At 33.7% G+C, this 115,343-nt stretch carries 94 protein-coding genes and 1 tRNA gene (1 of these 95 cut by a window edge); 59 read left to right on the forward strand and 36 right to left on the reverse strand.

From position 1 onward, the window contains the following. Position 1 carries a 1-nt sliver of an outer membrane beta-barrel protein gene (locus IR010_RS06445; protein WP_194602602.1) on the reverse strand. 965 nt of this gene lie to the left of the window's left edge, so just 1 of its 966 coding nucleotides falls inside the window; the start codon is cut by the window's left edge — 1 of its three bases falls inside, at position 1; the stop codon falls past the left edge of the window. 177 nt (positions 2–178) lie between these two features. After that, positions 179–4,717 (reverse strand): DNA polymerase III subunit alpha, encoded by a 4,539-nt coding sequence (dnaE, locus tag IR010_RS06450; RefSeq protein ID WP_194602605.1) that lies wholly within the window; start codon positions 4,715–4,717, stop codon positions 179–181. 659 nt (positions 4,718–5,376) lie between these two features. Here dnaE and leuC point away from each other — a divergent pair. The 4 genes from leuC (at position 5,377) to leuB (ending at position 10,463) form a co-directional block, all read left to right on the forward strand. Further along, a complete protein-coding gene (gene leuC / locus IR010_RS06455; RefSeq protein ID WP_194602607.1) occupies positions 5,377–6,771 on the forward strand; it encodes a 3-isopropylmalate dehydratase large subunit in 1,395 nt (464 codons plus the stop codon). A gap of 169 nt (positions 6,772–6,940) precedes the next feature. Further along, a complete protein-coding gene (leuD, locus tag IR010_RS06460; RefSeq protein ID WP_029271626.1) occupies positions 6,941–7,537 on the forward strand; it encodes a 3-isopropylmalate dehydratase small subunit in 597 nt (198 codons plus the stop codon). Positions 7,538–7,652: 115 nt separating this feature from the next. Then, positions 7,653–9,173, forward strand: coding sequence for an alpha-isopropylmalate synthase regulatory domain-containing protein (locus IR010_RS06465; RefSeq protein ID WP_029271625.1), 1,521 nt, complete (start codon positions 7,653–7,655; stop codon positions 9,171–9,173). Positions 9,174–9,401: 228 nt separating this feature from the next. After that, positions 9,402–10,463 carry a 3-isopropylmalate dehydrogenase gene (gene leuB / locus IR010_RS06470; protein ID WP_194602609.1) on the forward strand — a complete coding sequence of 354 codons (1,062 nt, stop codon included), beginning with the start codon at positions 9,402–9,404 and terminating at the stop codon, positions 10,461–10,463. A 137-nt stretch (positions 10,464–10,600) separates the two neighbouring features. On the opposite strand, the gene IR010_RS06475 is transcribed toward leuB, so the two are convergent. Together IR010_RS06475 and IR010_RS06480 are read right to left on the reverse strand one after the other, a co-directional pair. Then, positions 10,601–10,960, reverse strand: coding sequence for an RNA recognition motif domain-containing protein (locus tag IR010_RS06475; RefSeq protein ID WP_026982652.1), 360 nt, complete (start codon positions 10,958–10,960; stop codon positions 10,601–10,603). Between the two features lie 138 nt (positions 10,961–11,098). Beyond that, on the reverse strand, positions 11,099–11,581 hold the full coding sequence (locus tag IR010_RS06480) for a DUF6252 family protein (RefSeq protein WP_194602612.1): 483 nt from the start codon (positions 11,579–11,581) through the stop codon (positions 11,099–11,101). A 195-nt stretch (positions 11,582–11,776) separates the two neighbouring features. On the opposite strand from IR010_RS06480, the gene IR010_RS06485 reads away from it, so the two are divergent. The 3 genes from IR010_RS06485 to IR010_RS06495 all read left to right on the forward strand — a co-directional run bounded on the left by IR010_RS06485 (position 11,777) and on the right by IR010_RS06495 (position 13,672). Next, positions 11,777–12,352, forward strand: coding sequence for a 30S ribosomal protein S16 (locus IR010_RS06485; RefSeq protein WP_029271622.1), 576 nt, complete (start codon positions 11,777–11,779; stop codon positions 12,350–12,352). A 15-nt stretch (positions 12,353–12,367) separates the two neighbouring features. After that, positions 12,368–12,892 (forward strand): ribosome maturation factor RimM, encoded by a 525-nt coding sequence (gene rimM, locus IR010_RS06490; RefSeq protein ID WP_029271621.1) that lies wholly within the window; start codon positions 12,368–12,370, stop codon positions 12,890–12,892. A gap of 72 nt (positions 12,893–12,964) precedes the next feature. Further along, complete coding sequence (locus IR010_RS06495; protein WP_029271620.1) at positions 12,965–13,672, forward strand: tRNA1(Val) (adenine(37)-N6)-methyltransferase; 708 nt, start codon at positions 12,965–12,967, stop codon at positions 13,670–13,672. A gap of 13 nt (positions 13,673–13,685) precedes the next feature. Here the strand turns inward: IR010_RS06495 and IR010_RS06500 are convergent, their stop codons facing one another. From IR010_RS06500 to IR010_RS06535, 8 genes are all read right to left on the reverse strand, one after another. Further along, a complete protein-coding gene (locus IR010_RS06500) occupies positions 13,686–14,978 on the reverse strand; it encodes an HlyD family secretion protein (protein ID WP_029271619.1) in 1,293 nt (430 codons plus the stop codon). Between the two features lie 3 nt (positions 14,979–14,981). Further along, entirely contained in the window at positions 14,982–17,171 is a 2,190-nt protein-coding gene (locus IR010_RS06505) for a peptidase domain-containing ABC transporter (RefSeq protein ID WP_029271617.1), read from the reverse strand. 169 nt (positions 17,172–17,340) lie between these two features. Next, entirely contained in the window at positions 17,341–17,505 is a 165-nt protein-coding gene (locus IR010_RS06510; RefSeq protein ID WP_157495024.1) for a hypothetical protein, read from the reverse strand. Between the two features lie 106 nt (positions 17,506–17,611). Continuing rightward, positions 17,612–17,773, reverse strand: a complete 162-nt coding sequence (locus tag IR010_RS06515; RefSeq protein ID WP_157495022.1) for a hypothetical protein — start codon at positions 17,771–17,773, stop codon at positions 17,612–17,614. 81 nt (positions 17,774–17,854) lie between these two features. Continuing rightward, the gene (locus IR010_RS06520) at positions 17,855–19,414 is read right to left on the reverse strand and encodes a vitamin K epoxide reductase family protein (RefSeq protein WP_194602615.1); all 1,560 of its coding nucleotides are present in this window, start codon (positions 19,412–19,414) and stop codon (positions 17,855–17,857) included. A 433-nt stretch (positions 19,415–19,847) separates the two neighbouring features. Then, positions 19,848–20,039, reverse strand: a complete 192-nt coding sequence (locus IR010_RS06525; protein WP_029271615.1) for a hypothetical protein — start codon at positions 20,037–20,039, stop codon at positions 19,848–19,850. Positions 20,040–20,109: 70 nt separating this feature from the next. Next, complete coding sequence (locus tag IR010_RS06530) at positions 20,110–20,331, reverse strand: hypothetical protein (protein ID WP_194567895.1); 222 nt, start codon at positions 20,329–20,331, stop codon at positions 20,110–20,112. A 42-nt stretch (positions 20,332–20,373) separates the two neighbouring features. Then, positions 20,374–21,861, reverse strand: coding sequence for a vitamin K epoxide reductase family protein (locus IR010_RS06535; protein ID WP_228515112.1), 1,488 nt, complete (start codon positions 21,859–21,861; stop codon positions 20,374–20,376). A 320-nt stretch (positions 21,862–22,181) separates the two neighbouring features. Here IR010_RS06535 and IR010_RS06540 point away from each other — a divergent pair, with 320 nt between their 5' ends. Next, positions 22,182–22,331 carry an rSAM-modified peptide gene (locus tag IR010_RS06540; protein WP_228515113.1) on the forward strand — a complete coding sequence of 50 codons (150 nt, stop codon included), beginning with the start codon at positions 22,182–22,184 and terminating at the stop codon, positions 22,329–22,331. 30 nt (positions 22,332–22,361) lie between these two features. On the opposite strand, the gene IR010_RS06545 is transcribed toward IR010_RS06540, so the two are convergent. Further along, positions 22,362–23,963, reverse strand: coding sequence for an AraC family transcriptional regulator (locus IR010_RS06545; RefSeq protein WP_228515114.1), 1,602 nt, complete (start codon positions 23,961–23,963; stop codon positions 22,362–22,364). 178 nt (positions 23,964–24,141) lie between these two features. Next, the gene (locus IR010_RS06550) at positions 24,142–25,896 is read right to left on the reverse strand and encodes an AraC family transcriptional regulator (protein ID WP_194602625.1); all 1,755 of its coding nucleotides are present in this window, start codon (positions 25,894–25,896) and stop codon (positions 24,142–24,144) included. 164 nt (positions 25,897–26,060) lie between these two features. Here IR010_RS06550 and IR010_RS06555 point away from each other — a divergent pair, with 164 nt between their 5' ends. From IR010_RS06555 to IR010_RS06570, 4 genes are all read left to right on the forward strand, one after another. Continuing rightward, positions 26,061–27,239 (forward strand): acyl-CoA dehydrogenase family protein, encoded by a 1,179-nt coding sequence (locus tag IR010_RS06555; protein WP_029271609.1) that lies wholly within the window; start codon positions 26,061–26,063, stop codon positions 27,237–27,239. 87 nt (positions 27,240–27,326) lie between these two features. Further along, positions 27,327–28,109 carry a DUF3050 domain-containing protein gene (locus tag IR010_RS06560; protein ID WP_194567887.1) on the forward strand — a complete coding sequence of 261 codons (783 nt, stop codon included), beginning with the start codon at positions 27,327–27,329 and terminating at the stop codon, positions 28,107–28,109. Between the two features lie 67 nt (positions 28,110–28,176). Then, a complete protein-coding gene (locus tag IR010_RS06565; protein ID WP_029271607.1) occupies positions 28,177–28,941 on the forward strand; it encodes an SGNH/GDSL hydrolase family protein in 765 nt (254 codons plus the stop codon). A 211-nt stretch (positions 28,942–29,152) separates the two neighbouring features. Further along, positions 29,153–29,659, forward strand: a complete 507-nt coding sequence (locus tag IR010_RS06570; RefSeq protein WP_194602628.1) for a GNAT family N-acetyltransferase — start codon at positions 29,153–29,155, stop codon at positions 29,657–29,659. 53 nt (positions 29,660–29,712) lie between these two features. Here the strand turns inward: IR010_RS06570 and IR010_RS06575 are convergent. Continuing rightward, positions 29,713–29,799, reverse strand: a tRNA-Ser gene (locus tag IR010_RS06575). A gap of 48 nt (positions 29,800–29,847) precedes the next feature. Further along, positions 29,848–30,732 carry a LysR substrate-binding domain-containing protein gene (locus tag IR010_RS06580; protein WP_194567874.1) on the reverse strand — a complete coding sequence of 295 codons (885 nt, stop codon included), beginning with the start codon at positions 30,730–30,732 and terminating at the stop codon, positions 29,848–29,850. Between the two features lie 91 nt (positions 30,733–30,823). Here IR010_RS06580 and IR010_RS06585 point away from each other — a divergent pair, with 91 nt between their 5' ends. Next, on the forward strand, positions 30,824–32,056 hold the full coding sequence (locus IR010_RS06585; RefSeq protein ID WP_194602630.1) for an MFS transporter: 1,233 nt from the start codon (positions 30,824–30,826) through the stop codon (positions 32,054–32,056). Positions 32,057–32,178: 122 nt separating this feature from the next. Here IR010_RS06585 and IR010_RS06590 read toward each other — a convergent pair whose 3' ends face one another. The 5 genes from IR010_RS06590 to IR010_RS06610 all read right to left on the reverse strand — a co-directional run bounded on the left by IR010_RS06590 (position 32,179) and on the right by IR010_RS06610 (position 36,769). Next, positions 32,179–33,210 carry an asparaginase gene (locus tag IR010_RS06590; protein ID WP_029271601.1) on the reverse strand — a complete coding sequence of 344 codons (1,032 nt, stop codon included), beginning with the start codon at positions 33,208–33,210 and terminating at the stop codon, positions 32,179–32,181. Further along, positions 33,200–34,336, reverse strand: coding sequence for a 1-acyl-sn-glycerol-3-phosphate acyltransferase (locus IR010_RS06595; protein ID WP_194567870.1), 1,137 nt, complete (start codon positions 34,334–34,336; stop codon positions 33,200–33,202). The genes IR010_RS06590 and IR010_RS06595 overlap by 11 nt, the downstream gene beginning before the upstream one ends. A 62-nt stretch (positions 34,337–34,398) precedes the next feature. Beyond that, positions 34,399–35,178 (reverse strand): TatD family hydrolase, encoded by a 780-nt coding sequence (locus IR010_RS06600; protein WP_194602633.1) that lies wholly within the window; start codon positions 35,176–35,178, stop codon positions 34,399–34,401. Between the two features lie 278 nt (positions 35,179–35,456). Next, positions 35,457–36,182: a tetratricopeptide repeat protein gene (locus IR010_RS06605; protein ID WP_194602636.1), complete on the reverse strand. Its 726-nt coding sequence runs from the start codon at positions 36,180–36,182 to the stop codon at positions 35,457–35,459. 2 nt (positions 36,183–36,184) lie between these two features. After that, positions 36,185–36,769 carry an RNA polymerase sigma factor gene (locus IR010_RS06610; RefSeq protein WP_194602639.1) on the reverse strand — a complete coding sequence of 195 codons (585 nt, stop codon included), beginning with the start codon at positions 36,767–36,769 and terminating at the stop codon, positions 36,185–36,187. A gap of 127 nt (positions 36,770–36,896) precedes the next feature. On the opposite strand from IR010_RS06610, the gene IR010_RS06615 reads away from it, so the two are divergent. The 5 genes from IR010_RS06615 (at position 36,897) to IR010_RS06635 (ending at position 43,567) form a co-directional block, all read left to right on the forward strand. Further along, positions 36,897–37,196 carry a hypothetical protein gene (locus IR010_RS06615; protein ID WP_029271594.1) on the forward strand — a complete coding sequence of 100 codons (300 nt, stop codon included), beginning with the start codon at positions 36,897–36,899 and terminating at the stop codon, positions 37,194–37,196. 219 nt (positions 37,197–37,415) lie between these two features. Beyond that, complete coding sequence (locus tag IR010_RS06620; RefSeq protein WP_029271593.1) at positions 37,416–38,402, forward strand: hypothetical protein; 987 nt, start codon at positions 37,416–37,418, stop codon at positions 38,400–38,402. 111 nt (positions 38,403–38,513) lie between these two features. Continuing rightward, positions 38,514–40,466, forward strand: a complete 1,953-nt coding sequence (locus tag IR010_RS06625) for a PKD domain-containing protein (protein WP_194602641.1) — start codon at positions 38,514–38,516, stop codon at positions 40,464–40,466. Between the two features lie 57 nt (positions 40,467–40,523). Then, entirely contained in the window at positions 40,524–43,175 is a 2,652-nt protein-coding gene (locus IR010_RS06630; protein WP_194602644.1) for a CHAT domain-containing protein, read from the forward strand. Further along, positions 43,127–43,567 (forward strand): retropepsin-like aspartic protease, encoded by a 441-nt coding sequence (locus IR010_RS06635; protein WP_029271590.1) that lies wholly within the window; start codon positions 43,127–43,129, stop codon positions 43,565–43,567. Before IR010_RS06630 ends, IR010_RS06635 begins: the two co-directional genes overlap by 49 nt. A gap of 85 nt (positions 43,568–43,652) precedes the next feature. On the opposite strand, the gene IR010_RS06640 is transcribed toward IR010_RS06635, so the two are convergent. The 5 genes from IR010_RS06640 to IR010_RS06660 all read right to left on the reverse strand — a co-directional run bounded on the left by IR010_RS06640 (position 43,653) and on the right by IR010_RS06660 (position 50,563). Then, positions 43,653–46,823, reverse strand: a complete 3,171-nt coding sequence (locus IR010_RS06640) for an efflux RND transporter permease subunit (RefSeq protein ID WP_194567856.1) — start codon at positions 46,821–46,823, stop codon at positions 43,653–43,655. Positions 46,824–46,913: 90 nt separating this feature from the next. Further along, entirely contained in the window at positions 46,914–47,981 is a 1,068-nt protein-coding gene (locus IR010_RS06645; protein WP_029271588.1) for an efflux RND transporter periplasmic adaptor subunit, read from the reverse strand. A gap of 9 nt (positions 47,982–47,990) precedes the next feature. After that, on the reverse strand, positions 47,991–49,325 hold the full coding sequence (locus IR010_RS06650; protein WP_194567855.1) for a TolC family protein: 1,335 nt from the start codon (positions 49,323–49,325) through the stop codon (positions 47,991–47,993). 10 nt (positions 49,326–49,335) lie between these two features. Further along, a complete protein-coding gene (locus tag IR010_RS06655; RefSeq protein ID WP_194567853.1) occupies positions 49,336–49,935 on the reverse strand; it encodes a TetR/AcrR family transcriptional regulator in 600 nt (199 codons plus the stop codon). A gap of 106 nt (positions 49,936–50,041) precedes the next feature. After that, positions 50,042–50,563 carry a YceI family protein gene (locus IR010_RS06660; RefSeq protein WP_194567851.1) on the reverse strand — a complete coding sequence of 174 codons (522 nt, stop codon included), beginning with the start codon at positions 50,561–50,563 and terminating at the stop codon, positions 50,042–50,044. A 282-nt stretch (positions 50,564–50,845) separates the two neighbouring features. On the opposite strand from IR010_RS06660, the gene IR010_RS06665 reads away from it, so the two are divergent. From IR010_RS06665 to IR010_RS06675, 3 genes are all read left to right on the forward strand, one after another. Then, complete coding sequence (locus tag IR010_RS06665) at positions 50,846–51,394, forward strand: outer membrane beta-barrel protein (RefSeq protein ID WP_194602647.1); 549 nt, start codon at positions 50,846–50,848, stop codon at positions 51,392–51,394. An 83-nt stretch (positions 51,395–51,477) separates the two neighbouring features. Further along, the gene (locus IR010_RS06670; protein ID WP_194602649.1) at positions 51,478–52,452 is read left to right on the forward strand and encodes a polyprenyl synthetase family protein; all 975 of its coding nucleotides are present in this window, start codon (positions 51,478–51,480) and stop codon (positions 52,450–52,452) included. Between the two features lie 75 nt (positions 52,453–52,527). Then, positions 52,528–52,881 carry a hypothetical protein gene (locus IR010_RS06675; RefSeq protein WP_029271583.1) on the forward strand — a complete coding sequence of 118 codons (354 nt, stop codon included), beginning with the start codon at positions 52,528–52,530 and terminating at the stop codon, positions 52,879–52,881. Between the two features lie 28 nt (positions 52,882–52,909). Here the strand turns inward: IR010_RS06675 and IR010_RS06680 are convergent, their stop codons facing one another. Beyond that, positions 52,910–53,476 carry a hypothetical protein gene (locus tag IR010_RS06680; protein WP_194567849.1) on the reverse strand — a complete coding sequence of 189 codons (567 nt, stop codon included), beginning with the start codon at positions 53,474–53,476 and terminating at the stop codon, positions 52,910–52,912. Positions 53,477–53,537: 61 nt separating this feature from the next. Next, complete coding sequence (locus IR010_RS06685; protein WP_029271581.1) at positions 53,538–54,089, reverse strand: hypothetical protein; 552 nt, start codon at positions 54,087–54,089, stop codon at positions 53,538–53,540. Between the two features lie 116 nt (positions 54,090–54,205). Between IR010_RS06685 and IR010_RS06690 the strand changes: the two genes are divergently transcribed. The 7 genes from IR010_RS06690 to IR010_RS06720 all read left to right on the forward strand — a co-directional run bounded on the left by IR010_RS06690 (position 54,206) and on the right by IR010_RS06720 (position 64,434). Continuing rightward, positions 54,206–56,980 (forward strand): 2-oxoglutarate dehydrogenase E1 component, encoded by a 2,775-nt coding sequence (locus IR010_RS06690; protein WP_029271580.1) that lies wholly within the window; start codon positions 54,206–54,208, stop codon positions 56,978–56,980. A gap of 78 nt (positions 56,981–57,058) precedes the next feature. Beyond that, positions 57,059–58,309 (forward strand): 2-oxoglutarate dehydrogenase complex dihydrolipoyllysine-residue succinyltransferase, encoded by a 1,251-nt coding sequence (gene odhB, locus IR010_RS06695; protein WP_029271579.1) that lies wholly within the window; start codon positions 57,059–57,061, stop codon positions 58,307–58,309. Between the two features lie 202 nt (positions 58,310–58,511). Further along, on the forward strand, positions 58,512–60,977 hold the full coding sequence (locus tag IR010_RS06700) for a TonB-dependent receptor (RefSeq protein WP_194602652.1): 2,466 nt from the start codon (positions 58,512–58,514) through the stop codon (positions 60,975–60,977). A gap of 61 nt (positions 60,978–61,038) precedes the next feature. After that, positions 61,039–61,371 carry a hypothetical protein gene (locus tag IR010_RS06705; protein ID WP_029271576.1) on the forward strand — a complete coding sequence of 111 codons (333 nt, stop codon included), beginning with the start codon at positions 61,039–61,041 and terminating at the stop codon, positions 61,369–61,371. 18 nt (positions 61,372–61,389) lie between these two features. Beyond that, entirely contained in the window at positions 61,390–61,689 is a 300-nt protein-coding gene (locus tag IR010_RS06710) for a hypothetical protein (RefSeq protein ID WP_194602655.1), read from the forward strand. Between the two features lies 1 nt (position 61,690). Continuing rightward, positions 61,691–63,250: a PepSY-associated TM helix domain-containing protein gene (locus tag IR010_RS06715; protein ID WP_194602658.1), complete on the forward strand. Its 1,560-nt coding sequence runs from the start codon at positions 61,691–61,693 to the stop codon at positions 63,248–63,250. A 56-nt stretch (positions 63,251–63,306) separates the two neighbouring features. Beyond that, on the forward strand, positions 63,307–64,434 hold the full coding sequence (locus IR010_RS06720) for a PepSY-associated TM helix domain-containing protein (protein WP_194602660.1): 1,128 nt from the start codon (positions 63,307–63,309) through the stop codon (positions 64,432–64,434). Positions 64,435–64,461: 27 nt separating this feature from the next. Here the strand turns inward: IR010_RS06720 and IR010_RS06725 are convergent, their stop codons facing one another. Then, the gene (locus tag IR010_RS06725) at positions 64,462–64,809 is read right to left on the reverse strand and encodes a toxin-antitoxin system YwqK family antitoxin (protein ID WP_029271572.1); all 348 of its coding nucleotides are present in this window, start codon (positions 64,807–64,809) and stop codon (positions 64,462–64,464) included. Positions 64,810–65,018: 209 nt separating this feature from the next. Beyond that, a complete protein-coding gene (locus IR010_RS06730) occupies positions 65,019–66,017 on the reverse strand; it encodes a TlpA family protein disulfide reductase (protein ID WP_194602662.1) in 999 nt (332 codons plus the stop codon). 157 nt (positions 66,018–66,174) lie between these two features. Here IR010_RS06730 and aspS point away from each other — a divergent pair, with 157 nt between their 5' ends. The 18 genes from aspS to IR010_RS06820 all read left to right on the forward strand — a co-directional run bounded on the left by aspS (position 66,175) and on the right by IR010_RS06820 (position 86,480). After that, positions 66,175–67,926 carry an aspartate--tRNA ligase gene (gene aspS / locus IR010_RS06735; RefSeq protein WP_194602665.1) on the forward strand — a complete coding sequence of 584 codons (1,752 nt, stop codon included), beginning with the start codon at positions 66,175–66,177 and terminating at the stop codon, positions 67,924–67,926. A gap of 322 nt (positions 67,927–68,248) precedes the next feature. Continuing rightward, positions 68,249–68,443, forward strand: a complete 195-nt coding sequence (locus tag IR010_RS06740) for a cold-shock protein (RefSeq protein WP_007137066.1) — start codon at positions 68,249–68,251, stop codon at positions 68,441–68,443. Positions 68,444–68,686: 243 nt separating this feature from the next. Then, positions 68,687–69,052 carry an NADH-quinone oxidoreductase subunit A gene (locus IR010_RS06745; protein ID WP_029271569.1) on the forward strand — a complete coding sequence of 122 codons (366 nt, stop codon included), beginning with the start codon at positions 68,687–68,689 and terminating at the stop codon, positions 69,050–69,052. Positions 69,053–69,182: 130 nt separating this feature from the next. Beyond that, entirely contained in the window at positions 69,183–69,731 is a 549-nt protein-coding gene (locus IR010_RS06750) for an NADH-quinone oxidoreductase subunit B (RefSeq protein ID WP_029271568.1), read from the forward strand. 1 nt (position 69,732) lies between these two features. After that, positions 69,733–70,254: an NADH-quinone oxidoreductase subunit C gene (locus IR010_RS06755; protein WP_029271567.1), complete on the forward strand. Its 522-nt coding sequence runs from the start codon at positions 69,733–69,735 to the stop codon at positions 70,252–70,254. A gap of 25 nt (positions 70,255–70,279) precedes the next feature. Continuing rightward, complete coding sequence (locus IR010_RS06760; protein WP_029271566.1) at positions 70,280–71,518, forward strand: NADH-quinone oxidoreductase subunit D; 1,239 nt, start codon at positions 70,280–70,282, stop codon at positions 71,516–71,518. Positions 71,519–71,751: 233 nt separating this feature from the next. Further along, positions 71,752–72,282 (forward strand): complex I 24 kDa subunit family protein, encoded by a 531-nt coding sequence (locus IR010_RS06765; protein WP_029271565.1) that lies wholly within the window; start codon positions 71,752–71,754, stop codon positions 72,280–72,282. 1 nt (position 72,283) lies between these two features. Beyond that, positions 72,284–73,651, forward strand: coding sequence for an NADH-quinone oxidoreductase subunit NuoF (gene nuoF / locus IR010_RS06770; protein WP_194567834.1), 1,368 nt, complete (start codon positions 72,284–72,286; stop codon positions 73,649–73,651). Between the two features lie 84 nt (positions 73,652–73,735). Beyond that, complete coding sequence (locus IR010_RS06775; RefSeq protein ID WP_029271563.1) at positions 73,736–74,767, forward strand: 2Fe-2S iron-sulfur cluster-binding protein; 1,032 nt, start codon at positions 73,736–73,738, stop codon at positions 74,765–74,767. 2 nt (positions 74,768–74,769) lie between these two features. Then, positions 74,770–75,825 (forward strand): NADH-quinone oxidoreductase subunit NuoH, encoded by a 1,056-nt coding sequence (gene nuoH / locus IR010_RS06780; RefSeq protein ID WP_029271562.1) that lies wholly within the window; start codon positions 74,770–74,772, stop codon positions 75,823–75,825. 79 nt (positions 75,826–75,904) lie between these two features. After that, the gene (locus IR010_RS06785) at positions 75,905–76,450 is read left to right on the forward strand and encodes a NuoI/complex I 23 kDa subunit family protein (protein ID WP_029271561.1); all 546 of its coding nucleotides are present in this window, start codon (positions 75,905–75,907) and stop codon (positions 76,448–76,450) included. After that, positions 76,451–76,990, forward strand: coding sequence for an NADH-quinone oxidoreductase subunit J (locus IR010_RS06790; protein WP_029271560.1), 540 nt, complete (start codon positions 76,451–76,453; stop codon positions 76,988–76,990). Next, positions 76,990–77,310, forward strand: a complete 321-nt coding sequence (nuoK, locus tag IR010_RS06795) for an NADH-quinone oxidoreductase subunit NuoK (RefSeq protein WP_029271559.1) — start codon at positions 76,990–76,992, stop codon at positions 77,308–77,310. Before IR010_RS06790 ends, nuoK begins: the two co-directional genes overlap by 1 nt. A gap of 6 nt (positions 77,311–77,316) precedes the next feature. Beyond that, a complete protein-coding gene (gene nuoL / locus IR010_RS06800; protein ID WP_194602666.1) occupies positions 77,317–79,200 on the forward strand; it encodes an NADH-quinone oxidoreductase subunit L in 1,884 nt (627 codons plus the stop codon). Between the two features lie 10 nt (positions 79,201–79,210). Beyond that, positions 79,211–80,650, forward strand: coding sequence for a NuoM family protein (locus tag IR010_RS06805; RefSeq protein WP_194567830.1), 1,440 nt, complete (start codon positions 79,211–79,213; stop codon positions 80,648–80,650). A gap of 64 nt (positions 80,651–80,714) precedes the next feature. Beyond that, positions 80,715–82,115, forward strand: coding sequence for an NADH-quinone oxidoreductase subunit N (locus tag IR010_RS06810; protein WP_194567828.1), 1,401 nt, complete (start codon positions 80,715–80,717; stop codon positions 82,113–82,115). 163 nt (positions 82,116–82,278) lie between these two features. Further along, on the forward strand, positions 82,279–83,052 hold the full coding sequence (locus IR010_RS06815) for a Bax inhibitor-1/YccA family protein (RefSeq protein WP_194602669.1): 774 nt from the start codon (positions 82,279–82,281) through the stop codon (positions 83,050–83,052). A 587-nt stretch (positions 83,053–83,639) separates the two neighbouring features. Then, positions 83,640–86,480 carry a T9SS type A sorting domain-containing protein gene (locus tag IR010_RS06820; protein ID WP_194602672.1) on the forward strand — a complete coding sequence of 947 codons (2,841 nt, stop codon included), beginning with the start codon at positions 83,640–83,642 and terminating at the stop codon, positions 86,478–86,480. Between the two features lie 72 nt (positions 86,481–86,552). Here the strand turns inward: IR010_RS06820 and IR010_RS06825 are convergent, their stop codons facing one another. Further along, on the reverse strand, positions 86,553–88,106 hold the full coding sequence (locus tag IR010_RS06825) for an aldehyde dehydrogenase family protein (RefSeq protein ID WP_194567822.1): 1,554 nt from the start codon (positions 88,104–88,106) through the stop codon (positions 86,553–86,555). A 182-nt stretch (positions 88,107–88,288) separates the two neighbouring features. Between IR010_RS06825 and IR010_RS06830 the strand changes: the two genes are divergently transcribed. Then, positions 88,289–89,248: an MBL fold metallo-hydrolase gene (locus IR010_RS06830; RefSeq protein ID WP_194567820.1), complete on the forward strand. Its 960-nt coding sequence runs from the start codon at positions 88,289–88,291 to the stop codon at positions 89,246–89,248. Between the two features lie 410 nt (positions 89,249–89,658). Here IR010_RS06830 and IR010_RS06835 read toward each other — a convergent pair whose 3' ends face one another. From IR010_RS06835 to IR010_RS06845, 3 genes are all read right to left on the reverse strand, one after another. Then, positions 89,659–89,970: a hypothetical protein gene (locus IR010_RS06835; protein WP_029271545.1), complete on the reverse strand. Its 312-nt coding sequence runs from the start codon at positions 89,968–89,970 to the stop codon at positions 89,659–89,661. An 83-nt stretch (positions 89,971–90,053) separates the two neighbouring features. Next, complete coding sequence (locus IR010_RS06840; protein WP_194602675.1) at positions 90,054–90,593, reverse strand: 3-hydroxyanthranilate 3,4-dioxygenase; 540 nt, start codon at positions 90,591–90,593, stop codon at positions 90,054–90,056. A 185-nt stretch (positions 90,594–90,778) separates the two neighbouring features. Further along, positions 90,779–91,885, reverse strand: a complete 1,107-nt coding sequence (locus IR010_RS06845) for an endonuclease/exonuclease/phosphatase family protein (RefSeq protein WP_194602678.1) — start codon at positions 91,883–91,885, stop codon at positions 90,779–90,781. A gap of 126 nt (positions 91,886–92,011) precedes the next feature. Between IR010_RS06845 and IR010_RS06850 the strand changes: the two genes are divergently transcribed. From IR010_RS06850 to IR010_RS06905, 12 genes are all read left to right on the forward strand, one after another. After that, positions 92,012–93,088, forward strand: coding sequence for a serine hydrolase domain-containing protein (locus IR010_RS06850; protein WP_194602681.1), 1,077 nt, complete (start codon positions 92,012–92,014; stop codon positions 93,086–93,088). Positions 93,089–93,267: 179 nt separating this feature from the next. Further along, positions 93,268–94,167: an LD-carboxypeptidase gene (locus tag IR010_RS06855; protein WP_194602684.1), complete on the forward strand. Its 900-nt coding sequence runs from the start codon at positions 93,268–93,270 to the stop codon at positions 94,165–94,167. Between the two features lie 155 nt (positions 94,168–94,322). Further along, complete coding sequence (locus IR010_RS06860) at positions 94,323–94,694, forward strand: YraN family protein (protein WP_029271539.1); 372 nt, start codon at positions 94,323–94,325, stop codon at positions 94,692–94,694. 119 nt (positions 94,695–94,813) lie between these two features. Next, positions 94,814–95,470 (forward strand): hypothetical protein, encoded by a 657-nt coding sequence (locus tag IR010_RS06865; RefSeq protein WP_008466087.1) that lies wholly within the window; start codon positions 94,814–94,816, stop codon positions 95,468–95,470. Positions 95,471–95,868: 398 nt separating this feature from the next. Continuing rightward, complete coding sequence (locus IR010_RS06870; RefSeq protein WP_194602687.1) at positions 95,869–96,432, forward strand: RNA polymerase sigma factor; 564 nt, start codon at positions 95,869–95,871, stop codon at positions 96,430–96,432. Between the two features lie 335 nt (positions 96,433–96,767). Next, positions 96,768–97,946, forward strand: coding sequence for a FecR family protein (locus IR010_RS06875; protein WP_194602690.1), 1,179 nt, complete (start codon positions 96,768–96,770; stop codon positions 97,944–97,946). Between the two features lie 190 nt (positions 97,947–98,136). Next, positions 98,137–101,352 (forward strand): SusC/RagA family TonB-linked outer membrane protein, encoded by a 3,216-nt coding sequence (locus tag IR010_RS06880; RefSeq protein WP_228515115.1) that lies wholly within the window; start codon positions 98,137–98,139, stop codon positions 101,350–101,352. Positions 101,353–101,360: 8 nt separating this feature from the next. After that, positions 101,361–102,854, forward strand: a complete 1,494-nt coding sequence (locus IR010_RS06885; protein WP_194567803.1) for a RagB/SusD family nutrient uptake outer membrane protein — start codon at positions 101,361–101,363, stop codon at positions 102,852–102,854. Positions 102,855–102,866: 12 nt separating this feature from the next. Continuing rightward, a complete protein-coding gene (locus tag IR010_RS06890; protein ID WP_194602695.1) occupies positions 102,867–103,952 on the forward strand; it encodes a SusE domain-containing protein in 1,086 nt (361 codons plus the stop codon). Between the two features lie 137 nt (positions 103,953–104,089). Continuing rightward, positions 104,090–105,484: an alpha-amylase family glycosyl hydrolase gene (locus IR010_RS06895; protein ID WP_194602699.1), complete on the forward strand. Its 1,395-nt coding sequence runs from the start codon at positions 104,090–104,092 to the stop codon at positions 105,482–105,484. A 44-nt stretch (positions 105,485–105,528) separates the two neighbouring features. Then, the gene (locus tag IR010_RS06900) at positions 105,529–107,697 is read left to right on the forward strand and encodes a glycoside hydrolase family 97 protein (protein WP_228515116.1); all 2,169 of its coding nucleotides are present in this window, start codon (positions 105,529–105,531) and stop codon (positions 107,695–107,697) included. A 270-nt stretch (positions 107,698–107,967) separates the two neighbouring features. Continuing rightward, complete coding sequence (locus IR010_RS06905) at positions 107,968–111,081, forward strand: Ig-like domain-containing protein (protein ID WP_194602702.1); 3,114 nt, start codon at positions 107,968–107,970, stop codon at positions 111,079–111,081. A gap of 127 nt (positions 111,082–111,208) precedes the next feature. On the opposite strand, the gene mfd is transcribed toward IR010_RS06905, so the two are convergent. Together mfd and IR010_RS06915 are read right to left on the reverse strand one after the other, a co-directional pair. After that, positions 111,209–114,574 carry a transcription-repair coupling factor gene (gene mfd, locus IR010_RS06910; RefSeq protein WP_194602705.1) on the reverse strand — a complete coding sequence of 1,122 codons (3,366 nt, stop codon included), beginning with the start codon at positions 114,572–114,574 and terminating at the stop codon, positions 111,209–111,211. Next, the gene (locus IR010_RS06915) at positions 114,567–115,166 is read right to left on the reverse strand and encodes a hypothetical protein (RefSeq protein ID WP_029271530.1); all 600 of its coding nucleotides are present in this window, start codon (positions 115,164–115,166) and stop codon (positions 114,567–114,569) included. Before IR010_RS06915 ends, mfd begins: the two co-directional genes overlap by 8 nt. Positions 115,167–115,343 lie beyond the last annotated feature (177 nt).

The raw sequence follows: 115,343 nt of genomic DNA on the forward strand, positions 1-115,343 counted from the left end.
TAATTCTGATTTAATTAATTTATGCAAACTTAAAATATTTTAACATAACGTTAAGCATTGCAAGGTTAGACTTGGAACGAAATCGTTGTAATTTCGGACAATATTACTAAAAAACTATTATGCATGCATATTTTTAACATAAAAAATTCACATAATATTAAATTTTAACTGTTAAAATTTAGTTCAACTTAAAATTAACCTGCATTTTTTCTAATTCCTGCAATAGTTCTGTCGAAATTTTGACTTTTAGCCTACGGCTTGGCATCGTTAATTTAGTTACAACTTTTATTTCCTCGACCTCAGTTACTTCCTGAATTTTAGTATCTTCTAATGGCACATCAGAATCTTCATTTTCATCAGCAAAAACTGCATCTTCGGTTTCTTCAAATTCAGTATTGGTTTCGACCTCAACTAAACGTTTTATTTTTTCTAATTCCATTATTTCAAAAGTCACAGAATTATCGCCTTTATTCGCATTAAACAAATGACTTAACTGATGAATAAACTCAGTCTGTAAATCTTTTATATTTAACAGCAAAACAAGTTTTTTAGAAAACGCCTCTAGAATATCCTGCAATTGTCTTATCTCAACAAACTGCATTCTTGGTTCTGATTTTTTGCCTGTGTCATGATTTACCCATCCGTCTTTTATCAATATTTTTAGATACGCAAAATTATTCTGAATTAAGAAATGACGGAATTTTAAGTATTCTTCACCAAAAATTTTAAACTCAAAACTTTCGTCATAACCTTCTAGATTAAATACTGCCCAGCCTTTTCCATTTTTAGCGACACGATGCTGTACGTTATTAATGATACCCGCAAAATTTAGATTTTTACCTACATATTCATTCATGCTTTTTAAAGCTTCTAAACGAGCATTACAGAAGTATTTCATCTCAAATCTAAAATCATCAAGAGGATGTCCAGAAATATAAATTCCCACAACTTCTTTTTCTTTGGCTAATTTCTCCATTGTGCTCCAGTCTTCGCAAGGAGGAACCACAGGCTCCGCTATTTGCACTTCACTGGCTTCACCAAACAAACTTACCTGCGATGAATTTTCATTTTCCTGAAACTTCGACCCATAGCGCATTGCTTTTTCATAAAAAGTGATTCCGTCGCCATCATCATGAAAATATTGCGCTCTTGTAGTTCCTTCAAACGAATCAAAACCTCCTGCCAATGCAAGATTCTCAATTGCTTTCTTATTGGCTGCGCGAAGATCAATTCGTTTTGCTAAATCAAAAATCGATTTATACCTTCCGTCTTTTCTGTTTGCTACAATTGTTTCAACTGCTCCAGAACCAACTCCTTTAATCGCTCCCATTCCAAAACGAACAGCATATTCATCATTTACCGTAAATTTATAGTAAGACTCATTTACACAAGGTCCTAACACCTGTAATCCCATGCGTTTACATTCTTCCATGAAAAATGACACTTGTTTGATATCATTCATATTATTTGAAAGAACCGCAGCCATATATTCAGCAGGGTAATGTGCTTTTAGATAAGCTGTTTGATATGCAATCCAGGCATAACATGTTGAGTGCGATTTGTTGAAGGCGTAACTCGCAAAAGCTTCCCAGTCTTTCCAGATTTTCTCTAGAATTTTGGCATCATGCCCTTTTTTCGCTGCTTGTTCAACGAATTTAGGTTTCATTTTATCTAGAACATCTTTTTGTTTTTTACCCATTGCTTTACGCAAAACGTCGGCCTCACCTTTTGTAAAGTCTGCCAGCGATTGCGACAAAAGCATTACCTGTTCTTGGTAAACGGTAATTCCGTAGGTTTCTCCAAGATATTCTTCGCAGGCATCTAAATCGTATTTAATTTCCTCTTCTCCATTTTTTCTTCGAACGAAAGATGGAATATATTCTAAAGGTCCTGGACGATACAAGGCATTCATGGCAATTAAATCTCCAAAAACAGTTGGCTTTAGATCTTTCATGTATTTCTGCATTCCCGGCGACTCGTATTGGAAGATTCCAACCGTTTCTCCTCTTTGAAAAAGCGCGTACGTTTCTTCATCATCAATCGGGAAAGTATCTGGATCCAAATCAATGTTGGTTCTGTATTTTACCAGTTTAACCGTATCTTTTATCAGCGTAAGGGTCTTCAGACCCAAGAAGTCCATTTTAAGCAATCCCGCACTTTCGGCAACCGAGTTATCAAACTGCGTTACATATAAATCAGAGTCCTTTGCAGTGGTAACGGGAACGAAATTCGTAATATCCGATGGTGTAATGATTACACCACAGGCGTGAATTCCGGTATTTCGCATCGATCCTTCAAGGATTTTTGCTTGTTGAATCGTTTCTCCAGCCAAATCATCTTCATTGGCAATGGCGATTAACTCTTTTACATTATCAAATTCATCAGAACGAAGGGCTTTTTTAACATCATCTTCGTTTTCAGAAATAAAACGAGCTAAATTCCATTTCGATGGCATCATTGCCGGAATCAGTTTTGCAATTCTATCAGCTTCAAATAAAGGCAAATCCAATACACGAGCCGTATCACGAATCGCTGATTTGGTTGCCATTTTACCATAAGTAATAATCTGTGCAACCTGATTTTTTCCGTATTTATTGATTACATAATCCATAACACGGCCACGGCCCTCGTCATCAAAATCAATATCAATATCGGGCATCGATACACGATCCGGATTTAAGAAACGCTCAAAAAGCAAATCGTATTTAATCGGGTCAATATTTGTAATTCCGAGGCAATATGCAACGGCAGAACCCGCTGCAGATCCACGGCCAGGACCAACAGAAACATCCATGTTTCTGGCTTCGGCAATGAAATCCTGAACAATCAAAAAGTATCCTGGATATCCCGAATTCGAGATTGTTAACAGCTCAAAATCCAAACGTTCTTGAATCGCTTCTGTAATTTCGCCATATCTCTTTTTTGCTCCAACCATTGTCAAATGGCGCAGGTATTTATTTTCACCTCTTACACCTCCATCAACTTCATCTTCGGGTACAAAAAACTCTTCTGGAATATCAAATTTAGGAAGCAATACATCACGATAAAGAGAGTAAGTCTCTACCTTATCAACAATTTCCTGGATATTAATAATAGCTTCCGGCAAATCAGAAAAGAGTTTTTTCATCTCTTCTGAAGACTTATAATAATATTCCTGATTTGGAAGTCCGTAACGATAACCGCGTCCGCGTCCAATAGGCGTTGCCTGCTTTTCACCGTCTTTTACACAAAGTAAAATATCGTGGGCATTGGCATCTTCTTTATTTAAATAATAGGTATTATTTGTTGCAATTAATTTGACATTGTGTTTTTGCGAAAATTCGATCAAGGTTTTGTTGACACGATTTTCATCTTCCTGATTGTGACGCATCACTTCAAGATAAAAATCATCGCCAAATTGTTCTTTCCACCAAATTACTGCTTCTTCGGCTTGGTTTTCTCCGATATTTAGGATTTTACTCTGAATTTCCCCATATAAATTCCCAGACAAAACCATGATATCTTCTTTGTATTTTTCGATAATAGTTCGGTCAATTCTCGGAACATAATAAAATCCGTCTGTAAAAGCGATCGACGACATTTTAGCCAAGTTATGATAACCATTTTTATTTTTGGCCAGCAAAACCACTTGATTTCCGTTGTCTTTTTTGCTTTTATCCAAGTGATTATCGCAGACATTAAATTCGCACCCAACAATTGGCTTTATCTCCGTTTCTGTTGGTTCTTCACCAGCTTCAACTAAAGCTTTATTTTTGGCAGAAGCCGCCTTGTTATGATTCATTACCGCACTCACAAAGTGAAATGCACCCATCATATTTCCGGTATCGGTCATGGCAACAGCCGGCATTCCATTTTTGGCTGTAGCGGCTACAATATTTCCAATTCCGATAGTCGATTGCAACACCGAAAACTGCGTATGATTGTGCAAATGCGCGTATTTTGCAGCTTTAAAATCAGCTCTTTCAGAATCTGAAACACCAGTTTGTTTGTCTACAGATTCTAAAGCCTTTAATTGCTCTCTGATTTTATCAGAAGCCGCTTTTAAATTGATATGTTTTAAACCAATTAAAGGAAATTCCTGTGGATTTCTTTCTTGGAATTCTTTAAAATAATCCTTCGGGACATCTAGTTCCTCTTTGGTAAAAACTTCTCTTCTAATTAATTCTAAAAAACAACGTGTAGTTGCTTCAACGTCGGCAGTTGCGTTGTGTGCTTCTGCGAAAGGTTTATTGAAAAGATATTCGTGTAATTCTGTTAAAGTGGGCAATTTATAGCGTCCTCCACGACCTCCAGGAAGCTGTAATAATGAAGCTGTAACTTCCGTACAAGTATCTAAAACTGGCATTGCACTCATAGGAGAATCCACTCCCAGTCTATGAAATTCGGCACCCATAATATTGACGTCAAAACCTAAATTCTGACCCACAATAAATTTGGTTTTGCTTAAAGCGATATTGAATTTCTCCAAAACTTCAGCTAATGTAATTCCATCGGCTTCCGCCAATTCAGTCGAAATTCCGTGAATACGTTCTGCATCATATGGAATATTAAATCCGTCTGGTTTTACCAAATAATCCTGATGTTCGATCAATTGCCCCATTTCGTCATGAAGCTGCCATGCGATCTGAATACAGCGAGGCCAGTTATCAGAATCTGTAATTGGCGCATCCCAACGTTTTGGTAATCCGGTTGTTTCGGTATCGAATATTAAATACATAGCTTTAAAATACAAAAATTAAGCTCCAAATTTCAAAACTTTTCCAGTGTAAATCCTTGATTATATGAACTATGAAAAAGCTAAAAATAAAAAATGGAGGAAGTTCAAATTTAAGCTTTTTTTGGAGAAAGAAAATGGATAATTTCTTAAAAAGACATTCTTATCAAGTAATCAGTTTTTCTCTTAAAATTCATAAAATTTGATAAAATTCATTTCTTTGGATGTCGTAGTATTTAGACAATTTATTGAATCTAAATAACAGATAAAAAACGGCTATAAATGCATTAAAAAATTAAAAAACTACAGTTTGGAAAAAGAAATCAATTTGACATTTATTACAAATTTTACACGTTTACTTATATCATTTAAAAGAAAATAACAAGTTTTTAGTTGATTTTAAAAGAAATTCGTAAATTATTAAAACAAAAAATAAGTAATAAAAGTTTAAGTGGAAAAACAAAAACAAAATCAATTTTCTATTCATTTTTCGACCGAAACTGAAAGTATAAATGCTAATCTCAATTTGTATTCTGTTTTGGGTATCGTATATAATGAAATATTGAAATTGACGCCCTTGTATCTTTTTTTACTTTTGTTTTGCTATTATAATGAACAGGAAAATGCTGTGATTATAGAAATTACAATTAAAAAAAATAAAAATGAGTAAGACATTATTTGACAAAGTATGGGATTCACATGTAGTGCGTAAAATTGAAGATGGACCAGATGTGTTTTTTATTGACCGCCATTTCATTCACGAAGTTACAAGTCCTGTTGCTTTTTTAGGATTAAAAGCCAGAAACGTAAAGGTTTTATACCCAGAGCGTACTTTTGCAACTGCAGATCACAATACACCAACCATAAACCAACATTTACCAGTTCAGGATCCTTTGTCAGCAAATCAGCTTCAAGCACTTGAAGACAATGCAAACGAATACGGAATTTCGCACTGGGGATTAGGTCACATTAAAAATGGAATTGTACACGTAGTGGGTCCTGAAAACGGAATTACTTTGCCTGGTGCTACTATTGTTTGCGGTGATTCGCATACATCTACTCACGGCGCTTTTGGAGCCATTGCTTTTGGTATCGGAACTTCTGAGGTTGAAATGGTACTTTCTACTCAATGTATTATGCAGCCTAAACCAAAGAAAATGCGTATTAACGTAAACGGCCAGTTAAGCAAAGGTGTTGGTCCAAAAGACGTTGCTCTTTATATTATTGCTCAATTAACTACTTCTGGAGGAACAGGTTTTTTTGTTGAATATGCCGGTGATGTTTTTGAAAATATGACTATGGAAGGCCGTATGACAGTTTGTAACCTAAGTATCGAAATGGGTGCTCGTGGAGGAATGATTGCTCCTGACCAAACTACTTTCGATTTCCTTGAAGGAAGATTATACGCTCCAAAAGGTGAAGCTTGGACAAAAGCTGTTGAATATTGGAAAACTCTTAAAACGGATGCTGATGCTGTGTTTGATGCTGAATTAAACATCAAAGCCTCAGATATCGAACCAATGATTACTTATGGTACAAACCCAGGAATGGGAATTGGTATCTCAAAACATATTCCAAATGCCAATCAAGTTGAAGGCGGTGAGGAAACCTATAAAAAATCTTTAGCTTATATGGGCTTTCACGAAGACGATGTGATGATTGGAAAACCAATTGATTATGTTTTCTTAGGAAGCTGTACAAATGGACGTATTGAAGATTTTAGAGCTTTCGCCGAAATTGTAAAAGGAAGAAAAAAAGCAGATAATGTTACCGCTTGGTTAGTTCCGGGTTCTCACGTTGTTGAAGCTCAAATTAAAGAAGAAGGTATTTTAGATATTTTGACAGAAGCTGGTTTTGTATTACGTCAGCCGGGCTGTTCAGCATGTCTAGCAATGAACGATGATAAAGTTCCTGCCGGTAAATACGCTGTAAGTACTTCAAACAGAAACTTCGAAGGCCGTCAAGGTCCTGGATCAAGAACGCTTCTTGCAAGTCCAATTATGGCTGCCGCTGCTGCTGTTACAGGAAAACTAACAGATCCGAGAGAGCTTTTTTAAAGATTTCTGAATGAAGATTAACGATTTCTGATTTCTGATTTCGGCATACTTCATTAAAAAATCTTCTAAAATTTCAATTTACATTTTACAAAAAAATTTAACGATTACAATTTTACGTTCTAGCAATAAATCTAAAATCAGAAATCGTTAATCTAAAATCAAAAATCAAATGGCATACGATAAATTTAATATACTTACCAGCAGTGCAGTGCCACTGCCAATTGAGAACGTTGATACAGATCAAATCATTCCAGCTCGTTTCCTGAAAGCTACAAAACGTGAAGGTTTTGGAGACAACCTTTTTAGAGACTGGAGATATAATGGAGATGATACTCCAAAAGCAGATTTCGTTTTAAACGATTCAACTTACAGCGGAAAAATTTTGGTTGGAGGAAAAAACTTCGGATCTGGATCTTCAAGAGAACACGCTGCATGGGCAGTTTATGATTACGGTTTTAGAGCTGTAGTTTCAAGTTTCTTTGCAGACATCTTTAAAGGAAATTGTTTAAATATTGGTGTCTTGCCAGTTCAGGTAAGCCCAGAATTTGCTGATACTATTTTTAAAGCCATCGAAGCTGATCCTAATACGCAATTAGAAATCAACCTGCCAAACCAAACCATTACTTTATTGGCAACTGGCCAGCAAGAATCGTTTGCAATTAATGGCTACAAAAAGAACAACATGATCAATGGTTTTGACGACATTGATTATCTACAAAATATTAAAGAAGATATTGTGGCTTTCGCCGATAAACTTCCGTACTAAAAAATCAGGTTCAGTCCTTTGAGACCCGACAGGTTTTTGAAACCTGTCGGGTCTTTATAAGTTAAGCAAGCAACACAACTAAAATTTACTTCCAAAAGGAAATTAGAATATCAATATGGAAAAAAGAAAAATTGAAATAATGGATACGACGCTTCGTGATGGTGAACAAACCTCGGGAGTATCTTTTTCTGCTGCAGAAAAACTAACCATTGCACAATTGTTGTTGGAAGAATTAAATATTGATAGAATCGAAATTGCTTCGGCACGCGTGAGCGAAGGCGAATTTCAAGCCGTTAAAGGCATTACTTCATGGGCCGAAGAACGAGGATACATAAACAGAATTGAAGTTCTTTCGTTTGTAGATGGAGGAGTTTCCATTGAATGGATGAAAAAAGCCGGTGCTAAAGTGCAGAATTTATTGACCAAAGGTTCAATGAATCACTTAACGCATCAATTAAAAAAAACTCCGGAACAACACTTTTCTGAAATCGCTGAGATTATCGCCTTAGCGAAAGAAAATAATATTGAAACCAATGTTTATTTAGAAGATTGGAGCAACGGAATGCGAAATTCACAAGATTATGTTTTTCAATTTCTAGACTTTTTAGCAACACAGCCTGTTAAAAGAATTTTACTTCCGGATACATTAGGCGTTTTAATTCCGTCTCAAGCTTTTGAATTTATTTCTAAAATCAGAACAAAATATCCTGAGATTCATTTTGATTTTCACGCTCATAACGACTACGATTTAAGTGTTGCCAACGTCATGGAAGCCGTAAAAGCTGGCATAAACGGACTTCACGTAACCGTAAACGGAATGGGAGAACGCGCCGGAAATGCGCCGCTCGAAAGTACAGTTGCGGTAATAAACGATTATTTGCCAGAAGTTAGCATCAACATCAAAGAAACTTCATTATATACTGTAAGCAAACTTGTTGAAACTTTTACCGGTTATAGAATTCCAGCCAACAAACCCATTGTGGGCGATAATGTTTTTACGCAAACTGCCGGAATTCATGCCGATGGCGACAACAAAAACAATTTATATTTTAATGATTTGCTTCCGGAACGTTTTGGAAGAAAAAGAAAATACGCTTTAGGAAAAACTTCTGGAAAAGCCAATATCGAAAAAAACCTTCAGGAATTAGGCTTAAAATTAAACCCAGAAGATTTGAAATTGGTTACCCAAAGAATAATCGAATTAGGCGATAAAAAAGAAACGGTTACTAAAGAAGATCTTCCGTACATCATTTCAGATGTTTTGGACAGTCATACCTATCAAGATAAAATCACAATCGAGTCTTATATCCTAATTCATTCCAAAGGAACGCGCCCATCAACAACATTAAGTTTAAATCTTGATGGAGAAATTATAGAAGAACATGCGCAAGGAGATGGTCAGTTTGATGCTTTTATGAATGCCTTATCAAAAATTTATAAAAGCAAAAAGTTAACCCTTCCAAAATTGATTGATTATGCCGTTCGTATTCCGCCAGGAAGCAGTTCTGATGCTTTGTGCGAAACAATTATAACCTGGGTAAACAACGGAAAAGAATTTAAAACCCGCGGATTAGATTCAGATCAAACCGTTGCTGCGATTATCGCAACGCAAAAAATGCTTAACGTGATTGCCTAAGATGCTAAGTTGCTAAGATCCTAAGGTTCTAAGATTTTTTCTTTGAACGCAGGATCTTAACAGCTCAGAAGCTTAAAAAAACATCCAGTTACTAAGCCTACTAAGAAAAAAACTTAGAGCCTTAGCAACTCAGAACCTTAGAACCTTAAAAAAAATTATAAATTAGAATTACGACTACTAAGAAAAACTTAGAACCTTAGTAACTCAGAATCTTAGAACCTTAAAAAAATGAAATTAAACATAGCCCTTTTAGCCGGAGACGGAATCGGACCAGAAGTAATAAATGAAGCTGTAAAAGTATCTGATGCTATTGCAAAAAAATTCAATCACGAAATAACTTGGACACCAGCACTTACAGGTGCTTGCGCAATTGATGCTGTTGGAGTTCCTTATCCAGATGAAACACACGAAATTTGCATGAAAGCAGATGCTGTTTTATTTGGAGCAATTGGCCATCCAAAATACGATAACGATCCGAGCGCGCCAGTTCGTCCTGAGCAAGGTTTATTATTAATGCGTAAAAAATTAGGACTTTTCGCGAATGTTCGTCCAACTTTTACTTTCCCTTCTTTAATCGATAACTCTCCTTTAAAAAGAGAAAGAATTGAAGGAACTGATTTGGTTTTCTTAAGAGAATTAACCGGCGGAATTTACTTTGGAGAAAAAGGAAGAAGAGACGGCGGAGAAACTGCTTTTGATAATTGTGTTTACACAAGAGCCGAAGTGCAGCGTTTGGCTAAAAAAGGTTTCGAATTAGCCATGACAAGAAGCAAAAAACTTTGCTGTGTTGATAAAGCAAATGTTCTAGAAACTTCACGTTTATGGAGAGAAACAGTTCAGGCAATGGAAAAAGATTATCCTGAAGTTACTGTTTCTTACGAATTTGTAGATGCTGTTGCAATGCGCCTGGTTCAATGGCCAAACTCTTACGACGTTTTGATTACAGAGAATTTATTCGGAGATATTTTAACTGACGAAGCTTCTGTAATTTCAGGTTCTATGGGATTAATGCCGTCTGCTTCTGTTGGAGAACATACTTCTTTATACGAACCAATCCACGGATCTTATCCTCAGGCAACTGGATTAAATATCGCTAATCCGTTAGCGACTATTTTATCAGCAGCTATGATGTTCGAAGATGCTTTTGGATTAAAAGACGAAGCCGAAGCAATTAGAGCAGTTGTAAACCAATCATTAGAACAAGGAGTTGTTACAGAAGATCTGGCTCCAAAAGGATCAAAAGCATACAAAACAAGCGAAGTTGGAGACTGGCTTGTTGCTAACTTATAGTTATTTTTGTTTCAAGTTTCAGGTTTCAAGTTGGAAAACCTGAAACCTGAAACTTGAAACAAAATAAACCTGAAACTTGAAACAAAAAAAAAGGGATCAACTTTCGTTGATCCCTTTTATATATTTAGAAAAAAATATTAATATCCTCCTCTGTTACCACCACGGTCATTTCCACCACGGCTGTTTCCTCCACCATAACCTCCGCGTGAATCTCCACCACGGCTGTTATTGTTAAAGCTTCTTCTTTCACCTTCAGGTTTCGGTTCAGATTTATTAACTACAATTGCACGACCTTGAACAGTAGCTCCGTTCAATTCATCAATTGCTTTTTGAGCTTCAGCATCGTTTGGCATCTCAACAAAACCAAAACCTTTGCTTCTTCCAGTAAATTTATCTGTAATAATTTTAACTGAATCTACTGCTCCGTAAGCCTCGAAAGACTCTCTTAAATCTGCTTCCTCAATACTGAATGGAAGGCTTCCAACAAAAATGTTCATATGTACTTATTTATAATAATGTAGCAAATGTAATCTTATTTTTCTCTAATCTACTATATATTAGCTTATTTATGTTTTTATTTTGATTTAAGAAAAATGAATCTGCTAAAACCGGACAATAATAAACAATAAAAAGAATTAATATTCTAATGTAGGCGTTACTGGAACTTTATAAAAAACACCTTCTGTAAAAGTAATCTTTGGATTTTCAGTATCTGTCGCATCTTCATTGACAGCATTAAATTTAAATGTACCTGAAACAGTATTGGTTTCGATATTATAATCTGTAACTATAATCTGCCCATTCCCTTTATTTGTTCCTGTAGTAAAAGAAGCTGTTTGTCCAGGCAACGTGTTAGAATAGGACCCCTTGGTAACATCATCAACACCAAGAACATAAGTCTGCTGTGCCGGAGAAACCATTTGCAAGGTTATCTTTTCAAATCCTAAAGAACCTTCAATAAGTAAATTGCCATTTGTAGTTAAATATGCCTTATAAGTTTGTGCTCTCCAAAAGACATTATCTTTTAAAGTTTGAAAGGCTGGATTATTAAATTTCACATCTTCAGTACAAGATGTAATGATAAAAAGCAGTGATAAAAAATAAAAGTATTTTTTCATATAGCATGAATTTGATGCAAAAGTACCTTATTTGAGATAAATAATTAAAATTTCGACTTAAAAACAATAAAAAAATGATGAAAATTCACCTCAAATAGATTTAATATTATTTGGAACGCATAATTCATAAAAAAATTATATCTTTGCGCCCTTAATTAACAGAGGTCGAGTACCTCAAAATTTAATCATAAGATTATGTCAGTAAAAATTAGATTACAAAGACACGGTAAAAAAGGAAAACCTTTTTACTGGGTTGTAGCTGCAGATGCACGCTCAAAAAGAGATGGTAAATACTTAGAGAAAATCGGTACTTACAATCCAAACACAAACCCAGCAACTATCGACTTAAACCTTGATAGTGCAGTTAAATGGTTACACAATGGTGCACAACCAACTGATACTGCTAGAGCAATTCTTTCTTACAAAGGTGCTTTATTGAAACACCACCTTGAAGGAGGTATTCGTAAAGGTGCTTTAACTCAAGAACAAGCTGATGCTAAATTAACTGCATGGTTAGAAGCTAAAGCTGGAAAAGTTGATGCTAAAAAAGACGGTTTAACAAAAGCGCAAGCTGATGCTAGAGCTAAAGCTTTTAAAGCAGAACAAGAAGTTAATGCTAAACGTTTAGCTGCTGCAGCTCAGGCTGAAGCTGATGCTATCGCTGCTGCAACTCCTGCAGTTGAAGAAGAAGAAGTTGCTGAAGTTGAAGCAGAAGCTACAACTGAAGAAGCTCCTGCTGCTGAAGAAAATAACGAAACAACTGAAGCATAATTTTACTTAGCGAGAATGCGTAAAGAAGAATGTTTTTATTTAGGTAAAATCGCTAAAAAATTTAGTTTCAAAGGTGAAGTTCTTGCCTATTTAGACACGGACGAACCTGAGTTATACGAAAATCTGGAATCAGTGTTTATTGAATGCAATAAACACTTGGTTCCTTTTTTTATTGAAAAAAGTTCATTGCACAAAAACGATTTTCTTAGAATTCGTTTTGAAGATATGAATACCGAAGAAGATGCAGATGCTATTATGGGTAATGCCATTTATCTGCCTTTAAATATGTTGCCAAAACTTACTGGCAACAAATTTTATTTCCACGAAGTTATCGGTTTTGAAATTGAAGACCAGCGTTTAGGCGTATTTGGAAAAATTGCTGCCGTAAACGATACTACAGCACAGCCTCTTTTTGAGGTTTTAAACGGCGAAGTAGAAATGCTGATTCCTATGATCGATCATTTCTTGGTTAAAATTGACCGCGAAAACAAAAAAGTGATCATGAACTTGCCTGAAGGTCTTGTTGAGATGTACCTTTAATTAGACTTTTAGACTTCTTAGAATTTTAGATTTTAGTTTAGCAATCACTTAATAATCTCCAAACACAAATAAATGTTTCAGTTTAAGCAATTCTCTGTTAATCAAGATCGTTGTGCAATGAAAGTTGGTACAGATGGCGTTTTACTAGGTTCTTGGACTCCTGTAGACCATCACCCTTTTAGTGTTTTAGATATTGGCGCTGGAACTGGAATTATTGCTTTGATGCTTGCGCAGAGAACTCATGCTGAACAAATTGATGCGTTAGAAATTGATGAAGACGCTTACGAACAAGCCGTTGATAATTTCGAAAATTCTCCTTGGGGAGATCGTTTATTTTGTTTTCATGCCGGATTAGACGAATTTATTGAAGAACCGGAAGACGAATATGATTTGATTGTTTCGAATCCGCCTTTTTATGCCGAAGATTATAAAACAGAAAATGAACAGCGTGATTTAGCCCGTTTTCAAGATGCAATGCCTTTTGAAGAATTAGTTGAAGCTGCCGATTTATTACTTTCTGAAAACGGAATATTCGCCGTAATTCTTCCATTCACAGAAGAAGAAAAATTCATTGCTTTAGCTAAAGAATCGGAATTATATCCATTAAAAATTACACGCGTAAAAGGAACTCCAAAATCTGAAATCAAAAGAAGTTTATTGGCTTTTAGCCGAAATGAAAATCCTCAAATAGAAATTGATGAATTGACTGTTGAAATTGACAGGCATGTTTATACACCTGAATATATCGAGCTTACGAAGGATTTTTATTTGAAAATGTAAAAACATCTTTCTATCAAACTTGTTCAAAAACGCTTTTAAACTGATATAAGATTCTTTCGATGAGTCGCAAATCTTCGGTCACAATTTCGGCTCTTCCTTTCATTTCCTGCTGAAAAATAATCTTTTTGCTGTAGGAGGTTTCTAGCCCGTTTGGCAGCGCAACATCAATCAATAAATTTCCATCCTTATCTGGAACCAAAGACATATTCTGGATTTTCCCTCTTAAAACACCAAATTCTCTGTCAGGGAAATTTGCCAGACGAATATTTACCTGCTGTCCAACTTTTATTTTACCTGAATTCAGTGCCGGAGCTTTTACCTTGCCGATAAATCCGTTTTTCGCATCTGGAATAATCGAAAATACATTATCGCCCACATTTATAGTTTGATTTTCGTTCCAGACCTGCAGAAAAGTTACCACACCGCTAATGGATGATTTTAGCGTATAGGCTAATTCCCAGTCCTTTATTACTTTTTTTAGCTGATAAAAAGACTGTGCCATGTTTCTTCCTAAGTTTACTTCCTCTTTAGTACCGCTTATCTGCGAATTACGGCTTAATTTTGTATTATCGATCAAAGAGGACTTTAATTCAGAAATCGACGACAAGAGGCTTTTATAATTCTTCTGCGCCTGAAGATACCCCAGTTTTTTGGCTTCCATTTCCTGAGCCGAAATAATTCCTTTGTTGAATAAAGTTTCAAAACGGGCCATTTCATTTTTTTGAAGCTGGAGTTCGCTTTCATTCAGTACTTTTTGCTGCTGCAGAATTTCTAATCTTTCCTTTATCTGTACTTTTTCAGAAATCTGAGCTTGGTTTTCTACTTCAAAAGGATGTAAATCTTCATTGAGCTGTTCTGCCTCATAATCTTTCTGAAATACCGCAAAAGCACTTTCAATTTCTCCCAACTGTAAATTTCGCAATTCAGAAAAAGGAAATGCTTTTTTAGAATTGATGTTGTAGGCGTCTACAATACTTTTCAATAAAAAAACATCTTTATAATTGGCTGTATTTTCTATAATAGCAAGCGGCGTATTTTTAGAAACAATGCTTTTGTCTTTTACCAAAATAGCTTCAATGCGGCCCGATGATTTTGATACAATTTTCTCTGGCGGAATATTAGTTGTAATCACAATTTCAGTATTTACAACATCTGGATATTTGATAAACCAAGAAACAAAAAACAGCATAAAAATGATTACAAAAATCAAAACAGTTCCCCATCGAATCATCCAGTGCGGTACTTTGGTGAGAATGTCCTGAACTTCTTCACTTCTTAATTCGAATGCATTATTATCTTCGTCCATAATTTAATTTCCTAATTGAAGCTGATTTCTAACCAGCTCAAAATAATTTCCCTTTTTCGCTACTAATTCTTTGTGATTTCCAATCTCGATGATTTTGCCTTTATCCAAAACCACAATTTGATCCGCATTCATTACCGTACTTAAGCGGTGCGCAATAACAATTACAGTTTTGTTTTTAAAAAAGACATCCAGTTTCTCCATAATTTCTTTTTCATTATTGGCATCTAAAGCCGATGTCGCTTCATCAAAAAATAAGATTTCTGGATCTTTGTAAACAGCCCTTGCAATCAATAGGCGCTGTTTTTGCCCGGTACTCATTCCTAACCCTTCAGCACCAATCTTTGTATTATAGCCCAAAGGCAGTTCGCTGACATACTCTTTTATATTGGCAACATCTGCCGCGTAAATCAATTTTTGCTTATCTACTTTATCAACGCCTATAGCAATATTATTAGCGATGGTGTCACTAAAAATAAATCCTTCCTGCATCACAGCTCCAATATTCGAACGCCATGCTTTCTGCGAAATATTTTTCAGCTGGGTATTTCCAATATTTATTTCGCCTTTTTCAGGCTCATAAAACTTAAGCATCAGTTTCATCAAAGTTGTTTTTCCGCTGCCGCTGACACCTACTATAGCGGTGACTTTATTTGCCGGAATTGTCAAATTCAAATCTTCTAAAACTGGGGTATCAGAGCCTAAATATCGGTAAGAAAGATTTTTTATCTCTATATCGGAATCAAAAGGAACCTCATTAGTCTGATAAATTTCCTGATCTGTTTCATCTTCTTTATCATGAATTTCAGATAATCTCGCCAGTGATATTTTTGCATCCTGCAATTCTCGCACAAATTCAATAAGCTGTGTTATGGGTCCGTTCAAACTACCCACAATCGAACTTATTGCAAGCATCATTCCAAGCGTAATTGATCCGTCGATAACCAGTTTTGCTGAAAGAAATATGATAAAGATATTCTTGAGTTCATTAATCACCGAAGAACCGATAGTCTGTGTCTGTTCTAAAACCAAACCTTTTATCGAAACTCTAAAAAGTCTTGCCTGCACATATTCCCAGCCCCAGCGTTTTTGTTTTTCGGCATTATGAAGCTTTATTTCCTGCATGCCGTTAATGAGTTCCATAACCTTGCTCTGCTCACTTGAAACCTCTGCAAAACGCTTATAATCCAGAACTTCTCTTCTTTTTAAGAATAATGTTATCCATCCAAAATAAAGCAGGCTTCCAATAAAAAATACTAAAAATATTTTAAGATTGAAATAAGCCAGGACACCTCCCATTACAAACATATTAATAACAGAAAACAGAACATTCAGCGATGATGTTGTCAATATTCTTTCAATTCTTCGATGATCATTAATACGCTGCATAATATCTCCGGTCATCCTTACATCAAAAAACGAAATAGGCAGATTCATTAATTTGATAAAAAAGTCAGAGATAAGTGAAATATTGATTCTGGTTGAAAGATGAAGCAATATCCAGCTTCTGATAAGTTCTAAACCTGTTTTTCCTGCAAAAAGAAACAATTGGGCAAAGAGAATCAGATAAATAAAATGAATATTCTGGTTCTGAATTCCGACATCGACAATACTCTGTGTCAGAAATGGAAAAATAAGCTGCAATAAAGTGCTTGCCAGAAGACCAATGCTCAATTGTACCAAAAAAGATTTATAACGCAGCACGTATTGCGCCAGCATGCCAAAACCCAGTCCTTTGTCTTCTTTATCAAATTCTGACTGAAAGAATTTTGGAGTTGGCTCCATCAACAATGCAATTCCTTCCTGAGTAGCATCATCAGCATTATTGCCAATCCAAAATTTAAGAAATTCTTGTTTATTATATTCAAGCAGACCAAAAGCAGGATCTGAAATGTAATACGTTTCTTTTTTTACTTTATAAAGAACTACATAATGGTCTTTATTCCAGTGTAAAATACAAGGCAGAGGCGCTTCTTCTAATGATTCAAGACTTAATTTTACTCCCAAAGTCCTAAAACCAATTTTCTCAGCAGCTTCACTTAAAAAAAGCAAATTACTTCCCTCGCGAGTTGTCTCGCTAAAATCTCTAAGCTCCTGAATGTTAATTGTCTTGCCGTAATGTTTTGCTATTATTTTCAAACATGTCGGTCCGCAATCTTTATTATCAGCCTGTTTGTAATTTGTGAATTTTTTCAACTACTTATTTGGTTAATTTTCTAACAATATTAATGCAAATTATCTTAATATTTCTCAAAAAAAACAGAGAGAAAACAATTTCCTCTCTGTTTGCAACAATTTTTTTTAAATTCAATAACTGACCAAGCAAAGTGCCGAGTCGATATTAACATAGAACAATGCAGCTATATTAGATACAAAGATCAGACTCTCTTCTGCATGGTCCGTTTTCTACAAACTGACAAAAACCGTTTGGACAAGATTCTCCAGGTCCTGGAACCCAGCCTCCGCTGATTGCTTTTTGTTGTTTTTTAGTTAATACCTTAACTCCTTTTAAATTTTTTAAATTTTTCATGATTTGTTTCTTGTTTGTTATTTATACTATTTTAACTAGGCAGATTTGCTTCATTTCACAGATGATGCCTAGGTGAGATTTTAATTGATCCGATTAATTCATCAGATTAATTAACTTTACAATATCCTTCGTCTCCATCTAAAATCACACAATGAAATCCGGCTTTACATGGCACAGTTGCTGAACAAGCAATTCCCCCTTTTATAGTTTGTTGCTGTTTTCTGCTTAATTCTTCAGTTCCTTTTAATTTTAAAATTTTTTTTAGCATAATTCGGGTTTTTTTGATTTGTTAATACTTCAAATCATTTAAAGACAGTTGAAGCTTCTGTCTACTCTTGCAAGAATATTTTTAATTGTGGTGTATTGCTTCTAAAAATTTATTTTCCTCTTCAAAATCATTCAGAAAATATTTTAAATCACTTAATTCATAACCATTTGGGAATTGTTTGCCATTTATAATTTTAATTGGAGTGTAATTAAATTCATTTTTTAAGCACCAATCATACTGTTCTTGGAGATTTTGGCTGATTGATGGCATTAGAGGAATAATATTCCATTTTTCTGTCCATTGCTTTAAATCTAATTTTTTAATATGCCAATCTGAAATTGCTTCTTCAACTTTAAGTGGTTCCGTTTTGTTTAGTGCCATTAATATATCGGCAATTACTTTATATGGATTATTGTTGTTTTCAGGATTGATATTAAATAAAACTCGGAGAAAAACTCTATCGGGGAATTTCGAAACTAAATCAAATGAATCTTTAAATACTTTATGGCAATGTCCGCAACTTGGACTAATGATTATAGAAAGGTGCAAGGATGATTCTTTATTTCCAAAATCTAAGCGTTTTAGATCTTCAAAACCTTCTGGCGAAGGAATTTCTTTTGACAGAAAGCTCAAAAGAGAATAATTCCTTTTAAACTTTATCATTTGTTTCAATTCCGCCTGAGCATTAATTGTATTATGAATAATTGGTTTTATCAATCTCCAAATAAAATACATTGACGCTAATAAAGCGAAAAATATTAAAAAAATCGAAGACGTAAAATTTAAAGTAAAGCTACTTAAAAAGACCCAAGTCAATCCTTGAGTAAATAACAGAAAAGAAATTGCCAGACACAAAACGCACCATTTTTTTATTTGAAACTTTTGCATCCAAATAGAATAAAACAAAATAGGGAATGAAATTAAACTAAGAAAACCAATAAAAGCACTCGAGTTTGAAGGTTGAAGCAATAAAGAAGCCACACTTGTGCTAAAAAAAATTATAGGCCATTGATAAAAATTACCCCATTTTAGAAATTTGTTTTTTTCTGATTTAATGACTGAATCGCAGGAAGTGCTTGTGCCTATATTGCAAAACTTTGAAGCTATTTCATTTTTTATTCCAAATTTCTCCTGAATTACAAAAACACTGATTATTAATCCGGTTATTGAAGTTCCAAGAAAAACAAAATCAAAAAAATTATAACGATTAGAAAAAACAGAGAGTAAAGCTAGAACCAATAAAGGAAGTCCGTATTTTAATTCTTTCAAATTATACTTTATCTCTTTTACACTATTTTCATTAGGTTCTATTGCGACAATTATTCCATTCCAGTCTGAAGCGAAAGCATCATATGAAATATTTTGAGCATTATCGTTCTGGTTGGTAATTTTTATGGCTTTGTTGGTTTTATTAACCAGAACAAAGTTATTTTTAAAAAAAGCCAAAAAAGATTCTGGCATATCAAGCAATTGATCTTTAGGAACATTTACTGCAATATTTTCTACAGACAATAAGTCTAGCGAATCGGTTATAGCAAATAAGCTAGGATAATTAGGATGTGAGAGAAACAATTCTTCAAATTCATTCTTAATTTGACTGTAATTATTTATTTCAAGCAGTTTTGCGACCAATTTTACCATCGTTGCAGTAATTAGTTTTGAGAAAAAACAACAATTTCACTAATTTTTTACGTCTTTCCGTAAATAAAAGTGTATTATCGTGTTAAATTATAAAATATTTTACTACTTTACATACAAAAAATACAATTTAACATTTTAAACCAAAACTGTAAGAACAAGAATTTTTATAACAAAAAAAGAGAGGAAACTAATTTCCTCTCTTTTAAATATATTATTAACATTATGTTTAACAACATATTTCTCTAGGACCTGCCACTGGTTAACTCTAACCAAATAAAATTAACGCAGCGGCCAATTTCCTGAGAATCCCGACACCAATCATCAATGTTGGGATATTTGCTCAATGTTCCACGATCGAGCGCCTACAAATTCAAAAAAAAACATGACTAAATTTCTGATAAGGCTTTATTTTTATATCGTATAATATTTTTTTTTAACAGCAAAGGCGACTTGTATCACAAATACCTGGAAGCGTATCCAAAGGACAAATTCCTCCTGCTGGTATTAAAACGCACCCTGCTTCAATTGCATAAATCCAACATTCAGGAATACCTCCTTTTATCGTTTTTTGCTCCGTTTTGCTAATTTGCTGGGCGTGCTCCAGATTTAAAATTTTCTTTAACATAACTATTTTGAATTATTTATTAATCTTTTAAACTTGGTGCACAGCTCTGATCCTTACAAAACTTTTATTCTTACTTAATTAGACTGGAAAAATTAATTTCTAACGGAAAATAATCTGAACAGTCTTCATATGATATTATTGACACATAATTCCACGCATCGCATCTTGATGTCGTTTCTTTAACATAACTTCCTACTATTGTTTTTTGTTCGCTTGCTGTTATTTCTTGCGAACCTTCTAAGTTTAAAATGTTTTTTAACATAACTGTAGATTTAGCGTTTGGGGGTTTCAATCTTTTAAGACATCTGATACTGCCTTTTTTACTGCTTTAGCACTAGGCTATTTTTTCGAAAACTTCAATTTCTTCAACAAAATCATTTAAGAAATATTTTAGTTCGCTTAGTTCGTATTCATTCGGAAACAATTTTTCATTTACTATTTTAACCGGTGTATAATTAAAATTATTTTTAGAACACCATTCATATTGTTTATTTATCTCCTGGCTTATCATCATACTGACAGGTTCTAGATGCCATTTTTTAAGCCATTTTTTAAGATTCATTTTTTTGATATGCCAATCTGAAATGGCTTCAACTGTTTTTCCTGGCGTTGATCTGTTTATTGTTAGAAGTCTCTCGACAACTATTTTATACGGATTGTCTGTGTTTTCAGGATTAATATTGAACAGCACGTTTAAATATATCTTGTCAGGAAATCTCAAAACCAAATCAAAAGCTTCTTGAAATGTTTTATGACAATGTTCGCAACTCGGACTAATAATTACAGATAACTTAACTGCTGCATTTCTGCTTCCAAAATTCAAACCTCTCAAATCTTCCAATCCTTGTGGATGAGGAACTTTTTTAGCTAGAAAGTTCAACAATGAATAGTTTCTTTTAAATTTTTTCAATTCTTTAAGTAAGTTTTCACTGTTAAGAACGTTTTTGATCATTGGTTTTACCACTAGCCATATTGGAATCAGAAGAACCAATGAAAATACAAATGGAAAAACACTCTCAAAGCTAAAACTCAATGTAAAAAGGTCTGACGCAAACCAAATAACACTTTGTGTAAAAATCAAAAATGAAACTACCAAACACATTACGCACCACTTTTGAATCTCAAATTTTTGAATCCAAATTGAGGATACTATAATAGGTATAGCCAATAAACTTAAAAATCCTATAAATATTGCCGAGTTTACAGGCTGTATTAAAACAGCAATTAAGCTTGAACCGAAAAAAATCAGGGGTAAATCTGAAAAATTAAACAAATTGTTTTCTCTTCCTTCATTAGCATTGATAACCGAATTACAAGATGAGTTTGAACTCAAATTGCAGAATTTTGAAATTATGCTATTTTTAAACCCTAATTTTTCTTGTACAATAAAAACACTTACAATAAATCCTAATAATGATGTTGTCAAGAAAACAAGACTAAACAAATCATATGCATTATAAAAAAAAGACAATCCAATTACGAGGAAAAGCGGCAAACTATATTTTAACCAGCTGTATTCTACTTTTAGATTTTCTCTTGCTATAACATTATTTGGTTCAATAGCGACAATTACTCCATTCCAGTCTAAAAGAAATTTTTCATACGCTATTTTATGACTTCCTTTTTTTATTGTATTAATACGAACATAATTTTTTGCCCTTTCTACCAATATAAGTTCATCCTTAAAATAAGCTAAAAAATTAGCTGGTAAATCTACTATTTGTTCTTTCGGAACTCTTATGGCCGCATTTTCAATTGATAATAAATCTAACGAATCCGTTATCGCAAATAAGCTTGGATAGTTTGGATGAGAAAGAAACAAGTCCTTAAACTCATTTTTTATATCTGAGTATCTATTTATTTGTAGAAATTTTTGGACAAGTTTTAACATCGTTTAGGATCGTTTAAATCATAATTACAATGCAAATATTGTTGTTTTTATTCAGAAAATAATCTTAAAAGCACACATTTTATCAATTATACTACATACAATTTATAAATTATATCAATCATAATAAAGCAGTTAATTGATTGATTTTTAGTAAATTAGACGCCTTAAAAAAATTGAAAAAGCGCCAAAACCGTATTCTCGATTAAGGGTTTTCCTTTTTGTCTAGTTTTGGTAAATCAATAACTTAATACATGAATAAAATGGCAAATCAGAAATTAAAACTTGAAGATTTTGAAGAAGGAAAGTTATCTAAAAACCAACAAAAAAAGGTTCGAGGAGGAGACGGAGAGGATCCACCAACAGATCCTGGGAAAACTGGAGGAGGTACAACACATGGTTAAAACCAGTAGAATTTAATAAAATTAATGTAATTAAATATTATTCGCAAATTGAGCTGGAGATACTCCAGTTCTTTTGCGAAATGATTTTGCAAATGAAGCTGCATTTTTAAAACCAACACTTTCTGCAGCAGCTTGTGTTGAAAATTTACGATAATTATCATTTGTAATCATTTCATTAATTACATAATTGATTTTTAATTCGTTGGCATATTCTCCAAATGTTTTTTCAAATCGCTTATTAACGACATGAGATAAGTAAGTAGTATTTGTTTTAATTTTCTTTGCTACATTAGACAATGTAAAATCAGCACTTAAGTATTCTAATTTATCTTCAAGTTCTAACAATTTTATTACGATTTCTTCTTCTTTAGCTTGATCAATATTTAAGCTGATAATTTCTTTTCTAGCACTTATTAATTGGGGGCTAACGGGAATAGGTTTAGGATGTGACTGTTTTTTATTTTCAATATTGAATTTAAACTCCTGAATTAATGCATGCATTTTTTTTCGCGCCTTTTTCTTGTCTATACTATTTTTAACCAATAGAAATACAAAAACCAGAACAAGAAGAGAATACAATATTTTCAGCGCTTTATCCCAAAATAAATCTTTTTCATATTTTTTCTCAATAGCTAACATTTCTGATGTTAAGCCATCAATTCCTTGTTTATAGTTTACCGCAGCCGTCTCTACTCTTAATTTACTTTCAAATTCATCTAGTTTATCCAAGTAAATTTTACAATGCTTATGCGCTAACTCTGGTTTATTAAGTTCTACATAAATACGAGCCTGATAGCAGTTAGATTTTAAATAAGTATTATCATTTGAATTTGTTAAAAGAGAAATTGAATCACTTTTTTTATAAAACAATAATGCCTTCTCATTTTTTCCGGTTGTGTGATACACGTCGCCTAAATTATAATAAGCATTGCCTAATAAGTCAAGCTGCTTATTTTTTTTACTCATGGACACAACTTCCAAATAGGTCTTTTCTGTGTTATAATAGTCTCCCTTCCAATTAAAAATATTACCTAAGCTTAGAGTTGCTGTTGCTTCATTATACGGGAAAGTTTTAGAATAGTAAATTGCTTTTTTATAAAAGTAACCTGCTGAATCGAGTAAATCCATTCTGTGTTTATTCTCGACAAAATAGCTTTCGTACGCACTTCCTAAACCAAGATTAATATTGCTTCTTCTATTTAGCACATCTGCTTTCGGAAATAGATCTTCATTTTTAGTGATAAAATGGTCCAGTTCCTTAAGGTTTTTTATAGCGAGTTGACTGTTTCCAACTGCCTCATTTATTAATGTGATATTAGCCTTAAATTTAACAATCTGATTAATATCCTTAATTTGTTCTGAAAATTTAATTCCCTGTTGCCATTTTTCTAGGGCTGCACTAAAATTGCCTCTGTTAAATTCTGCCAGACCTCCATTATTATATATATCCGCCTTGAGATGTGTTTTAGCAGGAGAGTTTGGTACTTTTTCTAAATAATTAAGTGCTATTTTGTACTTCTCTTTAGATTGCTTCGTCAAACCTTTCATTTGTAATAAGCTTGACATTGCAGCATTCGCAAAAGCCAAATGCTTATTGTTATTTGATTCCGCCATTTTATGAGCATAAAACAAAGAGCTGTCGATATTTGCATTAAAATAAAGTCTGATTTTACTTTTTAAGAATACAAAATCTTCCTCGTTCATGGTCTTTTTAGATTGAGCATGCGCTGTACTAAGAAAAAAGTAGAAGAATAAAAAAACACCTATCTGCCTCATCTAATTTGTTTTTTGAAAGCTAAAAAAGAACACATTAAATATTGCTTGCAAACTGTGCTGGAGATACTCCTGTTCTTTTACGAAATGATTTTGCAAAAGAAACTGCATTTTTAAAACCTACACTTTCTGCAATAGCCTGCGTAGAGTATTTACGATACATATGATTGGTAATCATCTCGTTGATCACATAATTAATTTTTAATTCATTAGAGTACTCACCAAATGATTTACCAAATCGCTTATTGACCACATAAGATAAGTAAGTCGTATTTGTTTTTATTTTTTTTGCCACATAAGGCAAAGTAAAATCTGCATTTAAATATTCTTGCTTGCTTTCTAAGGCTAAAAGTTTTTCGACTATTTTATTCTCTTTTGCTTCATCAATACTTAAATTAATATTTTCCTTTTTGAGATGAATTTCTTCGTGTTCAAGTATTGCTTCTTCTTTTTCTTCCAGTTCAAAATCAGGCTGACTTTTCTTCTCGATATTAGCTTTAAATTCTTCAATTAGGGCATTCATTTTTTTATGTGCCTTATTTTTATCGCGTATATTTTTAATCAGTAAAAAGACTATCCCAATAAAAACCAGTACATAAAACACCTTTAAGCCTCTATCTAAAAAAACATCATTTTTATATTTCTTTTCAATATTGACCATCTCATTTGTAAGATCACCTACTCCCTGTTTGTAATTTACCTCTAAAGCCTGTTCACTTAATTTTGCTTCTAATGGCTCATAATTATCCAGATAAATTTTAGAGTGTTTGTAAGCCAGATCCGGTCTTTTAAGAATATTGTAAATTTTGGCTTGATAATAATTAGATTTTAAATAATCAAGCTCATTGCTTTTTGTTATTGCTGCTATCGAATCGCATTTTTTAAAAAAAACTAGTGCTTTATCATATTTTTTTGTAGTAAAATAAACGTCTGCCAAGTTATAATTAGCAATGCACAATGAACTTTGAATATTATTTTGCTGCGCTAAAAACACTACATCATAATAGGTTTTTTCGGCACTTTTATAGTCTCGTTTCCAGTTGTATACATTTCCTAAACTCAATTTTGCAGAAATTTTATTTCCGATAGAGTTTTGAGAATAATTGATTGTCTTCTTGTAATAATATTCCGCCGAATCGAGTAAGTATTTTTTACTTTTATTTTTCATGAAGTAGCTTTCGTAAGCACTTCCTAAACCATTATTATTATTACTCTTATAATTTAATAATTCTTCTTTAGAAAAAACATTTTCATTCTCATCTACAAAATCATTTAGGAATTTTAGATTTTTAATCGCCAATTGATAATTACCAACAGCATCATTAACAAAGGCAATATTTCCCTTAAGCTTAGCCATTTGTTTAACGTCTCCTGTTTCAAGAGCAAACTTCAATCCTTCTTGATAAGATTCAAGGGCTTTTCCTAAATTACCTCTTGTATATTCTGCAATTCCATTATAATTGTAGAGATACGATTTCATCTGCGTTTTTTCGCGAGAATCAGGCATTTTTTCTAAGTAATAAAATGCTGCTTTGTATCTTTTCTGAGACTCTTTTTGATTGCCTTTTGCTTGCATCTTTGCAATCATTACTCCATTTGCAAAAGCTAAGTGCTTATAATCATGAGATTTCTCCATTTGATAAGCATATACAAGTACGCTATCTGGACTCGAGTTCCAATGTAGACGAATTTTATCTTGCAACGCTAAATATTCCTGTTCTGTAATTTGATGATTTTGCGCAAAACCGTTATTAAGAACAAGAAAAAGTAAAAAAGAGATGATAAGCCTCATTAATTTGTTTTTGAAATTCAAAAATAGCGTATAAATTTTCAATAAACTAAAATTTATTTGCCATTTGCTTGTTAATTTTGTTAAAGACTGAAAAAAATATAACAATTTAGCTTTGTTTTGTTATATTTTTATTACGTAAATTTGTTTTGTAAAAACTATCAAAAATGAAACCAGATTTATTTCAATCCCCAGATTATTACAACCTCGACGATTTATTGACAGACGAGCATAAATTAGTTCGCGAGTCTGCTCGTGCGTGGGTAAAAAAAGAAGTTTCTCCTATTATAGAAGAATATGCTCAAAAAGCAGAATTTCCAAAACAAATTATAAAAGGACTAGGAGAAATTGGCGGTTTCGGACCTTATATTCCTGTTGAATATGGTGGTGCAGGTTTAGATCAAATTTCATATGGTTTGATCATGCAGGAAATCGAAAGAGGAGATTCTGGTGTACGATCTACTTCATCTGTTCAGTCATCTTTAGTAATGTATCCAATTTGGAAATACGGAAATGAAGAACAGCGAATGAAATATTTGCCAAAACTCGCAACCGGTGAATTTATGGGCTGTTTTGGGTTAACCGAACCTGATCATGGCTCAGATCCTGGAAGTATGATTACCAATTTTAAAGATATGGGCGATCATTATCTTTTAAATGGTGCCAAAATGTGGATTTCAAATGCACCTTTTGCCGATATTGCTGTTGTTTGGGCGAAAAATGAAGAAGGAAGAATTCACGGATTGATTGTTGAACGCGGCATGGAAGGTTTTACAACGCCTGAGACACATAATAAATGGTCGCTGCGTGCATCATCAACAGGAGAATTAATTTTTGATAATGTAAAAGTTCCGAAAGAAAATCTTTTGCCAAATAAATCTGGCTTAGGCGCACCGCTTGGCTGTTTAGATTCTGCTCGATACGGAATCGCATGGGGAGCAATTGGTGCAGCGATGGATTGTTACGATACTGCTTTGCGTTACGCTAAAGAAAGAATTCAGTTTGGAAAACCAATTGGAGGAACGCAACTGCAACAAAAAAAATTAGCAGAAATGATTACCGAAATCACAAAAGCGCAATTATTGACCTGGCGTTTAGGTGTTTTGAGAAACGAAGGGAAAGCAACAACGGCTCAAATCTCGATGGCAAAACGCAATAATGTCGACATGGCCATTCACATCGCACGCGAAGCCAGACAAATGTTGGGCGGCATGGGAATTACAGGCGAATATTCGATTATGAGACATATGATGAATCTTGAAAGTGTTATTACTTATGAAGGCACACACGACATACATTTATTGATAACCGGAATGGATGTAACTGGTATTCCAGCTTTTAAATAGTAAACAACTATTAAAATATTTACAAAAACTATCTGAAAAGCTTCTTCTTACCGAGAAGCTTTTTATCTTTGCCCAAAATTTACTTAAATGAATATTGAAACTATAAACAATAGCATTCAACCTCAAAAAGAACAGCTCTTACAGCATTCTTTATACAATAAAATACAAAGCATTGATGATTTGCATAGTTTCTTAGAAAATCATGTTTTTGCCGTTTGGGATTTTATGTCTTTATTAAAAGCTTTACAAGCCAAACTTACTTGCACTACGACACCTTGGTTTGCAACTAAAAATCCGGAAACAAGATATCTAATCAATGAAATTGTTCTTGCAGAAGAAACTGATTTGACCATTGACGGAAGAAGACAAAGCCACTACGAAATGTATCTTGAAGCGATGGAAGATTGTGGAGCAGATACTACAGGAATCAATACATTTTTATCTCAAGTGCATTCGCTTCATAATATTTTTGTTGCTATTAAGCAAAGTTCGCTGCATCCAGATGTAAAAGCTTTTTTAGATTTTACTTTCAGAGTAATTGAACAAGGAAAACCACACGAAATTGCTGCCGCTTTTACTTTTGGAAGAGAAGATTTGATTCCGAGTATGTTTACTGCAATCTTGAAAAACTTTCAAAAAAACCTGCCAGAAACTGATTTGAGCAAATTGCTTTATTATTTTGAAAGACATATTGAATTGGATGCAGATGAACACGGACCAATGGCGATGCAAATGATTACAGATTTATGTGAAGATGATGCTCAAAAATGGAAGGAAGTGGAAGAAATTTCAATATTAGCCTTAGAAAAACGCATCGGACTTTGGAATGCAATCGAAGAGCAAATCCTGATGAAAACAGAAATGGCATAAAAACCAAAACAAGTTATTTAACGTAACTATTTGTTTAAAATGACCCAGAATCTAATTTATATAAATTATGAAACCACATTTCAAACAAATAGTTACCGTTATTATCTCTATCTTTCTTTTGAGCTGCAGTGCCGATGAAACTTCTTCGCAAACTGCTGTTAATCCTCCGGCTGTTATACCGCCAACAACACAAAATCCTACAACTCCTATCTCTAGTTCAATAAATTATCTGGCTTTAGGCGACAGTTATACAATAGGTCAAAGCGTTTGTGAAACTTGCCGTTTTCCGGAACAGCTTAAAACCAGTTTAAAAGCACTTTATCCTCAAACTAATTTTTCCTTAAAAATAATTGCCACAACCGGATGGACAACTACAAATTTAATTCAGGCAATTAAAGAACAAAATCCTTCTTCAGATTACGATTTAGTTACTTTACTAATTGGTGTAAACAATCAATATCAAGGAAAAGACTTTTCCAAATATGAAAGTGAATTTCCCGAACTGGCAAATAAAGCAATTCAATTAGCAAAAGGCGATAAAAAAAATGTAATTGTAGTTTCCATACCTGATTATGCTTACACTTCTTTCGGGATGATGTTTGGAACTGAAGGAAGAATGAAAATTACTGAAGAAATCAATAAATACAACACTTTTGCCGAAAACTACTGTATCAAACAAGGAATTACTTTTGTATCAATTACAGAAATTACACGTCAGGGACTCGCTAATCCAAGCCTTGTAACAACAGATGGATTACATCCTTCAGAAGCTGCGTATAAATTATTTGTCGAGAAAATGATGCCAAAGGTAAAAGTAGCTTTGCAGGATTAAAGTTTTTACCGGAGCAGAAAAATCAGTTTTCAAAAGACAAATTGTCCCGCTATCCACTATATCTTTTGTGGCAGATACAGCAATCGGCAAAGCCACAAAAGGATGCCGTTTCTATCGGGGCTAAACTAGAAAATTTTCGTTTTTTTAAGAATTTTGGAGTTTAAAGATTTACTTTTGTCAATTCAATAATCTTCAGAATCATCTGTTCAAAATGGAATTTCTAAAAACCACAACCAAAGATATCAATGCTGTTTTTGATCTTTATAATCAAGCAACATTATATCAAAAAACAGTCAACAATAAAAGCTGGAGAGGTTTTGAAAGGGCATTAATAGAAAAAGAAATTGCAGAAAATCGTCATTTTGTAATTAAAGAAAATAGTGAAATTGCCTGCACATTTGTTGTCACTTTTGATGATTTGATTATTTGGAAAGACGCCAGTTTAGAACCTGCTATATATCTTCATCGCATTGCAACCAATCCGAAATTCAGAGGTCAATCCTACGTTAAAAAAATTGTAGAATGGGCACAAGTATATGCCAAAGAAAACAACAAAGAATACATTCGGCTTGACACACACAGCGGCAACGAAAGAATAAATAAATACTACATAAGCTGCGGTTTCGATTATAAAGGAATCAGCACTATCGAATGGACAAACGAATTGCCGGAGCATTATAAAGAAGGCTCTTTCAGTTTGTTTGAGATTAAGGTTTAAATTTCAAAAGACAATACCCTTATGAATAGAACTTCATAAGGGTTTTTACTTCGCAGAGAGGAAGGGATTCGAACCCTCGATACAGTTACCCATATACTAGCTTTCCAGGCTAGCTCCTTCAACCACTCGGACACCTCTCTTTATTGGTTTGCAAAGAACACAAAAAAAATTGAGTTAGAAAAACAAAATCAACTATTACTTTCCATGCTTTTTCTGAACTCTTCTATGAATAATTTTACGGCCTTTTTTTGGTAAGCACCTTCAATAGTCAATATAAACGAATCACGCTGTGTTCCTACACCTGTAATCTGGATCGCTTTCAAATTATCCCAGCCTTTTAGCGCTTTTTCGGTTACAATTGTCGCCCAATCACTGTCGCCTACCAAGCGTAATAATGCATGAACAGCATTTAATTCAATAGAAACCTTTGGCTTCATGTTGTTTTTTAAAAATAATTCATCTAGAAATTCTCTAGAATTAAATCCTCTTACCGGCAAAATAAGGGCAACATCTTCTATTTTTTTAAATGCAATTTTATCTAAAACAGCCAAAGGATGCGATTTCGAAACGGCCATAACTAACTTTGATCGAAACAGCGGAATTTTTTGAAAAGGTTGCTTAATTTCATTTGACGAAATAACCAAAACCAAATCTAGTTCGTTATTTAACAGCTTTTGTTCTAACGGTTCTGTTGTACCGTATTCAACAACAATTTTTAAATTTGGATATGTTTTTGCAAATGAATTAACGATTGGCAAAACCAAAAGTCCAAAAATATAAGTAACGCCAATTCGCAATTCACCGCCAATCATTTCATTCAAATCATCAATCGCCTGCTTGCCGTTTTGAACATTTTCGATGACTTGTTTGGCGTGAATCAAAAAAACAGAACCCGCTTCCGTAAGCTGAACTTTTTTGCCAATTCTAACAAACAAAGGCATTCCAAGCTCTTCTTCCAGTTTTTTTATCTGCTGAGACAAACCAGATTGTGTAACAAAACACAATTCTGCTGCTTTTGTAAAATGCAGCACTTCGGCAGTTTTAATAAAATATTCTAATTGATAGATTTCCATTTTGATAAGTTTTACTACTTATTATCAGTAAAATTATTAATTTTTCTAATGAAATCATAATCGCGAACTTTGTAAAAAAATATCAAAGGTTATGTTTAAAGCGTTAAAATCAAAAAACTTCAAATTGTTCTTTTACGGGCAATCTGTTTCTGTTATTGGAACCTGGCTTCAAAAAACAGCTGTAAGTTGGATGGTTTACAGCGTAACTGGTTCTGTTTTTCTTTTGGGATTAACCACTTTTTTAAGCATGATTCCGTCTTTATTTCTCGCACCATTGGCCGGAAGTATTATTGGCCGTTACGACAGACATAAAAGTATGATCGTATTGCAGTCATTGGCAATGTTTCAAGCGGGAGCTTTGGCTTTATTGATTTATCTAAAAATATACAACATCAATTTTATTCTGGCTTTAAGTCTTTTTCAGGGCATTATAAATTCTTTCGACATGACCTGCAGACAAACCATGATGATTGATATTGTGAATGACAAAGAAGATCTTCCAAACGCAGTTGCCTTAAACTCTACTTTAAATAATTTTGCCCGTATTGCTGGTCCAGCTTTGGCCGGAATTATTCTGCATAATTATGGTGAAGACATTTGTTTTATCGGAAATTTTTTGAGTTATATCCCGGTTTTGATTTCATTATTGATGATGAAAATCACGCCACACATAAAAGCAACTGACAAAATGAAAATGCTGGACGATTTTTTTGAAGGCTTAGACTATGTAAAAAAAGAAACCGAAATGGCAAAAATGCTTTTAATGTTAATGTGCAGCAGTTTGTTTGTTATATCTTTTAATACGTTGATGCCCGTTTTTGCCAAAGATATCTTTAACGGCAATGCACAAACTTTCAGCTGGTTCGAGAGTGCTGCCGGAATTGGCTCAATTTTATCTGCTATTTATTTGGCTAATCTTAAAAGAGCAGACAATATGAGTAAAATAATGATCGCTGCCAGCTTATTATTAGGTTTCAGCATAATTATACTTGCTTATTCAAATAGTTTAACTATCGCGCTTATTTGCATGGCATTGAGCGGTGTTGGCATGATGGCACAGACCTCAGCAATAAACATTTACGTTCAAACGCAAAGTCCTATAAATATGCGCTCTAGAAGTATCAGTTATTATTTAATGGCGTATCAGGGAATGATTCCGGTTGGAAGTTTAATTATCGGATACGTTTCTCACATTATCGGAACACGAAATACGGTTGCCATTCAGGGAATAATCTGTATTCTATCAGTAATTGTGTATGTGTATTATAAAAATCGCAGCTCTGAAGAGGAGCTAGAGACTTGTCAGGTTCGTTATAAAGATTAAAATTTAAATTTCAATTAGCGCAAAGTTGTCATTTCGATCCTGAGGCCTCGGGATCGAAATGACAAACGGAATCGGTTTAACTTAATTAAATGAACTTAAATAACTTATATGGTGAAAAAAAATTAAAGTGAAATCTCCCCACGCAAAGCGGTTTCAAAAACATCTTTAAATTCTTTTTGAGCAATATTTTGTCCCAGCAAATACATCAATTTTGTAATTGCGGCTTCTGTAGTAATATCTTTTCCTGAAATAACGCCAAGAGATTTTAAGGCTGTACTTGTTTCATATTGTCCCATATTGACACTTCCGCCAGAACATTGCGTTACATTTACAATGTGCATTCCGGAGTTGATTGCTTTCTCAATTAAATTTAAAAACCAAACTTCTGTCGGAGCATTTCCTGAGCCATACGTTTCTAAAACTATTCCGCGCAAATCTTTAATAGCCAAAATAGAAGAAAGAACAACTTCGCTCATTCCGGGAAACATTTTTATAATGGCTACATGATTGTCTAAGTTTTTATGCACAATCAACTTTGCATTTTCTTTTACGGGAAGAAATAAATGAGTGTTTAATTTTAAGTGCACCCCAGATTCTACCAATTCAGGGTAATTTGGCGCAGTAAAAGCTCTAAAATGTTCTGCATTTACTTTTGAAGTTCTATTTCCTCGGTACAATTTATATTCAAAATACAGGCAAACTTCAGTAATAACCGGTTTCCCGTTTTCTTGAAGAGAAGCAATTTGAATTGCAGTAATTAAATTTTCTTTTGCATCGGTACGAAGATCTCCTATTGGCAGTTGAGATCCTGTAAATACAACTGGTTTGGCTAAATTCTCCAGCATAAAGCTCAATGCTGAAGCCGAATATGACATGGTATCAGATCCGTGCAATACAACGAATCCGTCGTATTTAAGATAATTTTCTTCGATAATGACTGCAATTTTCGTCCACATTTCAGGATTCATGTTCGATGAATCTATTGGATTTTCGAAAGAGACGGTTTCAATCTCACAATCTAATTGTTTGATTTCAGGAATTTTTTGCAATAATTTACCAAAGTTGAATGCTTTAAGCGCACCCGTTTCAAAATCCTTGCTCATACCGATGGTTCCACCAGTATAAATCAGCAATATTTTAGGTTTAGATGACATCTTGGTATTTTAATTTATTGACAACCGGATTTGCATACATTGACAAAAATCCTTGTCTAGTAACAGGATTGTCACTGCCAATACGCATTTCTAAACGACGCTCAAAAAGTGATTTTTCATTTTCTTTATATAAATGAGAAAATTTATCAGTGTTGTTTAAAATATCGTAAGCAATAAAATTAGTTGGCCACAATTGGTAATTTTTCAAAATAGAATCATCAATAACTTGTGCCAAGGCCTGAATTTGTTTGTTGGCGTTATCGTTTTCAGCTACAATCTGATCGATTTCAGTATCTAAAACATCTCCAACAGAAATATGTATTCTTTTTTTAGTTCCCATAATACCACTTAAAATGGTCATGAAATCTTCATTTTTATCTTTAACGTAAACTTCGTTATTTGCTTCTGCCATTAATTGCGGCATTTTTAAAACATCTGTCGGATCATATTCGTACGAAATTGAAACTGGAACTATTCTTAATTTCTTGAAATAATCCATTAAATTGGCTTCATCAGAGCCCATTCCGATCATTTTTAAAACGCCTGGATTGGTTTCGTCATTTCCATCTTTTGTACGTCCTTCTCTTTGCGCAATCCAAACCGAACGATTTTCGCGAAGCAATAACTGCCCCATATATTCTGCCAATAATTTAGAACTTTGCAACATTTCTCTTGGTGTCAAACCTCTTAAAACCAAGAAGTTTCTATTTAATTTAGCCAAAGTTGCCAAGAAAGCTTTTTTTACCAAATTATCTCCAATTGCAGACGCGGTCATGACCAAACCATGTTCGAACAAACAAACATTCAGCAATGTTGTGTCTAAAAGAATATCTCTGTGATTTGAGATAAATAAATAGGATGTGTTTTTTTCAAGTTTATCAAAACCTGAAGTTGTAAGACCTTCAGAGCTTTTTTCAAGCACTTTTTGAATAGTATTATAAATAAAGTTGCATTGAAAATCACGAATCGAATGTGTTTTCTTCAGCTGATCCTTCCAAACCTCATCTTCTACTTCCGGAAAAGTAAAGTTCATCATGGTTTTCATCATCGGGTGATTTACAACATCATGAAGTGCTTCATTTATTTCAGAATCATAAAACGGTCGAATGGCATCAAATTTCTGCATTATTTATTGGTTTTAAGTCGGCAAAAGAACAAAAAAAAAATTAAAGTATTGTAAGGTGCATATTAAATACCAAAAACGTCTTTAGAATTTTGTGTTGTTGTCGCTGCAATCTCTTCTTCAGATACATCATAAATAGCGGCCAGCTTCGAAATTACATTCACTAAATAACTGCTTTCATTTCGTTTTCCTCTATAAGGAATTGGCGCTAGATAAGGCGAATCTGTTTCTAACACAATATGTTTTAAATCGATTTGATTTAAAAACTGATCAATTTTTCCGTTCTTGAATGTCACTACGCCTCCAATTCCTAATTTCATTTTATAAGAAATGGCCTGTTGTGCTTGTAATAAAGTTCCGGAAAAACAATGAAATATCCCAAATAAATCTTCAGATTTTTCTTCTTCTAAGATTTCGAAGATTTCATCAAAAGCTTCACGGCAATGAATTACAATAGGAAGTTTGTATCTTTTTGCCAGCTGAATTTGTCTTCTAAAAGCGATTTGCTGTTCTTTTAAATGTGTTTTATCCCAATACAAATCGATCCCAATTTCGCCTACTGCATAGAATTTTCGTTTTGATAATTCGGTTTCAACATGCTGAAGCTCTTCTTCGTAATTCTCTTTCACGTAAGTGGGATGCAAACCCATCATTAAAAAGACATTATCCGGATAATTCTGTTCTAAATCGTACATAGACTGTGTTGCAGCGGCATCGATAGCAGGAATAAAAAAACGGGTTACTCCGGCATCTATAGCTCTTTGAATCATTTCGTCACGATCTTGATCGAACTCTTCAGAATATAAATGAGTATGTGTATCGGTAATAATTGGTGTTGAATTCAATTGTATATTTTTTTTAAAGTTGTCAAAATTACGACAATATTAAAAGAATAGCAATTGTGGTTAAATGGAACACAGATTTTAAGACAATAAGAAAAAATAAAATATTTTTTCTTATTCAGTTAAAGCCGTTATGGTTAATTTTTTTTGTTGATTTTTTATAAAAAATAAATCGAATTTCTATTACGCCTTTACGTAAAGGGTAAAAAAAATCCGCAAAGCATTTTACCTCTTTGCGAATCTCTGTGAAATTCTTTGTGTATTTTGTGAAATCAAAACCTTTAATCCAATTCATCTAAAAGAAGCTGTACCTCATCATAATTTTCATAATCCTCAGATATGGTCTGTAGAACTGCTTTACAGGCTTTATAATCTTTTTGTTTTAATTTAGACAATGCAAGACTCCATTTTGCTTTTTCTTTATAAACTGAAGTTCCTGATATTACTTTATTAAATTCTGTTTCGGCTTTTTGATATTGACTTTCTTCTAATAAAGAAACGCCATAATAATATTGAATTTCTGGTGTTTTGTTTTGTTTTAGAATTGTTTCAAAAAGTGGAATTGCATCGTTGTATTTTCCTTTATTAAAAGCTGTTTCTGCAGCTTTTAAAGTTTGATTGGCAGTACTTCGTTCTGTAAACGAAGCTTGTTCTGGATGATTATAATCTGCAAAAGTTGGATTTTGATTGTAATTAAAAAAGAACAACCCGAATAAAACCGCTACAGATGCCGCTGCTGCAAGATACCAAGATTTTAATCCTATAACTTTGGGTTTGCTTACATTGAAATGCTTGTCTGAAATTTGAGTCAGATTTTCTTTGAACGCTTCTCTTTCTTCTTCATATTTAAATTTATTTTCTAATTGAAGCTGAACAGATTTAAACGTTTTAAATGCTGAAGAAAATTCTGGATCTTCAGATATTTGTCTTTCAAAATCATTTTTTTCATCAACATTCAGTTCGTCTTGAAGATATTGATCAAATAATATGTAGCGCTCTTCATTCATGACTAATTATTTTTTAGAGAATTAAAATTTTTGGCTTCCTGAATCCACTGGGTTAATTGGCCTACACATAACGATTTCTTTTTACGAACGTAACCATACGTAACATTGAGTTTTTCGGCAACTTCTTCCATCGATTTAATACTGAAGCTAAGTTTTAATAATTCTTGGCATTTTTCGCCAAGCTTAGCAAACATGGTATCAAAAAGCTGTTGTTTTTCGTCAAATTCTTCGGTTTGTCCAATCAATTCGAGTGCAGATTCATTCATAGATACTGCGTCTTCGTTAATTGTTACCCCTTTATTTGATGTTTTTTTAAATTCATTCAGCCATTTTCTTTTGCATAACAAGAAAAAATACGCATCAAAAGGGCAAGTCAATTTTAAGGTATTGGCTTTAGCCTGATTAAAAAGTAAAATCATAACCTCTTGCACAACATCCTGCGCATGCTCTTTATCGCCAGAATTGTTCATAACAAACATTACGACTTTAGGAACGAACTTTTTATAAATAGACTGAATAATTGCCGAATCGTTTGCAGCAAGTCCTTCAATATATATTTGGTCAGGATGAATCTTAGTTTGGCCCATAAAAAACTTTTTGTAGCTAATTTAGAAAACAATTGTAAATAAATTTCACATAATAAGGTAACAATTAACAAATCAAGTTGATATAAGGATACAAAAGTCTTTTAAAACAGTTAAAAAATTAAGAGAAATGGAAACCTATCAATTTATAAACGAAAAAAATCTGGATCAATTTCACGAAATGATTTCTGCTAAAAAGCGAAACGGTTTTGTAATTGTCGAGCATAACGAAAAACTGCCTTATGTAGTTTTATCTAAAGAAAAAAAAGCCATCAACCATTCTTTGCATCTCTTCCTTACTTGCCTTACTGTAGGCGTTTGGTCAATTGTATGGCTGTATTTAATAGTTACGCTTTCGCGGAAGAAAAACATTCTGGTCGCTGTAGATGAAGACGGAAATCTGTTTGAAGACAAATGTCTTTCAGTGTAAATTAAAAAAAATAAAAAACAGGGTAACAAATTTATAAGACTGTTGATATAACAATAAAACAAGAGTTGAAATTCATTATTTAAAGTTTGGAATTTATTTTTAAAAAAAAGGGTAACAATATCAAACCCAAATTGATATTAGAATATAAAAACTATAATTAATAACCAGAATCTGAAAACCGCTTGAAAAATTCAAGTCAGATTTATAAAATTAGAAATCATGAACACAAATTTTAAAACTATCAGTCTATTATTTTTAGTACTAATCTCTTTTGTAAGCTGCGACAACAGCGATGGCGACGATATTGTTCTTTCGCCTCCAACTGCAGCTGCATTTAAGGGAATTACCGAAAAAGGAATCAAAAAAAATACGCAAAATTTCACGCTTACGGCCGGAGCCGGAATGGTAACATTAACTTCTGCAAAAGGTGTAAAACTAAACATCAACGGAAACTGTTTGACTAAAAACGGAAATCCGGTAACTGGGACTGTAGATATCGAGTATATCGAACTTTTTGACAAAGGAAACATGTTAATAACCAACAAACCAACAATGGGAGTTACAGCAGACGGAAAGAAAAACTTGCTGATTTCTGGCGGAGAGTTCTTCATCAAAGCAACTCAAGGCGGTGTTGAACTTCAAAATTCTTGTACTATGAGCTTAATCATTCCGACTGCCTTAACAGATGGTCTTGACAACACTATGACTTTATGGAATGGGACAATTGATGAAGCTGGAGAATTGGCTTGGAGAGAAAACAAACCAAACGCTGATGGAACAGGCGGAGGAAAAGGCGGTGTTCAAGGTGAAGGAACAAACTATTATGTAACTTTTGGAAACTTTGGATGGACAAACGTAGATCGTTTTTACAGCGATCCTAGACCAAAAACTACTATTTTGGCTGATGCTCCTGATGGTTACGACAATAACAACAGTGCGGTTTATTTATCTTACGACGGCGAAGGAACAAATGCGCTTGCGAAATTAGATACGTATACAGCTGCAGGATTATTCAGCGAACATTACGGTCAAATTCCGATTGGTTTAAAATGTCATGTGATTTTTGCTACAGAAGATAATGGTCAATGGCGCTATGCAATCAAAGCGGTAACCGTTGCTGCAAACGATGTTTACACTTTTACTTTAGCCGAAACAACAGTCGGTACAGAAGCTCAACTGGTGGCTGCAATCAATGCTATTCAGTAACTTACAAAATACTTTTTAAGAAAAAGTGGTGATTTGCTCATCACTTTTTTTTACATTTAATCCTGTTTTAAAATTGATTCTTAAGATTTTAGAACCCAAAACTATCTCGTTATGAAACCACAACTGTCTGTTTTCTTTATCCTTTTCTCTATTTTTTCAATAGGACAAACCAAAGTAAAAGACACCATAACCCGAAGAGCTAATATTGTTTTTATTCAAAACGGCAATGCGGTTTCTTATAAAACCGAAACCCCGCCTTTAATTCCGATTGCGGGTGCACCAAAACCAAGCTATTCGTATTTATGGGAACTCGGCGACGGACATTACAGTAAAGAAGCAACGCCAAAGCACGTTTATAAAAATAAAGGCACCTATACTACAAGACTTGCCGTAACGAACAATTACGACAACGGAAAACCGCCGGCAACACGACCAAAAAAAGTAGCTGTTAATGATATTACAGATACTGATTATAAAGACATTGCTTCAATTGCAGATCAAAACGGATTTGCGATTATCAAAAACTGCGACCCAATTCCAGAACAAGAAATGGTAGTCGTGGTAAGTTATCAAAATCTGGAAAATTATGTTGTAAGCGGCAAGCTTTATCTTTTCTATAATGAAAAACAATTTAAAAGCAATAATTTCGAATTGATCGATTTTAGAACGTATGCAAACGAGCGCGAGGTAAAGGAAAACAGTATTGCTTCTGCAGATGATCTTGAGGATTCTAAAAATTATCTGGCTTCCGCCGAAAATCCAATGCAGTTTAAAAAATACCGAAACACAACTTCTGAAGAAGATCTTGATGCTTCATTATTAGATGCTAATAAAACCTATCATAATGTTTCGATTTTAGAATTTGATGATCAGAATCCGAGTGAAACGCGCAATGTTTTTTATACCTTTAAAACCACTCCGGAAATGATCAAAGACACCAGCGCAACGGTTACGATGCGCGGGATTTTTGTTCCGAATCGGAGTTATAAAAATCACAAAATAAAAAACCTGGAAATGGAAATTGTAACTTCTCACGATCCTAACAAAATGGGTTCGAACGGAAGTTTTATGAATTATAGATTAGTCCGTTTTAAAAGAGTGAATTTTAAAACCCGTTTTCAAAATAACGGCGAAGGGCCGGCTAGAATGATTCGGCTAGAAACGGATGTTCCGGATATGTTCGATAAAAAGACTTTTCAGATTGAAGATATGTATCCAAAATGTCCGATTTGCCCAAAAGGCGAAGAACCAACCGTAAGTTGTCTGGATACGATTATCAAACAAAAACAGATTTTCTTTACTTTCAAAAACATTTATTTGCCGGGAAGCGAACAAAAAAACGTACAGGAAAAAGATTCTACAAAAGGTTTTGTAAAATATTCTATGAAGTTTGCAGAAGATTTTCATAAAGTAAAAACCAAAAGCAGAACTGCTATTATTTTCGATAAAAACGAGCCAATAATTACCAATTACGCCACTACTCGATTCCTGCCCGGAATTTCGATTGGCGCAAAAGCAGGTTATAATTTCTATCCAGATTTAGAAAAATCTACGAGCTATTTTGTTGGCGCGACCATTTCGCCATTTAAATCGTATCGCTTTTATTGGCAGGCAGAATGGGTTAACGCTTTGAATAAATATGAAAGCGCTGCAACTGTAGTTGATGGAAGTGTGGTAAGCCCAAATGGCGTAAAACAATTTCAGCGCACAACGACCACAACCGAAAATAAAAATGTAAACTGGGAAATTCCGGTTTTAATTCGCTATAACATTAATAATTACATTGGAGTTGGTGCAGGAATTCAAGCTAATTTTGATGTTTCATCAGAACAAAATCTAACTAGAAAAATCGAAACTTTTGAAGGCGGAACAGATCAGTTTTTAATGGATACAAGGACAGAATCAAGTTCAGTCAAAAACTCGTTTGTCAATTTAAAAACAGGTCTTTTATTTGATTTAACGGCCGGTTTTGCTAGAATTGGACCAAGCTTAGGCGCGCGCTACGTAATTAATTTCGAACAGAATTTTAATTATTTTCAGTTTTATGGGATATGGAAGTTTTAAGCTTATTTCACAAAGATACACAGAGGTTTTGCACAGAGATGCACAAAGTTTTAATCTATGAAAAAACAATATTGCTATATTTTTTATTTCTCAACACTCATTCTATTCTCACAGAATCAGGAAGATAAAATATACAATGCAATTGATGTTTTTGTGGCTCATCCTTCCGCGAAAGCGTTACAAAATTTAACGAATACAGAAGTTGCTTTTTGGAAAAATTCAAAACCAAAAACTAATGATGAATTGCTGGCGATTGTAGTTTTAAATTGCAATAAAGCGTATTATGAAAATCAATTTGGGCAAACTCAAAAAGCAATTTCAAGTTATGAAAAAGCGTGGCAGATTTATCAAAAAAAGAAACTTTCTAATTACGATATTATTGAATATTGCTTAAAACCTTTAGGGAATTTATATACCGTTTTAGGCGATTATGATAGTGCCGAAAATACCATTAAACAATACTTTTTTATTGTAAATACTGCTAAAAATTATCCTGATGCACAAAAACAAAAGTTTGCTGGGATTTTGAATTTATCGAACGTTTACCAGAATTCTGGAAAGATTGCTTTGGCAATTGAATTGTTAGAAAACACTTTAAAAACAGAGAATTTATCCAATTCTCAGAAAGGCATTTTATTGAATAATTTGGGAAATAGCTATTGGGTGAATTCAAAACAATTTGTGTTTATTAAAAATTCTCCTGATAATGCCGAAAAAGCATTTTTATCTTCCATAAAATATCTTAAAAACGAAAAAGATCAGCTAGAAACATTATCCAATTCTTATCGAAATTTAGCTTCGATGAACCGACAATGGCAACGATTTGAAATTGCCAAATCTTATATGGAAAAAGCAGAAAAGCTATTTCTGGAAATGCCAAAACCTCAGCCTCGAAAATTAGCAAAACTGTATTATGAAAAAGCTTTGTTGCTTTTTGATGAACGAAAAGCGGAAGAAAGCCAAAAGCAGATTACTTCTGTTTTTAAAATTTTAATTCCGAATTACAATTCAAAAAACATACTTCCAAATCAAAATCAATTGTATGCTGAAACGGTTTTGATTGATGCGCTGGATTTGCAGGCAGAAATTTTTCAAATTAAACAGCCAAAAAAAGCACTTCAGGCTTTCGAACTTTCATTTTATATTGAAGATTTATTGATGAATTCTTTGGTTTATGAAAATTCAAAAATCATTTCTCAATTGCGGTCTCGAAATCGAACAGAAAAATGCATTACTATTTACGATCAATTGTACCAAAAAGAAAATAAAATTGAATATTTAGAAAATGCCTTTCAGTTATCTGAAAAAACAAAATCAGGCATTCTAAAAAGTTATCGTTCGAATATTAAAAATGCTTCCGCAGAAGAAAAACAGCTTTTACAGCAACTTCAAAACTTAAATAATGCAATTTCAAAAGAACAGCAAAAAGGAGATTCGGCAGATATTTCTAAAATAAATCAGATTATAAAAAAGCAAAATGAATTGATGCTTTCGCTGAAGAAAATTCAATCTGAAAACGTTAATTTTTCTGAACAGTTTGATTTAAAAGCTTTATTTTCAAAATTAGAAAAAGACAAAGCCGCGATGGTTTATTATTTTATGGGTTCTGAAATTTTATATTATTTCACTTTACAAAATAAGCGAATTACTTTAAACCATATTTATATTACTGATACTGCAATTCCTAAAATTGCACAATTTATAGATTATTTTAATTCTGCTGATGCCATTACAAACGATATTTCGGGTTATAATAAATACGGAAAAGTTCTTTATGACATGCTGAAATTACCTTCAAATGTAATCTACAAAAACCTCATCATTGTTCCAGACGGAATTTTAAATTTTCTTCCTTTTGAAGCTTTAATTACAAAAGAATCAAACACAACGAATTTTGCTAAAATGCATTATTTATTAAATGATTTTAAGATTGGGTACAATACTTCGGCCAGCATTTATCTAAATTCTAAACCGGTTTCTAATTCGGATAAAACAGTACTAGGCGTTTTTCCAGTTTTCGAAAAAACGGCTTATGAATTGAGTTATTCCAAGAAAGAATTAGAATTTATCAGAAGTAATTTTAAAGGAAAATATTTAGAAAACGCTGAGGCTTCATTTGCCAATTTCAAAAAGTATGCAAACCAATATTCGATTTTACATTTAAGTACACACGCATCCTCTGGAGATATTGAAACTCCAGCAAGCATTAAGTTTTACGATCAGGAGATATTGTATTCTGAATTATATAATTTGAATATTACTCCAGATTTGGTTGTTTTAAGTGCGTGCGAAACCGGAATTGGCAAACTCTATAAAGCGGAAGGCGCAATGAGTGTTGCGAGAGGTTTTCAGTTTGCAGGTGCACAAAATTTAATGTTTTCTTTATGGAAAGTAAACGATTATACCACTTCTGTTTTTATGTCTGATTTCTATAAAAACATAAAAAACGATGTTCCGTATTTTGAAGCGAACACCAATGCTAAGATTGCTTTTTTGAATGACAAAACTATTTCAAATGCAAAAAAATCTCCCTATTACTGGAGCTCATTTGTGTATTACGGGTCAATTTCAAGCGAAGAGAATTCAACAAATTATATCTTTTACATCATTAGTTTATTGGCTTTAATTGGTTTATTTTTGATATTCAATCAGTATCGAAAATGGAAAATCTTCACCAAGTTCTCAAAAAAGAGAAATACAAAAAAATAAAATTCAAAGTTACCAAAACGCAACATCTTTCGATAAAAGCCAAAATTAACGGCGTTTCTGGAAATTTTATTTTAGATACGGGCGCATCAAATACCTGCGTTGGATTTGAAAGCATTGAACGTTTTGAATTGAATGCAAAAAAATCGAAAACAAAAGCCTCTGGAGCAGGAGGAACAGGAATGAAGACACAAATTTCAGCTAGCAATCATTTACAGCTCGGAAGCTGGAAAAGCAAAGATTTCAGTATCGTTATTTTTGATCTTTCTCATGTTAATGAAGCTTTAGAATCTTTTAAAACCAAACCCGTCCACGGTATTATTGGTGCTGATGTTTTGCTGGAAGGAAAAGCAATTATTGATTATTATAATCATTATTTGTATCTTAAATTATAAATTCCAATTCTGTAATTAATAGAAATATAAAAATCCCAAACTCCTTTCGGAATTTGGGATTTTTCAATCTAAAATTAAATCAAAATTAATGCGTATGTTTCGGATTAAAACCGTCTTCGCTTAATTCAGTATGCTCATAATCGGCAACCATTTCAGCTTCGTAATCGATTTTTTCTCCTTTAGATAATCTGCGAATAATACCTTCCATTATTTGGTAAATTACAGGAACTACAATCAAGGTTAAGAATAACGAAGAAATTAATCCTCCGATAATTACCCAAGCCAAACCATTTTTCCATTCAGCTCCTGCTCCAGATGCTAATGCAATTGGGAACATACCAAATACCATCGCAATTGTAGTCATCAAAATCGGACGTAAACGAGCGTGGTTTGCTTGAATTAATGCCGTTCTGATTGATTCTCCAGCCGCTCTTCTTTGGTTTGTATAATCTACAAGCATGATCGCATTCTTACATACCAGACCAATCAACATAATAATACCTAAAATCGTAAAGATATTCAATGAGTTATTTGTCAAGGCTAATGCCAGTAAAGCTCCAATAAACGAAAGCGGAATAGCAAATAATACGACAAACGGGTGAACGAAACTGTCATACAAACTCACCATTACCAAGTAAACCAAAATAATTGCAGCAAGTAAAGCGATTCCTAAAGTACCAAATCCTTCAGATTGGTTTTCTTGATCACCACCCCAAATATAGTTTACACCAGCTGGTTTTTTAATTTTATCTAACTTAGCCTGCCATTGCGTTACAATTGTTCCTGATGGAACCCCAACGTTTTGTCCTTTTACAGTTACCGACGCCGATTTGTCTCTACGCTCTAACTGGCTAGGTCCAGAACCTTCTGTCACAGAAGCAAATTGAGATAATTTAATTTGTTGTCCTGCAGCATTGATGAAAATCAAATTACTTACATCAGTAATACTTTTTCTATCAAATGCATTGTATCTGATGTTGATGTCATATTCGTATTCTCCAGCTCTATATTTACCGTCAGTGTTTCCGCTAAAAGCAGTTTGCATAGTTAAACCGACAGTTTGAAGTGTCAATCCTAATGCCGCCATTTTATCACGGTCAACTTTTACGTTAATTTCAGGGTTTCCGTCTTCAACAGTTAATTTAATCTCAGTTGTTCCAGGAATAGTGCGTAATGCAGCTTCAGCTTGTTTAGCATATGCCATTGCCGCTTCAGTAGAAGGACCAGTTACGATCAATCCTAACGTAGCATCTTCAGCAGTTCCTAAGATACCTACAGGAACAGTTTTTACTTTTGCCCCAACCAATACTTTCTCTAGCTTACGTTTAATTTTTGCAGCGTAAACATTTGCATTGTCAGTACGATCTTTTTGCTCGATCATTTTTACGTCAATCTCCGCTTTATAAGCAGTTGCTTGCGATGCTCCAAAACCTTCACTGGTTTGTCCTACCGTTGTAATTTGACTGTGAACGTACTCTTGTCCTTTTAGGTATGCTTCGGCTTTTTGTGTCATGAAGTTGGTTTGTTCTAACGAAGCATCTTTTGGCATTTCGATCTGAACTAAAAACTCTCCACTATCAGATGATGCAAAAAACTCTCCTCCAATGAAACCACCTAAGCCAAAAATTGATCCAAAGAACAATATTAAAACAAGAACAATTGTTTTACCGTAATTATCTAAACACCAAGTCAATAATCCAGAAATCCAGTTAGTAAAACGTGTTAAATAATTTTCGAAACCAAGAATAACTCTTCCAAAGAAATTTTTCCCTTCAATATGCTCTAATTTACCATAACGAGATGATAACCAAGGAATAATTGTAAATGAAGCTAAAAGTGATAGTAATGTTGAAATAATTACAGTAACACAAAATTGTGTAATAATATTAGATACTAAACCAGAACTCATTGCGATTGGCAAGAACACTACGACAATTACCAAAGTAATAGAAGTTACGGTTCCGCCAATTTCTGCAGTTCCATCATATGAGGCACGGATTCGGTTTTTACCCATTTCCATATGTCGGTAAATATTCTCGAGGACCACAATCGCATCATCGACCAGAATACCTACAACAAGAGATAACCCTAATAAACTCATTAAGTTTAACGTATATCCCATTAAATAAATTCCGATGAACGTTGCAATTAACGATGCAGGAATAGAAACCATTACAATTAATGAGTTTCTAATACTGTGCAAGAAAAATAACATTACTAATGCTACCAGAACTACCGCAATTAACAAATCATGAACTACAGAGTCTGCAGCTTCAAGAGTAAAAATTGTACTGTCTTTTGCAACTTCTAATTTTAAATGGCTTTTTTCATAATCTTTTTCAAGAACAGCAATTGTTTTCAATAAGCTCTCACTTACAGCAACCGCATTGGCATCTGATTGTTTTACTATTTGTAAAACGATTGCGCTTTTTTGATCTACACGAGATATTTTTTCTGCAATTTTCTGCGTATCCTGAACATCGGCAATATCACTTAAACGAACTTGAATTCCGTTTTGAGATGAAACTACTAAGTTTCTCAATTCTTCAACACTTTTATATTTACCCGCTAAACGAATTAATATTTTTTGATTACGAGTCTGAATGTTTCCTGTTGGGAAATCTAAGTTCGATGTCAAAATATTTTGTTGTACCTGCGGAACAGATAATCCGTAACCCTGCATTTTTAATGCATCAAGGTTTACCTGAATTTCTCGTTCTTCACCACCAATAATATTTACTTGAGCAACACCTTGTACACGAGATAAAATAGGCGCAACTTTTTTATCAATCAAGTCATAAAACTGTGCTTCGTCCATTTTTCCGTTGGCACCAAGTGTCATAATCGGTAAATCACTCAGCGAGAATTTAGTTAGTGCCGGTGTTTTCACATCTTCTGGCAAATCACTGATGATGGCATTAATTTTTCGCTGTGCATCATTCAGAGAAAAGTCGACTTTTGCATTTGATGTTAAGGTAATCGAAACAATAGACAAACTTTCGTACGATTTTGAGTCAATTTTCTTAACATTCTCTAAGGATGCGATCGCGTCCTCAATTTTCTTAGTTACCGTGTTTTCAACCTCACTAGGAGAAGCTCCAGGATAAATAGTAGAAATTGTAATAACGTTTTGTTCAAACTTCGGTATCAGCTCATAGCCTAATTGGCTGTAGCTGAACAATCCACCAAGTATCAGAATTGTAAACAATACAATTACTAACGACGGACGTTTTATGGATATTTCGGCTAATTTCATATATTTTGCTTTATGCTTTAGGCTATAAGCAATAGGCTTTAGGCTTTTAGATTGCTTAAAGCTTATTGCTTACGGCTTACAGCCTGTAAATTATTTAATAATCTCTACTGTATTTCCGTCTTGTAAGTTAATCTGACCTGTAACAATAACTTTTTCTCCGTCAGTTAATCCGCTGATAATTTCAACTTGATCTCCTAAAATTCTTCCAGCAGTTACTTTTCTTAATTTTGCAATACCATTTTCTGCTACGAAAATTTCGTTGCTGCTTACACTTCCTACAAAAGCATTTCTAGGCACAACCATTAAGTGTTGTTTTTGCTGATTTGAAGCAAAGTTTGCAGTTCCGTACATACCTGCTTTAAGGTCGTTGTTTACATTATTTGCAATTTCAATTTCTACAGGAAAGTTTAAACTCTCATCTGCTTTTGCAGCAATAAAAGTAATTTTTCCAGAAAAAGTTTTATCAGGATAAACACTAGCAGTAACATTAATGTTGTTTCCTACTTTCAAACTAGCCACTTGATTTTCATTTACTGTAACAACTAATTTTAATTTAGAAACATTTACAATATCAAATAACGCTGTTGCCGGCATACCTGTTAAGATAGATCCTGGCTCAATGTATTTTTTATTGATGAAACCGCTAATTGGAGCTTTTACTTTAGTATCACCCACATTAATGTTAGCTTGTTTTAAGCTAGACTCAGCATTTGTCAATGCTAATTTCGCCTGATCTACTTGTTGTTTTGTAACACCTCCAGTTTTAAATGCATTTTCATATCTGCTGTAATCAGATTTTGCATTTTGATAAACTGCCTGAGCTTGCTGCGCACTTACATTGATTACATCGCCTCTCATTGTCAATAAAGTTTGACCAACTCTAACGTAATCTCCTTCTTTAGCTAAAACGCTGATTACTTTTCCAGATTTTTCAGCAGAAAAAGTCAATTGTTGAATAGGCTGAAAGTTTCCGTTTGCCACGAAATCCAATGAAATTTCTTCTGTTTTTACAGGTGTTACTTTTACTGAAACTGCAGCATTTTTTTCTGCAACAATATCTGTTTTTTCTTTATTCTTCTTCTTATTATTATTTAAGACATATCCAATCACACCTAAAGCTGCGATTATGATTACGATAGTTATAATAGTTTTCTTCATTTTGTTTAGTTATTTAATAAGAGTTTTAAGTTCGCCTTTTGATTTGATTAGTGATATTTCGGCAATTTTATAATTTAAAACTGCTCTGGTATAATTATTTTGAGCTTCAAGTTGTGCATTTTCAGCATCTAATAAATCTGTTAATGATGCTAACCCCTGAAGGTAATTATTTTTTGTATTGCTTAAGATTTCAGTTGCAAGCTGCATGTTTTCTTTTTGATTTTGAATTGTAATAAGATTGTTTTCAATATCAGCCATTGCATTTCTGTAATCTAAATCAAGTGAAAGTTTTGTGTCTTTGATATCTTCCTGAAGCGATCTGATTTCTACATCTGCTTGTCTTACTTTAGCACGAGTACCGAATCCTGTAAAAATTGGCACATGCAGATTCAATCCAATTGCAGAGTAATCTGACCAATAGACGCCGTCTTTAGGTTTTGCGAACCATGGCATTTGAGGACCTTGACCAATATAATTGTATCCTGCAGTTAATGAAAGTGTCGGATAATATCCAGCTTCAACTGCTTTCTTATTAAATACTAAAAGCTCTTCTTGTTTTTTCAAAAGCAAGTATTCCGTTCTGTTTTCTATATTAGGTTCTTCTGTTAATGCAGCTGGGATAACTTCAAATTCTTCTTTCGGAATCTCGATTACCGTTTCAATAGGCATTCCCATATAAAACTTCAAAGCATTTTCCTGTAAAATAATTTGATTTTTAATTTGCTGACGTTCTGTGTCAATGTTTGACATTTTTACAACAATACGGTCTAAATCAATTTTTTTAGCTAAACCATTATCAAATTGTCCTTTTACGATATCACGAACTTTAGTAGTATTCACATAATTACTATCTAATAAAGTTAGTCTTTCGCGTTGAACGTATACAGAATAGTAGTTATTTGCAACTCTTTCAATTACTTGTTCTTCTGTCAATTGATCGTTTATTTGATAAAATTCACGAGTAGATTTAGCTGCTCTTAATCCGGTAAAAACAGATTGATCAAATAAAGCCTGAGTTAACGAAAGTCCAGCTCCAGAAGTCCATTTTTGGCCAAATGCTGCCTGAATTGTAGTTCCTGGCTGACCAAATCCTGCTCCATCAATAACTGTAGTTTGTATAACTGGATTATAAGTTAAACTTCCGTTTGCAGAAATTTGTGGCAACGCTCTTGAACGTATTTCCTGAATTTTGTACTCGCTGTTTTCAACCTGCAGTTTCGATTTCTTAGCGTCAGATTTGTTCTGAAGCGCATATGTAAGAGCATCTCTTAAGGTTAAAGTTGTGACTTGCGCATTGGCTGAAAGACCAATTGAACACAAAAATATAAGAATTATTCTTTTCATAGATTGATGATTAAATAGTAAATTTTTTAAGTTGTTTTTCTAATTCTATTATTCCTTTTTCGGTCGCCATAGCTCTAGTATGATATTCCAAAGCTTCCAATTCTATTTTTTGAGCTTCTCTTTCTGAAATTGTTGTTTCATTAATATGAAAAATCAGCGTATAGTAAAATTTCACATAAATGTCTATATTCAAATCTGATCGATATAAACCTTCTCGAATTCCTTTTAAAATATTATCTCTAAAATAATGGTTGCACTGATCAATTTCATGTGTCATTACATTTTGATAAATTTCCGGATAATGCTTTTTAAGCTGATAAAGAGGTGAAGTATCTGTTGCGTTTTTAAACATATCACGAAACATCTCTCTAATCTCAAAATTCTCGTGAATTGCATTGTAATTTTTCGCTACAATAGTGTCGATTACTTCATGTACTTGTTTATGAACTGTCGAAGTACTCTCTTCAATCAATACTTCTTTATTGCAAAAATATTTGTAGATCGTTTTTTTCGAAATACACATTTCTCCCGCAATATCATCCATTGTAACACTTTTAAAACCGAGTCTTAAAAACAATTCACTCGCTTTTGATATGATTTTCTCTTTCATTTTAATTTCAAATTGTATTACAAATATAATTAGGAAACTAAAATATGAAAAATAGTTTCCGTTATTTTTGTAATAATTTTACATTAATTTATTCAACAAGTAAGATTTATATGCTAAATTCTAGATTAGCAATTAGCTTAATATCTCTTCCAAGTGCTAAACCTCCATTGTGGTTAAATGAATTATAATCTAAACCAAAATCTTGGCGTTTAATATCTCCTTTAATTTCAAAAGCAACTTTTTTCTCTCCATTATAAGTATTAATACCAATAAATTCAGCATCAAGTTCAACAACTTTAGTTACATCTTTTATGGTTAAATCACCTTTAAAGAAATTGATGTTATGATTTACTTTTTGAAATGAAGTCGATTTAAAACTAATAATAGGATGTTCATCTACATCAAAAAAATCTTGCAGCTGCAAATAAGTATCAACTTGCTGAAAACTGTCATTTTTGTTATTGATGTCTAAAGAAAACTCAACCGAAGCATCTTCAATTTCATTGTCTTCAATGTTTACATAACCATCAAATTTATTTGTATTGCCACCCATATAAGCAATTATCGAGTGTCTCATTTTAATTAAAACATCCGATTGGCTAGAATTTAAGGTCCATGTTGTTTTCATAAATATTTGGTTTTGTTTAGTTTATAAATTATCTAAACTGCTTACGGAAACTTTTTCAGTGTTTCGAGTTTCCAATTAAAAGTGCAAATATAGACAGGAAACTGTAAACACCAAAAAAGTTTCCAAGTTTTTTTAAAAAATATTTGGTTTGAAAAAAATTAGGGCAGTTATTCCAAAAATTGTTAATAAAAAATAAGTAATATTTTATTAAAAAAATAATACAAATTCACCTTTTTGATAATTTTAAAACGATCAAATACTAATTAAAAACCCAACAAAAAAATGAAAATCGGAAAATTACTATTACTTGCCGGAATACTATTTTTTAGCTCAACATTAAATGCCCAAATCCTCAAAGGAAACTGGATGATGGGTGGTGATGCAACTTTTTATACAAATAAAGATACATATCAAGAATTAACTTTTAAAGCAACTGGCTTTGGTGTTTCACCAAATGTAGGTTATTTCATAATTGATAAATTAGCGATTGGGTCATCAGCTACATTATCATATATAATAGAAGATAACAGCAATACAGAACGAACAAATAATTTTAATTATGGTATTGGACCATTTGTTAGATATTATTTTTTAAAGCCAGAAAACACTATTAATGTTTTTTCAGAAGTAAGCTATTATTTTGAAAAAGTCAATCAAACAGATTCAAAACTAAATAGTATCAAAATAAAAGCCGGAGCCGTATATTTCTTAAACAGTAGTGTTGGACTAGAAGTAGCTCTAAACTATCTAAATCAAAAAGCTAATAATGATATGACAAACAATGCATTCTTTCTAGGAGTTGGATTTCAGATACATTTAGAAAAAGAATAATCATTTTGAAGTAAATTTTACAACAATCTGATAATTCATATTTGAGTTGTATCTTTGAGCCTCGCAAATCAGAATTTAATTTTATGCACAATATTAGTCAATACCAAGATTTTTTTATTAGTTATCTAAAAAACCAAAGCATACAAAAAGAGCCAAAAAACCTTTATGAGCCTATTGAATATATTTTAGGACTTGGTGGCAAACGAATGCGTCCGGTTCTAACATTAATGGCTTCAGAGGTATTTGACGCTGATTATAAAATGGCGCTTCCGGCGGCAATGGCGGTAGAAGTTTTTCATAATTTCTCACTTGTACATGATGATATTATGGATGATGCTCCTTTGAGAAGAGGAGAGGAAACGGTGCATGAAAAATGGAATATCAATACCGGAATTTTATCTGGCGACGCTATGCTGATCTTGGCTTATCAGTATTTTGAGCAATATGAACCAACCATTTTTAGAGATTTAGCAAAACTATTCAGCAAAACTGCACTTGAAGTTTGCGAAGGCCAGCAATGGGATGTCGATTTTGAAGAAAGAAATGACGTTACGATTCCTGAATATTTAAAAATGATCGAATATAAAACAGCTGTTTTGGTTGCTGCGGCGATGAAAATGGGTGCAATTGTAGCAAAAACTTCTGAAAAGGAAGCCGATTTAATTTATGATTTCGGATTGAATCTAGGATTAGCTTTTCAGCTTCAAGACGATTATTTAGATGCGTTTGGAGATCCTAAAACTTTTGGAAAACAAGTTGGCGGCGACATTATCGAAAATAAGAAAACCTATTTATATCTAAAAGCAATAGAATTTTCATCAGATGAAAAAGCAACAGAATTAAAACAATTATTCGGTTTGCAATTAGATGATAATTCAGAAAAAATAGAAACTGCCAAAGCGATTTTTAATGATTCTGGAGCATCAAAAGCAACACAGGAAGCTATAGAAAAGTATACTTTTAAAGCTTTTGAAACTTTACAAAAAATGGAAATTAATGCTGAAAAGAAAAATGTTTTGAGAACTTTCGGCGAAAATTTAATGGGACGTAAGGTTTAGTAATCAATTTTCAGTGCCAGTTTTCAGTAAAAAAATCTACAATCATAAATCAGCAATCTAAAATCTAAAATAAATATGTTTGTAGCACCAATAAGTACAGAAGCACTTCTAGATCAAGCGCAAGCCGAGACTTTATATTTAAGTTTGATTGAGCAAATCAACAAAGATTTTAATTTAGCTAATGAAGGAATCGACTTTCCGTTAAGCATTTCTCCCGACGAATTAAAAATTCAGCTGCACGAAAAAATATACCGAATGATTCAGTACAAATTCGCTGAATATTTAAACCTATTATATATTATTGATGTTTCTGAAATCGAAATCAAAAAACTTGACGGATCAGATTTAGTCATTCTTGCAGAACAAGTTGCTTTTTTAATTTTAAAAAGAGAATGGCAAAAAGTTTGGTTTCGAAATTATTATAAATAAGGTTCTGAGGTTCTAAGATCCTAAGGCTCTAAGTTTTTTTCTCAGTAGGACGAACGATATCGTGCAATTTCTCTAATTCGTCAAAAAGTCCAAAATACTGTGTATCAATTTTACTTCCAACAATTTGGAAACGACCACATTTAAAACAAATCTTTGCTACTCCAATCGTCTTTTCTTTCTTTTTAAAAATAAAAATGTCGCGGTATTCGGGAACACACGCATATGCACTCATTTGCAGAGAATCTTTTTCGCTGAATACATTTTCAATTTCCTTTTGCTGTTTAATTGTAAGATTGGATTTCTTATAATTATGACTTAACAAAATTTCTTCAAAACTCTTTTTAGGAATACTATCCGGAAAATATCCCATAAATATATCTTCAAACTCCTTCTCTTTTTTTGATTTTTTACTTTCTCCTCCAGAAATAATTATACTATCAAGAGTGTAATTCACAAAATAATGATCGATTTTATCCGCATCAAAAAAAGGTCGTAAATCTTTTTTTACAACCTTTTCATTAGTGTTTTTTGACTTCTCCCAGTTATTACAACTAAAAGTAATAACTCCAATGATTATAAAAATATATTTTTTCAAATTCCTGCATTTAAAATTTAGAATCTTAGCATCTCAGTCCCGAGACTTCGGGATAGCAACTTTAAAAATAAACTCTCACAAAAGGCATAAATCCAGATCCGTAAAGGCTTTTATCAGGATTATACAAAACATCGTAACGTGCGCCAATGGTGACACTTCCGGTTCTGTAACCTGCTCCGAGATATAAGGCGGTATTCCAATAATTATCAGAGAATCCTGGTCTATTAACATTAGATTCATATCTAGTATCAACTCTTACTTGCTCCAATTCTGCAGATAGTTGAATTTCTGGAATTGGATTTACAAGTCCGATCAAACTTCCTCCATAAACAAAAGATTCGTAATAATTTTTTGAGGATAAATAGCCAAATTGCAAACCAACTCCAACCGCAACTATTTCATTTACATTATAGATTGCACTTGGCATAACAGAGATATCTGTATATCCAGATCCAATTCCTAAACCAAGTCCGCCCCCAAATTGAACTCTGTCCCAAAAGTTATCACGCTGATCTATAGTATAATTTTGCTGTGCGATTGCAAAACTGGAAAATAAGACTGCCAAAATCACAAAAAAAGATTTGAAAACGATTGAAATTTGATTATTATTCATAGTTGAGTCTATTTTTAACAAATTTTTACGTAAAAGTACGTAAAAAAAAGGTTTAAATAAAGTCGATTGTTGTACTTTTGCCATTCTATTTAACAAAAAGTATATTCACTAATATTATGGATAGGTTTTCATTTTTAAATGCAGCGCATACCGAGTTTTTCGCACAATTATATGATCAGTATTTAGTAAATCCAGATAGCGTTGAGCCAAGCTGGAGAAGTTTTTTTCAAGGTTTCGACTTTGGACAAACGACTTATAATGACGAAAATCCAGTTCAACAGATTGTTGAATATGTGACTAGCCCCAACACAGATTACAATCAAGTTTCAGAAAAACTGCAAAAAGAATTTAACGTTCTTAAATTAATTGATGGATACCGTACTCGCGGACATTTATTTACAAAAACGAATCCAGTTCGTGATCGTAGAACATCTTCTCCAACTTTAGACATTGAAAATTTCGGATTAACAACTGCTGATCTTTCTACAGTTTTTGATGCCGCTCAAACTATTGGAGTTGGACCATCTACTTTACAAGACATTGTAACGCGACTGAAATCTATTTATTGCCAGCATATTGGTATTGAATATATGTATATCAGAAATCCTGGTGTTGTAAAATGGATTCAGGAAAAACTTGCTGTAAATGTTAATCAGCCAAATTTCTCTTCTGAAGAAAAGAAAACTATTTTAAATAAATTAAATCAAGCGGTTTCTTTCGAGAACTTCTTGCATACTAAATATGTAGGTCAAAAAAGATTTTCGTTAGAAGGTGGAGAATCTATCATTCCAGCCTTAGATGCTTTGATCGAACAAGCTGCTGAAAAAGGTGTTGAACAATTCGTAATGGGAATGGCTCACCGTGGCCGTTTGAACGTTTTGGCTAACATTTTCGGAAAATCAACTCAAGATATTTTTGGTGAATTTGACGGTAAAGATTACGATCAAGAATATTTTGATGGTGACGTAAAATACCACTTAGGCCTTACAGCTGACAAAAAAACAAGAACAGGAAAAAATATCAATATCAATTTAGCACCAAATCCTTCTCACTTAGAAACGGTTGGAGCAGTTATTGAAGGAATTACCAGAGCTAAGCAAGATAAATATTATGCTGACGATTTCTCTAAAGTATTGCCGATCGCAGTACACGGAGACGCTGCAATCGCGGGTCAGGGTATTTTATATGAAATCATCCAAATGGCGCAGCTTGACGGTTACAAAACCGGAGGAACAATTCATATTGTAATCAACAACCAAGTTGGTTTTACAACTAATTATTTAGACGCTCGTTCCTCTACTTATTGTACAGATGTTGCCAAAGTAACGCTTTCGCCTGTATTACACGTAAATGCTGATGATGCTGAAGCTGTTGTACATGCAGTATCTTTTGCATTAGATTACAGAATGCAATTTGGTCGTGACGTATTTATCGACTTATTAGGATACAGAAAATACGGTCATAACGAAGGTGATGAGCCTCGTTTTACACAGCCGGTTTTATATAAAATAATCGCAAAACATAAAAACCCAAGAGATATTTATGCTGAGAAATTATTGTCTGACGGCGTAATCGATGCAACTTATGTAAATGCTTTAGAAAAAGAATACAAATCTTTAATGGAGGAGAATTTAGAAGCTTCTCGTAAAAAAGATTTGACTATTATAACGCCATTCATGAAAAATGAATGGGACGGATTTGTTCAAGTAACAGATACGCAAATGCTTGAAAAAGTAAATACTACTTTTGACAAAAAAGGATTGGATTCTATCATAAATACAATCTCAACTTTACCGGCAGACAAAAAGTTCATCAACAAAATAACTAAAATTGTTACGGACAGAAAAGCAGGATACGACAATAATACTATTGATTGGGGAACTGCAGAAGCGTTGGCTTACGGTTCACTTTTAACTGAAGGATTCGATATTCGTATTTCAGGCCAGGATGTAGAGCGTGGTACATTCTCTCACCGTCATGCAGTAGTTAAAGTTGAAGATTCTGAAGAAGAAGTAATTCTTTTAGATGCTATCGAAAACAAAAAAGGAAAATTTGGCGTATTCAATTCTCTTTTATCAGAATATGGAGTTCTTGGTTTTGATTATGGATATGCATTAGCTAATCCAAAAGCATTAACGATTTGGGAAGCACAATTTGGAGATTTCTCTAATGGAGCTCAAATTATGATTGACCAATATATTTCATGTGGTGAAGATAAATGGAACAACCAAAATGGTATTGTTTTATTATTGCCTCACGGATATGAAGGACAAGGTGCAGAACACTCTTCTGCGAGAATGGAGCGTTATTTACAACTATGTGCAAGACAAAATATGTATGTTGCAGATTGTACAACGCCAGCTAACTTCTTTCACTTGTTAAGAAGACAAATGAAAACAAATTTCCGTAAACCTTTGGTAGTTTTCTCTCCAAAAAGTTTATTGCGTGATCCAAGATGTGTGTCAACAGTTGAAGAACTAGCTAACGGAAGTTTCCAAGAAACAATTGACGATAATACAGTAGATAAAAAAGCAGTAAAAACTTTAGTTTTTGTTACTGGTAAATTCTACTACGATATTGTTGCCGAAAGAGAAAACAACGGAAGAAAAGATGTAGCTGTTGTTCGTATCGAGCAATTATTTCCATTACCAGTTGAGCAGTTAAAAGCCATTATCGCACAATATCCAAATGCTGATGATTATGTTTGGGCTCAAGAAGAACCTAAAAACATGGGAGCTTACAGCTTTATGTTAATGAACTTTGATCTTGTAAAATGGAGATTGGCTTCGTTAAAAGCTTATGCTGCACCAGCATCAGGAAGTTATACACGTGCTAAACGCCGTCATGCAGATGCAATTAGAATGGTATTCGATAAAGATTTATTCAGATAAAAAAGAATGTTTCAAGTTTCAGGTTTCAAGTTTAACGACATGATCCTGAAACCATAAAAACCTTAAACAAAAAATAAGATGATTTTAGAAATGAAAGTCCCATCACCAGGGGAATCAATAAAAGAAGTTGAAATTGCAACTTGGTTAGTAAAAGACGGAGATTATGTAGAAAAAGATCAAGCTATTGCTGAAGTTGATTCAGACAAAGCAACTCTTGAATTGCCAGCTGAAGCTAGCGGAACAATTACGCTTAAAGCAGAAGAAGGTGATGCAGTTGCAGTAGGAGCTGTAGTTTGTTTAATTGATACGAGTGCAGCAAAACCATCTGGTTCAGCACCTGCTGCTCCTGCAGCGGAAGCTCCTAAGGCTGAAGCGCCAAAAGCAGAAGTTAAAGCGGAGGCACCAAAAGCAGCACCTGCTCCGGCAGCAGCACCAGCACCAACAAGTTACGCAGCAGGAACTCCATCTCCAGCAGCAAGAAAAATACTAGACGAAAAAAATATAGCGCCAGCAACTATTTCAGGAACTGGGAAAGACGGAAGAATTACTAAAGAAGATGCTGTAAATGCAGTACCATCAATGGGAACTCCAACTGGAGGAAATCGTGGATCTGAGCGTACCAAATTATCAATGTTGCGTCGTAAAGTAGCTGAGAGATTAGTTGCTGCTAAAAACGAAACAGCAATGTTAACTACTTTTAATGAAGTTAACATGACGCCAATCAACTTGATTCGTAATGAATACAAAGATGCCTTCAAAGCAAAACATGGCGGTCTTGGTTTAGGCTACATGTCTTTCTTTACAAAAGCAGTAACAAGAGCTTTAGAATTATATCCAGATGTTAACTCTATGATGGATGGTGATTATAAAGTAGCTTACGATTTTGCTGATATTTCTATCGCAGTTTCTGGACCAAAAGGTTTAATGGTTCCTGTAGTTCGTAACGCTGAAAATTTATCTTTCCGAGGAATCGAAGCTGAAATTAAAAGATTAGCACTTAGAGCTCGTGATGGTCAAATTACTGTTGACGATATGACAGGAGGAACTTTTACTATTACTAATGGTGGTGTTTTTGGAAGTATGTTGAGTACTCCAATTATAAACCCTCCTCAATCAGGAATTTTAGGAATGCACAACATTATTGAGCGTCCGATTGCTGTAAATGGTAAAGTTGAAATTCACCCAATGATGTACGTTGCGCTGTCTTACGATCACAGAATTATCGACGGACGTGAGTCAGTTGGTTTCTTAGTTGCTGTAAAAGAAGCTTTAGAAAATCCGTTAGAATTATTAATGAATGGCGATGCTAAACGTGCTTTAGAATTGTAATTTAATAATTTCTTCAATAATTTAAAACCTGTTCATTCATTTGAGCAGGTTTTTTTTCTTAATATTAGCTTAAGATGTTAATTTTTTAAACAAATGTAAATTTTACCCTTTAAAAAATATTTTATTTAGAATAAATAAAAATAGCTTGTGTAGTTGGTACTCAACAATTAAATTTGCACTATTAAAATCAATTCTAAATAAGATGAAATATAAATTTACAATTTCTTTTTTAAGTATTTGTTTTTTTCTTTTAGCAAGTATCTCAATTTCTGCACAAGAAAAAGCAACACTTAAAGGTCAAATAACTTTAAATAATAATGAATCTCCAGAAGGTGTATCAATTATTTTAAAAGGAACCAGATTTGGAACTATTACAGACCAAGAAGGTAATTACAAAATAAAAAATATTAAACCTGGAACATATACTTTAAAAGTTTCTGCTGTTGGCTATACAACTAGTGAGAAAAAAATAACTATTAATGAAGGTCAGGAATTAACTGAAAATTTACGCCTTACTTCAAATTCTGAAGAATTAACTGAAATTGTTGTTAATGCCGGCAAAAATCATTTTGTTCGTAAAGAAACTCGACAAGTAGCAAGATTACCTCTTAAAAATCTCGAAAACCCACAATCATATACTACCATTACTGGAGAATTACTAAAAGAACAAGTAGTTACTAATTTTGATGATGCGTTGAAAAATGCATCTGGTATTACACCGCTTTGGGCTGCAACAGGACGTGCAGGAGATGGAGCCGCTTATTATTCTTTAAGAGGATTTCCAGTGCAGCCAACCATGGTTAATGGTTTGCCAGGTTTAACAAACGGAAGTCTGGATCCTGCAAATATCGACAGAATTGAAATTATTAAAGGTCCGTCTGGAACTTTATTCGGAAGCAGTTTAATCTCTTATGGAGGATTAATCAACACAACTACAAAAAAACCGTACAAAACATTTGGCGGCGAAGTAAACTACACTGTTGGAAGCTACGGATTAAATCGCGTAACCGCAGACATTAATACACCTCTGAACGATAAAAAAACTTTAAATTTTAGAATTAATTCCGCATACAACAAACAAGAGAGTTTTCAGGATGCTGGTTTTAGAGAATCCTTTTTTGTTGCCCCATCATTATCTTATGAGGTGAATGACAGATTATCATTCTTAATTAATACTGAGTTTATGAGCAACGAATCTACAAACCCAACAATGCTGTTTTTAGATAGAGGTGCTCCATTAAGAGTTCACAACATTAACGAGCTGAAATATGATAACGAACGTTCTTACACTAGTAATGAACTTACTATGAAGACACCTTCTTACAATATTCAGGCTCAAATGTTTTATAAGCTTTCAGAGCAATGGACTTCACAAACTATATTTTCTACAAGTTCAGCAAAATCTAAAGGAAATTATACTTACTTGTACGAAGGAACACAATTTACACCTATTACAGATGGGATCGTATTGGCTCGCTATTTTACCGATCAGGACAATCAAAATATAACAACTGATATTCAGCAAAATTTTAATGGTGATTTTAAAATTGGCAGTTTAAGGAATAGAATTGTTGTAGGTTTTGATTATTTTAAAAGAACTGCTACTGATCATAGTACTGGATATTTTGGAAATGGATACGTTTATATAGGAGATAATTTGGCATCTTTTAATGCATTTGTTGGACAACCTACCAATGGTGATACCGGAAATTTGACAAAAACTGGAGCTGATGCAATAATTGCAAATGAGCCAAGAAACGACAACAGAACAAAGCAAGAGGTTTATAGTACTTATGTTTCAGATGTAATCAATTTTACGCCTGCATTGTCTGCTATGTTAAGTTTACGTGTTGACCGTTTTATGAATGCTAAAAACGACGGATATAACCAAACTGCTTTTTCTCCAAAATTTGGATTAGTATACCAGCCAATTCTGGATAAAGTTTCAGTATTTGCAAATTATATGAACGGATTCGTAAACGTAGCTCCAGGGCAAAATCGTACTGCCACTATTGTAACACCAGTAATACTAAATCCTGAACATGCAGATCAGTTTGAAATTGGAACAAAATTGAATCTTTTTAAAGATAAACTTTACGCTACTTTCAGCTATTATGATATTAAGGTTACAGATCAGACTTATATTGTAGAAACTCCTTATGTAGATCCTGCAGACCCAACAACTCCACAACCAAATAATCAGACTACATATCAGGACGGAGCGCAGCAAAACAAAGGTTTTGAAGCAGAATTTGTTGCAAACCCAATTAACGGTTTAAACATTGTTTTAGGATATAGTTATAATGATGCCGTTTTAACAAAAGGAGATCCTGATTTTGTAAACCGCAGATCTGAAAATTCAGGACCTAGAAACCTAGCAAACCTTTGGGCTAGTTATAAAATTACAAACGGCTTACTGAGAGGTTTTGGTTTAGGTTTTGGAGGAAATTATGTTGGAGACAACATGATCATGAATAGAAAAACTACTGGCGTATTTACAATTCCTGAATACACAGTTCTAAACTCATCTTTGTTTTACAGTGCTGAAAAATTTACCATTACAGCTAAATTAAACAACATTGCAAACAAGGAAATTTATGATGGCTGGTCAACGATTCATCCTAAAGATCCAAGAGCTATAATAGGAAGCTTTACTTATAGATTCTAATAAAAACATATAAAAATACCTTTTTATTGAACCAGAAAGGTATTTTTAAAATTTTAAAATTATGATTACAACAGCCAGCCTTATCGTTTTTTTAGCTTTTTATACGTTGTACTATACATCAAAAAGAGCTGCATTATCTTATGATTTAGGATTTGAAAAATGGATGAAGAAAAATCCAAAGCAAACTAAAATTACAGGATTAGCACTTTTATTATTGGCTTACAGTTTATGGCTTTTTACTAAGTCATTGTGCTGTGGAACTTTGATGTTTTTTATTCAGCTTATGATGATTGGAAGTTTAATTGTCATTTTAACTCCACTAAAAAAAGTAAACAGCAAAGCTATTTTATTGCTTTTTGTGATCGTAGCATTATTAGAATTTTATTACTACTAAACTATTCCTAACCACTATATGCCAGCAAATCCAAAATATCTAACCCAATCTAAATGGCAACGATTTGCCAAAATAACAGCTGCTATTTTAGGCGGTTATTTTGTTTCAGTTACTTTTCACCTGGTTCTAGCGGCTTGGTTTAACCGTCCAGACGTTCTTATGACAATGGCTTTTACCGGTTTTATTCTTTGGGTAGCATTAATGATTGTAGCCTTTTTAGCAAAAAGCGGATGGAAAATTTGGGGTATTTATATCCTTATTTCATTACTTTTTTCTCTTCTAATTTATCTAGGTCAAACCTATAATCCTGCGCAATAACATGAGTAATCGTAATTATAATATTTATTTTCATACACACACTGTCAGCGGGATTGTCATTAGTGTGGTTCTTTTTGTAATTTTCTTTGCAGGATCTTTTTCTTTTTTTAGAGATGAAATCATCAATTGGGAAAGAAATGAATCTGTTGCTCCAACTAAAGAAATGCAGCTCGACTACAGCACGGCATTAAAAAAGCTTGACAAAGAATATATTTTACACGGAAGAAACCTTACCATTTCTAAACCTACTAACGAAAGAAGAGTTGCCATTTATTTACAAGGCACCAAAGATACTTTGGCTCCAGCCAAACAAAAAGAAGGAACATTTTTTTATCTTGACACTAAAACTTTTAAATCATATACTTACGAAGAATCTTATTCGCTGGGGGAATTTTTATACCGTCTGCATTTCTTAGCGCAGATTCCTTATCCTGTTGGATATTATCTTTCTGGTTTTACCGCTTTATTTTTCTTGTTTGCAATCGTAACCGGGCTTTTATTGCATTGGAAAAAAATTGTTTCTAATTTTTATGTTTTCCGGCCTAAGGAAAAATTAAAAACATTGTGGACAGATGCACACACTGCATTAGGAATGATTGGTTTGCCTTTTCAGTTTGTTTATGCAGTAACCGGAGCATTTTTTATGATCAAACTCTTGATTGTAGCTCCTGCAGTAATGGCATTATATAAAGGCGATCAGGATAAACTTTACAAAGAATTAGAATATACAGATCCTGATTACAAATTTGAAAACAAAAAATTAGCCACTCCTTTTAATATCGATCAGCTGATTGCAAAAGCAAAAAGCAATTGGTCAGATATTGAAATTACTCGCGTTTTTATTCAAAACTATGGTGATGCAAACATGCATGTTTTGGTGGAAGGTGAAATGCCAAGTCACAAAAAATTTACAGGAATTGGAAAAGTAGTGTATCGCATTTCTGACGGAAAAGAAATTGCTAAGAAAAACCCAATTACACAAAATAATTACTTAGATATAGTAAAAAATGTTTTGTACAGAATTCATTTTGGTGATTATGGAGGCTACGCTCTAAAAATCGTGAGTTTTATTTTAGGAATAATAACTTGTTTTGTTATTATTTCTGGTGTAATGATCTGGCTTGTCGCGAGACAAAAAAATAATCTGCCTGAAAAGAAAAGACGTTTCAACGCCACAGTTGTTCGTATTTATTTGGCAATTTGTTTGAGTATGTATCCTATTACAGCGCTTGCTTTTATCGGAACTAAACTATTTCATCCGTTAAGTCAATCTAATTTGTTTTTGCTTTATTTTGGAGGATGGTTAGTGCTGACAGTATTTTTTATTATCAAAAAGAATGATGCTTTCACCAATAAATTTTGCCTGATTTCAGGAAGTATTTTAGGATTTTTAATTCCGATTGCAAACGGAATTGTTTCTGGAAATTGGTTTTGGAATTCCTTTATGCAAAATAAAATTCAAGTTTTCTTTATTGATGTTTTTTGGATACTTCTTGCTTCAGTATCACTTTATGTCGCTTATTCTTTAAAAGCTAAAAAAGTAATTGTTTCTGAAAAATAACTAAAATAACTTGTCCCCAATTGATTTAGCGCATACTTTTACGCTTTTATTAAAAAATGGGATTCAAAAAACAAGTACGTTTTATACATAAATGGCTCGGATTAATTTCCGGGCTTATTGTTTTTATTGTAAGTATTACAGGCTGTATATTTTGTTTTCATGATGAGATAAAAGATATTACCAGAAAAGAATGGCGTTTTGTTCAAGATCATAATAAACCTTTTTTAATGCCTTCTGCTCTGCAGGAAAGAGCAAAAGAAATTGTTCCGAAAAACAAAGCAAGCATGGTTTCCTATTATGGAAGAAACCGTTCTGCAATTGTTTATACGTATTCAGGTAACGAAAATCTATACCTATATTTCAATCCATATACCGGAAAATATCTAAAATCTGAAAATCCGGAAACCGATTTTTTTATTATTGTTGAATATATCCATTTGTATTTACTTCTGCCTGATTATATTGGCAAACATCTTGTTGGCGGTGCTACTATAATCTTCATTATTTTATTGATTTCGGGAATTATACAATGGTGGCCTAAACGAAAAAGCGATATTAAAAGAAGTTTTTCGATAAAATGGTCTGCCAAATGGCGTCGTATAAATTACGATTGGCACAATGCCTCAGGATTTTATATTTCTATTATGGCTGCAATTATTGCAATTACAGGTTTAACTTTTACTTATGAATGGGTTGGTGACGGCATTTATAAAACTTTCAATTTTGGAGGAGATAAAGCTCTAGAAACAAAAGCGCCCATAATTGACACTACAAAGTTTAAAGCTAACACTCTAAATGCTGTTGACCTTGCTTTTGTTAAAACAGTGAAATTTCAGCCAGAATCAGAAATGTATTTTGTTACTTTTCCGCATCAAAAAGGCGATATAATTAATACAGGTGCATATCCGAACACGCTGCGATTCGATCATCAAAGCAATTACTATTTTCATCCGCTTGACGGAAAATTAATTAAGAGCGCTCCTTATCATAAAAAAAGTTTAGGCTTGCAGGTTGTCGAATTGAATTACGGAATTCATACAGGACAAATTTTAGATTTACCTGGAAAAATTATTGCTTTTACAGCAAGCTTACTTGCAAGCGCTTTGCCGGTTACAGGCTTTGTAATTTGGTATGGTAGAAGAAAAAAATCTAAAAATAAAAAGCAAAAAAAAACCGCTAATTAAAGCGATTTAGTATTTATTTTAAATTTCTTAGTTTCTATTAGCTAAAGCATTTTTTTGTAAATTTTTAACTGAACTGATTTTGCTGTTATCGTAAGCAACCTCACAAAGATTTTTTTCGTTAAAAAATACCCATTTCCCAGTTTTCAAACCATTTGTATACTCTCCTACTGCAACTTTATTTCCTTTTTCATCATATGATACCCAAACGCCATCTAACTTACCGTCCTTAAAAAAACCTTGTTGCTGGATATTACCATTCTCATAATAATAAGTAGCTTTTACTGTGTTTCCAACAGCTTCTAACTCAGGTTTTGTCTCTTGTGCAACTAAAATTCCAGAGAACAATATTGCAACTAAAATTACACACTTTTTCATATTTTTGGGTTTTAATGTTATCAAATCGTTATCAAATATAATTAAATGTTTACATTAAACAAACTTTTACTTAACAATTTGGTAACATTGAATAAAAACTTAACATTGGAAATCAGTGAAAACAAAAAAAACCAGCGCTCAAGCACTGGTTTTACTGGTGTTTTAGAAAAAATCTAAAATTACTATATCGTTATAAATTTTATACTAAATTACTTTAATAATGTATCTAATTGTACCTGAAGCTCAGGAGAAGAAGGTCTAGAAGCATTAGCCTCCAATACATTACCTTTAGGATCAATCAAAATAAATCTAGGAATTCCTGTTACATTATAACTGGTTACAAAAGCAGATTTCCACTCATTATCAGAAAATAACTGAATTCCGCCTAATTGTTTATCATTTACAAATTTTTGCCATTTGTCATGATCTTTTAATGCATCTATAGAAACACTTACAAACTCAATATTTTTTCCGTGATATTTTTCTTCAATTTTTTGCAGATAAGGAATTTCAGCCCTGCAAGGTCCACACCAAGTAGCCCAAAGATCAATATAAACGTATTTTCCTTTTAGGTCAGAAAGTTTAGTTTTTCCACCTTTATGATTTTCATAATCAAAATCTGGAGAAGGAGAATTATTTAATTTTGCCATTTGCTGCGCCTGCTGGCGATATTCAGAAATTTCAGCAACAGCATTTATTCCATTTTCTGTTTCGATTTTTACAAATTCAGGATCTAGTTTTTTATTTTTTAATCGAGCTAAATCAGCAGTTTTTTTAGCTTCTATTAGTTTATTAAATGCGGCATCGTCTAAAGTTAAAATGCTGTTATCATACAGTTTTTCATCGGCTAAAATACGTTGCGCCAAAATATTGTTTTCTAAACTTCCCTTACCGCTGTAAACAATAGATTCATCAAATTGCTTAGCGTCCATTTTTAGTTTTAGGTCGTCGCCGTTTTTCAAAAATAATTCTGTTGTTTCTACTCCATCAGATAACCTGCTTCTTCCTCCATCAACCACTAGAGTATCTTTAAAAATACCTTTTTCATTAACGGTAATCGTCTTTATTATTTTTCCGTTATTGATAATCTTTATTACGTCGCCATTTCTATTGGCAATATTAGCTTCAAAAGTGACATATTTTTTAGATTGTCCAATAACATTCAAAGTGCTGAAAAGCACTAAACCGGCAATAAAAAGTTTCTTCATAGATCTTTAAAGTTTGTTTTTAGTACTTCAAATCTAAAGAAATAACTGTCTTGAAATTAACAATTAACAAAATATTTAAAATTAACACACATCAAGTTATCACTTTACTATATTAATTTGAATTTTGTGTTTACTTTTGCAGTCTAAAATTTTGATCATGTATAGAAGTCATAATTGTGGCGAATTAAACGCCTCAAATATTAATACCGAAGTTACACTAGCGGGTTGGGTACAAAAATCACGCGATAAAGGATTTATGAACTGGGTTGATTTGCGCGACCGTTACGGAATAACACAGCTTATTTTCGACGAAAGCCGTACTGATAAAACTGTTTTTGAACTGGCTAAAACTCTTGGAAGAGAATTTGTAATTCAGGTAAAGGGAACTGTTATTGAGCGAGAAGCAAAAAACAAAAACATTCCGACTGGTGAAATCGAAATTTTAGTTACTGAATTGACTATTTTAAATGCAGCTTTAACTCCTCCATTTACTATAGAAGATGAAACGGATGGCGGTGAAGATATTCGAATGAAATATCGTTATTTGGACATCAGAAGAAATCCTGTAAAAAACAGTTTGCTTTTCCGTCACAAAGTAGCGATGGAAGTTCGTAAATATTTATCTGATTTAGATTTCTGTGAAGTGGAAACTCCTTACTTAATCAAATCGACTCCAGAAGGAGCGAGAGATTTCGTTGTACCAAGCCGTATGAACGAAGGTCAGTTTTATGCTTTGCCACAATCTCCTCAAACTTTCAAACAATTGCTGATGGTAGGTGGCATGGATAAATATTTTCAAATCGTGAAATGTTTCCGCGACGAAGATCTACGTGCAGACCGTCAGCCTGAATTTACACAAATCGACTGCGAAATGGCGTTTGTAGAACAAGAAGACATTTTGAATGTTTTTGAAGGTTTGACAAGACACTTACTTAAAGAAATTAAAGGTATTGAAGTAGAGAAATTCCCAAGAATTACCTATGATTATGCCATGAAAACATACGGAAATGACAAACCAGACATTCGTTTCGGAATGAAGTTTGGTGAGTTGAACGAATTTGCACAACATAAAGATTTTCCAGTTTTTAATACTGCAGAATTAGTTGTGGGAATTGCCGTTCCCGGAGCCGGAAATTATACTCGTAAAGAAATTGACGGTTTAATTGACTGGGTAAAACGCCCTCAAGTTGGTGCGTCTGGAATGGTGTATGCAAAATATAATGATGACGGAACGATTAAATCATCTGTAGATAAATTCTACGATCAAGATGATTTGGCAAAATGGGCAAAAGCAACAGAAGCAAATCCTGGAGACATGATTTTTGTGCTTTCTGGTCCAGCAAATAAAACGCGTGCACAGCTTTCTGCGCTTCGAATGGAATTAGCGACTCGATTAGGATTGCGCAAACCAGAAGAATTTGCACCATTATGGGTTGTAGATTTCCCATTATTGGAGCTTGATGAAGAAAGTGGTCGTTACCACGCGATGCACCACCCGTTTACATCTCCAAAACCAGAAGATATGGCATTGTTAGAAACAGAACCAGGAAAAGTACGCGCAAACGCCTATGATATGGTTTTAAACGGAAATGAAATTGGCGGAGGATCTATTCGTATTCACGATAAGGCCACACAGCAATTAATGTTCAAATATTTAGGTTTTACCGAAGAAGAAGCAAAAGCACAATTTGGTTTCTTAATGGACGCTTTTCAATTTGGAGCACCGCCTCACGGTGGATTAGCTTTTGGTCTGGATAGATTAGTCGCTATTTTAGGAGGTCAGGAAACTATTAGAGATTTTATTGCATTCCCTAAAAACAATTCTGGACGCGATGTAATGATCGACGCGCCAGCTGCAATTGATGATTCTCAATTAAAAGAACTTTCAATTAAATTGGATTTAAATTAATTAGTTCAATTTTATAAATACATACAAAACTGCCACTAAAAAAAGTGGCAGTTTTTTTATTTTGAAGTAAAAATTTAAAAAAATAGCAAAAAATGGCATTTATCATAAAGTAGTCCATTTATTACAAAGATTTGACTTCAATCTATGTTTGAAGTATCATTAATGATTCGTTATTTTAGGCAGCGTGATATGATATTAGATGCAATATAAATAGCGAAAACACTGTGAATCAATAATTTTTACAAAAAATTAACAGCTTATTGTCTTTTGTATGAATTTATATGTTACATTTGCTACATTATAAATTATTATTACAATTACAATGCGTACAGGTACAGTAAAATTTTTCAATGAATCTAAAGGTTATGGATTCATTACAGACGAAGAAACAGGAAAAGATATCTTCGTTCACGCTTCAGGAATTAACGCGGAAGAATTACGCGAAGGTGACCGTGTAAGCTATGAAGAAGAAGAAGGAAGAAAAGGGAAAGTTGCTGCTAAAGTAGCAGTAATCTAAGAAAAATATAGCAATTTATTTTTTTTGCCTCTGAATGGTTTTAAAAACGTTTCGATTTATTTCGAAACGTTTTTTTTTGTTCATTTCTTAAAAATATATTAAAAATCCTTCATCTTATTTATAATCAATAAAAATTAGATGTAAACGCCGTTTTAGAGTTCACTTAAATCATTTTTTAGCTTGTGATTTACAGAGTTGAAAGTTATCTTTGTGGCTTATTCTTTAAGTAAAAAACCTAAGTTTATGCAATCTGATCAATACAGTTACATTCCTATTTTAATGCAGTTCATTTTGGCTGTTGGTTTTGTGGTAGGAACAATCATTATTTCTGGAAAATTAGGACCAAAAAGAACCTCAGAAGTTAAAGACAAAAACTTCGAGTGCGGTATCGAATCTGTTGGTAATGCTCGTATTCCTTTTTCAGTAAAATATTTCCTAGTTGCAATTTTGTTCGTATTGTTTGATGTAGAGGTAATTTTCCTTTATCCTTGGGCAGTAAACTTCAAAGAATTAGGAATTGAAGGAATGTTAAAGATGATTGTTTTCATGGCGCTTCTTTTGGTTGGTTTTTTCTATATCATCAAAAAGAAAGCATTAGACTGGGAATAAGAAATTTTAGATCTCAGTCCCGAAGTCTCGGGATAGATTTCTCAAATTAAAAGATTTAATGATAATAAATTGATTTTGATTTATATGATTTACCCAAATCTAAAATCTGAAATCTAAAATCTGAAATAAAATGAGCGATTCAAATGTAAATATGGTTGCACCGCCAGAAGGAGTTGTAGGAGAAGGTTTCTTCGCTACAAAACTAAATGATGTTGTAGGTTTAGCAAGAGCCAATTCATTATGGCCATTGCCTTTTGCCACTTCATGCTGTGGTATCGAATTCATGGCGACTATGGCTTCACATTATGATTTAGCACGATTTGGTTCTGAGCGTGTGAGTTTTTCTCCTCGTCAGGCTGATATGTTAATGGTAATGGGAACTATTTCTAAAAAAATGGCACCTATTTTAAGACAAGTTTACGAACAAATGTCTGAACCTCGCTGGGTAATTGCAGTTGGAGCCTGTGCATCGTCAGGAGGAATTTTCGATACTTATTCCGTTTTACAAGGAATTGACAAAGTAATTCCAGTTGACGTTTACGTACCAGGATGCCCGCCAAGACCAGAACAAATTGTTGATGGCGTAATGAAACTTCAAGAATTGGTAAGAAGCGAATCTGTAAGACGCAGAAGCTCTCCAGAATACCAAGAATTATTAGCTTCTTATAACATTTCATAAAATGGCTTTAGAAAATACCCTGATTCAAGATAAACTTACAGAAACATTTGACGCAAGTGTTTTTAACTTTCAACAGGAAAGAGATATTTTTTCACTAGAAACAACTGCTGACAAAATCACTGCTTTGATTCTTTTTTTGAAAAACGATTCTGATTTACGTTTTCATTTTTTAACCGATTTATGCGGTATTCATTATCCAGACAACGAAACAGATCGTCAGTTTGCGATCGTTTACCATTTGCACAACTGGTATGAAAACACAAGAATAAAAATCAAAGTATTTCTTAACGGTGAAAAACCAGAAATTAAAACCATTTCAAATATTTTCCTAAGTGCAAACTGGATGGAAAGAGAAACTTACGATTTCTTTGGCGTTAACTTTATTGGTCACCCACAATTGAAACGTATTTTAAATATGGATGAAATGATATCTTTCCCAATGCGAAAAGAATTTCCAATGGAAGATAGTGGAAGAACTGATAAAGACGACAGATTCTTTGGAAGAACAACAACAAATTGCTAAAAAATAAATAATTCAACATTATAAAATGTCAGAACTATTATTACCCCCAGAGCATCGTTATGCTAAAATAATTAAGGAGAAACTAAACGAAGACGGAAGCGAGCTTTCAGTACTGAATTTAGGGCCAACCCACCCAGCAACTCACGGTATTTTTCAGAATATCCTTTTGATGGATGGAGAAAGAATTCTAGAAGCTGAACCAACTATTGGCTACATCCACAGAGCTTTCGAAAAAATTGCCGAAAATCGTCCTTTTTATCAAATTACGCCACTTACTGATCGTATGAACTATTGCTCCTCTCCTATTAATAATATGGGATGGTGGATGACTTTAGAAAAACTTCTAGGAATTGAGGTTCCAAAAAGAGCGCAGTATTTAAGAGTAATCGTAATGGAGCTGGCTCGTATTACAGATCACTTAATCTGTAACTCGATTTTAGGAGTAGATACTGGTGCATATACTGGTTTCTTATACGTTTTTCAATTTAGAGAAAAAATCTACGAAATCTACGAAGAAATTTGTGGAGCTCGTTTGACTACAAATATGGGAAGAATTGGTGGTTTTGAAAGAGACTGGTCTCCAGCTGCTTTTGCAAAACTAGATAAATTCCTAGAAGACTTTCCTGTTGCATGGAAAGAATTCGAAAACTTATTCGAAAGAAATAGAATTTTCCTTGATAGAACCGTAAACGTAGGTGCAATTACAGCTGAACAAGCAATGGCTTACGGATTTACAGGTCCGAACTTACGTGCTGCAGGGGTTGACTACGATGTTCGTGTTGCACAGCCTTACTCATCATACGAAGATTTCGATTTTATTGTTCCTGTTGGAAAATCAGGTGACACTTATGATCGCTTCTGTGTACGTAATGCTGAAGTTTGGGAAAGTTTAAGCATTATTCGTCAAGCATTAGATAAAATGCCTGCCGGAAATGAGTATCATGCAGAAGTTCCTGATTATTACCTTCCTCCAAAAGAAGATGTTTATACTTCGATGGAATCTCTAATTTATCACTTTAAGATCGTAATGGGAGAAGTTCCTGTACCAGTTGCAGAAATTTATCACCCAGTTGAAGGAGGAAATGGAGAATTAGGATTTTATTTAGTTACTGACGGAAGCAGAACTCCATACAGATTACATTTCAGAAGACCTTGCTTTATTTATTACCAAGCATATCCAGAAATGATTAAAGGTGCTTTACTATCAGATGCAATTGTTATTCTATCAAGTTTAAACGTAATTGCAGGAGAATTAGACGCATAAAATATTGTAGATTTTAGATTGCTGATTAATAATGCAGATTTTAGTCCCGATCCCGAAGCCTCGGGACGGGATTAGATTTAAAAATTATAATTAAGAATTGAAAAAATCAGATTGAAGAATCTAAAACTTAAACAATGGTTGAAGAATCATAGATTGTAGACAAAGATTGAAAAAATCTAAAATCTAATCCCGTCCCGAGGCTTCGGGATCGGGAGTAAAATCCAAAATTAAAAATGGAACGTAAACATTACAAACAAGAAATAAACATGACTGAAGCATTGATGACTCGCATCAATGAATTAATCAGTCATTATCCTGAAGATAAAAGAAAATCAGCTTTGTTGCCTGTTTTGCACGAAGTGCAGGATGCTCATGATAACTGGCTAAGTATTGAGCTGCAGGATAAAGTTGCTGAAATTTTGCACATTAAACCAATTGAGGTTTATGAAGTGGTTACTTTTTATACCATGTACAACCAAAAACCAATTGGAAAATACATGTTCGAATTTTGCCAGACTTCTTGTTGTTGTTTAAATGGGGCCGAAAATTTAATGGATTATACTTCTGAAAAATTAGGCATTAAAATGGGCGAAACAACTCCAGACGGGATGTTTACCATTGCCGGAGTAGAATGTTTAGGTGCTTGTGGATACGCTCCGATGATGCAGTTAGGTGATTTCTACAAAGAGAAACTGACAGAAGAAAAAATCGATCAGTTAATCGCTGATTGCAGAGATGATAAAATAATATTACACGATAAATAATATGTCACAAAAAATATTATTAGATAAAATCAATGTTCCTGGTATTAAAACCTATGAAGTTTATCGCCAAAATGGCGGATACGCTTCTGTAGAAAAAGCTTTAAAAACACTTACACCAGACGAAGTTGTTGAAGAGGTAAAAAAATCAGGACTTCGTGGGCGTGGTGGAGCAGGTTTCCCTGCAGGAATGAAATGGAGTTTTATTGATAAAAAATCAGGAAAACCTAGACATTTAGTTTGCAACGCTGACGAATCTGAACCGGGAACTTTTAAAGATCGTTATTTGATGGAATTTATTCCTCACTTATTGATCGAAGGGATGATTACTTCAAGTTTTGCTTTGGGGGCTAACTTATCCTATATCTATATTCGTGGAGAATATATGTGGGTTTTCAAAATTTTAGAAAGAGCAATCAACGAAGCAAGAGCTGCCGGTTGGTTAGGAAAAAATATATTAGGAACAGGTTACGATTTAGAGTTACATGTTCACTGTGGAGCTGGAGCTTATATTTGTGGAGAAGAAACTGCACTTATTGAGTCTTTAGAAGGTAAAAGAGGAAATCCTCGTATTAAGCCACCTTTTCCAGCGGTTTCAGGACTTTGGGCAAATCCTACAGTAGTAAACAATGTTGAAACTATCGCCACTGTGCCATGGATCATCAACAATTCTGGTGATGATTACGCTAAAATAGGAATTGGACGTTCTACAGGAACTAAGTTAATTTCTGCTTCTGGACACATCAAAAACCCTGGAGTTTACGAAATTGAATTAGGTTTGAGCGTTGACGAATTCATGAATTCTGATGAATATTTAGGAGGAATGTCTTCAAGCCGACCATTAAAAGCATTTGTTCCTGGAGGATCTTCTGTGCCAATTCTACCAGCTGAATTGATTTTCAAAACAGCAAACGGCGAAGATCGTTTAATGACTTACGAATCTTTGAGTGATGGTGGTTTTGCTACTGGATCTATGTTGGGTTCTGGAGGATTTATCGTTTACAACGACACTGCCTGTGTGGTAAGAAATACTTGGAACTTTGCTCGTTTTTACCACCACGAATCTTGCGGACAATGTACACCTTGCCGTGAAGGAACAGGATGGTTAGAAAAAATATTATGGAGAATCGAAAACGGTCAAGGCCGTGAAGAAGATATCGAATTACTGTGGAGTATTCAGAGTAAAATTGAAGGAAACACAATTTGTCCGCTTGGTGACGCCGCTTCTTGGCCAGTAGCAGCTGCGATTCGTCACTTTAGAGATGAATTTGAATATCACGTTCGCTTCCCAGAAAAAATTAAAAATAGAGATCACTTTGTTGCTGAACCTTTTTCACAAGTGAAGCATTTAGTAGGCAGACAAACAGTTTAAAAATAGTTTAAAGTTTCAAGTTTTTTTAGTTTCAAGTGAAAACCTGAAACGTGAAACCTGAAACTAAAAAAACAAAATATAGAGATGAAAGTAACCATAGACGGTCAAAGTATAGACGTAGAGCCAGGAACAACGATCCTGCAGGCTGCACGTATGATTGGTGGAGATTTGGTACCGCCAGCCATGTGCTATTACTCAAAATTAAAAGGCAGTGGCGGAAAATGCCGCTGTTGTTTAGTTGAAGTTTCGAAAGGAAGTGAAGCTGACCCAAGACCAATGCCAAAATTAATGGCATCTTGCGTAACAGGATGTATGGACGGAATGGAAGTAAACAGTAAATCTTCTGACAGAGTTACTGAAGCTCGTAAATCTGTAACTGAATTTTTATTGATCAATCACCCTCTTGACTGTCCAGTTTGTGACCAAGCTGGAGAATGTGATCTTCAAAATTTAAGTTTCGAGCACGGAAATCCGAAATCACGTTTTATCGAAGAAAAAAGAACATTCGAACCAGAAGATATTGGTCCGCATATTCAACTGCACATGAACCGTTGTATTTTATGCCAAAGATGTGTACAGGTTGCAGATCAATTGACAGACAATAGAGTTCATGGAGTATTAGATCGTGGTGACCACGCTAATATTTCAACTGGAATTTCAAAAGCTATCGACAATGAGTTTTCTGGAAACATGATTGACGTTTGTCCGGTTGGAGCTTTAACAGACAAAACTTTCCGTTTCAAATCAAGAGTTTGGTTTAACAAACCTTACAATGCACACAGAGAATGTACAACTCCGGGATGTTGCGGTAAAACAACCGTTTGGATGTTTGGTGGAGAAATTCAACGTGTTACTGGCCGTAAAGATGAGTATCATGAAGTAGAAGAATTCATTTGCAACTCTTGTCGTTTCGACCACAAAAATGTTAATGACTGGGTTATTGAAGGACCAAGAGAATTTGAAAAAGATTCTGTTATCAATCAAAATAACTACACTCAAAAATTAGAGAAAGTAGAAATCGCTACAGAAAAAAATATTCTTCTAGGCAGAGATGTTGACCGTAAAAAAATTAGTATGGCTGAAATTCCATTAAACACTAACAACAAAAATTCTTAACAATGGTAGATGGTGCATTTATTATAGAAAAAAGTGTTGTAATTGTTGTGGTTTTTGCCGTAACAATGATTATGGCGATGTATTCTACTTGGGCTGAACGTAAAGTTGCGGCTTTCCTTCAGGATCGTGTAGGGCCTAACCGTGCTGGATGGGGAGGATTATTACAGCCTCTTGCTGATGGTATGAAATTATTTTCAAAAGAAGAATTTTTTCCAAATACCCCTAACAAATTTTTATTCATTGTTGGACCGGCAATCGCCATGAGTACAGCTTTGATGACAAGTGCTGTTATTCCGTGGGGAGACAGACTGCATATTTTTGGACGCGATGTTCTTTTGCAGGCTACTGATGTAAACATTGCTTTATTATATGTTTTCGGAGTTATCTCTGTTGGAGTTTACGGAATCATGATTGGAGGATGGGCTTCAAATAATAAATTCTCATTGATGGGAGCTGTTCGTGCAGCTTCGCAAATGGTTTCTTATGAAGTTGCCATGGGATTATCAATGATTGCTTTATTAATGATGACTGGAACTTTAAGCTTAAAAGAAATTTCTGAACAGCAAGCAGGAATGAACTGGAATATATTTTACCAGCCATTATCATTCTTAATTTTCTTGATTTGCGCATTTGCAGAAACAAATAGAACTCCTTTTGACTTAGCAGAATGTGAATCTGAGTTAATTGGTGGTTATCATACAGAATATTCATCTATGAAAATGGGATTTTATTTATTTGCTGAATATGCAAATATGTTTATCTCTGCTACTATTATTTCAGTATTGTTTTTTGGAGGATACAATTATCCAGGAATGCAATGGATGGTAGAAAATGTAGGTGTAAATACAGCTAATATTTTAGGAATTGTGGTATTGTTTGCTAAAATATGTTTCTTCATATTTTTCTATATGTGGGTACGTTGGACAATTCCGAGATTTAGATATGACCAATTAATGAATTTAGGCTGGAGAATTTTAATTCCGCTTTCGATTATTAATATTATGATTACCGGAGTAGTTATTCTAAGACATGAAATCGCAGTATTTTTAGGATTATAATAAAAGCTTGAAATTAAAACTAAAATAGATTTGGAATTTGATTTACCTTCAAATTAAAAATCGTAACATATATTATAAAATGTCAATAGAAACTATATCATTATCGGGTAGAAAAAAGATGGTCTCTAATAAAGAGATGACCTTTTGGGAACGATTGTATCTTGTGGCGATTGTAAAAGGATTGATTATTACTTTTAAACACTTATTCAGAAAAAAAGTAACGATTCATTATCCTGAACAAGTGCGAGAAATGAGTCCGGTTTATCGTGGTCAGCACCAGTTGAAACGCGATGAACAAGGCCGTGAAAATTGTACTGCTTGCGGATTATGTGCTTTATCATGTCCTGCAGAAGCAATTACAATGAAAGCAGCTGAGCGTAAAGCAGATGAGAAACACTTATACAGAGAAGAAAAATATGCTTCGATCTATGAAATCAATATGCTGCGTTGTATTTTTTGCGGTTTATGTGAAGAAGCTTGTCCAAAAGACGCTATTTATTTGACAACATCAAAAGTATTGGTTCCTTCTAGCTATGAAAGAGAAGATTTTATTTTTGGAAAAGACAGATTAGTGATGCCTCTTGACGTGGCAATCAAAAATGCTCAACTTAATAATGCTAACTAAATGATACATATTCCTGATTTTGCACACGCAACTACTGTACAAATTATATTTTGTTTCTTAGCGTTTATTACGGTAATTACCGCATTTTTGACCATTTTTAGCAGAAATCCAATTCACAGTGCTATCTATTTAGTAATTTGTTTCTTTTCGATTGCTGGACATTATTTACTATTAAATGCTCAATTTTTGGCTGTCGTACATATTATAGTCTACTCGGGGGCGATTATGATTTTGTTCCTGTTTACGATCATGTTAATGAACCTAAATGAGCGTCATCAAGTTCACAGGCCAAGAATTACACGTTTAGGAGCAATTGTTTCTTTCTGTTTGATTTGCATTGTACTAATTACAATTTTCATTAATTCTAAACCAATTGTTGGAGAATATGATTCAACTGGCGAAGATTTTCAATCAATTAAAGTATTAGGGAAAATATTACTAAACGAATATATGGTTCCGTTTGAATTTGCTTCGATTTTGCTTTTGGTTGCAATGATCGGAACTGTATTATTGTCTAAAAAAGAAAAATTAAATAAATAATGGGTAATATATTAAATCAAATAGGTATTGAAAATTACATCTTTTTAAGTGTTGTACTTTTTTGTATTGGTATTTTTGGTGTATTGTACAGACGAAATGCGATTATCGTTTTCATGTCTATCGAAATCATGTTGAATGCGGTTAACCTTTTATTTGTTGCTTTTTCAACGTATCATCAAGATGCACAAGGACAAGTTTTTGTGTTCTTCTCGATGGCAGTTGCTGCGGCAGAAGTTGCGGTAGGATTGGCCATTTTGGTTTCTGTTTTTAGAAATTTAGGCTCAATTAGTATCGATAATTTAAAAAATTTAAAAGGATAAATGGAAATGGATACCAATTTAGCTTTAGTTTTAGTTTTAGCTCCTTTTTTAGGATTTTTAATCAATGTTTTCTTTGGAAAAAGCTTAGGAAAAACAGTTTCTGGAATCATCGGAACTGTTGCAGTAGCGATTTCATTTGGAGTTACACTTTTTCTTTTCAATCAAATTACTACAACTGGAAAAGCCATTCAAGTAACTTTATTTGATTGGATTCAGATCAGTAATCTTCATATCAACCTTGGATTTTTATTAGATCAATTATCAATTCTTTGGCTGCTTTTTGTAACCGGAATTGGATCTTTGATTCACTTATACTCTATCAGTTACATGCACGACGATCAAAATATGCATAAGTTTTTTGCGTATTTGAATCTGTTCGTATTCTTCATGATTACACTTGTAATTGGAAGCAACTTATTAGTTTTATTTATTGGCTGGGAAGGCGTTGGTCTTTGCTCTTATTTACTTATCGGATTTTGGTATAAAAACCAAGATTATAATGATGCGGCAAAAAAGGCATTCATTATGAACAGAATTGGAGATTTAGGTCTTTTAATTGGAATGTTTATTATTGGTTCAATGTTCTCAACTTTAGATTACGCAACTTTAAAAACTGCAATTGCGGGAGCAACAAATTTAAATTTACCATTGCTTTCATTAGCTGCTTTATGCTTATTTATTGGAGCTTGTGGTAAATCAGCACAAATACCTTTATATACTTGGTTACCAGACGCAATGGCTGGACCAACTCCAGTTTCGGCTTTGATTCACGCTGCAACCATGGTTACTGCTGGTATCTTTATGGTAACTAGATTAAACTTTGTTTTTGATTTAGCGCAAGATGTTCAAACCGTTATTGCAATTATTGGAGGTGTAACTTCATTGGTAGCGGCAACAATAGGCTTAGTTCAAACTGATATTAAAAAAGTATTAGCATATTCTACAGTTTCACAATTAGGATTAATGTTTTTAGCATTAGGTTTTGGAGCTTACGAAGTAGCTGTTTTTCATGTAATTACTCACGCTTTCTTTAAAGCTTGTTTATTCTTGGGTTCAGGTTCTGTAATTCACGGTTTACATGGAGAACAAGATATGCGAAAAATGGGAGGCTTGCGTAAAGCAATGCCCGTTACTTTCTGGACCATGTTAATTTCATCATTGGCTATTTCTGGTGTTCCATTATTTTCCGGTTTTTTCTCTAAAGATGAAATCTTAATGACCGCTTTTCACCATAGTGTCCCACTTTATGTTATTGGGTCTATTGCTTCTATTATGACAGCTTTCTATATGTTTAGATTAATGTTTTTAACTTTCTTTAAAGATTTTAGAGGAACTGAAGAGCAAAAACATCATTTACATGAAAGTGACGGATTAATAACGTTTCCCTTAATGATTTTAGCTGTTCTAGCAACTTTTGGCGGACTTATCAGTTTACCTGGAAACAGTTGGTTAAATGAATATCTGGCACCTATTTTTACGAAAGTGGCTGGCGAAGAACATCATTTAGGCACAACAGAATATACCTTAATGGGAGTTGCCGTTTTAGGCGGATTTATTGGAATTTTAATTGCTTATATTAAATACTTCAAACAAGACAATGTTCCTGAAGCTGATGAAAACATTAGCGGCTTAACCAAAGTTTTATATAACAAATATTATGTAGATGAAATCTATGATGTAATATTTGTACGTTCTATAAACGGATTATCAAGATTCTTTAGAGATCGTATTGAAACAGGCTTATCAGCACTTGTTTTCGGATTAGGAAAAGTAACCAATGAAATAGGTTTTCAAGGTAAAAAATTACAAAATGGAAGTGTGGGATTATATCTTTTTGCTTTTGTTTTGGGTCTTTGTGCCATTGTTTCCTATATATTTTTAGCTCAATAATTTTATAACTATGAACGTTTCTCTTATATTAATTATTCTTTTAATTGGTGCATTTGTCACTTATTTTGCAGGCGATAAACTAGCATCAAAAGTAGCTTTGTTCTTTAGTTTGGCAGCTTTAGGCTGTTCGGTTGTATTGCTAAATCATTTTTGTGCTGGCGAAAACATCAGCTTAATCAATGCTTGGATTACACAGCCCAAAATTTCATTTGCGCTAAATGCTGACGGATTGGCCATTGCTATGGTTTTATTAACTGTATCCTTAACACCAATTATTATATTCTCTTCTTTCGGAAATGAATATAAAAATGCTAAAGCTTTCTATTCTTTAATTTTATTTATGGCTTTTGCTATGACAGGAACTTTCTTGGCAGCAGATGGTCTTTTATATTATATTTTCTGGGAATTAGCTCTTATTCCAATTTATTTTATTGCTCTTATATGGGGTAATGGAGATGCAGAAGAAAGAAGAAAAGCAGTTGTAAAATTCTTTATTTATACACTTGCTGGTTCATTATTCATGCTAATAGCTTTTATTTATTTGTATCAAAAAGCAGGAAGCTTCTTAATTGAAGATTTATACAAATTGAACCTATCAGCCGATGAACAGCTTTGGATATTTTTGGCTTTCTTTTTAGCGTATGCTATTAAAATTCCAATTATTCCTTTCCACACATGGCAGGCAAATGTTTATCAAAAAGCACCAACTGTCGGGACAATGCTTTTATCTGGTATCATGTTAAAAATGGGATTATACAGTGTTATTCGTTGGCAGTTGCCAATTGCTCCCCTTGCAGCAAAAGAATACATGAATATTTTCATCGCTTTAGGAATTGCTGGCGTTATCTACGGATCAATAGTCGCTTTAAGACAAAAAGATCTAAAAAAATTATTAGCTTATTCTTCTTTAGCGCACGTTGGATTAATTGCTGCAGGAACTTATACTTTGACTCTTGATGGTTTGCGTGGAGCTGTTTTGCAGATGATCGCTCATGGTTTTGTTGTAGTAGGGTTATTTTATGCTGCTGAAATCATTTATAGAAGATTCGAAACTAGAGAAATTGGTGCATTAGGAGGTATTCGTGTGCAGTCGCCAAAATTTACTTCTATGTTTTTAATTTTGGTTCTAGCTTCAGTAGCTTTACCAAGTACTTTTAATTTCGTTGGAGAGTTTACCGTTTTATATAGTCTTTCTCAAATAAATATTTGGTTTGCTGTTTTAGGCGGAACAACTATTATATTAGGAGCTTATTATATGCTTAAAATGTTTCAAAATGTAATGCTGGGTGAAACCAATTCGAAAAATTTTGCGGATATTACTGTTAATGAAGGTATTTCATTAGTTATAATTATCGCAGTACTGATCTTCTTCGGATTTTATCCAAAACCAATTACAGATTTGATTACACCAAGTTTAGAAACGATTTTAAACGTTATCAATAAAAATTAATATTTTAAATAAAAATAAATTAGGGCGTCATTAGTTTTAGATTTCCTAAATCAAAAAAACAAAAATGAATACATTAATAGCTATAACAGGATTGGGTATTTTCTGCCTATTGTTTGAAATTCTTAATTTAAGAAAAGCCATTGTTCCTTTTACCATTGTTGGTTTACTAGGTGTTTTGGCTCTTAATTTTTATGAATTTGAAAACGCAACAGCAACACATAGTTACTATAATAACATGATTACAGTGAGTAAATTCTCAACTGCATTTTCATCATTGTTTATTATTTTGACTATTTTCCTTGTAGCTTTAAGTCATAATTTTTACGAAAATCATCAAACTAAGATTTCTGATTTCATCGCAATAAAAATATTTTTATTAGCTGGAGGAGTTGCAATGGTTTCTTTTGGAAACTTAGCTATGTTCTTTTTAGGAATTGAAATTTTGTCAATCGCACTTTATGTTCTTGCAGCAAGCGAACGTTTGAATTTGAAAAGTAACGAAGCTGGTATGAAATATTTCTTAATGGGATCTTTTGCATCAGGTATTATATTATTCGGAATTTGTTTGATTTACGGCGCTATGGGAAGTTTTGATGTTGTTGAAATCAGCGAAAGCTCTTTATCTGCTGAATTGCCAATCTGGTTTCCAATCGGGATGATACTAATGACAATCGGAATGTTATTTAAGGTAGCTGCAGTTCCATTTCATTTCTGGGCTCCAGACGTTTATGAAGGATCTCCTGCTTTAACAACTGCTTTAATGAGTACTTTGGCTAAAGTAATAGCAATAGCAACACTATTTAAATTGGTTGCAGAGCTTAACTTAATTCCATCATTAGAAAATCAAGGTCTTTTAGGAACTTTTGAAAATATCATTGTAATAATTTCAATTGCTTCGATGACTGTTGGAAATATAATGGCATTACGTCAAGTAAATGTAAAACGTATGCTGGCATTTTCTGGAATTTCGCATGCAGGTTTTATGCTGATGACTTTTCTAACAGTTGCATCTTCAGCTGGAGTTTTACTATATTATACAGCAGCTTATGCTTTGGCGGGAATTGCAGCGTTCAGCGTTATTTTATACGTTTGCAAAAACCAAGAAAATGAAGATATTACAAACTTTCACGGTTTAGGAAAAACAAATCCGTTATTGGCAGCAATACTTACAGCTTCATTATTATCAATGGCCGGAATCCCAATTTTTTCTGGATTTTTTGCAAAATTGTTCTTATTTGACCAAACCATCAAGGCCGGATTTATTGCTTTAGTAATTGTAGCTGTTATAAACTCGATCATAAGCGTTGGATATTATTTCAAGCTAATTTTAGCAATGTATTCTAAAGAACCAAATCAAGAACGTACCGGAAAACCATTTCTAATTTACGCTGTAGCAGTTATTTCAATTGTTTTAAATATTGCTTTAGGTTTATTTCCATCCTTAGTTTTAGATTTATTGAAATAAAAAAATCAAAATAAAATACCAATCCATCAAGAGTTTCTTTTGGTGGATTTTTTTATTTAAAAGCAGTTTTTACAGAAGAAAAATTCATGTTAAAAATTTAACGCAAAGAATTGCACTTCAAAAAAACTCCATATATTTGAGTACAATTAAATGTATTAGAAATATGAACTTCAATTCAAAAAATCCGTTTTTAAGTGACAAGCGTTTCTCATCAAATGCTGTTTCAAAAACTCAAGAAGTGCACGAAGCACAAATTATTGATTATAATCAAGAAATGACCTTGTCTGGTACAATCAATAAAACAGCTATTTTATTTTTAATATTAACTGCTTCTGCTATGGTAACGTGGTGGATGGCATTTAACGGAATGAATCCTATTTTACCTGCAATTGGCGGTGCAATAGTTGGATTAATTTTGGTTGTAATCTCTTCTTTCAAACCGCAGGCTTCACCCTATTTAGCTCCAGGTTATGCCTTATTTGAAGGTTTGTTTATTGGAGGAATCTCTGCGATATTTGAATTAAGATATCCAGGAATCGTAATTAACGCTGTAAGCGCAACCTTAGTAACTTTTTTAGTTTGCTTAGGTTTATATAAATTTAAAATCGTAAAAGTTACGGAGCAATTTAAATCTGTTGTTATTGCCGCTACATTGGCAATTGCAACTTATTATTTATTTTCATGGTTAGCTTCTTTGATCTTTAACTTTACTCCAGTTCATTATGGAAACGGAATGATGAGTATAGGAATTAGTATTTTCGTGATTATTATTGCAGCTTTGAATTTATTCTTAGATTTCGATCAAATTGAAAAAGGAGTACAGCAAAGAATGCCAAAATTCATGGAATGGTTTGGAGCAATGGGATTAATGATCACATTGGTTTGGCTGTATGTAGAATTCTTACGATTATTATCAAAACTATCAAGCAAAGATTAATTTTCTCTTTAGATAATGAAAGCCTTTTTGAAATTCAAAAAGGCTTTTTTTTTGCGTTTAAATTTAAAATGAGTCTCTATTAAACATTTAATTCAGAAATTAAAAACACCTATTTTATTTATAAAACCACTTCATTATATTAATTCAAAGAATTACTCTTAATGTTATCTTTTGACCATATTTAAATAAAAAATCATTGCTTAGAGCATTTGTTTAGATGAAAATCTTATATAACCGAGCTTAAAAAGTAATCTATTTCCTATTTTAATTTAATTTCTTTAAATTTTTAAAAAATTCAAAATAAACTGATTTTCTTTAATCAAAATACTCCTGTAATTTTTCAAAATAGTAGTAAAAGTAAGACTTAACAAACAAATCAATCATTATGTAATAAGTTACAATTAATGCAATTTATTACATAATTACAAAATAAGATATAATTATTTTACATTATATGTTTTTTTAAACGTAAATAATTATGAATTTAAAAAAATTATATATTTTTGTGTAATCGATTACAATTAACCACTGTATCTGATATTCAAAACCACTTAATAACTTTTACTAATTATTTAACCAAACCAATTATGAAAAAAAACTTACTTTTATTAGTAGCTATATTTGCGAGTATGCAAATATGGGCACAAACAGTACAAATTAGCGAAGCTTCTGGATGGCTAGAATCAGCTTTTGTAAAATGGCAGCCTGTAAGCGGCGCACAAACGTATAATGTATATTATACTGGAGAAGGAATAACCGACAGAAAAGTAGACGATCAGCTTATTAGAAGTTACGGTAGTTATTTTCGCGCCGATATTCCTGGACTAAAAGCGGGTTCTTATACCGTTAAAGTAAAACCAGTTATTTCAGGAACAGAAGGATCTGGATCTACGACAAGCAGCCTCACTGTTTTAGCTCAGGATCGAAACGGATTCGCTTTTGAAGGCGGACGTGTTCCAGGAGGTTATAAAGAAGACGGAACACCAAAAGACAACGCTGTAATTCTTTACATTACACAAAATACAAAAAATACCATTTCGATGAATATTACTGGCGCAAGTGCAAATCCTTGTGTTGGCCTTCAAAACATTTTGTATGCCATTAAAAAAGGAAAAGATACTCGCCCTTTTATCTTTAGATTAGTTGGAAACATAACAGACATGACCGTGATGGAAGGCGGCGATGTTGTTATTGAAAATGCAAACAATGCATCGAGCTATGTTACGATAGAAGGTGTTGGAACAGATGCAGTTGCAAATGGCTGGGGTGTTCGTCTTAAAACTGCTTCAAACATCGAAGTAAGCAATCTTGGCTTTATGAATTGCAACAGTACAGCAGGGGATAATGTGGGAATGCAACAAGATAATGATCACATTTGGGTTCATAATTGCGATTTGTTTTATGGAAATGCAGGAAGTGACGCAGACCAAATAAAAGGAGATGGCGCATTAGATAATAAATCTTCTACATACATTACACTGTCTTACAACCACTTTTGGGATAACGGAAAAGCAAGTCTTTTAGGATTAAGCGAAGGAACTACAACAGGTTTATATATTACGTATCACCACAACTGGTTCGACCATTCTGATTCCCGTCATCCTCGTGTTCGTTATTATTCAGCACATATTTACAACAATTATTATGATGGAAATGCAAAATATGGTGCAGGATCAACTTTAGGATCTTCTCTTTTTGTAGAAGGAAATTACTTCCGAAACAGCAAACACCCAATGCTGACTTCATTGCAAGGTTCGGATATTTGGGACGAAGCAAATCAAGTAAATAATGCTGGAACCATGGGAACTTTTTCTGGTGAAGCTGGAGGTTTTATAAAATCATATAACAACACTTTTGATGCTTCAAACGGAACAAACAATATGCGTTTTGTAGCTTATAATGATCCAAATCCTTTATATAATATTTCAGGAAAAATCAGCTCAGCTACAGATTTTGATGCCTATGTTGCTTCAACTAGAGGAGAAACTATAAGCAGTTCTATTAAATCTAAATCGGGTGCAAACACTTATAACAACTTTGACACCGATGCGTCTCTTTATGTAAAAAATTTAGTGATCGACCAGCCGGCAGCTGCAAAAACAAAAGTAACTCAATATTCAGGACGTGTATCTGGAGGAGATTTAAAATGGACATTTAACAATAGTGTAGATGATACTTCATCATTAGTAATTACGGCACTTAAATCTGCCCTTACTAATTACACTGGAACATTAGTTGCTGTTCAGGGAGAAGGAAATCCCCCTGCAAGTTCTCAAACATTAACTTCTACAACAAATAATAACCAGACAGTTGTAAGCGGAACTGCCATTGGAACTATTATTTTTACATGGGGGGGCGACGCTACAGACGCAACCGTAACAGGTCTACCAGCATCTGGATTAACTTTTGTAAAAAATGCTACAGCCAAAACAATCACGATTACAGGAACTCCCACTGCAACTGTGTCCTACTCTATTACTACGACTGGAACCGGAACACCAGCAACAGGATCAGGAACAATTACTGTTACGGCTGCAGGAGCTCAAACTTTAACTTCTACTACAAATAACAATCAAACTGTAGCTAGCGGAACAGCAATAAGCTCAATTGTATTTACCTGGGGAGGAAATGCCACAGATGCAACTGTAACGGGACTGCCAGCATCAGGAATTAGTTTTGTAAAAAATACAACAGCAAAAACTATTACCATAACTGGAACTCCAACTGCAACAATATCCTACTCTATTGCGACTACAGGAACTGGAACGCCAGCAACAGGATCAGGAACAATTACTGTGACCACTGGAACACCAAGTGGAGACCAAAATCATAATTTTACGACATCAGGAAAAACCAGTTCATTTTATACTATTACAGGAAACATGAATTCAACTCCGGGATCTGTAACGTATGCTGGATTAACATTAACAGAGCGCTTAAAAATTGAATCAAGTACATCTATTACTTATACAACAACAGGTGCTTCAACATTAACTTTGGTTTTTGATTCTAACTTTACTGGAACAATAAAAGTTAACAACGTTTCATACACAGCATCAGCTGGTGTCGTAACAGCTTCAATTCCTGCAGGTTCTAATACTATTACTAAAGGATCAGTCGCTAATTTATTCTACATCAGTACACATTATACAGGTGGAACTTTAAAGGCAGCAAAAGCTGAAGCAACGGAAGAAGTGGAAAGTTCAAAAGTGATTTTATACCCTAATCCAGTTTCCGATGTTTTATATTTATCAAAATCAAGCCAAACTGTAGAAAAAGTTTTGATTTACAATATGTCTGGAACCTTAGTTTTAACCACTGGGAAAAATGCTGAAAATATTGATTTAAGTACTCTTATTCCAGGAACTTATTTGGCTAAAGTATATACTTCTGACGGCTCATTCAATCAAACGATTCTTAAAAAATAATTGATTAAAATTTAAAAGAAAAAGGCTTCCAAATTTGGAAGCCTTTTCTATAATATCATTTTTCAAAAATATTTACAAATCAAATTTGATTCCTTGTGCCAAAGGCAAACTAGTCGTATAATTGATTGTGTTCGTTTGACGGCGCATATAGATTTTCCATGCGTCAGATCCTGATTCGCGTCCGCCTCCAGTTTCTTTTTCTCCTCCAAAAGCGCCACCAATTTCTGCTCCAGATGTTCCTATATTTACATTTGCGATACCGCAGTCAGAACCAACAACAGATAAAAATCTTTCAGCTTCACGCAAATTATTTGTCATAATTGCAGATGATAATCCTTGTGCCACACCGTTTTGAATTTCGATAGCATGATCAACATCTCCAGAATATTTAATTAAATATAAAACTGGAGCAAATGTTTCATGCTGCACAATTGCAAATGAATTTTGAGCTTCTGCAATAGCTGGCCTTACATAACAGCCACTTTCATAACCTTCTCCAGAAAGTACACCGCCTTCAACTAAAATTTTTCCGCCTTCAGCCACAACTTTATTTAATGCAATGGCATACATTTCTACAGCATGCGTATCAATCAGCGGTCCAACATGATTGTTTTCGTCAAGCGGATTTCCAATACGTAATTGTTTGTACGCAGCAACAAGAGCATCTTTTACTTTATCATAAATACTTTCGTGAATAATCAATCGACGAGTTGATGTGCAACGCTGTCCTGCAGTTCCAACTGCTCCGAAAACAGCACCGATTACTGTCATTTTTATATCGGCATCTGGAGTTACAATAATTGCATTATTTCCTCCTAATTCTAATAACGATTTACCTAAACGTCCAGCAACTGCCTGCGCTACAATTTTCCCCATTCGGGTTGAACCTGTTGCAGAAATAAGCGGAATTCTAGTATCAGACGTCATTAATTCACCAATTGTATAATCGCCATTGATCAAACAAGAAATTCCTTCCGGAAGATTGTTTTCTTTAATAACCTGCGCAATAATATTTTGGCAAGCAATACCACAAAGAGGTGTTTTTTCAGAAGGTTTCCACACACAAACATCACCAGAAATCCAAGCTAAAGCTGTGTTCCAAGACCAAACAGCAACTGGAAAATTAAATGCAGAAATGATTCCAACAACACCTAACGAATGATATTGCTCGTACATACGGTGTCCAGGTCTTTCAGAATGCATCGTTAATCCGTGCAATTGACGAGATAAACCAACAGCAAAATCACAGATGTCAATCATTTCTTGCACTTCGCCATACCCTTCCTGCAATGATTTTCCCATTTCATAAGAAACTAATTTACCAAGTGCATCTTTATTTTCGCGCAATTTTTGCCCAAACTGACGTACAATTTCTCCACGCTGTGGTGCAGGAATCAAACGAAATGTTTTGAAGGCTTCTGTTGCAGAACGCATTACTTTTTCATAATCTTCAAGAGTAGACATTTTTACCGAAGCAATCAATTTTCCGTCAACTGGTGAGAAACTGTCTAACATTTCTCCAGAAGAAAAATTCTCTATTCCTGTTGATGTACCTTCATTTATCAATTTGATGCCCAATTTATCCAGAGCCTCATTCATTCCAAATTGCGATGCTATTGTTGTCATTGTAACTTTTTTAGTTAAAATTGTTATATTTTTATGTAAAGATATTATTTCGAGTTGAATTTCAATTAAATTGACTTGTTAAAATCAAAGTAAATTTAGCGTTAATTATAATGAATTAGAGAAACAAAAGTCAATTTATTCAGCTTAAATGATGAAATTTGCAACAACAAAATTACCCAAATATGGCCACGTTAAATAAATTTTTAATCTTCTTCGTTTTAATTTCTCTTAATGCATTTTCTCAAAAAGAACAAAAGACTTCTTTTCAAGTTGTTCCGTTAGGAATAAAAGGAGGTATTGATGAAAAAAATCTTTCAGCGTACTTAGTAGCTCCAATAAATACAAATGATTATATCAGTCTCGATGCCGGAACGATAAACGCAGGAATAGAAAAAGCAATTGAGAATAAAGTTTTTAAAGTTTCAACCGAAGAAGTTTTACGTAAATACATTAAAGGTTACTTTATTTCACATGCACATTTAGATCACGTTTCTGGCTTAATTATCAACTCACCAGCAGATTCTTCTAAAACTGTATACGCAACCAATAAATGTATGGAAATGATGGAAAACCATTATTTTAACGATCAAACTTGGGCAAATTTTGGGGATCAAGGACCTGGAAAACAATTAAAAAAATATCATTTTCAGACTTTAACTATCGGTGAAGAAACCCCAATTACTAACACAGCAATGACGGTAAAAGCTTTTCCTTTAAGTCATGTAAATCCGTTTGAGAGTACAGCTTTTTTAATTAAAAATGGAGATTCTTATGTGCTTTACTTAGGAGATACAGGACCTGATACAGTTGAAAAAAGCGACAAATTAAAAGGGCTTTGGACGGTGGTTGCACCACTTATTAAATCCCAACAATTAAAAGGAATTTTTATCGAAGTTTCTTTTCCAAATGAACAGCCAGATCAATTTTTATTTGGGCATCTAACTCCTAATCATATAATGAAAGAACTTCATATTTTAGCAGATTTAGCAGGAAAAGATAGTTTGAAAGGTTTCAATATTATCATTACACACTTGAAACCGCCAGCTAAAAATATAGCAAAATTGAAAGAACAATTGCAAAAGCAAAATGATTTAGGATTTAAAATTATTTATCCTGAACAAGGAAAAAGATTTGAGTTGTAACACATGTATTTAGTCCACAGATCTCCTTATCAATTGACAAGACCCTAATTTATGAATAAAAAAGAACTTTTTAGGCTTTAATACTAATTCATTTTTGTAAGTTTATTTTTATAAATTTGTAGAATGAATATTATTTGGTCAGCTGAAGCAAAATATACCTTTTATAGCAACAGGAATTATTTATTACATAATTGGAGTGTAGTTACAGCTCAAAAATTTGTAAAAAATACTTACACACTCTTAATCTGCTTATAAAAAATCCATATCTTGGTAAATATAAAATGGATTTAAAATGTCATGTAGTGTTAATTTCAAAGCATATTTCGCTACATTATCAAATAAATAATGATTGTATTGTGTTAATTATTTTTTGGGATAATCGTAAAAAACCTCAAAATCAAAACTTATAATCAAATTATGTTCTTGCTTTTTAATTCAAGCAACATTTCTTCATGTGTAATAAAATTACCTTCTTTAAAATCTCGCTTTCCTTTTTCAATCCCTTTTATTAATTCCAGTCTAAAATTCTCTTCTGGCGAAAGTATCTTTGCAATAGAAAGCATTTCATCTGGAGTAAAAGTTTGTGTTTTTAATTTTCTATAAAACGATGGACTTGGTATTCCAACTTTTTCAATAATATAATTCTTTTTAAAAGGAGAATTATTCATTAAATCTTCTATATTATTAACTATATTTTTATATTCGATAATTTCTTGTATCACAACTGATTATTTTTTATATCATTTATGATACAAATATAGATAAAAATCACATATCAATGTAGTAATATAGAGTTTAATCAAATCTACTTCTTCGCCACAAATCTAGGATCAGATTCCATTACAGTCCCGCAATTATCACAGGTTCTTAATTCTTCTGAATTATAAAAATGTTCAAAATGAGGCAAGAAATCTTTTTCGATATTGTGAAGTTCAAAAAACACTTCATACAATTTATGATTGCAATTGTCGCAATGCCAAATCAAACCGTCAGTATAGCCTTTTCCTGCACGTTTACGCTCAATTACCAATCCAATTGAACCTTCAGAACGAACTGGAGAATGCGGAATTTTTGCAGGATGAAGATACATATCACCGGCATTTAATTCCATTTCTTTACGTTCGCCATCTTCCTGAATTACAACTTTTATATTGCCCTCAAGCTGATAAAAAAGCTCTTCGGTTTCGTTGTAATGGTAATCTTTTCGGGCATTTGGCCCCGCAACAATCATTACAATATAATCTCCAGAATCTACATAAAGATTTTTGTTACCAACGGGCGGTTTAAGTAGGTGACGGTTTTCGTCGATCCATTTAGTAAGATTGAAAGGTTTTGCTATTGCCATTTTTAAGGTACTGAGTTTCTATTTAGCTAAGTTAGTGAAAAGTTTTCAGTCGTAACAATTTAGTGTTTAGTCTCAGTATTCAGTCGGAGTATTCAGTCGGAGTTTACTGCTGTAAGTTTACTGCGACTGAATACTGCGACTGCGACTGAATACTGTGACTGAATACTGCGACTGAATACTTAAAACTACTTCATCTCTTTTATCAGGTAAATATAAACTGGAAAGTGATCGCTAAAACCAACTTCATTCTGACTGTGGCGCAAGGGATATCCTTTATATTGCCCAGAAGTTTGAACAAGATAGGATCTGTTGAAAATGCCTGCTTTCCAAAACATAAAAGTCGAAAAATTGGGTTTTATAAGCGATTCTGTAATTATAATCTGGTCGAAAATATCCCAAGAATCTCGAAATGCAATTGTTCCCATTCCTTTGTTCATCATTTCTTCGAAAGGATTAAAAGTACCAAATTCAGGAACTTCAGCCTTTTTTGCTTTTGCACCCAAAGCGACTTTCACACTTTTATTGTACGGGCCGTCGTTTAAATCTCCCATCGTAAAAACTTTTGCATTCGGATTTATTTGTTGCAGCGAATCAATAATTTTCCTGTTTAATCGTCCAGCAGCTTCACGAAATTGACTGCTTGCCTTCTCTCCTCCTGATCTTGACGGCCAATGATTCACTATAATACTAATTTCTTCTCCTTCTAAGAAACCTGTAATTAAAAGCTGGTCGCGCGTAAAAACACGATTTTTATCAATTGTTGTTTCGATTTTGTCTTCAAGTTCATCATCGGCTTCTTCCTTTTTTTCTTCTTTAATTTTTGTTTTATTCTTGTAAATCAATAATGGAATATTTGAAAAGGAAGTAGGCTTAAAATATTTCTTTTGATAAAGCAGCGCCACATCGATGCCTCGTTTGTCAGGCGAATCAAAATGAATAATTCCGTAATCATAATTTGCCAATTTAGGTTCTTTAATTAAATCTTCGAGAACACCGCGATTCTCGATTTCAGAACCTCCGATAATAGTTGGTGCATTTGGATTTTCTGGTCTTCCAATTTCTGAAATAACGCTAGAAAGATTTTTAAGCTTTTGATGGTATTTTTCTTCTGTCCAGTGCTGTGCACCTGTTGGCGTCCATTCATCATCATTTGTATTTACATCGTCATTCGTATCAAACAAATTTTCGAAATTGTAAAATGCTACGGTATGAATGGCATATTTTTTTGATTGCGCGCGAAGTGATAATGAGAAAAGAATAATAAAGTAAAAATGAAACCTAAAGATTTGCATAGTTTTTTATATTTAAAAGTTGCAAATTACAATATTGTAAGAAATTTACAGTATTTATTCTAAAATAATTCTTTGTTTCTACTAAAATGTCTTGTAAATTGCTGACTTAATTTACTGCTCTTCAAAATGAAAAAACTATTTTTTGCTCTTATCATATTTGTTCTTTGCAACAACGCTCACAGTCAAAAAAACAATTCATTTGCTGACAGTATCAGAGTAAAATACAATATTCCTGAACTCGCATACGCAGTAACTTCATCTGATTCTATTTTAGAAATTCAGACTTTGGGTTTTCAGCGTGTTAGTTCAAAATTTAAAGCAAAAATTGATGATCGGTTTCGTTTAGGATCGGTTACAAAAACAGTTACAAGTTATCTTGCTGCCGTCTTAGTCAAAGAAGGAAAAATAAAATGGGAAACTAAGTTTTTTGATTTATATCCGGAATTAAAAGCGCAAAGCAATCCCGCGGCTTATAATTTTACTTTACAAGATTTTATAACTTTTCGTGCCAATATCAATACTTGGTCTTATGGGAATGAAACGCCAGCTCAAAAAGAAATTACAGGGAACAACCAGCAACAGCGATATGAATTTATCTCGTGGTTTTTTAAGCAAAATTCAATTATTTCCGAGAAACAAGCTGTTTATTGGTCCAATCCTAGTTATGTTGCTGCCGGGCTTATGCTGGAAAAAGCAACGGGAAAAACGTATGAAACTTTAGTGCAGGAATTGGGTAAAAACTTAAATATCGATTTTGATTTTGGACAGCCCAATTTAAAAGATATAAAACAGCCTTGGGGACATAATGAAGATTTAAAACCAGAAAAACCAGCTTTAAATTACAAATTAAACTGGCTTTCTTCTGCAGGAAATATAAATGTCAGCTTGCCCGATTATTGCAAATTCACTCAAATGCAGCTTCAAGGTTTACAGGGAAAATCTAAAATATTTAGTTCAGACGAATTTAATAAAATGCACTTTGGCATCGCCGAATTTTCTTTTGGATGGAATTCAGAAATTAATGAAACCAGCAAATTAAAGTATTCTTTTCATAACGGAAATCCAGGCACATTTTTAACCAAAGTCTATATTTGCAAAGACATTAATAAGGCGTTTATAATTTTTGCCAACGTTCAATCTGAAGAAGCAGACAAAGGATTAATGTTGCTTTTAGCCAAATTACAGCAAAATTATGGCGGATAATTTTTTACCTTTAAAATAAAATTCATTTATTGACGATTATTTATATTACACATCAATACACTATGCAAATCATCATGAACACGAAAAACATCAATCAAATCAAGAAACACTTTGTTTTTTATAAATTCGTATTTGTTATTTTTGCCTTACAATCATTCACCTGCCAATCTCAACAAAACATGATAACACCACCTTATTTAAAAAAGGGAGATACAATTGCAATTGTTTCAACTGCCAGAAAAAATATTGACGATAATTTAAAACCAACTTTAGATTTAATTCACAGCTGGGGTTTAGAAGCTGTAATTGGAACAACAATTGGACTTGATGTCAACCAATTGGCTGGAACTGATGAACAGCGCGCGGCCGATTTTCAGCATCAATTAGATAATCCGAATATTAAGGCAATTTGGTGTGTTCGCGGCGGATACGGAACAGTTAGAATGGTAGATTTGCTTGATTTTACCAAATTTAAACAGCATCCAAAATGGATTATTGGCTTTAGCGATGTAACTGTTTTGCACAACCATTTAAACACAATGGGTTATAAATCCATTCACGGTACTATGCCGGTAAGCGTTGCCCGTAATACTCCAGAAGCGATTAGTTCACTAAAAGCCAGTTTATTTGGCGATCCACTATCGTATACAGTTGGTCCAGATAAAATGAATCGTTTTGGAAAGGCAACAGGTGAATTAGTGGGAGGAAATTTATCTATTTTATACAGTTTATTAGGTTCTCAATCTGCGATCGACTGCAAGGACAAAATTTTATTCATTGAAGATTTAGATGAATATTTATATCATATTGATCGTATGATGATGAATTTAAGAAGAAACGGCTGTATCGAAAATTTAAAAGGAATTGTAATTGGCGCCATGACCAGTATGAAAGACAATGAAGTTCCGTGGGGAAAAAATGCACTTGAAATCATTGATGATGTTACTAAAAAATACAATATACCGGTAATTTTTAATTTTCCAGCCGGACATATTAGAGACAACAGAGCCTTAATTATGGGAAATACGGTTACTATTGATGTAAACCAATCTGGAAGTACGCTTACTTTCCAAAAATAATATTCTCTCCAAACTTCTTTATTAAGGAAGTTTAAATACCACATAAAATCTCACAAGACGCAAAGTCGCAAAAGATAAACTTTTGCGACTTTGCGTCTTTGTGTAAATATTCTCAGTCCAACTCAAAACTAATAACTATAATTTACAACTAAAAAATGGCTGAACATAACGAACTCGGAAAAAAAGGAGAAGAACTTGCTGTAGAACATCTTCGGCAAAATGGCTATGAAATTTTAGATCGAAATTGGACTTTTCAGAAGGCAGAAATAGATATTATTGCAAAAAAAGAATCGATTTTAGCCATAATTGAAGTAAAAACGAGGTCAAGTTTAGATTTTGGTTCTCCGCAAGATTTTGTTAAGCCAAAAAAAATTCAATTGCTTATTAAAGCAGTAAATGCCTACATAAACTATAGGGAAAAGGATTTTCAAGATGATTCAGAAATTCGTTTTGATATAATTGCAATTCATAAAAATGGCGAAACATTTGCAATTGAACATCTTACAGACGCTTTTTATCACTTTTAACATAAATTTTTATTGTTATAATTGTAACAAATTGTTTTTTTATTTATATTTGCACAGATTTATAACATCAAATTAACTAAACCAACCCAATTAAGTTACAAAAAAAAAGAAAAAAAATTATGAAAACCGTTTCTTCAATCGTCGAAAATTACATCAAAACAAAACCTTTTTTATTAAATGCGTTGTCGCTTGGAATCATTAATCTTACCTCGCTTTCTCGGAACATAATGACCGAATTGGAAAGCGAATTTGGAAAAGAAGTGAAACAAGGTGCTGTTGTAATGTCGCTAAAACGGCTTACCGAAGAACTGGATTTTAAATTGAATCATAAAATCAATAAAGTAATTAAGAATATTGGTGAAATTACAGTTCGATCTGAATTGACTGATTACACTTTTGCAGCTTCAGAAACTGTTCTAAACAAACAAGCCGATTTAATTTCTGATATTAATGCTTTATCTGATATTTTTTATACCTCATCTCGCGGTGTAAACGAAACAAATATTGTAGTAAGCAGCAGTGTAAATCATTTGGTTGAAAAACACTTTATGCGCGAAAAATTAATTCAGAAATTAGATAACTTAGCTTCGATAACGGTTAAGTTACCAAAAGAAAACATTGTCGTTCCTGGTATTTATTACTTCATTTTCCAGCGTTTGGCCTGGGAAGGAATCATTATAAATGAAGTAATTTCGACTTCAAATGAATTTACTATTTTAGTAGGAGAAGATCAGGTTGATGTGGCTTTTAAAGTAATTAAAGACTTGAAAAACTAGTCAGATTTTAAATTAAAAAAGAGTCATTCAGATTCTTCATATTATATAATTCCTTTGTTTTTTTGCAGAAAAGACAAAGGAATTTTTTTATGCTAAAACATCATTATTAAATTTTCATTCATTTAATACACAAATAAGAATATTCTCAAAAAATCAATTTCATTATTGTAATTTTTAAAATATCAAGCAAAAAGATATTGACTTGATAAAAAGCCATTTACTAAGACGTTTATTGCTATTCAGCATAAATTTAATTAAATAAATCACAATTAAGTTTTTTTGTATACTATTTGTTGCGAATAATATTTTTATATATTTGCTAACCAGACAACAAATTAGAGTACCAATTTTGATAGTATCATAATATAATTAGATTTAAATAAAGACTAATTAAATTAATGTTAGAAGCGAACGATCATAGCGAAAAATTATTGGTGAGTGAACTCAAAAAAGGCAACGAAAAAGCATTTCGCAAGCTTTTTGATTTGTACTATCAGGATATCTATGCTTACAGCATCAGTTTATTAAAATCTAAAGAAGCTGCTGAAGAAAATGTTCAAGATGTTTTTATGAAAGTTTGGCAAAATCGCGAAAACTTAAATCTGGAACAATCTTTTAAAGCTTACATTTTTACCATTGCAAGAAATCAAGCTTTTAATGTTCTTAATAAAGCAGCGAACGATTTAGTACTCAAAGAAGCTGTATTTTATGAAAGTCAAAAATCGCATGAATATGGTGATTATTCTATTCGGGAAGCCGATTGTAAAAAGCTTCGAAAGCAGGCCATGAAACAATTACCACCAAAACGGAAACAAATTTTTAAAATGTCAAGAAAGAAAGGCATGAGTTACGAAGAAATTAGTCAAGAACTCGGCATCTCTATAAATACTGTCAGGAACCAAATGAGCAAAGCATTAGAATCTATGCGAGTCTTTTTTCAAGTTCACGATGAGATTATCTAACCAAAACCATGTTAACCAATTAAATCACTCTTACGGAGTGATTTTTTTTTGTTTGTCATTTCGACCAAAGGGAGAAATCACACTAGAAGCTCTATAGAGTTAATCTTCAATCTTTGTCGAATTTCTGGTGTAATTTCTTCCTTCGTTCGAAATGACAAAAATCTGTTCAACTAAAAAAGCAAAAAATTATTTAACCAGAACCTCAACAAAATCAACACTTAACGTATTCTTTGATAAACTTAAATGTTAAAATTGAAAAATTTACAACGTTTGAGTAGTAGTCAACTTGCTTTCAACTGTATTATATCAGAACCGGATCTTAAAATCAATTCATAATGAATTCAAATTCTGAAATAAAAAATCTTTTGCAAAAGTTTGTTTTAAACCAATGTACGCTCGAAGAAACAAACGAAGTAATTGCTTATTATAAAAAAAATAAACTTACTGACGATTTTCCGACTGTGGAAGATATTCAGCATCTTTTAACGGAAATGCCAAAAATGGAACAGCAAACTGCTGACGATATTTTCTTGAACATTTTATCAGCATCAAAAGAAAATGAAACTACTATTGAATTTGTCCCGAAAAAATCAAATTTCAGAAAGTATATTTCTATTGCAGCTTTAGCAGTTATTTTATTAGGAATTGGTCTTGCGTATCAAAAAGGTGCTTTCAATACTAAATCTGAGCAAAAATTCGATTTTAAAAGTACTGATATTGTCTTGCAGTTAGAAAATGGAAATGTTCAGATTATTTCTGAAAACAATACGGTTCAGGTAAAAGACGCTGAAGGAAATGTTGTGGGAAACCAAAACGGAGACAAAATTGTTTATGAAAACGATTCTGATTTAGATAAACTTACATACAACACAATCAAAATTCCGTACGGCAAAAGGTTTCAATTGCAATTGTCTGACGGAACTGTTGTTCACTTAAATTCTGGGACTACTTTAAAATATCCGATAAAATTTATTGCCGGCGAAAACCGTCAAGTTTTTTTAGATGGAGAAGCTTTTTTTGATGTTGCCAAAGATAAAAAACATCCTTTTATAGTAAATGCAGACAACTTGAACGTTCGCGTTTTAGGAACACATTTTAATGTTTCAAACTATCCTGAAGATGCCTTAACAGATGTAGTTTTAGTCGAAGGTTCTGTTGGAATGTACCGTAAAAACGAAGATTTTGACGCAAACAAAAACACAATTCTAAAACCTGGCTTTAAAGGAAGTTTTAATAAAGCGAACACCTTGATTGCTACAAAACCTGTGATTACAGATATTTATACTTCATGGATTACTGGCGGATTGACTTTTAGAAATATGACTTTCAAAAACATTATTACAAAACTCGAAAGACGTTACAATGTTACAATTATAAATAAAAACGAAAAATTAGCAAACGAAAAATTCAATGCCAGTTTCAGCGACGAATCTATAGAAAAAGTAATGAGCTATTTTAATGACATTCACGGCATTAATTACACGATAAAAAACAATCAAATACTAATTAAATAACCACTAAACCAATGAAGAAAAATGAAGAAGTAAAATTACAAGAATAAAAAAATCGGAAAGAGCTGCGAACAATTTCCGATTTACTAAGTGATTGAATATAACGAATTAACTACAATCAATTAACAAAATTATGAAAAAAAAATCTAAGAATACTGGGTTTCTATACTCATTATTCCAAAATGACCTAAAATTGAAACTAACTACACTACTTATTTTGGTCGCCATGTTTAACATTAGAGGAAATACTTATGCCCAAAAAACTAAAGTAACTCTAGAATTAAACAATTCAACAATCGAAAAGGTTATTGAGACCATAGAACAAAAAACAGATTTCAGATTTATTTACAAACTGAATGATATCGACTTAGATCGCATAATTTCTATTTCCGTAAAAGAGCAGCCAATAAATATTGTTTTGGATAAACTTTTTAAAGGAACTCCAACCGAATTTAAAGTTCGAGACACTCAAATTATCTTAAAAAAACCAGAGCTTAAAACCGAAAATGTGAAAATTCAAAAGCAAACTGTTTCTGGAATTATTACAGATGAAAATGGGAGTCCTCTTCCGGGAGCATCAGTCTTTGAGGAAGGAACAAAAAACGGTGTGGTTACAGATTTTGATGGAAAATATCAAATTACCCTCGAAAGCAGTTCATCTGTAATTGTCGTTTCTTTTGTGGGATATAAAGATAAAAAAGTAGTTGCAAGCGAAAGCAAAATCAACATTCAGCTTTTGCCAGACGCAACTAACTTAAATGAAGTTGTTTTAGTTGGATACGGTTCTTCTGCTAGAAAAGATGTAACGGGCTCTGTATCTTCCATTGCGGCAAAAGACATGAATCAAGGTGCAATTGTAAATCCGTTGCAATTGATTTCAGGAAAAGCTGCCGGTGTCAACATCAACCAAATCGGGAGTGAGCCAGGCAGCGCTCCAAGCGTGCGTATTAGAGGTATTTCTTCTTTAATTGGAGGAAATGATCCGCTTGTAGTTGTAGACGGAATTCAGGGAAACTTAGATTTGTTAAGCCAAATTCCGCCAACTGAAATCGAAAGTATTGATATCTTAAAAGATGCATCGGCTACAGCTATTTACGGTTCTAGAGGTGCGCCGGGTGTAATCATTGTTTCAACTAAAAAAAATAAAGCAGGAAAAACGACAATAGAATATATTGGTTCTACGTCTTTAGATTTTATTCCGAAAAAACTAGATATGCTAAACGCCGACCAATGGTGGGAAACGGCTCAAAGTGTTGGTGTTCCGGCTTCTGCAAATCATGGTTCTGATACAGACTGGTACGGAATTTTAACTAAAACCGGCGTTACTCAAAACCATACTTTAGCATTTGGCGGAGGAGCAGACAAATTTAGTTACAGAGCTTCTATCAGTGCTATTTTGCAAGATGGAGTTGTAATAAATTCAAACAACAAAAAATACATTGCACGCGTTCAGGCAAGTCAAACTGGACTTGACGGAAAATTAAAATTGACTTATAATTTAAACAACGGAACAGATTATACGACATCTAGTATTCAGTCTATTGGCCGTGTAAATTATGTTTCGAATTTAATTACAAATGCATATTTAATGCGTCCAACAGATCCAGTTTACAATACGGACGGAACCTATTTCACAGATCCAAACGTATTTCAATACTTAAATCCTTATGCTGTTGCAGAAACAGTTACTAACGAAAGTCAGGCTGATAATTTATTCGGAAGCTTAAAAGCAGATTTAGATTTATTTGATGGCTTAACGGCAAGCTGGTTTGGAAGCTGGAGAAAAACAAACAAAACAACTGGTTTTTATAATCCGGTAGAATCAACAGATTCTCATGCAATTGATCAAAAAAGTTTTGCTAACATCAGAAACGAAAGACAAAATGAAAGATTAATGGATATTAGTCTTAACTACAAAAAAACATTTGGTGCCCACACTATTAACGTTCTGGCTTTGTATGAGTGGCAAAAACAATTGTACCAAGGAGATTATGCGCAAGCAAGAGGTTTTATCAATGGTCTAGCTACTTATAACAACCTTGAATTGGCTGATATTTCTAAAGCATTATCTGGAGATTTAAAATCATACAAAAATGACAGAACTGTAGTTTCTTTCTTAAATCGTATTAACTACTCGTACTTAGACCGTTATTTATTTACAGGAAGTATTAGAAAAGATGGTGCGTCTGTATTTGGAGCGAACAATAAATGGGGCTATTTTCCATCTGCATCTGTAGCTTGGCAAATTACCAAAGAAAACTTCATGGCAAATCAGACTATTTTCAACGAATTAAAATTACGCGTTGGATATGGTGAAACGGGTAACCAGCAAGGTCTTGGTCCGCAAAGTTCATTATCATTAGTTGGAGGTTCTGGCGTTACTTATTTTGGAGGCTCTCAAATCACCAATTTTAACATTAGTCAAAATGCAAATCCTGATTTAAAATGGGAAACTAAAAAGCAGACCAATATTGGTCTTGATTTCGCTCTTTTAGACAGTCGATTAAGAGGAACAATTGATGTGTACACTTCTACAACAGATAATTTATTATTTGATTACACTGTACCTCAGCCTCCTTATCCTTTTGATAAAATTAAAGCAAATGTTGGAAGTATTTCAAATAAAGGTTTAGAGATTGCTCTTGGATATGATGTCATCAGATCTGAAAATACAACTTTAACATTAGCAGGAAATGTTTCTCTAATGAAAAACGAAGTACTTAATTTAAGTGGAAGTATCAACGGAGTTCCTTTAAATACTGATTATGTAAGCTGGGGAGCTCCAAACTCCTATTTGATAAAAGGACAGCCAGTAGGAACTTTCAATATTTTACAACACACAGGCGTAGATGCGGCTGGAGTAGAAACTGTTTTAGATCGTGACGGAAACGGCATTATCGATCAGGGAGACAGAAGTCCAGACCGATACTTAAAAGGTTCTGCATTGCCAAAATATACATATGCTTTCAACCCAACTTTCGTTCATAAAAACTTTGATGTTTCGATGTTGTGGAGAGGTTCTGGAGGAAATAAAATTTACAATCAAGTACGATCTAACATAAGCAAATTGGAAAATATTGGTAAATCAAACATTTTAGAAAGTGCTGTCGATGAAGGAATTTATACTTCTCCTTATGCCTCAGATATGTATTTAGAAGATGGTTCATTTTTACGTTTAGAAAATGTTACTGCCGGATATAACTTTCGTTTTACTGATGTTAAATACATCGAATCTGTTAGACTTTCGCTTACCGGAAACAACCTTTTACTTTTTACAAATTATTCGGGTATAGACCCAGAAATAACTTTGAGCGGAAGTGGTAAACTTGAGGACAACTTTGGTGTTGATAAAGGGATTTATCCACGTACCAGAAGTATCGCAATCGGTTTGAATGTAAAATTTAAATAGTAAAAGAAATGAAACTTAAAAATATAATATTATTAGGAAGCGTTTGTTTCCTATCTCTTGTTGGTTGTACCAATGTAGATGAAAATGTTTACGATAAATATCGTTCTGAAGACTTTTACGGAACTCCAGAAGGAGCTGATATCGCTCTTGCTAGTGTTTATGCTCAAGTTGGAGGAAACTGGAATGGTGTAGGTTACGCCGGAGCTGATAATGGATGGTACGATTTAAACTGTATGTCTGCTGATGAACAGGTGATTCCGCATAGAAATACAGGTGACTGGCAATTAGATTTTGCGCGTGTATACATGCACCAATGGCTGCCAACTGATTTAATGGTAAGCAACACTTGGAACTGGCTTTACAAATCGATCTTCAATGCAAACTTGGCCATTTCGCAATTAGAAACTGCAAAAGCCGATGCTTCAAAAATTGCAGAAGCTAAAGTATTACGCGCTTTTTTCTATTATTTATTAATGGACGATTACGGAAACATTCCGTTCTATACAGACAATAATATTACAGTAGATAAAATTCCACAAGCTGGCCGAAAAGAAGTTTACGACTTTATTGTAAAAGAATTGACTGAAAACGTAGAATTACTTTCTGGAACAAAAGGCGGTAATTATTACGGAAGATTTAATAAATGGGCTGGTTATACCTTATTGGCAAAAGTGTATTTGAATGCTCAAGTATATACTGGCGAAGCAAAATGGGCTGAATGTTTAGCAGCCTGCAACAAAGTAAGCGAAGGCGGTTTTAGTTTGCATCCTGCAAATGCAAATGCTGCAAGCGCACTTGGGAATACATATTATGAGTTATTTGGAGATGTGCTTCCTGCTGATGAGACTATTTTATCAATCTACACCACTGTTGATATTGTTTCTCGTAACATTTTTACTGTCCGCAGTTTATTTGGCCCTCATGCTCAAGCCTTATTTGGTTACAGCGGCTGGAACGGTACTATTGTTCCTAAAGATTTTTATCAGCAGTACACAGACACCGATGTTCGTAAAAAACAATTTTTAATTGGAGAACAGCCAGGCGGTACAAATTACACTCTTGACATTAGTTCATTAGATAATCCAGGAGCTGGAGCACAAGAAGGTGTTCGTAATGTGAAATTTTATCCTGTAACGCCACGTAACGGCGGAGGCGCATCTAATGATTTCCCTATTTACAGATATGCCGATGTTCTTTTGATGATTGCCGAATGTAACGTTCGCTTAAACAATCCAGCAGCAGCAAAATCTTTTGTAGACGCCGTAAGAACACGTGCGGGAATTGGAGCGTTAGCTGCTAACCCAACTCTGGATGATATTTATACAGAAAGAGGTCTTGAACTAAACTGGGAAGGTCACAGAAGACAAGATATGATTCGTTTTGACAAATTTTTACTGCCAAAACAATTCAAAGAAGCTTCTGCAGCTTATAGAAAAATCTTCCCGATTCCTACTTCTGCCTTAAACGCTAATCCAGGTCTTAAACAAAATCCAGGTTACTAAAAAAATATCACTATGAAAAAATATATAAGTACATTATTTGCATTTGGCACCTTGCTTTTTTTAGGTGCATCTTGCGAAAATGATGCCGAATTGACTTATTTGAAAGAAGTAAATTTTCCGGCAGACATTAAAATAGCACCAAGCAGCAAAATTGTTTTACTAGAAGACAAAGCGGATGATAATGCGATAACTATTTCTTGGGAAGCTGTTACTTTTCCTATTGAAGCACCGGTAACGTATGCTGTACAGTTTGATGTTCCGGCAGATATTACGGGTTCTAGTGCATGGCTGAAAGCTACTCGATTTGAAGTTGGCCAAGATGTCTTAAGCAAATCTTTTTCAGTACGAGATTTAAACAAAATTGCAACAGATCTTGGTCTACAGCCAAACTCAGCCGGTAAACTTATTGTTCGTGTCGAGGCAGCAATGGACAGAAAAGTATTCTCAAACAATGTAGAACTAACTGTTACGCCTTTCGAAAAAAGTATTGTTTTTGGTGAAATTTATATGCCGGGTGCTTATCAAGGCGAATGGGATGTTAATAGTGCATCTGTCTTAACAGCTATTGAAAAAGGTGTTTATCAAGGCTATGTTACTGTTCTTCCAGGTTATGGACCGGTATTTAAGGTAAATACAGCAAGAAACTGGGCGGAGTTTTATGGCGCTGGTACCGGAGAAGGCACAATTCAAAAAATGAGTGATGCCGACTTAAAACTTCCTGGAACTGGTTCTTATCAAGTTAAAGTAAATCTAAATACTTTAAAATGGTCTGCTACTGCTTATGCATGGGGAATTGTAGGAACTGCTCAATCTGGAGGCTGGGATAAAAGCACTCCAATGAACTATGACCATCAAACTAAAACATGGAAAATTACCGCTGATTTAGTTCCTGGAGCCTTAAAATTCAGATTAAATGATAATTGGTCTGTTAATTACGGACCAAAAGATGCCACAACAAACACTATTAATCGTGATGACCAAGGTGCGTACACCATTACCGAAGCTGGAACCTATGAGGTAACATTTACAATCGTTGAAACTGATCCTGCAACTGCAGGTTATCCAGCAACGGCAACTTGTACTATTATAAAAAAATAAAAATATATAAAAGTTGAGTTTGGTTAGTTAATGCCTGTCTTTTAATCCTGAAAAAAGGCAGGTTTTTTCAAAAACTAAACAGATTTAAAAGCCTGACGATCAAAGTCAGGCTTATTAAAAATTAAATTCCTAAAATTATGAAGTCTAATACAAACATCGTTTTTATACTGCTTTTTGCTTTAGCATTTGTTTCCTGCAGCTCTTCTGATGATAATCCTAAACCTGATCCGGGAACAGGAACAGGAAATGAATATCAGCAATACGGAACTGCTTTTGATAAAGTTCCAGCCAATGAAGATGCTGTAATTTATCAAGTAAACCTTCGCTCTTTTAGTCCGGAAGGAACAATAAAAGGAGTTCAAAAACGTCTTGACTCTATTCAGAAATTAGGTGCGAATGTGATTTATTTAATGCCGATTTATCCTGTTGGAAAAATAAAATCTGCCGGAAAACTAGGCTCGCCTTATTCGGTAAAAGATTATAAGGCAGTAAATCCTGATTTTGGATCTTTGGAGGATCTTCGTTCTCTAGTTACAGAAGCGCATAGTAAAAACATGGCGGTTATTTTAGACTGGGTTGCCAATCATACTTCGTGGGACAATCAATGGATCACAGCACATCCAGATTGGTATCAAAAAGACACAAATGGAAATATTACAATTCCGCCTGGAACGAACTGGCAAGATGTTGCACAATTAAACTATACCAATACAGACATGAAAAAAGCCATGATTGATGCTATGTCGTATTGGGTTTATAATGCCAATATTGATGGTTTTAGATGTGATGCTGCTGATTTTGTTCCGATGACATTCTGGTCGCAGGCGATTACTGAAATCCGTAAAATCAAAAACCAAAAAATGATTTTAATGGCCGAAGGTTCCAGAGCAAACCATTATGATGCCGGTTTTGATTATACTTTTGGCTTTGCCTATTTTGATGCTTTAAAAAAGGTTTTTTCAGAAGCACAGCCCGCTTCTTATTTGCAAACCGAAAGTTCAAAAGAATATGGACAATTAGAGAGTTCAAAAAGAATTGTACGCTACACTACAAATCATGACGTAAATCTTTCTGACGGAACGCCACTAGAACTTTATGGAGGTAAAAAAGGATCTTTAGCGGCTTTTGTTGTCGCTTCAAGCATGAAATCTGTTCCGATGATTTATGGCGGACAAGAAATTGGCTACTCAAAACGAATTGATTATTTTGATAAAATAGCAATCGATTGGGCTGCAGCAGACTATGAAATGCTGAAAGAATACAAAAAAATTATTGCTTTTAGGAATACAAGCGAAGCTTTAAGAAAAGGAAAACTGACAGGATACAGCAGCAACGAAACTAGTGTTTTTACTATGGAAACCTCTGCTGATAAAGTTTTAATTATAGCAAACCTTAGAAACAAAGCCGTTAAATATACTACTCCTACAACATTAGCAAATACAAACTGGACAGATGCTTTAACTGGAACTGGAATTTCAATTGGTGCCGAAATAAATTTAAATGCGTACCAATATTTAATCCTAAAAAAGTAATAAAAAGCCTTTAATAGAATTAGCTTTGCAAAAAACTAAATAACATGAATTTTCAATCCCAAAAAATGCAGCTTCAAACTTGTTTAAGCAAAAAAATCGCGCTTTTACTTTTTTTATGTGCCAACTCCTTATGGATTCACGCACAGGAAATAACTTCGCCAGACAAAAATCTTTCTTTAAAATTCGAATTGAAAGAAGGCGGTATTCCGTCTTACCAATTATCATATAAACAAAAAGCAGTTATAAAACCAAGTTCTTTGGGATTAGAACTTCAAAATATGCCTTCGTTTTTGGATGGTTTTACCGTTACAAATACAGCACAATCTTCTGTTGATGAAAATTGGAATCCAGTTTTAGGCGAAGAAAAAACGATTCGTAATCATTATAACGAATTGGTTGTCACTTTAGCGCAAGCAAAAAATAATAATAGATACATTCGAATTCGTTTCCGTTTATTCAACGACGGATTAGGTTTCAGATATGAATTTCCAAAGCAAAATGATTTAAGTTATTTTGTAATTAAAGAAGAGCGTTCTGAATTTAATTTAGCCGGAAATCATAAAATTTTCTGGATTCCGGGAGATTATGATACCAACGAATATGCGTATACAACCTCAAAAATTTCAGAGATTCCTTCGCTGATGAAAAAAGCAACGATCGAAATCAATTCACAATGGCCAATAAAAGAACTTTCTGTTCAAACGCCGTCAATGATGAAATCTGATGACGGTTTGTATATCAACATTCACGAAGCCGGATTAATTAATTATCCAGCAATGTATCTTGAAGTTGATGCTGCAACAAACAAAATGCGCAGCCATCTAGCGCCAGATGCTGTTGGCGCAAAAGGATATATGCAGACTGATACACAATCGCCTTGGAGAACTATTGTGGTGAGTGATAAAGCAACAGATATTTTAGCTTCAAAATTAATTTTGAATCTTAACGAACCAACAAGTTACAAAGATGTTTCATGGATTAAACCGGTAAAATACATCGGAATTTGGTGGGAATATTTTGTAGCTGGAAAAAGTACTTGGGCTTTCGGAAAAGAAAACAATGTGAAATTAACAGATGATTTCACAAAACTTACTCCAAACGGAAAACACGGAGCTACAACAGAACGTGCAAAAGAATATATTGACTTTGCCTCTAAAAATGGTTTCGATGCGATTCTTATCGAAGGCTGGAACATTGGCTGGGAAGACTGGATTGGAAACTGGAAAGAAGAAGTTTTTGATTATGTAACGGCTTATCCTGATTTTGATGTAAAAGCTGTTCACGCCTATGCTGCTTCAAAAGGAGTAAAAATTATTATGCACCACGAAACTTCAGGATCGGCAACCAATTACGAAAGACGTTTAGATCGTGCTTTTCAGTTTATGAATGACAACGGTTATGACGCTGTAAAAACAGGTTATGTAGGTAAAATTATTCCGCGTGGCGAACACCATGACGGACAATGGATGGTAAATCATTACATTAACGTAGCTAAACGTGCAGCTGATTATAAAATTATGATTGACAGTCACGAAGCAGTTCGCCCGACTGGTTTGAACAGAACTTTCCCAAACTGGATTGCTCAGGAGTCTGCACGCGGAACAGAGTTTGAATCTATGGGAGGTTTAGCTCCGGATCATACAACTATTCTGCCTTTTACAAGATTAATGGGAGGACCAATGGATTATACGCCAGGGATTTTTCAAACGGATCTTTCGTACTACGGAACAGGAAGTTCACAGCGTGTCAATACGACTTTGGTAAAACAATTGGCTTATTATGTAACCATGTACAGTCCGTTGCAAATGGCGGCTGATATTCCTGGGAATTATGAGCGTTTTCCAGATGCATTTCAGTTCATTAAAGATGTCGCTGTAGATTGGGATAACAGTTATATTTTGGAAGCTGAACCGGGAGATTACATTACTATTGCCCGTAAAGCTAAAGGAAAAGACGCTTGGTTTATTGGTGGAATTACAGATGAAAATGCTAGAACTGCAAATATCACTTTTGATTATTTACCTGCCGGAAAAAAATTCATTGCCACCATTTATGCCGATGCTAAAGAAGCAAATTGGAAAGAAAATCCACAAAAATATACTGTGACAAAAGTTGTTGTAACCTCAAAAACAATTTTAAAACAGTATTTAGCTCCAGGCGGTGGTGTTGCCATCAGCATTAAAGAAGGAAATGCCGCAGAACTAAGGGATTGAAAAAATTGTAATTTAAGACACAAAGGTTCTGAGATACTAAGCTTCTAAGTTTTTTGCCACAAATTTCACGAATTGACACGAATTAAAGCTGCAGATTAAAATTTGTGCTAATTCGTGAAATTCGTGGCAATCCCTATGTCTTATGGACAAAAATTAAAAATTTTACTACTTGAAAACTATTAACCACAAATGTTTGTCGAATTTAAAAACAATGCGAGTGAGAATGAATTTTAGTTAGAAATGCCGACAAGCATTCAAAAAACTATTATTATGAAAATCAAAATTACCACTAGATTATTTCATATCATGAAAACACTAGTTTGTTTTCTATTATTATTTGCAAGTTCAGTTTATGCACAAGATCCGCCTCAGTACGGCACGCCATTCGCTAGTGTTCCAGATACTCGAGATGTAAACATGTATCAGGTACATATTCGTCCGTTTAGTGCTAACGGAGATTTAGCCGGAGTAACCGCCCGATTAGACAATATAAAAGCACTCGGTACCAATGTTATTTATTTAATGCCAATTTACCCGCACGGTACTGATTCTCGAAGCTCAGCTTCACCTTATTGCATTAAAGATTTTAAAGCCGTTGGATCAGAATACGGTTCGCTTTCAGATCTACGAACTTTAGTGGATGGCGCTCACAGCCGCGGAATGGCCGTGATTTTAGACATTGCCATTAATGGAACTTCTTGGGATAATGCTTGGACAACCACGCATCCTGAGTATTATATGAGAAGCGGTACAACGATTCAGCAATTAGGCAACTTTTCAGATATTGCAGCGCTTGACCTTAATAGCTCAGCTACACGTGGCGCTATAAAAGATGCTATGCGTTATTGGATCTTGGCAGCAAATGTTGATGGATACCGTTGCGATTATGCAAATAATCCTCCGCTTGATTTTTGGTCAGAAGTTATTTCAAATATCAGAGGAATTTCTTCTCATAAATTATTAATGTTAGCCGAAGGAGACAGACAAGCCAACTTTACAGCTGGTTTTGACATGAATTTTGGCGACAGATGGTTTTGGAATGCTTTAAAAGATGTTGCTGCCGGTGGTCCGGTTTCAACACGTTTTCAAACCATAAACGATTACGAATATGCAAATGCAACGGGTTCAAATCAAGCTGTTCGATATACAGGAAATCATGATACGTATACGAACGATAATGGTGTACAAAGACCTTTTGTAATCTTTAATAATCATAACGGAATTGTGGCCAACTTCTTAGTTTCAGCTTATATGAAAGGTGTTCCTTTTTTAATGAGCGGACAAGAAATTGATTATGAACCAAAAACCGATTGGCCTTGGACAAATTTTAAATTCAATTGGTCACAAAACCCAACTGCAGCTGCTGATTTTGCTAAAATCTTAAATTTTAGAACTTCGAGTGCTGCTGTAAGACGCGGTGATTTAACGATGTATGCAAATGATGACATTAGTATTTTCACCAAAACTTTAGGTACAGAAAAAGTTATTGTAATGTCGAATTTAAGAAATGCTTCTAAATCATATGTTATTCCGGCTGCCTTAGCAGGAACCTATGTAAATCCGTACAATAACAATGCTTCTGTAACTTTAACAACAGGCACAATAAGAACGTTTGCTGCTTATGAATATTTAGTTTTAACCAATACTAATGCTCCTGTTGTTGCAGTAACTGGAGTTTCTGTAAATCCGACAACTGCAACTGTTGGTTTAGGATCTACGCAACAATTAAATGCAATTATTGCACCAGCAAATGCTACCAATCAGAATCTTACTTGGACATCAAGTAATACAGCCGTTGCTACTGTAAATACTTCTGGATTAGTTACGGCAGTTGCTACAGGAACAACTACTATTACTGTTAAAACTGCTGATGGAAATAAAACAGCAACATCAGCAATAACCGTTGCTGCGATTCCGGTTGCGTCAGTTAGTGTTTCACCAACTATAGATAGTTTATATGCTGGAAATACGCAACAGCTCTCTGCAACAATTGCTCCGGCAAACGCAACAAACAAAAATATAACTTGGAGTTCTAGCAATACAGCGATTGCAGCGGTAAATTCTAGCGGACTTGTAACAGCTGTTGCAGCTGGAACAGCAAATATTACTGCAACAACACAAGACGGAAATAAGACCGCAGTTGCAACAATTACCGTAAATCCAAATACTAATTTTACGGTTTATTTCTATAAGCCATCAAACTGGGGAACTGCAATTAAAATCTATTATTGGAGTGCTCTGCCTGCGGGAGTTTTAGCAAATGCAACTTGGCCAGGTGTAAACATGATCAATGCAGGAAATGGCTGGTACAGTTATACCTTTACAAATGTAACTTCAACTAATTTAATTTTTAACGACGGAACGAACCAAACTGCCGACTTAAGCCGAAATAAAACAGGCTGGTACATGAATAATACTTGGTACGATTCTAATCCCGGAACTGGCGTTGTTGCTGTTACAAGCGTAACTTTAGCTCCAACAACTGCAACTCTATCAGTTGGCGCAACACAGCAATTAACACCAACAGTTAATCCTTCAACAGCAACAAATAAATCAGTAACGTACAGTTCAAATAATACTGCCGTTGCCACTGTAAATACATCAGGATTAATAACTGCTGTCGCTTCGGGCGCTGCAACGATTACAGTTACAACTCAAGATGGAGCAAAAACAGCAACTTGTGCCATAACCGTTTCTTCTTCAACAGGAACATATTTCACAATCAAAAACAGATGGACTGGAGCTTATTTATCTGATGCCGGAACAAACGTTGGTTATGGAGCAACAGTTTCAGGCAACAGCTACAAATGGCAAAAAATCGCTATTGATGCCACTTATTTTGTACTTAAAAATGTAGCAACTGGAGAGTTAATTAATATTGAAGGTCAGACTGGAAGTGTTCAATGTAACATAACAGATACTACTTTCTGGAGTGCACAATGGTCAAGCGACTATATTGATGGAACTTGGGTAAGACTAAGAAACAGATGGCAATCAGGAAATATTATTCATGTTGAAAACCAAACAGGATCTGCTCAATACGGAAATTCACAAGATGGATGGTTCAGTGCGCAATGGCAATTGGAACCAACAACTATTGGAACAGGAAAAGCATCTATAAAAATTGATGATGTTTCTGAAACTGAAAAAGTAATCGGCATTTATCCGAACCCAGCAACAGACAATGAATTTCATGTTTTACTGCCAGAATTACAAAATGGAGATGCAGCTTCAATTACGGTTTCTGACATGAATGGGAGAACGGTTTTAACAGACAAACTTTCTGCTTCAGGACAAATCAATCATCATTTGGCATCCGGCATGTATATTGTAAATATTGCTTCTAAAGATTTTAATGTTACTAAAAAACTGATCGTTAAATAGTCATTTTTAGTTTAAAAGAAAATGGCGTATGGAAATCTCATACGCCATTTTTTAATTTTATTTTTGCCACGAATTTTAAGAAATTTCACTCTCAATAATTGGTGAATTCGTGGCTTTTTTAAAAAACTTATTCCTCAAACAATTCCATCAATTCCAAAGCTCGTTTAATTGACTTCACATTTTCAAAAGTCAATAATAAACGTAATCCGTTTACGGTTTGTTTTTCTTTCATTTTGCAAAGATTACTATGCTTCTGAACAAAATTTAAAACATTTCTAAACTTCACCGACTGATAATAATCAGATTGCTGGTCTGAAACAAAATAACCAATCATTTTGCCTTGTTTCAATACTAATTTCTCGATTCCGACTTTTGTAGCAATCCATTTTATTCGAATGCTGTTTAGTAATGAAATCGCTTGTTTCGGAAGTGGTCCAAAGCGGTCAATTAGTTTTCTTTCAAATTCCTGTAAACCAGCTTCATCTTTTATAGCGCCTAATTCGTTATATAAAACCAAACGTTCCGAAACGTTATTGATATATTCATCTGGAAATAATAACTCAAAATCGGCATCGATTTGAATGTCTTTTACGTATTCTTTTGTATCGATATTATTTTCTTCTGGATATAAATCTTTGAATTCGTTTTCCTTCAATTCTTCAATGGCTTCATTCATGATCTTTTGGTAGGTATCAAAACCTATTTCGTTTATGAAACCACTTTGTTCTCCACCTAATAAATCTCCAGCGCCACGAATCTCCAAATCTTTCATCGCAATGTTAAAACCGCTTCCCAATTCACTGAATTGTTCCAATGCCTGAATACGTTTTCTTGCATCTTCCGTCATAGATGAATACGGCGGACAGATGAAATAACAGAATGCTTTTTTGTTGCTTCGGCCAACACGCCCGCGCATTTGGTGCAGATCAGACAATCCGAAATTATTGGCGTTGTTGATGAAAATCGTATTGGCATTTGGTACATCTAAACCACTTTCAATAATCGTTGTAGCTACCAAAACGTCAAAATCTCCGTTCATAAAAGCCAGCATCAATTCCTCTAATTTTGCTCCGTCCATTTGTCCGTGCCCAATTCCGACTCTTGCATTTGGAACCAAACGCTGAATCATTCCGGCAACTTCTTTTATATTTTCTATTCGGTTATTGATGAAAAAAACTTGTCCGTTTCGCTGAATTTCATACGAAATTGCATCACGAATTATTTCTTCATTAAAACCAACAACATTCGTTTCAATCGGATAACGATTTGGCGGAGGCGTTGTAATTACAGACAAATCTCTCGCTGCCATTAATGAGAATTGTAAAGTTCTCGGAATTGGCGTTGCTGTTAATGTAAGCGTATCAACATTAGCTGCAATGGTTTTCAGTTTGTCTTTTACGTTAACTCCAAACTTTTGTTCCTCGTCGACAATTAATAAACCTAAATCTTTAAAAACAACATTTTTATTGACTAATTGATGCGTTCCAATTACGATATCTAGTTTTCCATCAGCCAAATCTTTTAAAGTCTGTGCTTTTTGTTTTGCCGTTCTAAATCGGTTTAAATAACCAATAGAAACTGGCATATCTTTTAAACGCTCCGAGAAAGTTCTATAATGCTGATAAGCCAAAATAGTCGTGGGAACCAAAACAGCAACTTGTTTGCTATTGTCAACGGCTTTAAAAGCAGCACGAATCGCAACTTCTGTTTTTCCAAAACCAACATCTCCACAAACCAAACGATCCATTGGGCGATCGCTTTCCATGTCGGCTTTTACTTCTGCCGTTGATTTGGTTTGATCGGGCGTATCTTCATAAATAAACGAACTTTCTAATTCGTTTTGCAAATAACTGTCCGGCGCAAATTGAAAACCTTTTTCTAAACGACGCTTTGCATACAGCTGAATCAAATTGAACGCAATATGTTTGACGCGCGCTTTGGTTTTTTGTTTTAAAACTTTCCAAGCGTTCGATCCTAATTTGTAGATTTTCGGAGGCGTGCCGTCTTTTCCGTTGTATTTTGAAATTTTATGAAGCGAGTGAATGCTCACATACACAATATCATTATCAGCGTAAACCAATTTTATGGCTTCCTGCGTTTTCCCTTCCACTTGAATTTTCTGTAAACCGCCAAATTTTCCAATTCCGTGATCGATGTGCGTTACATAATCACCAACTGAAAGTGCTGTTAATTCCTTAAGCGTAATATTCTGCTTTTTCGAATAACCGTTTTTGATGTTGAATTTATGATAACGTTCAAAGATCTGGTGATCGGTATAAGCCGTTATCTGATTTTCTTCATCGACAAACCCTTGATATAAAGGCAATACAATAGTGTGGTATTGTTTTCTTATGTTCTCAGAATTCGCTTCATCAAGACTTTCAAAAATATCATGAAAACGTTTGGCCTGCGTTTCATTCGAACAGAACAAATAATTTTTGTATCCGTTAAAATGATTATCGCTCAGGTTATTCAGCAATAAATCAAATTGTTTGTTGAAAGAAGGCTGAGGCTGAATATGGAATTCGAATTTTTTAGTGGTTTTGAAGATTGGTTTTGAAGCCAATTCCACAATTGAAAAATCTAAAGCGCGTTTGATGAACGAAGCCTGATTTAAAAATAATTGTTCTGGTTTAGCATGTTTTATTTCTCCCGAAAGTTTCGAAAAAGCTTCTTCTGCCCTTGCAAATTGTTTGTCTAACTGACTGAAAAGTCCATCAGTATTTTGAATAAAAATGACCGTTTTCTCTGCAATATAATCTAAAAAGCTTTCTCGATTTTCCTGAAATACCTTGTTTTCGACATTCGGGATAATCGTGATTTTTTTATGTGTTTCTACAGAAAGCTGTGTTTCTACATCAAAACTTCTGATGCTGTCTACTTCATTTCCGAAAAATTCAATTCTGTACGGATGATCATTTGAAAAAGAAAATACATCGACAATTCCCCCTCGAACTGAAAATTCTCCCGGTTCTGTGATGAAATCTACCCTTTTGAATTCATATTCAAACAAAACTTCATTGATAAAATCAATTGAAATTTTATCGTTTAGAGAAACTTTTAAAGTGTTTTTATCCAATTGCTGGCGCGTAACGACTTTCTCAAAAAGCGCTTCCGGATACGTAACAATTATGGCTGGTTTTTTTCTGGAATTTATTCTGTTTAAAACCTCTGCTCGAAGCAGAACATTCGCATTATCTGTTTCATCAACCTGATAAGGACGACGGAATGACGCGGGATAAAATAATACATCCTGCTCGCCAATCATTTGTTCGAGATCATTCAAGTAATAAGCCGCCTCTTCTTTATTGTCTAAAACAACTAAAAATGGCAATTCGGCTTTCTTGAAAACGGCACGTATTACAAATGAAACTGCAGAACCCAACAAACCGCTGAGATGCATTTTCACTTGATTTTGTTCTAGTAATTGTGTGGCAATCTGCTGTGTTTTAGGCAGATTGTCATACATTGTATATAAGGCGTTTTTACTCAACTTGTAAATTTTTATCTAAAGGCGTATTCGGAATCGCGCGCGTTGTATCTAACATTTTAAGAAAATCAGCTTCTCCTTCTTCTTTCGGAATTTTAGCTTTTTCGACAATTTTATCCATTTGTCTTTCTAATGAAACCAGTTCTTTGTTGATATCTCCAATTAAAAAAGTCACTTTTTCATCTGGAATTTTATTCAAATTAATAAACAAATCCAACATTCTGACTTTGGTAATCAAAATGGAAATCCGGCTTTTGATTACAGGCTGGTTAAATTCTGGAGGAATATTATTGTTTAAAGCCATTGCTTTTTTTGAAATCGCTTTTGACTTTTTTTGAAAAGCTCCGATTGTCTTTCTTGGTTTATCTCCGATTTCTTTTAAAAAATCGCGCCATTCAGTCCACGAACTTATTTTTTGTTGTGCGATATCGTTAATTGGCTCGTCGATGAAAACCCAGCCTTTATTGATATTATTAAAAATGATTTCCTTTTTTTTAGCTTCTTTTTCGTTTTCAGCACGACGTTTTTCATCTTCATTTTGACATGAATTCAGTACAAAAATCAAAAGCAGAAAAAGAGATATTTTATATTTCATTTGGTAAAACATTAAGCTACAAAGTTACAAAGTAAATTTACAATTACGAATTCTGATTTTTGCTAAAGATTCTATAAATCATTGTTATTATTTGCTTGTGAATTTAACTGCAAAGCACGCAAAGTTTCCTGTCTTATAGAAAGTTTAGAAAAGATAAAGTTCGCAGAGCTAGTTCAA

Origin of the sequence: Flavobacterium sp. MR2016-29, from assembly GCF_015350695.1 — a bacterium.
Taxonomy (GTDB): Bacteria; Bacteroidota; Bacteroidia; order Flavobacteriales; family Flavobacteriaceae; genus Flavobacterium.

Bases quoted from the DNA above. Each gene is read 5' to 3' on its own strand.
- dnaE (WP_194602605.1), bottom strand. From the start codon at position 4,717: ATGTATTTAATATTCGATACCGAAACAACCGGATTACCAAAACGTTGG.
- leuC (WP_194602607.1), top strand. From the start codon at position 5,377: ATGAGTAAGACATTATTTGACAAAGTATGGGATTCACATGTAGTGCGT.
- leuD (WP_029271626.1), top strand. From the start codon at position 6,941: ATGGCATACGATAAATTTAATATACTTACCAGCAGTGCAGTGCCACTG.
- IR010_RS06465 (WP_029271625.1), top strand. From the start codon at position 7,653: ATGGAAAAAAGAAAAATTGAAATAATGGATACGACGCTTCGTGATGGT.
- leuB (WP_194602609.1), top strand. From the start codon at position 9,402: ATGAAATTAAACATAGCCCTTTTAGCCGGAGACGGAATCGGACCAGAA.
- IR010_RS06475 (WP_026982652.1), bottom strand. From the start codon at position 10,960: ATGAACATTTTTGTTGGAAGCCTTCCATTCAGTATTGAGGAAGCAGAT.
- IR010_RS06480 (WP_194602612.1), bottom strand. From the start codon at position 11,581: ATGAAAAAATACTTTTATTTTTTATCACTGCTTTTTATCATTACATCT.
- IR010_RS06485 (WP_029271622.1), top strand. From the start codon at position 11,777: ATGTCAGTAAAAATTAGATTACAAAGACACGGTAAAAAAGGAAAACCT.
- rimM (WP_029271621.1), top strand. From the start codon at position 12,368: ATGCGTAAAGAAGAATGTTTTTATTTAGGTAAAATCGCTAAAAAATTT.
- IR010_RS06495 (WP_029271620.1), top strand. From the start codon at position 12,965: ATGTTTCAGTTTAAGCAATTCTCTGTTAATCAAGATCGTTGTGCAATG.
- IR010_RS06500 (WP_029271619.1), bottom strand. From the start codon at position 14,978: ATGGACGAAGATAATAATGCATTCGAATTAAGAAGTGAAGAAGTTCAG.
- IR010_RS06510 (WP_157495024.1), bottom strand. From the start codon at position 17,505: ATGAAAAATTTAAAAAATTTAAAAGGAGTTAAGGTATTAACTAAAAAA.
- IR010_RS06515 (WP_157495022.1), bottom strand. From the start codon at position 17,773: ATGCTAAAAAAAATTTTAAAATTAAAAGGAACTGAAGAATTAAGCAGA.
- IR010_RS06520 (WP_194602615.1), bottom strand. From the start codon at position 19,414: ATGGTAAAATTGGTCGCAAAACTGCTTGAAATAAATAATTACAGTCAA.
- IR010_RS06525 (WP_029271615.1), bottom strand. From the start codon at position 20,039: ATGTTAAAGAAAATTTTAAATCTGGAGCACGCCCAGCAAATTAGCAAA.
- IR010_RS06540 (WP_228515113.1), top strand. From the start codon at position 22,182: ATGAATAAAATGGCAAATCAGAAATTAAAACTTGAAGATTTTGAAGAA.
- IR010_RS06550 (WP_194602625.1), bottom strand. From the start codon at position 25,896: ATGAGGCTTATCATCTCTTTTTTACTTTTTCTTGTTCTTAATAACGGT.
- IR010_RS06555 (WP_029271609.1), top strand. From the start codon at position 26,061: ATGAAACCAGATTTATTTCAATCCCCAGATTATTACAACCTCGACGAT.
- IR010_RS06560 (WP_194567887.1), top strand. From the start codon at position 27,327: ATGAATATTGAAACTATAAACAATAGCATTCAACCTCAAAAAGAACAG.
- IR010_RS06565 (WP_029271607.1), top strand. From the start codon at position 28,177: ATGAAACCACATTTCAAACAAATAGTTACCGTTATTATCTCTATCTTT.
- IR010_RS06570 (WP_194602628.1), top strand. From the start codon at position 29,153: ATGGAATTTCTAAAAACCACAACCAAAGATATCAATGCTGTTTTTGAT.
- IR010_RS06580 (WP_194567874.1), bottom strand. From the start codon at position 30,732: ATGGAAATCTATCAATTAGAATATTTTATTAAAACTGCCGAAGTGCTG.
- IR010_RS06585 (WP_194602630.1), top strand. From the start codon at position 30,824: ATGTTTAAAGCGTTAAAATCAAAAAACTTCAAATTGTTCTTTTACGGG.
- IR010_RS06590 (WP_029271601.1), bottom strand. From the start codon at position 33,210: ATGTCATCTAAACCTAAAATATTGCTGATTTATACTGGTGGAACCATC.
- IR010_RS06595 (WP_194567870.1), bottom strand. From the start codon at position 34,336: ATGCAGAAATTTGATGCCATTCGACCGTTTTATGATTCTGAAATAAAT.
- IR010_RS06605 (WP_194602636.1), bottom strand. From the start codon at position 36,182: ATGAATGAAGAGCGCTACATATTATTTGATCAATATCTTCAAGACGAA.
- IR010_RS06610 (WP_194602639.1), bottom strand. From the start codon at position 36,769: ATGGGCCAAACTAAGATTCATCCTGACCAAATATATATTGAAGGACTT.
- IR010_RS06615 (WP_029271594.1), top strand. From the start codon at position 36,897: ATGGAAACCTATCAATTTATAAACGAAAAAAATCTGGATCAATTTCAC.
- IR010_RS06620 (WP_029271593.1), top strand. From the start codon at position 37,416: ATGAACACAAATTTTAAAACTATCAGTCTATTATTTTTAGTACTAATC.
- IR010_RS06625 (WP_194602641.1), top strand. From the start codon at position 38,514: ATGAAACCACAACTGTCTGTTTTCTTTATCCTTTTCTCTATTTTTTCA.
- IR010_RS06630 (WP_194602644.1), top strand. From the start codon at position 40,524: ATGAAAAAACAATATTGCTATATTTTTTATTTCTCAACACTCATTCTA.
- IR010_RS06635 (WP_029271590.1), top strand. From the start codon at position 43,127: ATGGAAAATCTTCACCAAGTTCTCAAAAAAGAGAAATACAAAAAAATA.
- IR010_RS06640 (WP_194567856.1), bottom strand. From the start codon at position 46,823: ATGAAATTAGCCGAAATATCCATAAAACGTCCGTCGTTAGTAATTGTA.
- IR010_RS06645 (WP_029271588.1), bottom strand. From the start codon at position 47,981: ATGAAGAAAACTATTATAACTATCGTAATCATAATCGCAGCTTTAGGT.
- IR010_RS06650 (WP_194567855.1), bottom strand. From the start codon at position 49,325: ATGAAAAGAATAATTCTTATATTTTTGTGTTCAATTGGTCTTTCAGCC.
- IR010_RS06655 (WP_194567853.1), bottom strand. From the start codon at position 49,935: ATGAAAGAGAAAATCATATCAAAAGCGAGTGAATTGTTTTTAAGACTC.
- IR010_RS06660 (WP_194567851.1), bottom strand. From the start codon at position 50,563: ATGAAAACAACATGGACCTTAAATTCTAGCCAATCGGATGTTTTAATT.
- IR010_RS06665 (WP_194602647.1), top strand. From the start codon at position 50,846: ATGAAAATCGGAAAATTACTATTACTTGCCGGAATACTATTTTTTAGC.
- IR010_RS06670 (WP_194602649.1), top strand. From the start codon at position 51,478: ATGCACAATATTAGTCAATACCAAGATTTTTTTATTAGTTATCTAAAA.
- IR010_RS06675 (WP_029271583.1), top strand. From the start codon at position 52,528: ATGTTTGTAGCACCAATAAGTACAGAAGCACTTCTAGATCAAGCGCAA.
- IR010_RS06685 (WP_029271581.1), bottom strand. From the start codon at position 54,089: ATGAATAATAATCAAATTTCAATCGTTTTCAAATCTTTTTTTGTGATT.
- IR010_RS06690 (WP_029271580.1), top strand. From the start codon at position 54,206: ATGGATAGGTTTTCATTTTTAAATGCAGCGCATACCGAGTTTTTCGCA.
- odhB (WP_029271579.1), top strand. From the start codon at position 57,059: ATGATTTTAGAAATGAAAGTCCCATCACCAGGGGAATCAATAAAAGAA.
- IR010_RS06700 (WP_194602652.1), top strand. From the start codon at position 58,512: ATGAAATATAAATTTACAATTTCTTTTTTAAGTATTTGTTTTTTTCTT.
- IR010_RS06705 (WP_029271576.1), top strand. From the start codon at position 61,039: ATGATTACAACAGCCAGCCTTATCGTTTTTTTAGCTTTTTATACGTTG.
- IR010_RS06710 (WP_194602655.1), top strand. From the start codon at position 61,390: ATGCCAGCAAATCCAAAATATCTAACCCAATCTAAATGGCAACGATTT.
- IR010_RS06715 (WP_194602658.1), top strand. From the start codon at position 61,691: ATGAGTAATCGTAATTATAATATTTATTTTCATACACACACTGTCAGC.
- IR010_RS06720 (WP_194602660.1), top strand. From the start codon at position 63,307: ATGGGATTCAAAAAACAAGTACGTTTTATACATAAATGGCTCGGATTA.
- IR010_RS06725 (WP_029271572.1), bottom strand. From the start codon at position 64,809: ATGAAAAAGTGTGTAATTTTAGTTGCAATATTGTTCTCTGGAATTTTA.
- IR010_RS06730 (WP_194602662.1), bottom strand. From the start codon at position 66,017: ATGAAGAAACTTTTTATTGCCGGTTTAGTGCTTTTCAGCACTTTGAAT.
- aspS (WP_194602665.1), top strand. From the start codon at position 66,175: ATGTATAGAAGTCATAATTGTGGCGAATTAAACGCCTCAAATATTAAT.
- IR010_RS06740 (WP_007137066.1), top strand. From the start codon at position 68,249: ATGCGTACAGGTACAGTAAAATTTTTCAATGAATCTAAAGGTTATGGA.
- IR010_RS06745 (WP_029271569.1), top strand. From the start codon at position 68,687: ATGCAATCTGATCAATACAGTTACATTCCTATTTTAATGCAGTTCATT.
- IR010_RS06750 (WP_029271568.1), top strand. From the start codon at position 69,183: ATGAGCGATTCAAATGTAAATATGGTTGCACCGCCAGAAGGAGTTGTA.
- IR010_RS06755 (WP_029271567.1), top strand. From the start codon at position 69,733: ATGGCTTTAGAAAATACCCTGATTCAAGATAAACTTACAGAAACATTT.
- IR010_RS06760 (WP_029271566.1), top strand. From the start codon at position 70,280: ATGTCAGAACTATTATTACCCCCAGAGCATCGTTATGCTAAAATAATT.
- IR010_RS06765 (WP_029271565.1), top strand. From the start codon at position 71,752: ATGGAACGTAAACATTACAAACAAGAAATAAACATGACTGAAGCATTG.
- nuoF (WP_194567834.1), top strand. From the start codon at position 72,284: ATGTCACAAAAAATATTATTAGATAAAATCAATGTTCCTGGTATTAAA.
- IR010_RS06775 (WP_029271563.1), top strand. From the start codon at position 73,736: ATGAAAGTAACCATAGACGGTCAAAGTATAGACGTAGAGCCAGGAACA.
- nuoH (WP_029271562.1), top strand. From the start codon at position 74,770: ATGGTAGATGGTGCATTTATTATAGAAAAAAGTGTTGTAATTGTTGTG.
- IR010_RS06785 (WP_029271561.1), top strand. From the start codon at position 75,905: ATGTCAATAGAAACTATATCATTATCGGGTAGAAAAAAGATGGTCTCT.
- IR010_RS06790 (WP_029271560.1), top strand. From the start codon at position 76,451: ATGATACATATTCCTGATTTTGCACACGCAACTACTGTACAAATTATA.
- nuoK (WP_029271559.1), top strand. From the start codon at position 76,990: ATGGGTAATATATTAAATCAAATAGGTATTGAAAATTACATCTTTTTA.
- nuoL (WP_194602666.1), top strand. From the start codon at position 77,317: ATGGATACCAATTTAGCTTTAGTTTTAGTTTTAGCTCCTTTTTTAGGA.
- IR010_RS06805 (WP_194567830.1), top strand. From the start codon at position 79,211: ATGAACGTTTCTCTTATATTAATTATTCTTTTAATTGGTGCATTTGTC.
- IR010_RS06810 (WP_194567828.1), top strand. From the start codon at position 80,715: ATGAATACATTAATAGCTATAACAGGATTGGGTATTTTCTGCCTATTG.
- IR010_RS06815 (WP_194602669.1), top strand. From the start codon at position 82,279: ATGAACTTCAATTCAAAAAATCCGTTTTTAAGTGACAAGCGTTTCTCA.
- IR010_RS06820 (WP_194602672.1), top strand. From the start codon at position 83,640: ATGAAAAAAAACTTACTTTTATTAGTAGCTATATTTGCGAGTATGCAA.
- IR010_RS06825 (WP_194567822.1), bottom strand. From the start codon at position 88,106: ATGACAACAATAGCATCGCAATTTGGAATGAATGAGGCTCTGGATAAA.
- IR010_RS06830 (WP_194567820.1), top strand. From the start codon at position 88,289: ATGGCCACGTTAAATAAATTTTTAATCTTCTTCGTTTTAATTTCTCTT.
- IR010_RS06840 (WP_194602675.1), bottom strand. From the start codon at position 90,593: ATGGCAATAGCAAAACCTTTCAATCTTACTAAATGGATCGACGAAAAC.
- IR010_RS06845 (WP_194602678.1), bottom strand. From the start codon at position 91,885: ATGCAAATCTTTAGGTTTCATTTTTACTTTATTATTCTTTTCTCATTA.
- IR010_RS06850 (WP_194602681.1), top strand. From the start codon at position 92,012: ATGAAAAAACTATTTTTTGCTCTTATCATATTTGTTCTTTGCAACAAC.
- IR010_RS06855 (WP_194602684.1), top strand. From the start codon at position 93,268: ATGATAACACCACCTTATTTAAAAAAGGGAGATACAATTGCAATTGTT.
- IR010_RS06860 (WP_029271539.1), top strand. From the start codon at position 94,323: ATGGCTGAACATAACGAACTCGGAAAAAAAGGAGAAGAACTTGCTGTA.
- IR010_RS06865 (WP_008466087.1), top strand. From the start codon at position 94,814: ATGAAAACCGTTTCTTCAATCGTCGAAAATTACATCAAAACAAAACCT.
- IR010_RS06870 (WP_194602687.1), top strand. From the start codon at position 95,869: ATGTTAGAAGCGAACGATCATAGCGAAAAATTATTGGTGAGTGAACTC.
- IR010_RS06875 (WP_194602690.1), top strand. From the start codon at position 96,768: ATGAATTCAAATTCTGAAATAAAAAATCTTTTGCAAAAGTTTGTTTTA.
- IR010_RS06885 (WP_194567803.1), top strand. From the start codon at position 101,361: ATGAAACTTAAAAATATAATATTATTAGGAAGCGTTTGTTTCCTATCT.
- IR010_RS06890 (WP_194602695.1), top strand. From the start codon at position 102,867: ATGAAAAAATATATAAGTACATTATTTGCATTTGGCACCTTGCTTTTT.
- IR010_RS06895 (WP_194602699.1), top strand. From the start codon at position 104,090: ATGAAGTCTAATACAAACATCGTTTTTATACTGCTTTTTGCTTTAGCA.
- IR010_RS06900 (WP_228515116.1), top strand. From the start codon at position 105,529: ATGAATTTTCAATCCCAAAAAATGCAGCTTCAAACTTGTTTAAGCAAA.
- IR010_RS06905 (WP_194602702.1), top strand. From the start codon at position 107,968: ATGAAAATCAAAATTACCACTAGATTATTTCATATCATGAAAACACTA.
- IR010_RS06915 (WP_029271530.1), bottom strand. From the start codon at position 115,166: ATGAAATATAAAATATCTCTTTTTCTGCTTTTGATTTTTGTACTGAAT.